The 115,343-nt window shown below is 43.4% G+C and carries 104 protein-coding genes and 1 pseudogene (2 of these 105 running past the window's edge); 49 read left to right on the top strand and 56 right to left on the bottom strand.

The window, feature by feature from the left end; genetic code table 11:
- Positions 1–277: the start of an NAD-dependent DNA ligase LigB gene (gene ligB / locus EAE90_RS02975; RefSeq protein ID WP_246550275.1), read on the bottom strand. 1,604 nt of this gene lie to the left of the window's left edge; 277 of the gene's 1,881 nt are visible here — the first part of the coding sequence; its start codon is at positions 275–277; its stop codon lies beyond the left edge, outside the window.
- Positions 278–433: 156 nt separating this feature from the next.
- Here ligB and EAE90_RS02970 point away from each other — a divergent pair, with 156 nt between their 5' ends.
- Both EAE90_RS02970 and EAE90_RS02965 read left to right on the top strand, forming a co-directional pair.
- Positions 434–694 (top strand): type II toxin-antitoxin system CcdA family antitoxin, encoded by a 261-nt coding sequence (locus tag EAE90_RS02970; RefSeq protein ID WP_214052206.1) that lies wholly within the window; start codon positions 434–436, stop codon positions 692–694.
- Positions 694–1,017 (top strand): CcdB family protein, encoded by a 324-nt coding sequence (locus EAE90_RS02965; RefSeq protein WP_214052205.1) that lies wholly within the window; start codon positions 694–696, stop codon positions 1,015–1,017. Before EAE90_RS02970 ends, EAE90_RS02965 begins: the two co-directional genes overlap by 1 nt.
- Before the next feature lie 70 nt (positions 1,018–1,087).
- On the opposite strand, the gene EAE90_RS02960 is transcribed toward EAE90_RS02965, so the two are convergent.
- Positions 1,088–1,327: a hypothetical protein gene (locus EAE90_RS02960; protein WP_214052204.1), complete on the bottom strand. Its 240-nt coding sequence runs from the start codon at positions 1,325–1,327 to the stop codon at positions 1,088–1,090.
- A 79-nt stretch (positions 1,328–1,406) separates the two neighbouring features.
- Here EAE90_RS02960 and EAE90_RS02955 point away from each other — a divergent pair, with 79 nt between their 5' ends.
- Positions 1,407–1,832, top strand: a complete 426-nt coding sequence (locus EAE90_RS02955; RefSeq protein WP_339920649.1) for a group II intron maturase-specific domain-containing protein — start codon at positions 1,407–1,409, stop codon at positions 1,830–1,832.
- Positions 1,833–2,037: 205 nt separating this feature from the next.
- On the opposite strand, the gene EAE90_RS02950 is transcribed toward EAE90_RS02955, so the two are convergent.
- Both EAE90_RS02950 and EAE90_RS02945 read right to left on the bottom strand, forming a co-directional pair.
- On the bottom strand, positions 2,038–2,640 hold the full coding sequence (locus EAE90_RS02950; protein ID WP_036779860.1) for an ATPase: 603 nt from the start codon (positions 2,638–2,640) through the stop codon (positions 2,038–2,040).
- Positions 2,637–2,891: a hypothetical protein gene (locus EAE90_RS02945; protein WP_036779861.1), complete on the bottom strand. Its 255-nt coding sequence runs from the start codon at positions 2,889–2,891 to the stop codon at positions 2,637–2,639. Before EAE90_RS02945 ends, EAE90_RS02950 begins: the two co-directional genes overlap by 4 nt.
- 468 nt (positions 2,892–3,359) lie before the next feature.
- Between EAE90_RS02945 and EAE90_RS02940 the strand changes: the two genes are divergently transcribed.
- Both EAE90_RS02940 and EAE90_RS02935 read left to right on the top strand, forming a co-directional pair.
- Positions 3,360–3,680 (top strand): type II toxin-antitoxin system RelE/ParE family toxin, encoded by a 321-nt coding sequence (locus tag EAE90_RS02940; RefSeq protein WP_214052203.1) that lies wholly within the window; start codon positions 3,360–3,362, stop codon positions 3,678–3,680.
- Complete coding sequence (locus EAE90_RS02935; protein WP_214052202.1) at positions 3,677–3,955, top strand: helix-turn-helix domain-containing protein; 279 nt, start codon at positions 3,677–3,679, stop codon at positions 3,953–3,955. Before EAE90_RS02940 ends, EAE90_RS02935 begins: the two co-directional genes overlap by 4 nt.
- A 222-nt stretch (positions 3,956–4,177) precedes the next feature.
- Here the strand turns inward: EAE90_RS02935 and EAE90_RS02930 are convergent, their stop codons facing one another.
- Positions 4,178–4,432 (bottom strand): hypothetical protein, encoded by a 255-nt coding sequence (locus tag EAE90_RS02930; protein WP_214052201.1) that lies wholly within the window; start codon positions 4,430–4,432, stop codon positions 4,178–4,180.
- A gap of 606 nt (positions 4,433–5,038) precedes the next feature.
- Here EAE90_RS02930 and EAE90_RS02925 point away from each other — a divergent pair.
- The 7 genes from EAE90_RS02925 (at position 5,039) to EAE90_RS02895 (ending at position 15,346) form a co-directional block, all read left to right on the top strand.
- A complete protein-coding gene (locus EAE90_RS02925; protein ID WP_214052200.1) occupies positions 5,039–5,248 on the top strand; it encodes an antitoxin PaaA2 family protein in 210 nt (69 codons plus the stop codon).
- Between the two features lie 629 nt (positions 5,249–5,877).
- Positions 5,878–7,188, top strand: coding sequence for an RCC1 domain-containing protein (locus EAE90_RS02920; RefSeq protein ID WP_214052199.1), 1,311 nt, complete (start codon positions 5,878–5,880; stop codon positions 7,186–7,188).
- A gap of 81 nt (positions 7,189–7,269) precedes the next feature.
- Positions 7,270–8,607 carry an RCC1 domain-containing protein gene (locus EAE90_RS02915; RefSeq protein ID WP_214052198.1) on the top strand — a complete coding sequence of 446 codons (1,338 nt, stop codon included), beginning with the start codon at positions 7,270–7,272 and terminating at the stop codon, positions 8,605–8,607.
- Between the two features lie 564 nt (positions 8,608–9,171).
- Complete coding sequence (locus EAE90_RS02910; RefSeq protein ID WP_051560783.1) at positions 9,172–9,873, top strand: RCC1 domain-containing protein; 702 nt, start codon at positions 9,172–9,174, stop codon at positions 9,871–9,873.
- 81 nt (positions 9,874–9,954) lie between these two features.
- Positions 9,955–11,373: an RCC1 domain-containing protein gene (locus EAE90_RS02905; protein ID WP_214052197.1), complete on the top strand. Its 1,419-nt coding sequence runs from the start codon at positions 9,955–9,957 to the stop codon at positions 11,371–11,373.
- Between the two features lie 801 nt (positions 11,374–12,174).
- Positions 12,175–13,788, top strand: coding sequence for an RCC1 domain-containing protein (locus EAE90_RS23615; RefSeq protein WP_246550273.1), 1,614 nt, complete (start codon positions 12,175–12,177; stop codon positions 13,786–13,788).
- 715 nt (positions 13,789–14,503) lie between these two features.
- A complete protein-coding gene (locus EAE90_RS02895; protein WP_246550271.1) occupies positions 14,504–15,346 on the top strand; it encodes a hypothetical protein in 843 nt (280 codons plus the stop codon).
- 693 nt (positions 15,347–16,039) lie between these two features.
- On the opposite strand, the gene EAE90_RS23610 is transcribed toward EAE90_RS02895, so the two are convergent.
- A complete protein-coding gene (locus tag EAE90_RS23610; protein WP_246550269.1) occupies positions 16,040–16,432 on the bottom strand; it encodes a hypothetical protein in 393 nt (130 codons plus the stop codon).
- Positions 16,433–16,649: 217 nt separating this feature from the next.
- On the opposite strand from EAE90_RS23610, the gene EAE90_RS23605 reads away from it, so the two are divergent.
- On the top strand, positions 16,650–17,099 hold the full coding sequence (locus tag EAE90_RS23605) for a hypothetical protein (protein ID WP_246550267.1): 450 nt from the start codon (positions 16,650–16,652) through the stop codon (positions 17,097–17,099).
- A 291-nt stretch (positions 17,100–17,390) separates the two neighbouring features.
- Here EAE90_RS23605 and EAE90_RS02885 read toward each other — a convergent pair whose 3' ends face one another.
- Together EAE90_RS02885 and EAE90_RS02880 are read right to left on the bottom strand one after the other, a co-directional pair.
- Positions 17,391–17,828 (bottom strand): type II toxin-antitoxin system HicB family antitoxin, encoded by a 438-nt coding sequence (locus EAE90_RS02885; RefSeq protein ID WP_214052196.1) that lies wholly within the window; start codon positions 17,826–17,828, stop codon positions 17,391–17,393.
- 31 nt (positions 17,829–17,859) lie between these two features.
- Positions 17,860–18,000, bottom strand: a complete 141-nt coding sequence (locus EAE90_RS02880; protein WP_339920667.1) for a type II toxin-antitoxin system HicA family toxin — start codon at positions 17,998–18,000, stop codon at positions 17,860–17,862.
- A gap of 173 nt (positions 18,001–18,173) precedes the next feature.
- Between EAE90_RS02880 and gmk the strand changes: the two genes are divergently transcribed.
- From gmk to spoT, 3 genes are read left to right on the top strand one after another with little or no spacing between them, the layout of a single operon-like run.
- Entirely contained in the window at positions 18,174–18,797 is a 624-nt protein-coding gene (gmk, locus tag EAE90_RS02875) for a guanylate kinase (protein ID WP_214052194.1), read from the top strand.
- 54 nt (positions 18,798–18,851) lie between these two features.
- Complete coding sequence (gene rpoZ / locus EAE90_RS02870) at positions 18,852–19,127, top strand: DNA-directed RNA polymerase subunit omega (protein WP_011144672.1); 276 nt, start codon at positions 18,852–18,854, stop codon at positions 19,125–19,127.
- Positions 19,128–19,144: 17 nt separating this feature from the next.
- Complete coding sequence (spoT, locus tag EAE90_RS02865) at positions 19,145–21,262, top strand: bifunctional GTP diphosphokinase/guanosine-3',5'-bis pyrophosphate 3'-pyrophosphohydrolase (protein WP_214052193.1); 2,118 nt, start codon at positions 19,145–19,147, stop codon at positions 21,260–21,262.
- A 123-nt stretch (positions 21,263–21,385) separates the two neighbouring features.
- Here spoT and EAE90_RS02860 read toward each other — a convergent pair whose 3' ends face one another.
- From EAE90_RS02860 to EAE90_RS02805, 12 genes are all read right to left on the bottom strand, one after another.
- Complete coding sequence (locus EAE90_RS02860) at positions 21,386–21,712, bottom strand: hypothetical protein (protein WP_214052192.1); 327 nt, start codon at positions 21,710–21,712, stop codon at positions 21,386–21,388.
- 98 nt (positions 21,713–21,810) lie between these two features.
- Positions 21,811–22,302: a CaiF/GrlA family transcriptional regulator gene (locus EAE90_RS02855; RefSeq protein WP_214052191.1), complete on the bottom strand. Its 492-nt coding sequence runs from the start codon at positions 22,300–22,302 to the stop codon at positions 21,811–21,813.
- A 132-nt stretch (positions 22,303–22,434) separates the two neighbouring features.
- Positions 22,435–23,541 carry a hypothetical protein gene (locus EAE90_RS02850; RefSeq protein ID WP_214052190.1) on the bottom strand — a complete coding sequence of 369 codons (1,107 nt, stop codon included), beginning with the start codon at positions 23,539–23,541 and terminating at the stop codon, positions 22,435–22,437.
- Between the two features lie 351 nt (positions 23,542–23,892).
- Positions 23,893–26,628: a fimbria/pilus outer membrane usher protein gene (locus tag EAE90_RS02845; protein ID WP_246550265.1), complete on the bottom strand. Its 2,736-nt coding sequence runs from the start codon at positions 26,626–26,628 to the stop codon at positions 23,893–23,895.
- Between the two features lie 109 nt (positions 26,629–26,737).
- On the bottom strand, positions 26,738–27,532 hold the full coding sequence (locus EAE90_RS02840) for a fimbrial biogenesis chaperone (protein ID WP_214052188.1): 795 nt from the start codon (positions 27,530–27,532) through the stop codon (positions 26,738–26,740).
- A gap of 29 nt (positions 27,533–27,561) precedes the next feature.
- On the bottom strand, positions 27,562–28,299 hold the full coding sequence (locus EAE90_RS02835; protein WP_246550263.1) for a fimbrial biogenesis chaperone: 738 nt from the start codon (positions 28,297–28,299) through the stop codon (positions 27,562–27,564).
- Between the two features lie 56 nt (positions 28,300–28,355).
- Entirely contained in the window at positions 28,356–28,925 is a 570-nt protein-coding gene (locus tag EAE90_RS02830; RefSeq protein WP_214052187.1) for a fimbrial protein, read from the bottom strand.
- 162 nt (positions 28,926–29,087) lie between these two features.
- Positions 29,088–29,792: a fimbrial protein gene (locus EAE90_RS02825; protein ID WP_214052186.1), complete on the bottom strand. Its 705-nt coding sequence runs from the start codon at positions 29,790–29,792 to the stop codon at positions 29,088–29,090.
- A 61-nt stretch (positions 29,793–29,853) separates the two neighbouring features.
- Positions 29,854–30,474 carry a fimbrial protein gene (locus EAE90_RS02820; RefSeq protein ID WP_246550261.1) on the bottom strand — a complete coding sequence of 207 codons (621 nt, stop codon included), beginning with the start codon at positions 30,472–30,474 and terminating at the stop codon, positions 29,854–29,856.
- Positions 30,458–31,255, bottom strand: coding sequence for a fimbrial biogenesis chaperone (locus EAE90_RS02815; protein WP_246550259.1), 798 nt, complete (start codon positions 31,253–31,255; stop codon positions 30,458–30,460). The genes EAE90_RS02820 and EAE90_RS02815 overlap by 17 nt, the downstream gene beginning before the upstream one ends.
- A 62-nt stretch (positions 31,256–31,317) precedes the next feature.
- A complete protein-coding gene (locus EAE90_RS02810; RefSeq protein WP_214052185.1) occupies positions 31,318–31,941 on the bottom strand; it encodes a fimbrial protein in 624 nt (207 codons plus the stop codon).
- 426 nt (positions 31,942–32,367) lie between these two features.
- Positions 32,368–32,934: a tyrosine-type DNA invertase gene (locus EAE90_RS02805; RefSeq protein ID WP_036778403.1), complete on the bottom strand. Its 567-nt coding sequence runs from the start codon at positions 32,932–32,934 to the stop codon at positions 32,368–32,370.
- Between the two features lie 440 nt (positions 32,935–33,374).
- Between EAE90_RS02805 and recG the strand changes: the two genes are divergently transcribed.
- The 3 genes from recG to EAE90_RS02790 all read left to right on the top strand — a co-directional run bounded on the left by recG (position 33,375) and on the right by EAE90_RS02790 (position 36,989).
- The gene (recG, locus tag EAE90_RS02800) at positions 33,375–35,456 is read left to right on the top strand and encodes an ATP-dependent DNA helicase RecG (RefSeq protein WP_214052184.1); all 2,082 of its coding nucleotides are present in this window, start codon (positions 33,375–33,377) and stop codon (positions 35,454–35,456) included.
- A gap of 902 nt (positions 35,457–36,358) precedes the next feature.
- The gene (locus tag EAE90_RS02795; RefSeq protein ID WP_214052183.1) at positions 36,359–36,637 is read left to right on the top strand and encodes a hypothetical protein; all 279 of its coding nucleotides are present in this window, start codon (positions 36,359–36,361) and stop codon (positions 36,635–36,637) included.
- 91 nt (positions 36,638–36,728) lie between these two features.
- Positions 36,729–36,989 carry a hypothetical protein gene (locus EAE90_RS02790; RefSeq protein ID WP_105397642.1) on the top strand — a complete coding sequence of 87 codons (261 nt, stop codon included), beginning with the start codon at positions 36,729–36,731 and terminating at the stop codon, positions 36,987–36,989.
- 632 nt (positions 36,990–37,621) lie between these two features.
- On the opposite strand, the gene EAE90_RS02785 is transcribed toward EAE90_RS02790, so the two are convergent.
- Complete coding sequence (locus tag EAE90_RS02785; RefSeq protein WP_214052182.1) at positions 37,622–38,920, bottom strand: RCC1 domain-containing protein; 1,299 nt, start codon at positions 38,918–38,920, stop codon at positions 37,622–37,624.
- Between the two features lie 76 nt (positions 38,921–38,996).
- Positions 38,997–40,211, bottom strand: coding sequence for an RCC1 domain-containing protein (locus EAE90_RS02780; protein ID WP_214052181.1), 1,215 nt, complete (start codon positions 40,209–40,211; stop codon positions 38,997–38,999).
- 851 nt (positions 40,212–41,062) lie between these two features.
- Here EAE90_RS02780 and EAE90_RS02775 point away from each other — a divergent pair.
- Both EAE90_RS02775 and EAE90_RS02770 read left to right on the top strand, forming a co-directional pair.
- Positions 41,063–41,332, top strand: a complete 270-nt coding sequence (locus EAE90_RS02775; protein WP_012776389.1) for a type II toxin-antitoxin system Phd/YefM family antitoxin — start codon at positions 41,063–41,065, stop codon at positions 41,330–41,332.
- 2 nt (positions 41,333–41,334) lie between these two features.
- Positions 41,335–41,628, top strand: a complete 294-nt coding sequence (locus tag EAE90_RS02770) for a type II toxin-antitoxin system RelE/ParE family toxin (protein WP_113025689.1) — start codon at positions 41,335–41,337, stop codon at positions 41,626–41,628.
- A 231-nt stretch (positions 41,629–41,859) separates the two neighbouring features.
- On the opposite strand, the gene EAE90_RS02765 is transcribed toward EAE90_RS02770, so the two are convergent.
- The 4 genes from EAE90_RS02765 to xreR2 form a co-directional block, all read right to left on the bottom strand.
- Positions 41,860–42,603 carry a class I SAM-dependent DNA methyltransferase gene (locus EAE90_RS02765; RefSeq protein WP_214052180.1) on the bottom strand — a complete coding sequence of 248 codons (744 nt, stop codon included), beginning with the start codon at positions 42,601–42,603 and terminating at the stop codon, positions 41,860–41,862.
- Positions 42,604–43,341: 738 nt separating this feature from the next.
- The gene (locus tag EAE90_RS02760; RefSeq protein ID WP_214052179.1) at positions 43,342–44,115 is read right to left on the bottom strand and encodes a Fic family protein; all 774 of its coding nucleotides are present in this window, start codon (positions 44,113–44,115) and stop codon (positions 43,342–43,344) included.
- A gap of 155 nt (positions 44,116–44,270) precedes the next feature.
- The gene (locus EAE90_RS24610; protein WP_214052243.1) at positions 44,271–44,432 is read right to left on the bottom strand and encodes a TauD/TfdA family dioxygenase; all 162 of its coding nucleotides are present in this window, start codon (positions 44,430–44,432) and stop codon (positions 44,271–44,273) included.
- 54 nt (positions 44,433–44,486) lie between these two features.
- Positions 44,487–44,696 (bottom strand): cell morphology transcriptional regulator XreR2, encoded by a 210-nt coding sequence (xreR2, locus tag EAE90_RS02750; RefSeq protein WP_214052178.1) that lies wholly within the window; start codon positions 44,694–44,696, stop codon positions 44,487–44,489.
- 229 nt (positions 44,697–44,925) lie between these two features.
- Between xreR2 and EAE90_RS02745 the strand changes: the two genes are divergently transcribed.
- Positions 44,926–45,831, top strand: coding sequence for a LysR substrate-binding domain-containing protein (locus tag EAE90_RS02745; protein ID WP_214052177.1), 906 nt, complete (start codon positions 44,926–44,928; stop codon positions 45,829–45,831).
- Positions 45,832–46,002: 171 nt separating this feature from the next.
- Here the strand turns inward: EAE90_RS02745 and gltS are convergent, their stop codons facing one another.
- A complete protein-coding gene (gltS, locus tag EAE90_RS02740) occupies positions 46,003–47,211 on the bottom strand; it encodes a sodium/glutamate symporter (RefSeq protein WP_214052176.1) in 1,209 nt (402 codons plus the stop codon).
- Positions 47,212–47,453: 242 nt separating this feature from the next.
- On the opposite strand from gltS, the gene EAE90_RS02735 reads away from it, so the two are divergent.
- Entirely contained in the window at positions 47,454–48,839 is a 1,386-nt protein-coding gene (locus EAE90_RS02735) for a uracil-xanthine permease family protein (protein ID WP_214052175.1), read from the top strand.
- Positions 48,840–49,021: 182 nt separating this feature from the next.
- On the opposite strand, the gene EAE90_RS02730 is transcribed toward EAE90_RS02735, so the two are convergent.
- Complete coding sequence (locus tag EAE90_RS02730; RefSeq protein ID WP_422615973.1) at positions 49,022–50,563, bottom strand: 4-hydroxyphenylacetate 3-hydroxylase family protein; 1,542 nt, start codon at positions 50,561–50,563, stop codon at positions 49,022–49,024.
- Between the two features lie 563 nt (positions 50,564–51,126).
- Here EAE90_RS02730 and EAE90_RS02725 point away from each other — a divergent pair.
- Entirely contained in the window at positions 51,127–52,836 is a 1,710-nt protein-coding gene (locus EAE90_RS02725; protein WP_246550256.1) for an AsmA family protein, read from the top strand.
- Between the two features lie 159 nt (positions 52,837–52,995).
- Positions 52,996–53,418, top strand: coding sequence for an NUDIX hydrolase (locus tag EAE90_RS02720; RefSeq protein WP_214052173.1), 423 nt, complete (start codon positions 52,996–52,998; stop codon positions 53,416–53,418).
- An 80-nt stretch (positions 53,419–53,498) separates the two neighbouring features.
- Here the strand turns inward: EAE90_RS02720 and fabY are convergent, their stop codons facing one another.
- The 3 genes from fabY to yihX form a co-directional block, all read right to left on the bottom strand.
- Positions 53,499–54,416 carry a fatty acid biosynthesis protein FabY gene (gene fabY / locus EAE90_RS02715; RefSeq protein ID WP_046394769.1) on the bottom strand — a complete coding sequence of 306 codons (918 nt, stop codon included), beginning with the start codon at positions 54,414–54,416 and terminating at the stop codon, positions 53,499–53,501.
- Between the two features lie 72 nt (positions 54,417–54,488).
- Positions 54,489–54,926, bottom strand: coding sequence for a D-aminoacyl-tRNA deacylase (gene dtd / locus EAE90_RS02710; RefSeq protein WP_214052172.1), 438 nt, complete (start codon positions 54,924–54,926; stop codon positions 54,489–54,491).
- Between the two features lie 52 nt (positions 54,927–54,978).
- Positions 54,979–55,596 carry a glucose-1-phosphatase gene (yihX, locus tag EAE90_RS02705; RefSeq protein WP_214052171.1) on the bottom strand — a complete coding sequence of 206 codons (618 nt, stop codon included), beginning with the start codon at positions 55,594–55,596 and terminating at the stop codon, positions 54,979–54,981.
- Between the two features lie 156 nt (positions 55,597–55,752).
- Between yihX and EAE90_RS02700 the strand changes: the two genes are divergently transcribed.
- The 3 genes from EAE90_RS02700 (at position 55,753) to EAE90_RS02695 (ending at position 58,682) form a co-directional block, all read left to right on the top strand.
- Positions 55,753–57,207: a carbon starvation CstA family protein gene (locus tag EAE90_RS02700; RefSeq protein WP_214052170.1), complete on the top strand. Its 1,455-nt coding sequence runs from the start codon at positions 55,753–55,755 to the stop codon at positions 57,205–57,207.
- Between the two features lie 732 nt (positions 57,208–57,939).
- Positions 57,940–58,098, top strand: a complete 159-nt coding sequence (locus EAE90_RS23600) for a DUF5993 family protein (protein WP_312023674.1) — start codon at positions 57,940–57,942, stop codon at positions 58,096–58,098.
- Positions 58,099–58,112: 14 nt separating this feature from the next.
- A complete protein-coding gene (locus EAE90_RS02695; RefSeq protein WP_049584008.1) occupies positions 58,113–58,682 on the top strand; it encodes a disulfide bond formation protein B in 570 nt (189 codons plus the stop codon).
- An 85-nt stretch (positions 58,683–58,767) separates the two neighbouring features.
- Here the strand turns inward: EAE90_RS02695 and typA are convergent, their stop codons facing one another.
- Positions 58,768–60,606, bottom strand: coding sequence for a ribosome-dependent GTPase TypA (gene typA / locus EAE90_RS02690; RefSeq protein ID WP_214052169.1), 1,839 nt, complete (start codon positions 60,604–60,606; stop codon positions 58,768–58,770).
- A 442-nt stretch (positions 60,607–61,048) separates the two neighbouring features.
- Between typA and glnA the strand changes: the two genes are divergently transcribed.
- The 3 genes from glnA (at position 61,049) to glnG (ending at position 65,140) form a co-directional block, all read left to right on the top strand.
- Entirely contained in the window at positions 61,049–62,458 is a 1,410-nt protein-coding gene (gene glnA / locus EAE90_RS02685; RefSeq protein WP_214052168.1) for a glutamate--ammonia ligase, read from the top strand.
- 153 nt (positions 62,459–62,611) lie between these two features.
- A complete protein-coding gene (gene glnL / locus EAE90_RS02680; protein WP_214052167.1) occupies positions 62,612–63,661 on the top strand; it encodes a nitrogen regulation protein NR(II) in 1,050 nt (349 codons plus the stop codon).
- 9 nt (positions 63,662–63,670) lie between these two features.
- Positions 63,671–65,140 (top strand): nitrogen regulation protein NR(I), encoded by a 1,470-nt coding sequence (gene glnG, locus EAE90_RS02675; protein ID WP_214052166.1) that lies wholly within the window; start codon positions 63,671–63,673, stop codon positions 65,138–65,140.
- 65 nt (positions 65,141–65,205) lie between these two features.
- Here glnG and EAE90_RS02670 read toward each other — a convergent pair whose 3' ends face one another.
- Positions 65,206–66,495: an ISL3 family transposase gene (locus EAE90_RS02670; RefSeq protein WP_036778447.1), complete on the bottom strand. Its 1,290-nt coding sequence runs from the start codon at positions 66,493–66,495 to the stop codon at positions 65,206–65,208.
- Positions 66,496–66,518: 23 nt separating this feature from the next.
- Positions 66,519–69,725, bottom strand: a complete 3,207-nt coding sequence (locus EAE90_RS02665) for an Eco57I restriction-modification methylase domain-containing protein (RefSeq protein ID WP_214052165.1) — start codon at positions 69,723–69,725, stop codon at positions 66,519–66,521.
- Between the two features lie 1,026 nt (positions 69,726–70,751).
- On the opposite strand from EAE90_RS02665, the gene EAE90_RS02660 reads away from it, so the two are divergent.
- A complete protein-coding gene (locus tag EAE90_RS02660) occupies positions 70,752–70,976 on the top strand; it encodes a hypothetical protein (RefSeq protein WP_214052164.1) in 225 nt (74 codons plus the stop codon).
- A gap of 215 nt (positions 70,977–71,191) precedes the next feature.
- Here the strand turns inward: EAE90_RS02660 and hemN are convergent, their stop codons facing one another.
- Together hemN and yihI are read right to left on the bottom strand one after the other, a co-directional pair.
- On the bottom strand, positions 71,192–72,565 hold the full coding sequence (gene hemN / locus EAE90_RS02655) for an oxygen-independent coproporphyrinogen III oxidase (RefSeq protein WP_214052163.1): 1,374 nt from the start codon (positions 72,563–72,565) through the stop codon (positions 71,192–71,194).
- Positions 72,566–72,758: 193 nt separating this feature from the next.
- Positions 72,759–73,268 (bottom strand): Der GTPase-activating protein YihI, encoded by a 510-nt coding sequence (gene yihI / locus EAE90_RS02650; protein ID WP_214052162.1) that lies wholly within the window; start codon positions 73,266–73,268, stop codon positions 72,759–72,761.
- A 192-nt stretch (positions 73,269–73,460) separates the two neighbouring features.
- Between yihI and EAE90_RS02645 the strand changes: the two genes are divergently transcribed.
- Entirely contained in the window at positions 73,461–74,924 is a 1,464-nt protein-coding gene (locus EAE90_RS02645) for an ArnT family glycosyltransferase (protein WP_214052161.1), read from the top strand.
- Positions 74,925–74,977: 53 nt separating this feature from the next.
- On the opposite strand, the pseudogene EAE90_RS24605 reads toward EAE90_RS02645, so the two are convergent.
- Positions 74,978–75,070, bottom strand: a pseudogene (locus EAE90_RS24605) (amino acid ABC transporter substrate-binding protein); the annotation flags it as partial.
- A 236-nt stretch (positions 75,071–75,306) separates the two neighbouring features.
- Here EAE90_RS24605 and EAE90_RS02635 point away from each other — a divergent pair.
- From EAE90_RS02635 to EAE90_RS24600, 4 genes are all read left to right on the top strand, one after another.
- On the top strand, positions 75,307–76,986 hold the full coding sequence (locus EAE90_RS02635; RefSeq protein WP_214052160.1) for a ShlB/FhaC/HecB family hemolysin secretion/activation protein: 1,680 nt from the start codon (positions 75,307–75,309) through the stop codon (positions 76,984–76,986).
- Positions 76,987–77,015: 29 nt separating this feature from the next.
- Positions 77,016–82,274 carry a DUF637 domain-containing protein gene (locus EAE90_RS02630; protein WP_214052159.1) on the top strand — a complete coding sequence of 1,753 codons (5,259 nt, stop codon included), beginning with the start codon at positions 77,016–77,018 and terminating at the stop codon, positions 82,272–82,274.
- The gene (locus EAE90_RS02625) at positions 82,237–82,530 is read left to right on the top strand and encodes a hypothetical protein (protein WP_246550254.1); all 294 of its coding nucleotides are present in this window, start codon (positions 82,237–82,239) and stop codon (positions 82,528–82,530) included. Before EAE90_RS02630 ends, EAE90_RS02625 begins: the two co-directional genes overlap by 38 nt.
- Before the next feature lie 175 nt (positions 82,531–82,705).
- Positions 82,706–82,897 (top strand): hypothetical protein, encoded by a 192-nt coding sequence (locus tag EAE90_RS24600; RefSeq protein WP_214052158.1) that lies wholly within the window; start codon positions 82,706–82,708, stop codon positions 82,895–82,897.
- A gap of 182 nt (positions 82,898–83,079) precedes the next feature.
- Here EAE90_RS24600 and EAE90_RS02615 read toward each other — a convergent pair whose 3' ends face one another.
- The 11 genes from EAE90_RS02615 to EAE90_RS02565 all read right to left on the bottom strand — a co-directional run bounded on the left by EAE90_RS02615 (position 83,080) and on the right by EAE90_RS02565 (position 92,831).
- The gene (locus EAE90_RS02615; protein WP_214052157.1) at positions 83,080–83,823 is read right to left on the bottom strand and encodes an amino acid ABC transporter permease; all 744 of its coding nucleotides are present in this window, start codon (positions 83,821–83,823) and stop codon (positions 83,080–83,082) included.
- Between the two features lies 1 nt (position 83,824).
- Positions 83,825–84,562 carry an amino acid ABC transporter permease gene (locus EAE90_RS02610; RefSeq protein WP_214052156.1) on the bottom strand — a complete coding sequence of 246 codons (738 nt, stop codon included), beginning with the start codon at positions 84,560–84,562 and terminating at the stop codon, positions 83,825–83,827.
- A 79-nt stretch (positions 84,563–84,641) separates the two neighbouring features.
- Entirely contained in the window at positions 84,642–85,478 is an 837-nt protein-coding gene (locus EAE90_RS02605; protein ID WP_049583984.1) for an ABC transporter substrate-binding protein, read from the bottom strand.
- A gap of 167 nt (positions 85,479–85,645) precedes the next feature.
- Positions 85,646–86,365 (bottom strand): phosphate signaling complex protein PhoU, encoded by a 720-nt coding sequence (phoU, locus tag EAE90_RS02600; RefSeq protein WP_214052155.1) that lies wholly within the window; start codon positions 86,363–86,365, stop codon positions 85,646–85,648.
- 14 nt (positions 86,366–86,379) lie between these two features.
- Entirely contained in the window at positions 86,380–87,156 is a 777-nt protein-coding gene (gene pstB, locus EAE90_RS02595; RefSeq protein WP_214052154.1) for a phosphate ABC transporter ATP-binding protein PstB, read from the bottom strand.
- A 26-nt stretch (positions 87,157–87,182) separates the two neighbouring features.
- Complete coding sequence (gene pstA / locus EAE90_RS02590) at positions 87,183–88,067, bottom strand: phosphate ABC transporter permease PstA (protein WP_214052153.1); 885 nt, start codon at positions 88,065–88,067, stop codon at positions 87,183–87,185.
- A gap of 1 nt (position 88,068) precedes the next feature.
- Positions 88,069–89,025, bottom strand: coding sequence for a phosphate ABC transporter permease PstC (gene pstC / locus EAE90_RS02585; RefSeq protein WP_214052152.1), 957 nt, complete (start codon positions 89,023–89,025; stop codon positions 88,069–88,071).
- Between the two features lie 163 nt (positions 89,026–89,188).
- The gene (gene pstS / locus EAE90_RS02580) at positions 89,189–90,229 is read right to left on the bottom strand and encodes a phosphate ABC transporter substrate-binding protein PstS (RefSeq protein WP_214052151.1); all 1,041 of its coding nucleotides are present in this window, start codon (positions 90,227–90,229) and stop codon (positions 89,189–89,191) included.
- A gap of 215 nt (positions 90,230–90,444) precedes the next feature.
- Entirely contained in the window at positions 90,445–91,776 is a 1,332-nt protein-coding gene (gene envZ, locus EAE90_RS02575) for a two-component system sensor histidine kinase EnvZ (RefSeq protein WP_214052150.1), read from the bottom strand.
- A complete protein-coding gene (gene ompR / locus EAE90_RS02570; protein WP_113025655.1) occupies positions 91,773–92,492 on the bottom strand; it encodes an osmolarity response regulator transcription factor OmpR in 720 nt (239 codons plus the stop codon). The genes envZ and ompR overlap by 4 nt, the downstream gene beginning before the upstream one ends.
- A gap of 189 nt (positions 92,493–92,681) precedes the next feature.
- On the bottom strand, positions 92,682–92,831 hold the full coding sequence (locus EAE90_RS02565; RefSeq protein ID WP_214052149.1) for a hypothetical protein: 150 nt from the start codon (positions 92,829–92,831) through the stop codon (positions 92,682–92,684).
- 582 nt (positions 92,832–93,413) lie between these two features.
- On the opposite strand from EAE90_RS02565, the gene greB reads away from it, so the two are divergent.
- Entirely contained in the window at positions 93,414–93,887 is a 474-nt protein-coding gene (gene greB / locus EAE90_RS02560; RefSeq protein ID WP_112895590.1) for a transcription elongation factor GreB, read from the top strand.
- 402 nt (positions 93,888–94,289) lie between these two features.
- On the opposite strand, the gene EAE90_RS02555 is transcribed toward greB, so the two are convergent.
- Positions 94,290–94,454: a hypothetical protein gene (locus EAE90_RS02555; protein WP_214052148.1), complete on the bottom strand. Its 165-nt coding sequence runs from the start codon at positions 94,452–94,454 to the stop codon at positions 94,290–94,292.
- 527 nt (positions 94,455–94,981) lie between these two features.
- Between EAE90_RS02555 and EAE90_RS02550 the strand changes: the two genes are divergently transcribed.
- From EAE90_RS02550 to EAE90_RS02530, 5 genes are all read left to right on the top strand, one after another.
- A complete protein-coding gene (locus EAE90_RS02550) occupies positions 94,982–96,031 on the top strand; it encodes a 3-oxoacyl-[acyl-carrier-protein] synthase III C-terminal domain-containing protein (protein ID WP_214052147.1) in 1,050 nt (349 codons plus the stop codon).
- Between the two features lie 632 nt (positions 96,032–96,663).
- Positions 96,664–98,988, top strand: coding sequence for a Tex family protein (locus tag EAE90_RS02545; RefSeq protein WP_214052146.1), 2,325 nt, complete (start codon positions 96,664–96,666; stop codon positions 98,986–98,988).
- Positions 98,989–99,249: 261 nt separating this feature from the next.
- Positions 99,250–99,483 carry a ferrous iron transporter A gene (gene feoA / locus EAE90_RS02540; protein ID WP_046396399.1) on the top strand — a complete coding sequence of 78 codons (234 nt, stop codon included), beginning with the start codon at positions 99,250–99,252 and terminating at the stop codon, positions 99,481–99,483.
- A 52-nt stretch (positions 99,484–99,535) separates the two neighbouring features.
- A complete protein-coding gene (feoB, locus tag EAE90_RS02535; RefSeq protein ID WP_214052145.1) occupies positions 99,536–101,851 on the top strand; it encodes a Fe(2+) transporter permease subunit FeoB in 2,316 nt (771 codons plus the stop codon).
- Between the two features lie 9 nt (positions 101,852–101,860).
- Positions 101,861–102,100 (top strand): FeoC-like transcriptional regulator, encoded by a 240-nt coding sequence (locus EAE90_RS02530; RefSeq protein ID WP_214052144.1) that lies wholly within the window; start codon positions 101,861–101,863, stop codon positions 102,098–102,100.
- Between the two features lie 304 nt (positions 102,101–102,404).
- On the opposite strand, the gene EAE90_RS02525 is transcribed toward EAE90_RS02530, so the two are convergent.
- The 6 genes from EAE90_RS02525 to EAE90_RS02500 form a co-directional block, all read right to left on the bottom strand.
- A complete protein-coding gene (locus EAE90_RS02525; protein WP_214052143.1) occupies positions 102,405–103,382 on the bottom strand; it encodes a putative type VI secretion system effector in 978 nt (325 codons plus the stop codon).
- A 44-nt stretch (positions 103,383–103,426) separates the two neighbouring features.
- Positions 103,427–104,410 (bottom strand): putative type VI secretion system effector, encoded by a 984-nt coding sequence (locus tag EAE90_RS02520; RefSeq protein WP_214052142.1) that lies wholly within the window; start codon positions 104,408–104,410, stop codon positions 103,427–103,429.
- Positions 104,407–107,049, bottom strand: coding sequence for a T6SS effector BTH_I2691 family protein (locus tag EAE90_RS02515; protein WP_214052141.1), 2,643 nt, complete (start codon positions 107,047–107,049; stop codon positions 104,407–104,409). The genes EAE90_RS02520 and EAE90_RS02515 overlap by 4 nt, the downstream gene beginning before the upstream one ends.
- Positions 107,049–108,080 (bottom strand): DUF4123 domain-containing protein, encoded by a 1,032-nt coding sequence (locus EAE90_RS02510; protein WP_214052140.1) that lies wholly within the window; start codon positions 108,078–108,080, stop codon positions 107,049–107,051. The genes EAE90_RS02515 and EAE90_RS02510 overlap by 1 nt, the downstream gene beginning before the upstream one ends.
- Positions 108,081–108,637: 557 nt before the next feature.
- Positions 108,638–108,967, bottom strand: a complete 330-nt coding sequence (locus tag EAE90_RS24595; RefSeq protein WP_214052139.1) for a transposase — start codon at positions 108,965–108,967, stop codon at positions 108,638–108,640.
- The gene (locus EAE90_RS02500; protein WP_214052138.1) at positions 108,951–110,129 is read right to left on the bottom strand and encodes an MFS transporter; all 1,179 of its coding nucleotides are present in this window, start codon (positions 110,127–110,129) and stop codon (positions 108,951–108,953) included. Before EAE90_RS02500 ends, EAE90_RS24595 begins: the two co-directional genes overlap by 17 nt.
- A 417-nt stretch (positions 110,130–110,546) precedes the next feature.
- Between EAE90_RS02500 and EAE90_RS24205 the strand changes: the two genes are divergently transcribed.
- Positions 110,547–110,756 (top strand): FeoC-like transcriptional regulator, encoded by a 210-nt coding sequence (locus tag EAE90_RS24205; RefSeq protein ID WP_281422294.1) that lies wholly within the window; start codon positions 110,547–110,549, stop codon positions 110,754–110,756.
- Between the two features lie 203 nt (positions 110,757–110,959).
- Complete coding sequence (locus EAE90_RS02490) at positions 110,960–111,922, top strand: Abi family protein (RefSeq protein ID WP_214052137.1); 963 nt, start codon at positions 110,960–110,962, stop codon at positions 111,920–111,922.
- A 138-nt stretch (positions 111,923–112,060) separates the two neighbouring features.
- On the opposite strand, the gene bioH is transcribed toward EAE90_RS02490, so the two are convergent.
- Positions 112,061–112,846: a pimeloyl-ACP methyl ester esterase BioH gene (gene bioH, locus EAE90_RS02485; protein ID WP_214052136.1), complete on the bottom strand. Its 786-nt coding sequence runs from the start codon at positions 112,844–112,846 to the stop codon at positions 112,061–112,063.
- Positions 112,847–112,885: 39 nt separating this feature from the next.
- Here bioH and gntX point away from each other — a divergent pair, with 39 nt between their 5' ends.
- The 4 genes from gntX to glpG all read left to right on the top strand — a co-directional run.
- Entirely contained in the window at positions 112,886–113,569 is a 684-nt protein-coding gene (gene gntX / locus EAE90_RS02480; protein ID WP_214052135.1) for a DNA utilization protein GntX, read from the top strand.
- Between the two features lie 59 nt (positions 113,570–113,628).
- The gene (nfuA, locus tag EAE90_RS02475; protein ID WP_049583957.1) at positions 113,629–114,204 is read left to right on the top strand and encodes a Fe-S biogenesis protein NfuA; all 576 of its coding nucleotides are present in this window, start codon (positions 113,629–113,631) and stop codon (positions 114,202–114,204) included.
- A gap of 264 nt (positions 114,205–114,468) precedes the next feature.
- Positions 114,469–114,804, top strand: coding sequence for a thiosulfate sulfurtransferase GlpE (gene glpE / locus EAE90_RS02470; protein WP_214052134.1), 336 nt, complete (start codon positions 114,469–114,471; stop codon positions 114,802–114,804).
- Positions 114,805–114,812: 8 nt separating this feature from the next.
- Positions 114,813–115,343: the 5' portion of a rhomboid family intramembrane serine protease GlpG gene (glpG, locus tag EAE90_RS02465; protein WP_214052133.1), read on the top strand. The gene runs 318 nt beyond the window's last position; the window shows 531 of its 849 coding nt (coding positions 1–531); it begins with the start codon at positions 114,813–114,815; the stop codon falls past the right edge of the window.

Here is a 115,343-nt window from a genome sequence, read left to right as displayed (position 1 = left end):
TCAAGCTTTTTGTTTCACGTTGCAATTTATCCTGCGACCATGCAGGACAATCTTTCTCTGTATTCAATGTCTCAGCCGCAACTATCGATGTACTGAAAACAATAAATAGAACCAATATCAATAAATTAAGCATCCGTTGCTCCTTGGCTATCCATGCATAACGGCAAAATAGAGGATAAATAGAAGCTATCCAAGGCAGAAATAATAACTTTGCGAAGCGGTTCGAAGGAATAACTTTCTGAAATCCCAAGATAACGAACTTTTTTATATATTGCATAATGTGGATATCATGGTGAAAACCTGATTCATTTAACTATTTATTGCATTGCAATTAATAATTAAATTCTAAGTCTTTCAAGAAGCAGGATACTTGATTGTTTTTCCGTCACCCATCATACTTATGCGCATACCTTTGCGCATAGGAGTAAATACCATGAATACCGTTACCTCTCCCCGTAACAACACCAAAAGAAGCACCAAAAGAAGCACCAACGTGTACCTGACGGCTTCACTGGTCGATAAAGCTCATAGTATGGACATGAATCTCTCAGCAACACTAGATATCCTTCTGGCTCAGGCTATAAAAGCTAAACAGGATGAGAGAGAGAAAGAGAAAGAAGATATGCAGGCTATGAACATATTCATGGCGAAAGCTGGAATGCTCACAGACGATGAATTTTTCGGGAGCCTGTAATGCCACAGCAATTTGATGTGTATCGTAATCCATCGGCCAAAACAAACAGGCTTTGGCCGTTTTACCTTATTATCCAGAATGATTATTTTGATGATTTAACAACAAGGATTATTGTCCCTCTGGCATCTAAAAATGACATTAGCCTCAACCAGAAAAGAATCACCCCTCAGGTGGTCATTAATAATAATAGTTATTATATATTTACACCGGCAATAACGTTTCTGGATGCAAAAAAAATCAACAAATCAGATTTTGTATGCAACGTAGCCTCATCCAGAAATGAAATTATCTCAGCCCTCGATGCCATCATAACGAACACCTGAACCCGCAAAGAGAAGAAAGATAACTAGAACCGTCAGACCCCTCCGTGCGGAGAATGTAAAAAATACCCTCTCAATCCGGGCAATTTTTCTCTGTATTCAATGTCTCAGCCGCAACTATCGATGTACTGAAAACAATAAACAGAATCAACATCAATAAATTAAGCATCCGTTGCTCCTTGGCTATCCATGCATAACGGCAAAATAGAGGATAAATAGAGGCTGTCCAAGACAGAAATAATAACTTTGCGAAGCGGTTCGAAGGAATAACTTTCTGAAATCCCAAGATAACGAACTTTTTTATATATTGCATAGCGTGGATATCATGGTGAAAAGCTGACTCATTTAACTATTTATCGCATTGCAATTAATAGTTAAATGCATATGCTACTGTGACTGCTCCCCGCCGTAAAAACGGCGAGGCTTCCCACTTCTCAGGCCGCCACCGTCTTTATGACGGATTTACGCTGTTCCTCAGCTTTCTACCTGCTGTCAGTGTGAAAGCAGCTAAGGCGATGCGGGAGAAAATTCGAAGATGGAAAACGCACCGATGGACACAGTTATCGATCAAGGAACTGGCTAATAGTCTCAACCCTGTTTTACGGGGTTGGATCAACTACTATGGCAAATTTTATAGATCGAAGCTTGCTCCGGTTTTGGATCAACTGAACTATGCTCTTGTGCGATGGGCAAAACGGAAATATAAACGGCTGGGTAGCGCTTCACGGGCAACGGCATGGCTAAAGCGTGTAGTCGCTCGGTGGCCTAGTCTATTCGCTCATTGCCCGATTACTCATGCTGGTATGACTGGACGATAGGAGCCGGATGAATCGAGAGATTCATGTCCGGTTGCGTGAGGGCCTGCGGGTGAGATCCCCTCGGGCTACTCGACTCGATGATCCCCACCCCTGCGTTCCTCATGAGGAAATTAAAGCACGGTTTGCAGCCAAAAAAGCAGCCCTACTTAAGGGGATATAATAGAGTTGGAATGGAAGCCAATGGCTCTAGCTGATCGTGAGGCTATTACGATTTTTTTAATTTCTGAGCAGAAATGATTTCGTTACTGGCTGCACGCCTAAACCATTCAGGTAAATAACTGGCCAATTGCTTCACTCTGTCACGGTCCCGAGCCAACAATAGCTGCCTGCGCTTATTGCTATTATCAAAAATCCAGACCCTATCTGATATATTCATAGCCAGCGGTAGGTTAATTATAGAACGATCATAGCGCCTGAATATATCGACAACTGGCACATTATGCCCTCCCGCTCTTACACGAAGCGCCACTCGTGCGGCAGACAAACCCACATCATGAACACCGACGAAAATAAAGTTAACCTTGTAACCGGCACTAACAGCCAGCTCCATCAGCTTAATTTCTCCTTTACCCGTGAGAGTCGTCTCGACAGCAAATGAGCGGCATTCTTGGAGAAAAACCGCTCGTTGTTTGATAGCTAACCGACCCGCTTCCGCATTTTTCAGTGATGGATTATGCGGGCTGAGTTCTCGTGCTATATCATCGGGATTTACTACAGGAACCTTGCCAGTTAGATGACGTCGAACCAGTGTCGATTTGCCAGCTCCATTAGGTCCTGCAATAACCCATAGCTGAGGCCGATGCGTCACTCTTCCAAAACCTCAACTACCTCCTCGGTACCACTCATAAAACTAACCAGCTCCCTACGGCCGCCTGGATATTCCTTAATCACCATCCCTGCTGGAGTGTTAAACTCCGCATAATAAATTGGTTCACCAGAATTAAGGTGAGCACGCGCCTCTGAACCATCGTCATTTGCCAATTGAGCATCAAAGATAGCCATAAAAGCGCGCTCTTGCGCCGGTGACATTTCATCCAAATTTTGCAGTTCAAGCCTCATCGCTGTAACCCCTGTAATTTGCGCCACAAACTTATGACAAATAAAATTAACTAATGAATATAAAGGTAACAACTGTAGATAAATTACACACCATAGTATGCAGTGTAAATTCCATTCCCACCCAGGACAACTCTTTTCTGATACATCCATGTGACTACATCAATAAATTAAGCATCCGCTGCTCCTTAGCTATCCATGCATAACGGCACAATAGAGGATAAAGAGATACTGTCCAAGGCAGAAATAATAACTTTGCGAAGCGGTTCGAAGGAATAACTGCCTGAAATCCCAAGGTAATGGACTTTTTTATATACTGCATAGAGCGGATATTATGGTGAAAAGCTGATGCATTTAATATTTAGTTCAGGGTTGCCATAACAACTCCCACCCCTGTGGTTTTCATCGAAAACAGAGGTTTGGCAACTCATAAGCTTATCATATAAGATAAGCTTTAGGGCAATATTGAATATGAACTGGAACATTGAGCTCTATGATGGTGTCGAGGATGCGATCCTCAATATGCCACCCAGAATTCAGGCTCGTATGCTAAAACTGCTTGAACTTATTGAAGAATATGGTGCTAATCTTGGAGAGCCGCGCACTAAGTCAATGGGAAAAGGTCTATTCGAGATTCGAGCCAAAGCACAAGAAGGTATTGGACGCGGATTGTTTTGCTATCTACAAGGTTCAAACATCATTGTCCTTCATGCATTTATTAAGAAAAACCAGAAGATATCTAAAAAGGATCTTGATCTCGCTTATGAACGAATGAAAGAGGTTACAAAATGAGTAGCTTAAAGTCTCTAAAATCCAAAGCATTAGCTAACCCAGATGTAAAAGCTGAGTATGATGCGCTAGAACCAGAATTCGAGCTAATTAATACTCTATTACGCATGCGGCATGCTGCTGGTCTAACGCAAAACCAAGTTGCACAGCGTATGGGAACAAAAGAAGCGAATATTTCCAGGCTTGAAAAAGGAAATGGAAACCCAACACTTAAGACACTATTGAACTACGCCAAAGCTTGCAATTGTGAACTGCATTTTGGCTTCAAAACAATTTAATCCAAACGATATAGAAAAGCATCTTCGGGTGTTTTTCATATTTGTTTTCTTTTATAACAACCAGATACATCCGCGTCTTTCAACGATAGATTATGCAGAGTGAATTCTCTTTCTATATCATCGGAATTTACTACAGGAACCTTGCCAGTTAGATGACGTCGAACCAGTATCGATTGCCCGCTCCATTAGGCCCCGCAATAACCCATAGCTGAGGCCGATGCGTCATGCTTCCAAAACCTCAACTACCTGCTCGGTACCACTCATAAAACTCACCAATTCTTTACGGCCACCTGGGTATTCCTTAATAACCATCCCTGCTAGAGTGTCAAACTCCGCATAATAAATTGGTTCACCAGAATTGAGGTGAGAGCACGCCTCTGAACCATCGTCATTTGCCAATTGAGCATCGAAGATGGTCATAAAAGTCTGCTCTTGCGCCGGTGACATTTCATCTAAATTTTGCAGTTCAAGCCTCATCACTGTACCCCCTGTAATTTGCACCACAAACTTATGACAGAATAAAATTAACTTAATGATATTAAGGCAATAACTGTTGATAAATTATACACCATAGAATGCAGTGTAAATTCCATTCTTACCCCGGACAACCTCTTTTTTGTTCATTACTTTATTTTTCTTACACTATTTCTAACACATTCATCTAATTACGGGTTAGTAATCGAAAGATCATAGCCTCTGAATATATCACCATGTAAAAAATACCCGCTCAATCAGGGTAACTTTTCCCTGTGTCTGATGTTTCAGCCGCAACTCTCGGTGTACTGAAAACAATAAACAGAACCAATATCAATAAATTAAGCATCCGTTGCTCCCTGGCTATCCATGCATAACAGCAAAATAGAGGATAAAGAGATGCTATCCAAGGCAGAGATAATAACTTTGCGAAGCGGTTCGAAGAATAACTACCTGAAATCCCCAAGCAACAGACTTTTTTATATACTGCACAAAACAGGTAATTACGGTGAGAACCTGACTCATTTAACTATTTATTGCATTGAAATTAATAATTAAATGCATATGCTACTCTAAATACTTGCCATACAATAACTCAGGAGAACGTTTATGGTAACAAAGATAATTAATAATTCCACACTAAACCGGCCGGACTGTGCGGAAGCGCAGAAACGGGTACATAAAGCAGCTACCTATGATGCATGGTTCCGTAAGCAGGTTCAGGCCGCCCTCGACGATCCCTACCCCAACGTTCCTTATGGGGAGGCTAAAGCACTATTTGCTGCCAAGAAAGCAGCTCTACGTAAGGGGATATCATGAAGTGTGAATGGAAGCTAATGGCTTTAGCTAATTTGCAGTCTTGCAGACAAATAAGCAAAAATTAGGATAGAGAAGATTTAACGACAAAGCGTATGGAGATATTATTAGCGAATCTATTAAGTATTATTTTGTTATTGTGAACTATTAATCAATGATTCAACCAAATATAATGACTCAGCCTATCACATATTAATTTTTAATTTCATCGCCCTCTGTCATTACCAAAATAAACCTTCAAATAAAAATCAAAATAAAACAATTCCACCAAACAATTTGGGGAAAAATATTACAACCATCACCCTAGTGATTTTTACTCTTTGCTTTACAATTATTACTTAGTAAAGTAGGTTACATATTCATGTATTAATCAATAGCCATAAAGATGTACATTGCCTCTAAATTCCGTCGTTCAAGCCTCATAATTTTAACCTTCATCACTTATCGATAAAAAATAATCCAAAACCAACTACCAAAAAATCAATTTAGTATTAACCTAAAGTTATTAGCCGATAACCTCTCTCTAAGTTGCAATATAAATTCAGCTTAACCCACAAAGGATAGGTTTTATGGCATAGATTCCCTTGTGGGTAAAAAGGTCAATCCAATATCACCATCATTAGGAAAATAATATGAATCAAAATAACGATCCCTCACCAAACATGGATATTGGCAGTAATCCTATCAAGCAATATTGGCAACCGGACAGGAATAGCTATTCTGATAATAGTACTTCCATCGTCTCTAATAACGAGTCAACGGCGATGTTATTGCCAACCGGCAGAGTGATGGCTTGGGGAAATGATTACAGTAGCAAAATCCCACCCGACATTGCCGAATTGCAGGATATCGTCAGTCTCAGTGCAACAAATAATGCTTTCGCCGCTCTGCGGAAAAACCGTAGCGTGGTGACTTGGGGAAACGAGGATAATGGCGGGAAAATCCCAACTGAAATGGCCCAATTAACGGATATTATCAGTTTGAAAGCCACAGTCTCTGCTTTCGCTGCCCTGCGGGCAAACGGTAGTGTGGTCGCCTGGGGCGATGAAAAATCAGGCGGCAAAATCCCATCCGACATTGCCCAGTTGCAGGATATTGTCAGCCTAAATACAACAGGCTCCGCTTTCGCGGCTCTACGGGAAAACAGTAGCATCGTCGCGTGGGGCGATGAATATTCCGGCGGCCAGATACCACCTGAGATTGCCAGCAGGAAGGATATTGTCAGCCTGAGTTCAACAACAAAAGCATTTGCCGCCCTGCGGGCAAATCGCAGCGTCGTCACTTGGGGACATGAAAATTGGGGCGGGCAGATCCCACCCGACATTGCCCAACTACAGGATGTTGTCAGTATCAGTGCAACAGATGCTGCTTTCGCGGTCCTACGGTCAAATCGCAGCGTCGTCGCTTGGGGGTTCGAAAATTCGGGCAATCAAGTCCCGCCAGAAATCGCTAAATTGCGAGATATCGTCAGTATCAGCGCTACAGGAACCGCGTTTGCCGCCCTGCGGGCAAATCACAGTGTCGTCGCTTGGGGAAGCCAATATTCTGGTGGCAGTCTTCCGCCAGAAATCGCCCAGCTACAAGATATCGTCAGTCTGTGTACAACATCGGGGGCTTTCGCGGCTCTACGAGCAAACCGCAGTGTGGTCGTCTGGGGGCGTAACGATATCTCAGTTCCACCCGAAATTGCCGCATTACAGGATATTGTCAGTATCAGCGCGACAGAAACCGCATTTGCCGCCCTACGGGCGAACGGCAGCGTCGTTGCCTGGGGATATGACAGTTATCAAGGCAACCAAGTTCCATCCGGGATAGCCCGATTACAAGATATCGTCAGCCTGAATGCATCAAGAAACTCATTCTCCGTATTGCGGGCCAATGGTCGGAAAGCGGCCTGGGGTTCTGCTTACGATAATAACGTGCATCATGAATATCAAAATTAATTAACCTATTGGGCAGAAGTCTTACGGTACAAACCCCTTGTGGGTAAGGTAAATCCGATATGACCCTATCAGGAGCATAATATGAACCAGAATAACGATCCCTCATTACACATGAATATCCACAATCATTCTTTTAATCAAGACTGGTCCGAGTTCGGTGGAGTATACGGTAATAGTCGCTCTGACGACCATATCTCCATCGTCTCCACTAGCACTCACGACACCAGCGCCATGTTATTGCCAAATGGCAGAGTGATCGCTTGGGGAGATGAACGTTTTGGCGGCCAAATTCCGCCAGAAATTACTCAATTGCAGGATATTGTCAGTATAAGTTCAGCATATTCTGCTTTCGCGGCTCTGCGGGCAAACGGCAGTGTGGTCGCCTGGGGAGAGAAGAAATATGGCGGTCAGGTCCCGCCCGACATCGCCAAGTTACAAGATATTGTCAGTCTGAGTTCAGCATCACGCACTTTCACGGCCCTACGGGCAAATCGCAGTGTGGTCGCTTGGGGAAACGGTATCTCAGTCCCACCAGAAATTGCCAAATTACAGGATATTGTCAGTATCAGTACAACACACGGTACATTCGCCGCCTTACGGGCAAACCGCAGCGTGGTCTCTTGGGGAGATCAGAGATATGTCGGTCAAATCCCGCCCGACATCGCCAAATTACAAGATATTGTCAGTATAAGTTCAACATATCTTGCTTTCGCCGCCTTGCGGGCAAACCGCAGCGTGGTTGCATGGGGCTCTGAAAACTGGGGCAGTCTGGTCCCGCCCGACATAGCCAAACTACAGGATATCGTCAGTCTGAGTTCAACATTAGGTACCTTCGCTGCCCTGCGGGCAAATGGTAGCGTAGTCTCCTGGGGAGTTGAAGGACAGCCCCCATCCGAAATCGCTAAATTACGGGATATTGTCAGCCTGAGTGCCTCAGTGCTTGCTTTCGCAGCCTTACGGGCAGACCGCAGTATAGTTGTCTGGGGTAGTAAAATTGGGGGGGGAATACTCCCACCTGAAATTGCCGTATTAAAAGATATCGTCAGTGTGCAAGCAGCAAGTAAAAGCTTCGTTGCCCTACGGGCAGACCGCAGTGTGGTTGCCTGGGGTGATAGGGGCGATGATGAAGCAGATGTTATCAGCGTTCCCCCCGAAATCGCCAAATTAAAGGATATTGTCAGTCTGAGTGCAGCAAAGGATGCTTTCGCGGTTCTACGAGCTAACGGCAGCGTGGTCACCTGGGGATATAAAAATAGTGGCTACCAAGTCCCACCCGGAATAGCCCGACTACGGGATATAGTCAGCCTGGAGGCATCAGGAAATGCATTCTCAGTCCTACGAGCAAATGGAGAAAGATTAGGCTGGGATGTTCATGTGTATCAAGGAGATAGAATAGTACATAGCGAATATGATGATTAACCCATTGTCATTATGAATCATTAAAAAACACGAAAACTAAGGCTGGACCATAATACCTCGGTTCAGCCTATCGTTTATTCCATTTAAAATATCAACTTACCCATTCTCTGTCATTACCAAAATAAACCTTCAAATAAAAATCAAAATAAAACAATTCCACCAAACAATTTGGGAAAAAATATTACAACCATCACCCTAGTGATTTTTACTCTTTGCTTTACAATTATTACTTAGTAAAGTAGGTTACATATTCATGTATTAATCAATAGCCATAAAGATGTACATTGCCTCTAAATTCCGTCGTTCAAGCCTCATAATTTTAACCTTCATCACTTATCGATAAAAAATAATCTAAAACCAACTACCAAAAAATCAATTTAGTATTAACCTATAGTTATCAGCCGATAAATTTTCCTATTATCTTATTCATCAAAGAACGGTTTGTATTAAATTGCAGTAGACATTCAGCTTAACCCACAAAGGATAGGTTTTATGGCATAGATTCCCTTGTGGGTAATGCAGGTAAAAAGGTCAATCCGATATAACCATCATTAGGAGAATAATATGAATCAAAATAACGATCCCTCACCAAACATGGATACTGGCGGTAATCCTACAAAACAATATTGGCAACCAAACAGGAGTAGTCACGCTGATGATAATATGCCTATCGCTTCTACCAGAGGGGCAACCGCCATGTTATTGCCAAATGGCAGAGTGATAGCTTGGGGAAATGACCCCAGTAGTCAGATCCCACCCGACATTGCCCAATTACGGGATATCGTTAGCCTAAGTGCAACAGATGATGCTTTCGCGGCTCTACGGAAAAACTGGAGCGTGGTCGCTTGGGGAAACAACAACGAAGGTAACGGTGGTCAACTCCCGCCAGAAATTGCCCAATTACAAGATATCGTCAGTCTGTACACAACATCGAAGGCTTTCGCGGCCCTACGGGCAGATCGCAGTGTCGTCGTCTGGGGAGGTAGTGACATCAAAACCCCACCCGAAATTGCCGCATTGCAAGATATTGTCAGTATCAGCACAACAGAAACCGCATTTGCCGCCCTACGGGTAAACGGCAGCGTCGTTGCCTGGGGACATGGCAATTATCAAGGCAATCAAGTCCCACTCGGGATAGCTCGGTTACAAGATATCGTTAGCCTAAATGCATCAAGAAACTCATTTACCGTACTGCGGGCCGATGGTCAGAGAGTTGGCTGGGGTTCGGCTAATGATAATAAATTACATTACGAATACGACTATTAATTAATCCATTAAGCAGAGGTTTTACGGTACAGATTCCCTGCGGGTAAGGTCAATCCGATATAACCTTATTAGGAGAATAATATGAACCCAGATAACGAGTTCTCACCAAACAAACTATACCAGCAATCTGGAGATGGGATATGTAGTCACTTTGACAACAAATCCTCCATCGCCTCAACTTACACTGCGAGCGCCATGCTATTAACAAACGGCAGAATAGTCGCTTGGGGAGAGGAGAGCTGTGGAGGCGCTATACCGCCAGAAATTGCCCAATTACAGGATATCGTCAGCCTGAGATCAACAGGTTACGCATTTGCAGCCCTGCGGGCAGACCGTAGCGTGGTTGCTTGGGGAGATGATCAGTATGGCGGCAATCTACCACCAGAAATTGCTAAATTACAGGATATTGTCAGCCTGAGTTCAACAAATTGCGCATTCGCAGCCTTACGGGCAAACGGTAGTGTAGTCGCTTGGGGAGGTCATACAGGTTACGCATATGGCGGCAAATTACCAGCAGAAATCGCTAAATTAAAGGACATTATAAGCATAAGTTCAATACATAGCATTTCGGATAGTGTCTGTGCAGCCTGGTGGCCAGACCGTGATCAATTCGATTGCGGAGATTACGACAACCATGGCGGGCACAGGCCCGTTACAGTATATAACTTCACCAATGATACCTTTGCCGCCCTTAGGGCAAACGGCAAGGTGGTCTCTTGGGGAAAAGTCCCTGTTCCGTCAGATATTAGCAAGCTAGAGGATATTATCAGTCTCAGTTCAATAAATAACATTTTCATCGCCCGGCGAGCAGACCTCAGCGTAGTCACCTGGCCCGGGTATCCCATACCTCCTGAAATTGCAAATTGGCAGGATATTATCCACCTAGATGTAACAACCTATGCTGTAGCCGCCCTGCGGGCAAACGGTAGCGTGGTCGCTTGGGGGCATCAAAACTATGGCGGCCAAGTCCCACCAGAAATTGCCGCATTACGGGATATTGTCAGCTTAAGTGCAACAAATGGCGCTTGCGCCGCTTTGCGTACCGATCGCAGTGTCGTCGCCTGGGGGGACCCGGGCTCTGGTGGTCAGGTTCCACCCGCAATTGCCATATTAAAAGATATCGTCAGCCTATATTCATCAAGGAACACATTTATAGCTCTACGGGCAGACCGCAGTGTGGTCTCCTGGGGTCTTATTAGTGTCCCACCCGAGATTGCCAAATTAAAAGATATCGTCAGCTTGAAAACTACCGATCTTGATGATTCCGCGGATCAAGGTAATTATGCTTTCGCGGCTCTACGGGCAAACGGTAGCGTGGTCTCTTGGGGGTTCACAGATCTTAATATCCAGATACCACCTGGAATAGCCCAACTACAAGATATCATCAGCCTAAGTTCATCAAGCAGCGCATTCGCCGTCTTACGGGCGAATGGCCAAAGATTAGCCTGGGATCTTTTGGATAGGGGGTATAATATAGTACATAGCGAATACGATGATTAATACATTATTATGAATCATTAAAACACACCAAAACCAAGGCTGAACCATAATACCTCGGTTCAGCCTATCGCTTATTCCATTTTAAAGATCATCTCACCCACCCGCTGTTATTAGCAAAATCAGCTTGCAAGTAAAGATTAAAAAAAATAACTTTACGAAACAGTTCGAAAAATAAATATCAAAAACCCAAAATAACTGATTTTTTACAAACCACACAAAAATATAATTACGACGAAAACTTAGCAACGCCTTATTTACCGACTTACAATAAATTATTAATAAATTAAGTTACTCGTACAGGTAATAAATAATAGTCATAAGACACATATCCCCGACAAATTCTCACGCCTAAATCTCATTATTGTCATTTACCTGTAAAAATAATCTTAAAAACCATCACTCACAATCGGATTTAGCGTTAACCTATAGTTATCAAATAATAAATTTTCACTATCACATTCTGTTAATTTTTTGCTGTTTCTATTATCTTTTTTTTAAAGAATTGCTAAACTTATTTATGTTTTATTAGTCGCAATAGAAAATCAGCTTAACCCAAACAGAATCTAGAATTTATTAACAAACTCCCTGTGGGTAAGGTCAATCCAATACCACCTTAAATTTAGGAGGGTAATATGCATCAAGATGATTTCTCCTCAAACATAAGTTCCAGCAATACCCTTATATGAATGCAATCTGTAATAATGGCCTGCACGGGTAATCCGATGCAGAAAATAATCCTTTAAAGAAGGAGGCCCCTTAAAAGGCCAATGTAATCTGGCCGGGACAGGGTTATCACAGAGAATGAAAATTTTTAATATGCCAACCGGGGAACAATCCCCGCCAGAGTATCCGATGAATACTGAAAAAACGTTCATCAATAGAGTGAAGCAGAATGTTAGCCGAAATCGCCGGTGGTCGGCATGGGTAATGTGCGTATCTATAGGAGCGCTTTTTTTCACCTCGGTATTGGCTGCTACTGAATACCCCAGTAAACCAACACCAGACCTAAGGTACCCCGCGACTCCCCCCTGGGACGCAGAATACACATTCAAATCTCTCGGGCAACCAATAATCAATGGGAAAGATAACAAGGTCTCCATCACCTCCACTTACACCGCAACCGCCATGTTATTAACAAATGGCAGAATGGTCGCCTGGGGAGATGAGAGCGGCGGCGGCTCTATACCGCCAGAAATTGCCAAATTACAGGATATCGTCAGCCTGAGTTCAACAGGTTATGCATTCGCAGCCCTGCGGGCAGACCGCAGCGTGGTCGCTTGGGGAGATGAGAGGTATGGCGGCACTCTTCCAGAAGAAATTGCTAAATTACAGGATATTGTCAGCCTGAGTTCAACGAATTATGCTTTCTCTGCCCTACGGGCAGACGGTAGTGTAGTCGCTTGGGGAGATCAGAAATATGGCGGCAAATTACCAGCAGAAATTGCTGAATTAAAGGACATTATAAGCATAAGTTCAATACATAACATTTCGGATAGTGTCTGTGCAGCCTGGTGGCCAGACCGTACTCAATACTCTTGCGGAGATGACAACCGTGGCAAGTACAAAATGAATATACTATATAGCTTCACAAATGATACTTTTACCGCCCTTAGGGCAAACGGCAGCGTGGTTTCTTGGGGAAAAGTGCGAGTTCCGCCCGATATTGCCAAATTACAGGATATTATCAGTCTCAGTTCAATAAATAACATTTTCATCGCCAGGCGAGCAGACCTCAGCGTAGTCACCTGGCCCGGGTATTCCATACCTCCTGAAATTGCAAATTGGCAGGATATTATCCACCTAGATGTAACAACCTATGCTGTAGCCGCCCTGCGGGCAAACCGTAGCGTGGTCGCTTGGGGGCATCAAAACTATGGCGGCCAAGTCCCACCAGAAATTGCCGCATTACGGGATATTGTCAGCTTAAGTGCAACAAATGGTGCTTTCGCCGCTTTGCGTACCGATCGCAGTGTCGTCGCCTGGGGGGACCCAAGCTCTGGTGGTCAGATTCCACCCGAAATTGCCGCATTAAAGGATATCGTCAGCCTATACTCATCAAGGAACACATTTATAGCTCTACGGGCAGACCGCAGTGTGGTCTCCTGGGGTCTTATTAGTGTCCCACCCGAGATTGCCAAATTAAAGGATATCGTCAGCCTGAGTACAACCGATCTTGATGATTCCTCACGAGGTCATTATGCTTTCGCAGCTCTACGAGCAAATCGTAGCGTGGTCGCTTGGGGGTTCAAAGAGCTTAATATCCAGATACCACCTGGAATAACCCAACTACAAGATATCATCAGCCTAAGTGCATCCAGCAGCGCATTCACCGTCTTACGGGCAAATGGTCAAAGATTAGCCTGGGATCTGTTGGATATGGGAGACAATATAGTACATAGCGAATATGATGATTGATCCCTTGTTATTATGAATGACTAAAAAACACGAAAACCAAGGCTGAGCCATAATTCCTCGGTTCAGCCTATCGTTTATTCCGTTTTAAATATCAACTCACCTACCCCCTGTTATTACCAACATCAACTTTCAAATCACGTTCAAAAGACAATAACTTAACAACCCTTTATTTCCGGCCTAACAACTAATTGTTAATTAATCAAGTTACTCATTCAAGCAATAATAGCCATAAAGATGTATATCTCCTCTAAATTTTTCTGTCTAAATCTCATTACTATCACTCTTGTCATTTACCTATGAAAAGCCACCAACAATCAATTTTAGAGTTAACCAATAGTTATAGACTGATAATCTTTTATTATCACATTCTGTTAATTTTTTGTTTTTTCTATTATCTTTTTTTTAAAGAATTGCTAAACTTATTTATGTCTTATTAGCCGCAATAGAAAATCAGCGTAATCCGCAAGGGATTAAGTTTTACGGTATAAGCTCCCTTGTGGGTAAAAAAGGTCAATCCAATACCACCTTAAATTTAGGAGCATAATATGAATCCAGACGATTTCTCCTCAAACATAAGTGCCAGCAATACTCTTATATAAATGCAATCTGTAATGATGGCCTGCACGGATAACCCGATGCAGAAAATAATCATCTAAATTAAGGAGCACCCTTAAAAGGCCAAGGCAATCTGGCCGGAATAGGGTTATCACAAAGAATGAAAATTTTTAATATGCCAACCGGGGAACACTCCCCGTCAGAGTATCCGATAAATACTGAAAAAACGTTCATCAATAGAGTAAAGCAGAATGTTAGCCGAAATCGCCGGTGGTCGGCATGGGTAATGTGCGCGTCTATCGGGGCGCTGTTTTCCACCTCGGTATTGGCCGCCGCTAAATGCCCTGATAACCCAATAAAAGACCTAGGGTACCCTGCAACTCCCTCCTGGGACGCACAAAACATATTCAGACATCTCGGGCAACCAGTCATCAATGGGAAAGACAACCAAGGTAAGCCGGTTCATTACCCAGCAAGGGGGGCCACTAACTTAATAATTGCCTTTCCACAAGTAGTCGATCATGAGTTTCCAACGCCGACCGGAGATTTGAAGTTAAAAGAGGGCCTGTTTTGGGTTAGAGCACCAAACGGAATCTTCAAGGTTCCACATGTGATCACAGGTAAGTATACCTGTAAGATGACTGCCACGATTAAAGATGGAACGCCCGGGAAAGCCACCGCAACCCTTGAGACGGATGCTGTCGTTGCAAATCAGATCATCCGCAGGTTTCAGGGAGACAAAAACGTTCTGGAATCTAGCGTGACAGGCCTAGTTTACACAGCAATCTGCAAAGGGACCGGATTTTCATGGGAGCGTAAACCCGAAGAGAAATTTGAATGGGAAAGTGATTGGGACAACCCTGCGCTGTCAATTAAAATGCAAGACCTTTGCAATTGGGCTCATGATGTTGCTTTCTGGACACCACCAAGCGACAATCCGAATGATCGGTTTAAAGACCCGGCTGTCATGAGACCTACTAGTACGGATAGCAGCAATAAATAAAAATCGTTAACAAAACAGCCGGGGAGCAATCCCCGGTTGAGCACGCAATAATTGTTACTAAAACCAAGACTGAGCCGTAATACCTCGGTTCAGCCCATCGCTTATTCCATTTAAAATATCATCCCACCACCCACTGTTATTACTAAAATCGACTGCCAAATAAAGATTAAAAAAATAACTTTACGCAACCGTTTTAAAAACAAATATTAAAAACCCCAAAATAACTGATATTTTACAAATCATATAGAACGTAAATTACGAAAACAACTTAACAACACCTTATTTCCAGCCCTGCAATCAGTTATTAGTGAATTAAGTTACTCGTACACGTAATAATAGCCATAAAGATGTATATCCCCATTAAATTACTCTATTTAAATCTCATTATTGTCACTCTTATCATTTATTTATGAAAAACAATCTTAGCAACCACCAACAACAATCAACTTTAGCGTTAACCTACAGTTATCGACTGATAACTTTTCGTTATCACATTTTTTTAATCTTTTGCTTTTTCTATTATCTTTTTTTTAAAGAGTTGCTAAACTTATTTATGTCTTGGTAGTCGCAATAGAAAATCAGCGTCATCCGCAAGGGATTTAGTTTTACGGTATAGCTCCCCTGTGGGTAAAAAAGGTCAATCCAATACAACCTTAAATTTAGGAGCGTAATATGAATCAAGACGATTTCTCCTCAAACATAAGTTCCAGCAATACCCTTATATGAATGCAATCTGTAATAACGGCCTGCACGGGTAATCCGATGCAGAAAATAATCATTTAAAGAAGGAGGACCCTTAAAAGGCCAATGCAATCTGGCCGGGACAGGGTTATCACAGAGAATGAAAATTTTTAACATGCCAATCGGGGAACAATCCCCGTCAGAGTATCCGATGAATACTGAAAAAGCGTTCATCAACAGAGTGAAGCAGAATGTTGGTCGAAATCGCCGCTGGTCAGCATGGATAATGGGCGTGTCTATCGGGGCGCTTTTTTCTACCTCAGTATTGGCCGCTACTGAATGCCCTAAAATACCAGTACAAGACCTAGGGTACCCGGCGACTCCCGCCTGGAGATCAGAATACATATTCAAAGCTCTCGGGCAACCAGTCATCAATGGGAAAGACAACCAAGGTAAGCCGGTTCATTACCCAGCAAGGGGGTCCACTAACTTAACGCTTGCCTTTCCAACAGTAGTCGATCATGAGTTTCCAACGCCGACCGGAGATTTAATGTTAAAAGACGCCATGTTTTGGGTTAGAGCACAAAACAGAATCTTCAGGGTTCCACATGTGGTAACAGGTATGTATCACTGTAAGATGGTTGCCAAACGTAAAGATGGAGCGCCTGGCGAAGCCACAACAAACCTTTATACGGATGCTATCGTTCCGAATCGTGATATCTACTGGTTCAAGGGAGACCAAAACGTCATGGAATCTAGCGTGACAGACCTAGTTTACACAGCAACCTGCAAAGGGGCTGGATTTTCATGGGAACGTAAACCCGACGAGAAATTTGAATGGGAAAGTAAGTGGGAAAACGGAGTGCCGTCAATTGAGATGCAAGACAACTGCCATTGGATTCATAATGTCGCTTTCTGGACGCCACCAGACGATAATCCAAATGATAAGTTTAAAGACCCGGCCGTCCTGAGACCGACGAGTGCAGAAAATGCTAACTCGAAGAAGCCAGTCCCCCATGATAACCCAGATAATCTCCCTTGGAAGAGAAAAGCGGATAGCAATAATCAATAAAGATCATTAATAAAACAGCCGGGGAGCAATCCCCGGCTGAATATCCAAGCAATACAGATAATAGACCGAGTTATAATTCATCTTATTTGCTATTAATCTGAAATATCAGAATATTTAATTCCAGTTATTATACTGATTTGCTAATAAAAATTAAAAACGATAACTCAAAACTTCAAATGAGAAATCAACACCAATATCGTTCACACTTAATCATATTATTCGCTTACTTGTTCATGTTATTCTTTCAATTACTTTCATTCGCAAGATATCTCAACTTATGTGATATTTTATTTAATGATGTAGTGTAGTATTAACGACTATATCTAGCTTTCTATTTAACTGATGCAAAGCCAATTCAACAACTTCAACCCTTGATGAATGTTCAACATCAAGAAGCCGATCAATCTGTGGCCCCTTTTGCCCTAATCGTCGAGCAAGATCGACTTTGCGTGTTCCTGTTTCTACCATTGCATTATGCAATGCCGCTTTCATTACGACGAGAATAGGAAGAGTGACGATGTATTCACCTGCCTCCAACAGGGATGCTTCAGGTATAAGCCGACGTTTGTCAATTTCTATAGAAATAGCCGTAACCAACCCATCAATAGATTCGAGAAGAGCTTCATCAACTGAGTCACCTACTGAGTTGAATAAGGGAAGATCACGACAACTAGCCACATAACTTCCTGTCTCTTCGTCATATTCTAGTTTTATAGGATAATTAAACATAGTACCTCTCTTTAAGATAGATAACCGGAACTTAAAGCCCCAGATCCTTCATTATTTTCTTCCTCAATGGTTCAGGGATCTCTTTGGAGCCATGATCGGGGAAAACCGACGATTTACCGTTTATAGATACCTTTTGGTGGCTTCCTCCCCCCCTAGCCTTTTCTATCAGCACTCCTTGAGAAGTCACCCCCTAACGATACCAAATACCCATTAGCAATCCTTCGCCAACAAAATTTCGGCAGAAATGCATCGGCAACGCGACACATATAAGCAGGTACGTGTATACTGTAAAAGAATTTTATTCTGCTTCATTGTTATTGTTATCCAATCAACCAAGACACCATCATGATCCAAGGCACGTTATATATTGTCTCTGCGCCAAGCGGAGCGGGTAAATCAAGTCTGATTCAGGCTTTATTAAAAACTCAACCTTTGTATGATACTCAGGTTTCTGTCTCCCATACCACACGTGCAATGCGCCCCGGTGAGAATCATGGTGAACACTATTTTTTTATCACCGAACAAGCCTTTCGCCAGATGATCGATAATAATGAATTTCTGGAACACGCCCGTGTTTTTGATAATTATTACGGTACATCCCGGAAAGTGATTGAAGAAACGCTTGCCAGTGGGGTGGATATTTTTCTTGATATCGACTGGCAAGGAGCACAGCAGATCCGCAAACAAATGCCATCTGCCCGCAGCATTTTTATCCTGCCGCCGTCAAAAGAGGAGCTTTGTCGCCGTCTGCGTGGCCGAGGGCAGGACAGTGAAGATGTTATTGAAAAACGTATGAAGCAGGCCGTTGCAGAAATGGCCCACTATAACGAGTATGATTATTTAATCGTTAATGATGATTTCAATACTGCATTGGCCGATCTGCACACCATCATCCGTTCAGAACGCCTGCATCGGGAGCGCCAGGCACAACGGCATGATGCTTTAATCAGCAAATTATTGGCAGACTGAACCAAGTTTCAGTATTATGCCCAGTCATTTCTTTACCTGTGGAGTCGCACACATATGGCACGCGTAACTGTTCAAGACGCTGTAGAAAAAATTGGTAATCGTTTTGACCTGGTGTTGGTCGCCGCTCGTCGAGCGCGTCAACTGCAAACAGGCGGTAAAGATCCGCTGGTTGCGGAAGAGAACGATAAAGTGACGGTTATCGCTCTACGTGAAGTGGAAGAGGGGCTGATTAACGGTAAGATCCTGGATGTCCGTGAGCGCCAGGAACAACAAGAGCAGGAAGCCGCAGAAATGCAGGCGGTTTCCGCTATCGCGGAAAGTCGTCGTTAATCTACGGTAGGTCTGCCTTGTATCTGTTCGAAAGCCTGAATCTGCTTATCCAAAAATATCTGCCTGGGAGTCAAATTGAACTCCTCAAGCAGGCTTACACTGTTGCGCGGGATGCCCATGACGGGCAAACCCGCACCAGTGGCGAACCCTACATTACGCACCCTGTCGCGGTTGCCTGTATTCTGGCCGAAATGCGTCTCGACCATGAAACACTGATGGCCGCTTTGTTGCATGATGTTATTGAAGACACGCCCGCCACCTTTCAGGATATCGCCCAACCTTTCGGCCCGGTGGTCGCCGGGTTAGTCGAGGGGGTTTCCAAGCTTGATAAGCTGAATTTCCGCGATAAAAAAGAGGCGCAGGCGGAAAACTTCCGCAAAATGATCATGGCGATGGTGCAAGATATTCGCGTCATTTTGATCAAACTGGCAGACCGTACCCATAATATGCGTACTCTCGGGGCGTTACGTCCAGATAAACGCCGTCGTATCGCCCGGGAAACGTTAGAGATTTACAGCCCCTTAGCTCATCGTCTGGGTATTCACCACCTGAAAACCGAGTTAGAAGAACTGGGGTTTGAAGCTCTCCACCCTAACCGTTACCGGGTTATCAAAGAGGTGGTAAAAGCGGCCCGTGGCAACCGTAAAGAGATGATCCAGAAAATTCTGTCTGAAATTGCCGGCAGGCTGGCCGAAGCCAATATTGAGTGCAAAGTCAGCGGCAGGGAAAAACATCTCTATTCTATCTACCGGAAAATGCACCTCAAAGAGCAGCGTTTCCATTCCATTATGGATATCTATGCTTTTCGGGTTATCGTTAACAATGTTGATATCTGCTATCGCGTTTTGGGGCAGATGCACAGCCTGTATAAACCCCGGCCAGGCAGAGTCAAAGATTACATTGCCATCCCTAAAGCCAACGGCTATCAATCGTTGCATACTTCCCTGATTGGCCCTCACGGCGTCCCGGTTGAAATCCAGATTCGCACCGAAGATATGGATCAAATGGCTGAAATGGGCGTCGCGGCACACTGGGCTTACAAGGAACAGAAAGAGTCGAGTACCGCCGCGCAAGTTCGCGCCCAACGCTGGATGCAGAGTCTGCTGGAATTACAACAAAGTGCCGGCAACTCTTTTGAATTTATTGAAAGCGTTAAATCTGATCTGTTTCCTGATGAGATTTACGTTTTTACCCCGAAAGGGCGCATTGTGGAACTCCCCGCGGGCGCTACCCCGGTTGACTTTGCTTACGCCGTACACACCGATATTGGTCATGCCTGTGTCGGTTCACGAGTTGATCGCCAGCCATATCCATTATCGCAATCGCTGACCAACGGCCAGACGGTTGAAATTATTACCGCGCCGGGCGCTCGGCCAAACGCCGCCTGGCTAAACTTTGTCGTCAGCTCAAAAGCGCGCGCCAAAATTCGTCAATTGCTCAAAAACCTTAAGCGGGAAGATTCGATTGGGCTAGGTCGTCGCCTGCTAAATCACGCGCTGGGTAATGGGAAAAAGCTGGTTGATATTCCGCAGGAAAATATCAGCAAAGAGTTGACGAGAATGAAACTCGCGACAATAGATGATCTGCTGGCTGAAATCGGGCTTGGCAATACCATGAGTATCGTTGTCGCTCGCAACCTGCTAGGCGCACAAGAGAGCAGCGCAAACACCAGTAGCCATAATAACGGGGCACGCAAATTACCCATCAAAGGCGCTGACGGCGTGCTCATCACTTTTGCCAAATGTTGTCGCCCCATCCCCGGCGACCCAATTATCGCCCATATCAGCCCCGGCAAAGGGTTGGTTATCCACCATGAATCCTGTCGTAATATTCGCGGCTATCAGAAAGAACCGGAGAAATTTATGGCGGTAGAGTGGGATAAAGAAGTCAACAGTGATTTTATTGCTGAAATAAAAGTGGATATGTTTAACCATCAAGGGGCGTTGGCAAATCTGACCGCCGCGATTAACGCGGCAAACTCCAATATTCAGAGCATGAATACAGAAGAGAAAGATGGCCGTGTTTACTGCGCTTTTATCCGGCTGACCACCAAAGACCGTATCCAATTAGCGAACATTATGCGCAAAATCCGCATCATGCCGGATGTAATGCGAGTCAGCCGTAATAGAAACTAAACCGGATAGATTCCCCTCGTTGCTCAGGGAATCTTCTTTTGGTTATTTTTGTGAATATTGTTTTGATTATCGTTTTCTGCACCGGGCAGCCCACGCAGATCCGCAGGTGAACAGCCAATAGCGCTATCCACCGCCGCCCCACAACAGACCACTATCGAATGACGTCGCCGGATAGAATGCTGGCGGCACATCACTCTGATGATCAAGAAATAGCCCCATCAATACTGAATCAAGCTTGCCTAGTATGTGGCCTAACCCCCCCTCACCCTCCACGCCAAACATCAACACCAGCCCAATAGCAATAAACAATAGCGGCACAATCCATGTTCGGCACCAATATGCTAGCAGCATACGGGGATAGAGAAAGTCGCGAACTTTGTTGCTCAATAACACCCCACAGACAGTGAGCAGTACGATGCTGATAACCAATACCATTCGGCTTATCAGCATCCATAAGGCATCACCCACAGAATCGATAAAAACTCATCCTCCACCATGCCCCGCCAGACAGCCACATGTATCATACTCTTTAAGAAATAAGCGGACAGTTAAGAAATAAACGGGCCGCAAGCGCGTTGCAAAAACCAAGTACGCATATGATTAATCCGTGATGATGTCCGGGAATGCGCCGACTTTACTGTTTTTGTTACCAGTATCGGGTTCCTCTGAGGCATAGGTTTAGCGACTGCCGTGACAATCAGCATCAAACGTCGACTACCGTGTTTTTCACGAAAAAAGACTTTTTCACAGGAAATCACATCACGCCGCTCATTGTAGATATAATTCATCACATCCCTTGCCCGGCGTTCTGACACCCGAAACACCTGACTGATTTCACTTTTGGTAAATCCGCGACCCTTCAATAACCCCCAATACGCGACCGCCATGTACAACGGTGTATCATTCAAATGAGACAAGCAGACAGGCAGACGAAAATCCCCATGATTACGTTGCTTGCCAGTAATAATCTGATTTCCGAGCAGATCAGTCTGGCTGCCGCTCATTTGAAGCGGCATTGAATCATTAACATTGATTGTCATTTTACTCTCCCCTGGTGACTAACTGGTCGATCTGTTACCACATGAGAAATGAAATAGCGTGATTTATTGAGATGAAACACTTAGGCGGCTAAAGCCACCATGCCATATTTAAATACCCTGCCATCGTAGGCGTTATCGCACGACTAACGTTGCGTTCATAGTGGTCTGAAATTCACCAGAAGTACCAGGGTCTAACGCCTTTACTTGCCAAACTTCCACATCGAATTGGTTTTGAGAGACATAGGTGTTTGGCGTATCACCCACAGTAAAGTACAGAACATCCGCCGCATTAGTTGGAGGACCAAATTTTACTGGCTTACCCATCGCGTTTGGTTCCGCCAGCTTAGTATTCCCGCCTATCACAGTCGGTACCACTTTAATCCTCAGCGCGTCATCGAAGCCAGGTACTACGATACTTTCATTATTATCAGCTAGCTGTGGGGCGGAAAACTGCAAAGTGGCCACTCCTCCGGCCTTGTTCTTATCGCTCACCGTGCATATAATGTTCATAGGAAAATATCCACCAGACCTGCTGAATTCACCTGTTGGGAGCTGTTTCGGATATGGCCCGAGCGACCGGAGAACCTCTCCCATCGACACTACACCCACAAAAGCGCCTGGGGTGCCAAAATCTAAGCCGCAAACCGGCGGGTCCAGTACTGTTACCGGGTCTTTGATAGGCGGAAAGCGTGGTTTGGACCACGACATGAACTCCTCTCCATCAGCCAAGATACTCAAAATTGGTGCGTTATCGTCACTATCAAATTCGACTTTTTCATCAGGATTCCGCTGCCATGAAAAATTTACCCCACGACAGGACACATCAAAATCGAGGTCACTTATCCTTCCCTCTGCTATATTTCTATCATTCTGATTATTAGGATTTTCCGGCTGGAAATATAATGGTTGAGAAAGATTTTCATTGGGGTATGGCTTATCAAGACTCACCGTAAAGTGTTGAATGGCTGTTCCTTCAATAGGATTCTTAGTATGGTAATAATGAGATTTGGCTATAATTGTACATTCGTAACTGCCTGACACCACTCTAGGGACTTTAAAAATTTCCCCGCGCCCTGCTCTGAGCTGGAACCGGACATCCTCCAGAAATTTCTGATCATACGAGGTGGTTTTACTCGCTATCCTCTTCCTATAAAGTGGAAACACATCTAAAGTCGCTTTACCTGCTGCCGGGTAATTGATTACTCCATCACTGCGCTTTACCGTCCGCTCAGGCCCCAAGACTTTCAAGGTTGTATCAGCGTTCCAATTTAGTGACTCGGCAAACACTAAGGGGGAAGAAAAAATACCCACGGATAGGCATATCATTGCCACCCATATCGGCCACTTACGACAACAAACCGCCATCCAACCAATATCCTGTTTTAGCTTGTTAATAAACGTCTTCTTCGTCTTCATCGGCTGCCCAACCGGGAGTAACTTCCCAGTTGCTATATTAGAAATTTTCATTCGTTAATCTCCCCCCATCCCGGCCAGATTACACCCACCTTTCAGCGGTTCCTCTTCCTCTAATAACGATGGTTCTTCACATCAGGTTATCTGTGCACCACCTCATCTTAACCCTGCCCCATCTTAACGGCAGGTTTCGTTCAATTGCCTCATGGGACTCCAGCTCTTATCTTGCTTCGTTTTTACCGGCGGCGGCCCCAGGTTAAACACCACCTCGCATTGACTATCCGGCGCGCTGCCCCACTTCACTTTGAGTACCCCGTTGGGAGGCATGCCACTCAGGTACACTTGTCCGCCCTCCCCGACGATCGCCGCCAGATTTGTTGTTGTATCCCCTTTAAGCCCCGCCATTGCCCCAAACGGTACCGGCTTACCGTGATAGAGCAAATTCATCAGCAATTGCTGCCCGATACGTACAGGGTAATCCACCATCACAACCGCCCCTTTGGTCGGGAATACGTTCTTGCTGCCTTGGGCCATATCAGCCCCTTCCGGCAACGATGACGGATCTAAACTGATACTATTACGGCTGTACGTCTGGGCATAAGGCACAACCGCATATCCCCAACGATTAGTCGAAATCGAGCTGGAGTTCATCACACGAATACCGCCAACCCCCGATGTCCGCACTAATACCGCCGCATCACCAATACGCGATGCCAACGTGACGCCATGCTGATGGGCGATCAATCCGCCACTAATCCCGTAGTTCACACCTCGCCCTCCCGATGAATCGTAGTTGTATCCCAGGTTAGCCTGCCCAAGGGAACCACTGTATCCCATTGATACTGACCCGCTATTTCCCTGCCCTTTATTCGCCTGACTTTGCGACACACTCCAGGACAGACTATTGTCATCCAGCAATGAACCGCCCAAACCTAACTGGTTACTGCTGCGCCCCGTGCTATCGTGGAATAAGCTATAGTTGGCATACGCATTGTTCAGAGCCGCATAAGAGCCAAACAGACTCAGAGGAATGTTAACGTTCAATGAAACTTGCCGGTTCTCAGGCCAATCGCCGTTGCCGCGTATGCGATCAATGCTGTAATTAAGCCCCCAGCCCACACGGTAGAAAGAGCCATTCAATCCCATCGACAGGGTGGTGTTAGTTTTAGAACTGCCCCAGTAATTATCCCGCTGACCACTGAGCCACAGGGAATAGTTACCCGGCAATGACTGGCTCAATCTCATTTGCCAACTGCTGCGACGTCGCTGAGACATCCAGGAAGGCAGCTCCCCCCAAACCGTGTAACCTTGGGTATTAACATCGGAAAAACTGAGGTAATTACGTGTTGAATAGCGGTACGCGGTTAAATCCACCGTCGTGCCGGAGGTCAGCATACTTTTCGAATATTTAGCGCGATAAGATTCTCCGCGCTGGATATCAGCCATATTTTTCAACCTGGCCCGAGAAGTGGTGATATCCGCAGATAACGCTCCCATCATACCTAGGGAAAGCCCGGTCCCTAGCGCCGCGGACTGGTACGATTGCGCTACCAAACCACCACCATATAATGTGACGTTGCCGGGCAGACCATAAATCATTGAGGCCATGCCAAACACTGGCTTACGCCCGCCACTACTATATCCACTAGTGTGATAGCGCCCTGCCGCTGCTTCGTATTTGAATTGCCCCTGCCGCAACATCATCGGCAGGCTAGAATAAGCCTGACTGAACCCATGATGAGTACCATCAGCCTCGGTGATTGTCACCTGCAAATCCCCGCCGGTACTGCTCCCCACCAAATCCGTGATACGAAATGGACCCGGCGCAACATTGGTTTGATAAATCACACTGCCATTCTGTGTCACCGTCACCTGAGCATTCGATTTAGCTATCCCACTGATAATCGGCGCAAAACCACTCTGCCTACCCGGTATCATCGAATCACTGGTGGCCAGCCCAATCCCACGATAGGGGAAACCATCAAATACCTGCCCCGCCACACTGCCGGTCGAAGTATCCCCTATCGTCAGATCACTGCGTAACGCCACCACATCCCGCTGCAAATAGGTTTGCAGGAAGTTCCACCGTTGCCGGGATTGGGTGGTTTTTTTCATGGCGTCATTGAGTGAGTCATACCGGTTATAAGTTTGGGTACTATAAGAATAAGTCGCCGTGTTACGAAGACGCCAGGCCCCCAGATTCAATCCAGAATTGAAGCTACCGAACAGACTCTGATTAGTCTGTTGATTGCCAAATTGCGAACGTCGATTCTGGCTGCCATTAATGTTGTAGTTCAATATAAAAGCCGGGATACCCTCTTGCCATAATTTCGGGTCAACCTGACCATTGGTTGCAGGCTTCATCGCTATTTGGGGTATACTCAAATTTAACCGCATCTGGGAAAAGTTCAGGCGGGCCGTAGCCTGGGGAATATATTTACCTAACGGATTCTCTATCGGCTTATCCGCTGGCAAGGTTTTCAGTGCCGGCGTGTCGCTGATATTGACACCAGCGGTATCTAACAAATCTGGAGTAAGCACCGGGACCAGCTCGCTGTCGCCATGACGCTGGAACGTAATATCCCGTGAATCAAAAAAACTGCCATTCACGTAAATGTCAACACGATAAGTCCCAGGCGCCTGGCCTCCGGCGGTTTCAAACTGTGATAAATCCACCGTTTGCCCTGAATTCGAACCAAAGTCCAATAAGGCCGGGTCAAAGTAGTCGCGTCCTATCGCCTGAGCACTCCATCCAGTCAGAAACGCCAGTACCATCCGACAGAAAACCAGAGAAAGGCGCAATTTCACCGGACACTTTGATAGCACCAGAGAAATAGAAATATTTTGATTTACACGATGATAAATAGGAGGCCGCTCTAAACGGCAGCTTATCACCGGAATTAACATTTTCATTGTTAAAATCGCCATCTCTTATTTAAATATATTCAACTCAATATCTATATCGGTCGGTATCTGCAATATTGCTATTAACCACAATTGTTATTAACCACTACAATTGCTATTAACCACTGCCAGACACAGTAATAGATCGACTCTCTTCATCGGTGCCTAACCCGAATTCATCAATAGCACGCCACGATACTGTGACATTATTGCCTAGGGACATTTTGCCCACCGGCAGCGACCAGCTCTGCTGACCAAATGGCGGCACCATCCTAAATAAATCCTGATCCGGTACGGCAAACGAACTTACCTGTAAAGCCTGCAACGTTATCCAAAACGGCGACGGATTAGTCAGCGTCACAACACTCTCTTTTACTGACGCGCTTAATTGTTTCACGGCACCGACAACGCCCTCTTTTGGCAACCCTTCAGGACGATAGAACACCTTCACCGCCAAAGCCGTCGTCATTTTTATCTTGCCGGAGAAACTCTTAGATACTGATGATGGTTTCTCAGAAGGCAACATACGCACATTCAGAAAAAACAGAGATTCCCGATCCTTAGGAAAATCCCCACCGGTACGCAGGATTTTCAGCACCTGCCGTTCATGCGCATCCACCTTGGCAATAGGCGGAATCACAATAAATGGCGCCTTAGCATCCAGCGGTAAACCGGTGGCAGGGTCCAATTCCCGTACCGTTGACTGAATCAGATAATTGCTGTCGCTGTTATTGATGAATGTTGAAGGAACGCCATTGTTGAATGATTCAAGGTAAAGCACACGGGCATCATTGATATATAACGCCCCCATCAGGCCCTCTTCCGCCCTCAGTGGCAAAACCGGTAATATCATTGCCAGAGCGCATAACACAGACGTCACCCTCTGCTTTATTAAAACCTTACGCTCCGCCATGTGATGCTCTTCCAATTCTCAAAATATACTCAGTCAGCCTGTAACGTACCGCTCTGTAGCTTACTCACCCCGCCGATATCGGTGATCATCGACCATTCCACCTTACTGCCAACCTTGCCTGCCAGGGGAAAAGTCGTCTGGCCGAAAGGCGTCAATATTGACGGGGCTTTGTCAAAATCCACCGCCTTGCCGTCAAATTTCAGTTGAGCAAAAGTCTGGTAATACGGTGTTGGGTTGGTCACTACCACACTATTGCCTGATTGTGTAAACGTCAGCCGACCCCGGGCCTGTTCCGGCGTCATCGGCAGCTTATCCGGTCGGTAGATAAGTTTTATATTCATACCCAACGAGATAGACAGCGACGCGCCAATCTCCCCTTGTTTCCCGTCGCTATTTTCTTTGCTGTCATCAGTTGTTTTCTTCGCCGGGATCGCATTAATCCGAAAACGAAACAGCGACTCACGATCAGCAGGGAAATCACCACCGGTACGTACAAGGCGCATCACATTCAAGCTATTGCCCTCCATACGGAACAACGGGGGCAGCACCGTAAACTCCGATGAACGGGTATTTGGGTTATCCCACGGCGTCACCGCAGCTTGTACCAGATAGACCTCTTCGCCTGAATTTTGCAGTGAGATGCTTTGCACCTTGTCACCCTGCTGATAAATAATACGCGTCTTCCTCAACATCAGACCTGCGTGGGCTGATGACGACGCCATAACCGCCCATATCCCCAGCATCCCCATAACTATCAGCTTTTTCATATATCCCACTTCATCTCAGATACTCTTCCTCAACTACACCCGGCTGATAACGTTATCTACTTCAAGTGTTCATACGAAAACTCAAAATGTATCCTTACTTCCGCAGTTCCTCCGCATAACACACTGGTCTCGTTACTCCCGGTTTTACACGTTACTGGATTATTTTTGTCGCCAAAACCACCCACATAAGCCCGGAACGTCCTCGTTACTCCATCCCCTGCGGACGGTAACGGCACCTGAAACGGATCATTGATAGGCTGCGCCTTTACAAACGTCTGGTTGCCAAGGTCCCGTAACCTAATCCCCACGCCCTTGGTAGTACCACCATCCAAAGGCATAAACAGTTCGGAATCTTGTGTGACAAAATTACTACCCCATATGTACAACGCTGGCGATTGGCCTGGACTACAGTAACTAAGCTTAAATTCCAAGTCTAAGGCAGAGCGTTCCACATATTTGCTATTTCTGAGTTCACTAGCATAGACCTGAGGCATAGTACCGTTATAAATACCATCAGTATTGCCGCCGTACTTGCCGTTTACACTCAATGCACAGGTCGGACGCAACAGATTGCCTTTAATTGTGATCTCAATATTCTTACCATCCGCCTGAACCGACAAAGACACACAACCAATGATCCATCCAATCAGTATCATGATGAGTAACGAATATTTCGTTCTGCTGTGACATGTTATTAACTCACGATTTATAAGAGTGTTATTTTTCGCTTTCATCTAACTCTCTCCCCTCATTGGTCCCCATTTTTATCATCTGTGATCAACCGCATCTCAGGGATAAGAGTAGGTAAACGCGACTCGCGCAATTAATGAGCCAGGCCGAATAACCTTACTATCTTTTCCACGCGCAACCGCTACTGTTACCGGAAGCTGTGCACGACCATCATCAAAAAATAGCGAATCAAGGCGATTCTCATGATTATTTATTACCACATTATCCCAACCTATTTTTTTCTCTTTACCACCCCCTAAGTAAAAAATAAATCCCAACCCCTCAGAGGCGCTATCATCGGAACCAGAGACAGGATCACGAAATACTAAACCTTGTTCAGCGTCGATGGTGTTTCCTGACACAGTGATAACAGGTGCGTTCGGTGAAACATCCGGATCACCACAATTGGTTAATTCCAGATTAAATCTTCTGGGGTTTGATATATGCCCTGCCTGACTGAACTCCGCCGCTGGCAACGAACCGAAATTCAGCTCCGAACCATTGATATCACTACCACTGATCCCTACGTCACAAGGTTCAGGCACGACAGTTATGGCCAGATTTACGTCTATCCCACTCGAGCGCGTTGGCGGGACTGGCGGTTTTTTAGGATCTTCAGATTCAGCCATGACGCCGCCTGCCAAGAACAGCAAAACTAATATCCCCCAACAAAGCCGGAGCATCACCATACGCAACGTCGAGCAGCCGCCATTACTCAGAAAAGCTTGTTGGTCGCCCACTCTGTTTTTTTCTTGCCTTGTCACTTTGGTCCACCTTAAAACTCTCTCGTTTACAGCTATTCTGTTAATGAATCGCACTGCAAACTCAACGATAATCAAATGTAAAATTCACGTTGGCATAGATTTTTCCTGGCTTTTTGCAGACCATTATCGTCTCCCCTGCCGCCGGGGCGCATACCAGTGAAAACCTCACCGGCACAGAGGGAGTTTGAGCATTTATGACTGTGCCTTTATCCGCCAGATAAAATGGTTCACTATCCCTTATATTCGAGGACCATTCCGTTCCATTCAGCTTCTTCAAGCGCACCGTGACGCCCACTGCCTTTGAAACCGAATCTTCGCTGTTTTGACTACGAAATAGCGTCTTATCACTCGTACCAAAATGCTCTCCGGTAATGGTAATCGCAGGAGCAACCCTGTCTGCATCGATCACATCTGAGCAATTTCTCAGAGTGAGATTGGTTTCCCCGTAGGCGTTCCCTGATACCAAGCTGGCAAATTGCACTTTGCCCAAATCGATATTATTGTTATCCACAGCGATATCACACGTCCCGTAGGCAATGTCGGCCTTAAATGTGGCGATGGCAGAATTCGCTGCCCACAAGGGACCGGAAGAGAGCCACAGAACTCCTCCCATGCCGATGTAATTCAGGTACCCGCGTAGACGCTGAATCCTTGAGATACCGGCTTTACTGAATTTCACCATTGAAGTTCTCTCCACCGCCGAGATCGCTAATCACCGCCCATTCCACTTTCTTTTTGTTCTGATTATTTTGAGCGAGATAAACATGGCTACTGAAAGGCGCCAGCATTTGTGGATGACTTTCAGAAAACTTCACCGGTACGCCATCAACTTTGATCTGGGTAAAGCTGATGTGATAAGGCGAATTGTTGCTAACTTGAATGCCATCGGGAGCATGGGTAAAACGCAGGGCTTTGTATGCCTGCTCCGGCGTACCCACCAATCCTGTTGGCCGATAAAATAGTTTGATGGTATTGCCGATGGCATAAGTTATCCCGCCGCCAATCTTGGCGCTTTCAAAGCGCTGACCCGGCGGATTATTACTACCGGGAATGGCGGAGGCATTAAAATAAAAGACGCTTTCTCTGTCAGTCGGCAACTTACTGGTATCGCCTAAGATGCGCAGGACATTGGTTCCTTTAGGGTCCAAACGGAATAAAGGAGGCGTGACGTAAAAGGGTGCTTTACCCTTGCCATCGACGGTGCGAGTAATCTTAGTTGTCACCAAATAAGGGATATTGGTTGTTGTATTGCGCACCGATACCGTTGTTTCAGCTTTATCCTGTAAGAAAATAATACGTGTAGCATCGATGCCAAACCCGCCTTCGGCCTGACTTTGTGACGCGAACAAAAATGCGCCCAATACAAGGCTTTTTACTATGATGTTAGGAAGTCGGAGTTTATGGTTCATCTTTTCTTTCTCACTATTTTGGCTCTGCCCGCCAGTAACTACCAGAGGCATCATCAATCATCTAGAATTTTTCACCAAAGAAGCCCGAGGAGGTTCTCCTCAGGCTGAAACAAACATTAGTTATATGCATAGGAGAAGGTGATCGGTGCTTCAATATGCTGATTTGATTCTGGCTTAAGGATTGTTGATGCCATATACGCAGTGAATGTTATGGATTGACCATTGAACTCTGCGCCCGTAGACCCCGTAGCTCCCAGAGGGACATTGCTATTGTTTGAAACAACTACTTCACTCTTTTTATCAGTGCCACCCTTATAAGTTAGTATTGCGCCTACATTCTTACCATCTCCACTGTTATTAAAGATGACGTTATTCGATCCGCCCAACACTGGTCCTGTCACATGCAATTGAACTTTGTCTGCCACGGTATTCTTGTCATCACAGTTACTAAGAGTGATAGTAATTGGTCTAGAAGCATCCTTAGCATAAGATGCGATGCCTTTTTGATCCGTAAAAGTGCTAGTTCCAAATGCGGTTGTCGAAGCATTCCCCAAATCCACTTTCGCGTTTGCATTAGGGCTGGTTACATCACACGTCGCAGCCACAACGTTACCTGTAATCGTTACCTGGGTATTCTTCCCCACATGTCCCGCCTCAGTCGCCTCACCTGCTGCCAAAGCAGCCGAAGCAACCCCCATAACCAGCGCTGCCACCGCGCTTATCTTTAATATCTTTTTCATTTCATTAATCTCTTTTAACTACCTAACTAAAGTCCGATTCAAGCTCGCGCATCACGTTTTGATAAACAGAGGCATCTAGCTGTACAAATATTTGTCAATTAGGACCATTTTGACTATCGAAACATAGCTATTTTTCTGTATAAAAACAGCACCATACAGAGTTAATATGCGATTATTTCGCAAATTTTAAGGATATCATCTTTACCTATACTAAAATTAAAAGCAAAAATTTTGCTAAAGTGACAACAAAAGGGCAATGTTTTTGCATGTTGTAATAAAAAGAGTGGATTATTGGAATGTTTCTGTGGTAGGATTATTGAGTTTTACAAATATATACAAATCTATCTCTTTTTTTATTAGAAAACTTTTAGTACAATTTCTAGGCGATCGTGTTTCGATAGTCAAAATGGTCCTAACTGTCGTACCTTAACGCCTACCTTTTACACCCCAAACTCCTTGAAAACGTTCAACATTACTCGCGGTATAACGTACCGTATGGCGAATGTTTTTATGTCCAAGATAGTCTTGTATTAGCCGGGTATCGATTCCTCGATCTGCAAGGGCAAAACCGCAGGCATGACGCAACATATGTGGATGAGGCTCTACCGCGATATTCGCCCGTTGCCCTAACTGGTTGATAATCTGATAGATGCGCTGGCGAGTCAGTGGTTTCCCACAACGCGATAGAAATAACCAATCACTATCAGCGCCCTGAAAAGTTTTGCGCACTTTAAGCCATGCCTTAATCGCCTTAACTTCACGCTGCAAAAGGGGATGATTAGTACAAAACCCACCTTTTAATCGCCTGATATATAGGCATTTTTCTTTTAACTCCATGTCAGATAACCGTAAATGCCTGGCTTCGCTAACACGAAAACCGTGGATATAGCTCATATAAACCAGACAGTAATTCCGTTCTGGATTAGGCCCCACTTTCGCCATTTCCAACATGCTTTCTACTTCTGATTGAGTCAGATATTTTCTTTGGCCCATGATTATTTCTCCAAAATATATTGATAGCACAACCCGGCGATATCCCGCTTAGAACAGATATAAGCTAGGATAAAATAGACACCGCTACCCAAAACGATGGCCTATTGTTCACCGAGGCTACAAGAGGTTATACAGATATGGGGCAAAATTTAAACACCTTTTTTGATTATTTTTTCACCTCGCAAGCACGTTAGTTTACATTTGACTGACAGGGCAGATTATTCAAAACAGGCTACAAGAACCTGTCGTTACAAATCGCCTTTTTCGTTATCGCGGCTTACTCTTAAAGTATTGATATGGTTTTCAATCAGTTACCGAGGAAAATATTCCATTGATTACGTTAAACTCGTCTGTATTATTATGGATGGTAAACAGGCTCAGGCCGTGACCTGCGAAACCTGATGGACTGCCATGCAATTAATGGAGATAAAAGAAACCTTATGAGAGGCCCATTGCTTGATGCCATCCCTCTGACTTCCCTGCGTGGCGTCGGGGCAAGTCAGGCCGCCAAATTAGCAAAAATAGGGCTGGTTAATTTGCAGGATCTTCTGCTGCATTTCCCTCTGCGTTATGAAGACCAGACACGCCTTTATACTATTAATGATCTTTTACCGGGTATTTCCGCCACAGTCACAGGTGAAATCCTGCGTACCGATGTTACTGTTAGCCGTCGCCGAACCCTGATCTGCAAAATTAGCGATGGCACCGGCGTGCTCACACTGCGCTTTTTTAACTTTTCGGCGGCAATGAGAAACAATCTGGCGAAAGGGAAACAGGTTGTTGTCTACGGTGAAATCAGAAGAGGCAGTCAGGGTGCCGAAATGATTCATCCTGAGTATAAGATTCAAAATCATACTGGAAATGTACAGCTTCAAGAGACATTAACACCGATTTACCCGACAACAGAAGGTGTTCGTCAGGCGACGCTGCGTAATCTCATTGATCAAGCACTGAAATTGTTGGATACCTGTACAATCAATGAACTTTTACCGGAAGAGCTTAGCCGCTCCATGATTAGTCTGCCGCAAGCACTGCATACCTTGCACCGCCCAACACCAGATATTGCGCTGGCGGATCTGGAAACCGGCAGGCACCCAGCTTATCGCCGTCTGGTTCTGGAAGAACTTTTAGCTCACCATTTGAGTATGTTAGCCGTCAGAGCTGGCGTACAACGCTATCACGCTCAATCATTGCCGACTGAGGACAAGTTAAAACCGCAATTCCTTAATCGCCTGCCATTTTCTCCAACTCATGCGCAACAACGGGTTGTCTCGGAAATTGAACAGGATCTGGCAAAAGATGTTCCCATGATGCGACTGATTCAGGGCGATGTAGGTTCAGGAAAAACGCTGGTTGCCGCATTGGCTGCGTTGCGTGCCATTGCGCATGGTAAACAGGTCGCCTTGATGGCGCCGACTGAACTACTGGCAGAACAACACGCTAATACCTTTCGGCAATGGCTGGAACCGTTGGGTATCCAAGTCGGCTGGCTGGCAGGTAAGCAAAAGGGGAAAGCGCGTCAGAAGCAACAAGAAGCCATTGCCAACGGCCAAGTCGCCATGATTGTCGGTACGCATGCCATGTTTCAGGAACAAGTGAAGTTTTCCGGTCTGGCGCTGGTGATTATTGATGAGCAACATCGGTTTGGTGTGCATCAACGTCTGGCTTTATGGGAAAAAGGACGTGAACAGGGTTTTCATCCTCACCAATTGATTATGACGGCCACCCCAATTCCCCGTACCTTAGCCATGACCGCTTATGCGGATCTCGATACTTCTATTATTGATGAACTGCCGCCGGGGAGAACGCCGGTGACGACCGTTGCGATCCCGGATACACGCCGTGAAGAGATTATCAAACGGATCAGAAACGCCTGCCTTGATGAAAATAGACAAGTCTATTGGGTCTGTACGCTGATTGAAGATTCCGATGTGTTGGAAGCTCAAGCTGCGCAAGCCACCAGTGAAGAACTCACCCTTGCTTTACCGGAACTGAAAGTCGGGCTGGTGCATGGCCGCATGAAAGCCGCAGAAAAGCAGGCAGTGATGGAGGCTTTCAAGCGTGGCGAACTACAGCTTCTGGTTGCAACAACGGTTATTGAAGTGGGCGTGGATGTGCCGAATGCCAGTTTGATGGTTATTGATAACCCGGAACGGCTCGGCTTGGCGCAACTTCATCAATTACGCGGACGAGTTGGCCGTGGGGCTATCGCTTCTCATTGTGTTCTACTTTACAAAACGCCGCTGAGCAGTACCGCCAGAATTCGCCTGCAAGTGCTTAGAGACAGTAACGATGGTTTTGTTATCGCACAAAAAGATCTGGAAATTCGCGGCCCCGGGGAGTTATTAGGAACACGCCAAACTGGGAATGCGGAATTTAAGGTAGCTGATTTACTAAGAGATCAGGGAATGTTGCCGGAAGTTCAGCGTATTGCCCGACATCTCCACCAGCATTATCCTGAACATGCCCGTGCCTTGATTGAACGCTGGCTACCAGAACGGGTACATTATGGTAATGCGTGATTGAGAACATACCCGTCATCTTTCAAGTTGCCTCTTTGTTGGCTGCACTCACTCACCCCGGTAACAGAGTTCTCTATGCTCCCGGGGATTCGCTCCCTTGCCGTCGCGATGTATCTTGAAATCCATAGGGTATATACCGAATGAACTTCAAGATGCTTGAGCCGTCAGACATAAAAACATTTAAATTCAACAACATAATCGTTTTTCAAACATGCACTTTGAAGTATCTTGAGTATATATCAGAGCAGTTTTTTTGTTTTTCAACGCTGCCAAAAATATGGATACTTGGTTTTATCCAATAATTAAGATGCTCTGCTATAGAGCTTTCTTTTAATTATTCTATTAAATTGATAATGTATTATTGCCAAAGGAATGGAAAATAGAAATACAATTATTCCTAAATTAGCACCAGCGTTAAAATATATCTCCATAAAATATAAATGGTTTTTTATTATTTTCTTAAAAAAATCGAATCTAATACCTCGGATTAATTGATACAACGTGTCACTATCCGAAGTCTTTTATCAGCTAATTGGGCTGACAGGCTGTTCCGTCATTTTTCATCAAATTAAGTTGATGATGTGTACGTTATCTGCGCAACGTTATGTTCAAAGGTTAAAACAGAAATAGATGTAAACCTATGATATGAATTCAAGAGTAATTATTATATTTACATCAATGTAATATTGAGTTACTAAGTTTAAATAGTAAATGTTTCTATTAATTCAATGAATGTAATTTTAAATATTTTCTTCTCGAAGTATAAAACCTTGATGGAGGTCACACAAATAATAGTTTTGTTGGTCTTTTTTATCCTATACTTATATTTCATTATGGTACATATTAGGATGTTTTTAAATTAGAGCTAAATAAATCTACGTTGATATAATGGAGAAGTTAATATGATTTATGTCAAAAATCTTTCAGATAATGTGGTTAAAGTCGCAATTAGTAAATGGAGTAGTGAAGAAGGTAATGACGAATATATTGAAATTAATCCAGAAGAAGTAGTTCAATGGGATAGATCAGATAAGCGCGGTTTTTTAATGTCAGTAGTACGCGAAGATAATATTCCAGAGTTGTATTCAATAAAATCAGATGGCTACTTAATTATTAATAATAACAATATTAAAAATAACGGAGAAGAGATAAATTATTTATATTCGATACAATCTAACTAAAAAATTTTATTATTTATCTAGTTTTCTTAATTTACGTTCATATGCCATTGAATTAAATGATAATATTCATTATTGATATAGTGGAGGATTTATGATTTATGTTAAAAATCTCTCAACTGAACCGGTTAAAGTTTCGGTTAATAAATGTGGAGAGGAAGGTAGAGAGGAATATTTAGCTCTTGATTGTGAAGATGTCAAAGTGTGGGATCTCTCCGATACACATGGTTTTATATTGTCAGTCATACAGAGAGGTATTGAAAAATCATACCCTGCTTCTAATAACAGTTTTATTATTATTTTTGATGATTATGTACAAGATAGCGGCACCAATATATCTCCTCAAAAGAAATAAATGAGAACTTGTCATCCGATTTAATTGAGTGTTAGACAAAATTAAATCACCATAATCAGGAATGGAATCTCCATTCCTGAACTATTTATATTCAACGGTTTGCTACTTTCTCCCCTAATGCTTGTTTTTCTGCTTGATTGATAAAGATATCTCCAGCCTCTTTATAATTAATCAGTTGTTTTATCAACTTCCTCTGCCAGCATTTCCAGACCAGGTGCTTAGTCCCAATATTTGATAAATAAGATAATAGAAAAAATTATCGCCTGATACCTGTAGGTTAATATTAAATTGTTTTTTGGTGGTTGGTTTTAGATTATTTTTATCGATAATGAGTAAAATTTAAAATTATGAGACTTGAACAGAATAATTTAATAAAGATGTACATCTTTATGGCTATTCTTATTAATACGTGAACATGTAACTTAATTTACTAAGTATTGACCGTAAAGCAAAGAATAAAAATCACCAAGAGAGGTGCGTAATATATTTTCTGTTTATAAAAAAGTGAGTTAGTTTGGTAATAACAAGATGGGAAAACTAATATTTCAAATTGAATAAACGATAGGCTGAACCGAGGTATTACGGCTCAACCTTGGTTTTAGGTTTTTTTAGTGATTTATAATGACAATGGATTAATCATCATATTCACTGTGTACTGTATTATCGTTACCAACATCCCAGGCTAATCTTTCTCCATTCGCCCGCAGGATTGAGAATGAACCTCCCGATGCGCTCAGGCTGACGATATCTTGTAATCGGGCTATTCCGGGGGGGATCTGGGCATTCAAGCTTCTTCTCCCCCAAGCAACTACGCTACCGTTGGCTCGTAAGGCTGCGAAAGCAAAAGACGTTGCACTCAGGCTGACAATATCCTTTAATTTGGCGATTTCGTATGGAACTCTGATACCACCACCGACATTGTCCCCCCAGGAAACTACGCTGCGGTCTGCCCGTAGGGCAGCAAAGGCATAAGTTGCTGCTTTCAGACTGACGATATCCTTTAATGCGGCAATTTGGAGTGGGAGTATATCGCCCCAACGTTTGTCCCCCCAGATAACTACACTGCGGTCCGCCCGTAGGGCAGCGAAAGAAAAATTTGATGCACTTATGCTGACAATATCCCGTAATTTGGCAATTTCTGGTGGGACTTGGCCGCCTGAGCCTTCATATCCCCAAGCGACCACGCTACCGTTCGCCCGCAGGGCCGCGAAAGCATTATCTGTTGAACTCAGGCTGACAATATCCTGCCATCCTGCAATTTCAGGGGGCATAGGATGGCTACCCCATGTGACCAAGCGGAAGTTTGCTCGCCGGGCGATGAAAGTATTACCTACTGAACTCAGACTGATAATATCCTGTAATCGGGCAATTTCAGGTGGGACTTGGCTGGCACCATAATAGTCCTTATTTCCCCAAGCAACCACGCTACCATCTGCCCGCAAGGCGGCGAAAGCAGAATATGTTGAACTTATACTGACAATATCCTGTAATTTAGCGATGTCTGGCGGGACTTGGCCGCCATAGCCTATATCTCCCCAAGCGACTACACTACGGTTTGCCCGCAGGGCAGCGAAAGCATAAAATGTTGCACTTAGGCTAACGATATCCTGTAATTGGGCAATGTCGTACGGGACTCGGCCGCCATATTCCCCATCGTTCGAATTATCTCCCATCCAAGCAACCACGCTACGGTTTGCTCTCAGAGCTGCGAATGCAGAACGTGTTGAACTCAGGTTAACAATATCCCGTAATTGGGCAATTTCTGGCGGTACACGGCGTTCCCCCCAGGCGATCACACTGCCATTTTGTAATAACATAGCAGTTGAGCCACCAGTAGAAGCAATGGAGATCTTGTTGTCAGAGTTACTATATATTTCAACCCCAGATTGCTGGTATAGGTTATTTGGTGAGAAGTCGTTATTTTGGTTCATATTATTCTCCTAATAAGGTTATATCGGACTTACCTTACTCACAGGGAGTCTGTACCGTAAAACTTTGCTCAATGGATTAATTGTCATATTCATTATGCAATTTATTATCATCAGCCGAACCCCAACCGACTCTCCGACCATCGGCTCTTAATACTGTGAATGAGTTTCTTGACGCACTTAGGCTAACAATATCTTGTAATCGAGCTATCCCGGCTGGGACTTGATTGCCTTGATTACCGTGATCATAGTCTGAATAATTGCCATATCCCCAAGCAACTACGCTACCATCCGTCCGTAGAGCTGCAAATGCGGTTTCTGTTGCACTTATACTGACAATATCCTGCAATGCGGCAATTTCTGGTGGGGTTTTAATATCACTACCTCCCCAGACGACTACACTACGGTTTGCCCGCAGGGCCGCGAAAGCGCTCGATGTTGTACACAGACTGACGATATCCTGTAATTGGGCAATTTCCGGCGGAATACTGCCACCCGAAGATGGATTACCCCAAGCGACGACACTGTGATTTGCCCGTAGGGCTGCAAAAGCAAAATTTGTGGCGCTTAGACTGACAATATCCCGCAATTTAGCAACTTCTCGTGGGATTTGAGTACCTGAGTTCTTGAACCCCCAGACGACGACACTGCGGTTCGACCGTAGAGCTGCAAAAGCAGAAACTATTGCACTGATACTGACAATATCCTGCAACTCAGCTATTTCTGGCGGAACTTGACCGCCCCAATCTTTAATTCCCCAAGCGACCACGCTGCGATTTGCCCGCAGGGCGGCAAATGCGTTTATTGTTGAACTCAGGCTGGTAATATCCTGCAATTGGGCAATTTCATCAGGTATTTTACCACCATGAAATTCATCTCCCCAGGCAACTATGCTACCGTTTGCCCGAAGGGCCACGAAAGCAGAGCTTGTTGCTTTCAGGCTGACAATATCCGTCAATTGGGCAATTTCATCAGGTATCTGGCCTCCGTTACCTTCATTTTCGTTTCCCCAGGCAACTACACTACGGTTTTTCCGCAGAGCAGCGAAAGCGTCATCGGTTGCACTTAGACTAACGATATCCTGCAATTCGGCAATATCGGGCGGGATTTGACTACCAGGGTCATTTCCCCAAGCTATCACTCTGCCACTTGGCAATAACATGGCGGTTGCCCCTCTGGTAGAGGCAATAGAAGTATTATTATCAGAATGACTACTCCTGTCCGGTTGCCAGTATTGCTTGATAGGATTACCTTCGGCATCCATGTTTGGTGAGGACTCATTATTTTGATTCATATTATTCTCCTAATGATGGTGATATCGGATTAACCTTTTTACCCACAGGGGAATCTATGCCATAAAACCTATCCCTTGCGGGTTAAGCTGAATTTCTACTGCAATTTAGTACTAACTATTCTTTGATGAAGAAGATAATAGAAAAAAATTATCGACTGACAATTATAGGTTAATACTAAATTGATTTTTTGGTAGTTGGTTTTAGATTATTTTTTATCGATAAAGCGTAAAAATTAAAATTATGAGACTTGGGCAACAGAATTTAGGGGGGATGTACATCCTTATTGCTACTTTTATTAATACGCATACATGTAACTTAATCTACTAAGTCTTATCTGTAAAGCAAAGAACAAAAATCACCAAGAGGGGCGAAATATATTTTCTATTTATAAAGAAATGAGTTACTTTGTTTCTTTAGGATTTACATTAAAAACTATTTCGTAGAGCACGGGAATAATAAAATTTCAAGTAAATACTCGATAGTTGAATTATTATATTTTTCTCAGTCATTGGTTAATGGTCTGCAATAACAAAATAACACTTAATAAATTAACTAATCATATTCACTATATTCTTTAAGTCCTGAATGACGAAGTTTCTCGGAAACTAATTGATGATCATTGCGGAACCAAATGGCGCGGGTAAATTGACGCTCATTTATGTTGTTGAGACACTCCTCATCAGTAAAGGCAAAAATGAAATATCAGCATGCCTTGTTGCGTGAGAGAGTCCGACAAACCGTTGGTGCCCAAAAGTCATCTTGGTTGGCGGTTAGCTATTTTGATTACTGGTAGCTCCATGCATCTTTAGCTATAATAGCTATTCGAGCCATTTTAGACGGTAGGTGATGTATGGAAATTATTCCCGCACAACTAGCTAAGAACCAGTTTGGTGATCTGCTTATGAAAGTTCAGCGTGAACCTGTAGAAATTAGTAAGCATGGTAAGCGTGTAGCCGTGGTTATCTCTCCTGAAGAGTATGATCAGTTCGCACAGCTCAAGTTACAGAATTTAAAAGCCGTTCTGGCTGAATCTATTGCACAAGCTGATCGTGGCGAATTGCATAGTATTGATGATGTATTTGCACCGTTGACGGTTGATGAACTTGAGGGTAAGGCTTAAGGATGAGTGTCCGGTTTACAAAGAAAGCCAGAGAGCATATTCGTGCAATCAAACTCTATTCTATGCGCCGATGGGGGGAGAATGTCGCGGAAGCTTATTCAACTTCGTTACGTGTGACTATGACGGAAATTCTTGATCGTCATCCATCCCCCGGTCGTGATCGCAGTGAGGATCTTTATTTTGGTGTGCTGAGTTTCCCCGTAGAGAGCCACATTATTTACTACCGGGAAGTTCCGACTGGTATTGAAGTGTTGGCGGTGTTGCATCAGACGCAAGATCCACATAACCATCTATAAATGAAGAGATAAAACGTGGGACGCTTTATTTAATCAGCAATAAAATAAGCAGCTAAACTTTTTTATCAGATGCTTGAGTGAGTTACCCGAGCGCCGTTTTTCTCAGAAACCTGAATCCCGGCTGGAGGTCAGGAAGAGTTGTTTTGCAGAACGAGGGAAATTCAAAAAAATCCCTCGATCTTCATCGGGGGATTTGTATAGGAAAGACAACAGATCTCGGAGATTATTTTGTTAAAACTGACAAACAAGAGCGGTATCAAGGCAATTTCGTTGATAATCATCCCAAAAACCTGGGGGATGAGCCTCAATATCGCTTTCTAACAGCATGGGTTTTTGCCATTTAAATTGTTTGAACCCTGCCTTTTGGATCGCTGCTTGATATTGTTCACGACTCCAACGATACATAGTGAAAGGGCTGGGTGGTGTGGTAAGAAATTCAGCTTTCACGAGAGTGGTGTCTTTCACCGGCTCTTCACTCAAAACTTTTATACAATAATTCTCATAATTCCCTTTCTCTAATCGATAATCAGGTTCAAAGGTATACGCAATTAATTTACCGGAAGGCTTGAGATGAGCGGCAATGACACGGAACATAGTTTCAAGGTCTTCAAGAGATTCTGCATGGCAAAATAACCAGGCTGCATTAACTATGTCAAATTTGCCAAATGACTCCGACTCCATCTTGCAGACATTTCTTACGTGAAATTCGATATCGTCACCGTATTGTTGTGATTTGCTTTTCGCAATCGCTATCATGTTTTCTGATATATCGACTCCAATGACTTTCGACGCGCCACGATTTCTGTATTCTCGACTAAAGAGGCCATATCCACAGGCTAAATCCAACACTGATTTCCCGTGTATATCTCCTGCCAGATTGAAGATAGTTCTGATTTCTACTTTGATATGGTCAGTAGCATCTGAAAAGCTCTCGTAAAGATGTGCAATAGGGCCATATAAAGTGTTATCTTTCATGTTGTTATCCTTAGCTAAAGGCCAAAATACTTTATTTATCGAAGAAATATATTATTGAGTAAGAATTAATAATTACTGAAAGTTTTTCTCTTGTTATAAATAAGATTCCAAAATAGCTCTACGTTTATATCATTCATAATTCCATGTATAACAATAGGTTAGTAAATTCGCGCGTAGAAGAATTATGAAACGTTATTTATATTAATGCGTTAGCGATGAATTAGATATAATTTTTTAATGCTGGTTGATTTTTGGATAAATATGAGGAAATAAGAGATAAATATAAAACACCTATGATATGTTTTGTGGAAACTATTATTCTTATCATATATAGGATCTTAAGAATTAAGTCTTTCAAAACACGCTTTAGGGGGTGGAGACATATTTTTCTATCCATTGCGTCATGGCAAATCTCGCCAATATTTCGACGAATTCGACAAAGGCGGTTTTACGTAGAAAATATCGTTGCGCGACACTCGACATGCGTTATAACGCCTCTCGTAACGCAATAGGGCGCAAACAATAATTGAAAGTTGGAAACATAAAGGGTTACGGAAGTATTATGGGAAGGGAACCACAGCGGGAATTGTTGCGCACCACGCTAACAGACTAGACCTACTGTTAAACGCCCCTGAGAAAGTTGGCTTTAGCCGTTGATTACCTGAACTCATACATGATGATAATGTATGATTGAAAACATATCGGGACGAATCCCAAACAGTCCAAGTGCAGTGATCGCTAATTTCGTGTATTCGCCGCTCGAATTTGCTCTGCATCCGGGTGACAATCCACTAGGAACGCCATCATTTCAGTGGCATCTTTGCTCCGGTAGAAGCAGACCATCTTTTCGTTGAACTCATGTATTTTCGCCGCAGGCACGCTGATGGCGTCTATACCGTTTGACATCAAAATACAGTTCATCATGAAACGGGAAGTACGTTTATTACCGTCAAAAAAGAATTTCTGTAACGCACCAAAAAGGAAGAATGTAATCCCCTTTTCGAAAGGCTGACACTCATCTAGTGAAGCAATACCTTCTTGAAAAATGCGGTTCAATTCTGACGCGCCTGATACGGTAGGTAACGGAATATGCCGACCATATTCACCTAATCCGACATCTGGAGTGTAGTTTATCTCTCGACCTTCCCCGCGAAATGTTCCCCATTCCAAGGCTTCATTGCGAGCAACTATACTATGAAGTTCAGTAAACATAGCCTTGGTCAACTCAAATTGATTATTCTTCACCAGAGATAACAGGCGTTTGGAACTTTCCGCGAGATTCAGTACTTGCTCCTGATCAGAAACTTTTCTACCACCGACAGTGACACCATCCAATAATGTCTTCACTTCTGGGAAAGTAAAAGGATTGCTTTCAAGCACGCTGGCATCCCAAACAAACTCCGGTAGCATCCGGTGAAAACGAAAGCATACCTGCTCAATAGAATGAATCGGAACAATAAGAGGAACTAAAGATCTGTCCCAACAAAATCCCAACGTGTTGAAAAGCTTCATCGTTGCCAAACTCTAATTCACAATCTTGAATGTAAAAAACTCTAAAGCGGATTCACTTCAGAGACAACACGATAAAATACACTATTCGAAGGGAGTAATCACAGATTAAACAAGTACCTGTGTTAATTCGGTAAACCCAGATACTCGTTAACAACTTACACTTTTATCCAAATTCTCATTAAGTGTCGTTGATGATCTATAAAACTACTGCGATAGTGTAACAATTCATGGTTATTCACAAAGATCGCGCTGTCTTCCTCAAGCTGCATTTCTATATGGTTCTCAGGTTTATCAACATGCCTTAAGAATTCACAAATAACCTCTGGTCTCCATTCTTAACAATGAATTACTCCATTGGAATTTACAACCACTTATTCTACGTACCTTGAAGGCCATATCTCGGTGGGATCACACTCTAAAGCAGCAGCAATAAGTTTCTGACCTTTAGGCCAGCGGCGTTGCAAGGTATTAGCAAGAGTAGATGATGCTAATCCAGCCTCTCTTGAAACTGCCGCTAATGATGTTCCCCGTTTCTTCAATGCTGAGATGATGTCCGCTGGATGCCAATCTTGATCTTTCACTTTAATACTCCTTATTACAAATAATTTTAATATGAAGAGATAAGTCAAAGTAATTACACAGTTTATTGAATAAAATGAAATCAATGATGGGAACAATCTATATGAGATCATTTAAAATCGGAAAGTCTAATATTCAATCACGGTGATAGCCAAAACGTAAGAATAAGGGTGAAACCCCGAGAAAAAGATAAATTTACTCTCAAGCCAGAATAATCAAAGGAGTTAGGCGTTGGAACTTAAGCAATTACGTTATTTTGTCGCCGTAGCGGAAACTTTGAATTTTCGACGTGCAGCGGAACGCTTGCATATCACACAACCCCCTCTCAGCCAAAGTATTAAATCCCTTGAATCGTCTTTGAATGTGAAACTTTTTCATCGCAATACTCACGGTGTCCAATTAACCAAAGCAGGTGAAGTTTTTTTAGATGAAGCTCTGGATGTTTTGGCCGCCGCCCAACGTAGTATCAATAGAGCCAAACAAGCAAAAGTTGGGGAAATTGGTGTCTTACGCATCGGATATTCTGCCAGTTCAATCTTTTCATCTGCTTTAACTTCTGCTTTATCTGTTTTGCTGAAGGAACGTCCCAAGCTTGAATTACAGCTCTGCGAAGGTAATGCATTTACGCATTTGACCGCTTTACGCTCAAGGAATCTTGATGCAGCAATACTTAGAGCTGATTTAAGTAATGAATCGGTTAAAGGGTTAAGGACTCTTTATTTAGGAATGGAACCACTTTATGTGCTACTACCTGAGGGGCACTTTCTAGCCTCTGCAAAAGGAATTAAACTTCATGAACTACAAGGAGAACGATTGCTTTTACAACCAGCCAGTCACAGGACTTTTTTACGGCGCCAAATAGAGTCATTATCAGAAAAGACGGGCTTTTCACTGTCACATTTTCTCGAAGTGCCCAATATTGCCAATATGATTTGCTTTGTTTCCGCTAACCTTGGTGTAGCAATCCTACCTGCCAGTGTAGCGAAAATTGCCCACGGTTTGGTAGGGATTCCTCTTCTGGAAACAGAAGCGACACAATCCTTAATGCTCGTTAGTGTACAGGGAAATTCTTTGGCAGAACATTTGGATAAGATATTCCAAAAATTGACGATAAATTCAGAAAAACAACCAAAATAAAGTTAGGTATTCTGCAAAAATATTTCCCCTACTACCGTCATAGTTATCGCCTCAATTACATTAGTAACAAAATTGAACAGTAGTGGAAAATTTAAATTATGCATTACAGCAGAACACAATAACAATACTGCACCAACGGCATAGCTGGCGCAGTATCTTGCTAATTTATCCCTACACCGCCGGGAATACCGGCAGCAACAGATAGAGTTTAATCACAATCGCGTTAACGATATCGATAAAGAATGCCCCAACCATCGGCACCACCAGAAACGCCACATGGGATGGCCCGAAGCGATCGGTAATCGCCTGCATGTTCGCAATGGCGGTAGGTGTCGCTCCTAGACCAAAACCACAGTGACCCGCCGCCAGAACCGCTGCATCATAGTTTTTACCCATCACCCGATAGGTGACAAAAATTGCATACAGCGCCATCACGATAGCCTGGATGGTGAGAATAACCAGCATGGGTAATGCCAGCGATGCCATCTGCCACAATTTCAGGCTCATTAACGCCATTGCCAGGAACAGGGAAAGGCTTACGTTACCCAGTACAGAAACCGCTCGATCAAAGACTCGGTAAAAACCTAACACCGACAGACTGTTACTGAGGATAACCCCGATAAATAACACACAGACGAAGGTTGGTAATTCAAACCATGTACCTTGCAGGAATTCAGACACAAAATTACCAGCCATCAAGCAGATAGCAATCAGTGCGATCGTTTCCAGCATCACTAATGCTGTGATCATCCGCCCGGTATAAGGTTTTTCAAATGCCGTTGGCACTTCGGTATCATCGGCCTTTAGCCCTGGGGTTTTTGTATTTTTCACCAGGAAACGAGCAACCGGGCCGCCAATCAAACCACCCAGTACTAAACCGAAAGTCGCACAGGCCATTGCCACTTCTGTTGCATTTTCAAAACCATAACGCTCACTAAACAGCTTACCCCAAGCAGCGCCGGTACCATGACCGCCAGACAACGTAACAGACCCCGCCAGCAGGCCCATTAATGGGTCCAGACCTAACAGTTCAGCTAGCGCGATACCCACCGTGTTCTGAACCAGCAGCAAGCCAACAACGACGAAAACAAACGTGAACAGGACCTTACCACCCGCTCTCAGGCTGGCAAGATTGGCATTCAGGCCGATAGTGGCGAAGAAAGTTAACATCAAAGGGTCTTTAAGAGACAAATCAAAGTTGATTTCCCAGCCAGTTGTTTGTTTAACGACTAAAAGAATCAGAGCAACTAACAGGCCACCCGCGACAGGTTCAGGAATGGTGTATTTTTCAAGAAATGGGACTGATTGTACAAGTTTGCGTCCAAATAATAGTACTAATGCAGACGCAACGAGCGTGCCATAAACATCAAGATGATACATCTATGTACCCCAGCTATATTGTTAAAATTATGTAAGTTATTACGACGTTATACTCATCCTTTAGAGAACGCCAAAAGCAGGCAACGCTGGATTAGAAAAAAAATCTGCAACAAACACAAGTTAAAACATATAAAAATGTGACCAGAGCGAATCACAGCAGCTAACAGGATTTTTAAGCAAACGATTGCTTTTACATGATTGATCATTAAAATGCGCTCTTTGTCAGTCCGGAATTTCACACCATGCTCACCTCATCCCCTGAACAAGCTGAAACAATACCCCCGAAAAAACCAGCTAGTGAATTGATTTATCGCTTAGAAGATCGGCCGCCGTTGCCACAAACGTTGTTTGCTGCCTGTCAGCATTTACTGGCAATGTTTGTCGCGGTCATCACGCCTGCAATCTTGATCTGCCAAGCGCTAGGGTTGCCTGCTCACGATACGCAGCGGATTATCAGTATGTCTCTGTTTGCTTCAGGGCTAGCATCATTGATTCAGATCCGAACTTGGGGGCCTGTCGGTTCTGGTCTGCTTTCCATCCAAGGGACCAGTTTTAACTTTGTTTCCCCACTGATCATGGGCGGGCTGGCATTAAAAAACGGCGGTGCCGACATTCCTACTATGATGGCAGCGTTATTCGGTACTCTAATGGCGGCATCCGTTACTGAAATTCTGTTATCCCGCGTATTGCATCTGGCCCGAAGAATTATCACCCCATTGGTTTCCGGTGTTGTGGTGATGATTATCGGTTTGTCTCTGATTCAGGTTGGGTTGACCTCTATCGGCGGTGGATTCTCTGCTATCGAAAATCACACTTTTGGCTCTCCAGAGAATCTGTTTCTGGCCGGTGTTGTATTGGTGGTGATTGTTTTGCTGAACCGCCAGCGTAATCCTTATCTGCGTGTCGCCTCTCTGGTGATTGCAATGGCGGTCGGTTATGTTGCCGCCTGGCTAATGGGTATGCTGCCGCCAGCAACGGTACAGGAAAATGGTCCATTCATGACAATTCCCGCACCACTCTATTATGGTCTTTCCTTTGACTGGAATCTGCTTATCCCGTTGATGCTGATTTTCATGGTAACTTCGTTGGAAACCATCGGCGATATTACCGCGACGTCTGATGTTTCCGAGCAACCGGTCAGCGGTCCTCTATATATGAAGCGAATTAAAGGCGGTGTTTTAGCTAACGGCCTAAATTCTATGCTTTCCGCCGTATTTAATACCTTCCCAAATTCTTGTTTTGGGCAAAATAACGGGGTTATCCAACTAACCGGCGTTGCCAGCCGCCGTGTAGGTTATGCCGTGGCGCTAATGTTGATGTTGTTAGGTCTATTTCCTGCGGTGGCAGGATTTGTACAACAGATCCCTGAACCGGTATTGGGCGGCGCCACTATCGTGATGTTCGGTACGATTGCCGCGTCGGGTATCCGTATCGTTTCCAGAGAGGCGCTTAACCGCCGGGCAATTATGATTATTGCGCTATCTTTAGCGGTTGGTATGGGCGTTGCTCAACAACCGCTAATTTTACAGTTCGCTCCTGACTGGCTGAAAACGTTACTCTCTTCCGGTATTGCTGCCGGTGGTTTGACAGCTATCACTCTTAATCTGGTATTTCCTCAGGAAAAATAATCTCTCCAATAATCTGATAGCGGGTTACACATAATCAACTCATCACGCACGTATACCCGTTATCTTTCAAGTTGCCTCTTTGTTGGCTGTGCGCTCTCACCCCGGTAACATAGTTCTCTATGCTCCCGGGGATTCGCTCCCTTCCCGTCGCGATGCATCTTGAAATCCATTGGGTATATCTCCTAGTAGTTAGAAGGCCAAATAAAATCGTCACCAACCCAACCATCAAGATCGTATTCACTCATACATTGCTCAGCAAACCCTTTCAATTTATCCACTAAGCCCGAGGCTTGGGAAGCCCATAATACATCGAGTCTGGTAACTTCATGGTTGCCAGCATAATTGAGCTCGTATAATTCATGCCTGTTAGCGAATTCGGTACCAATAGAGTCCCAAATCAGTTTCATGAGCTTGACTCGTTCAACTGCGCTGTAACCATTGGAGCCACGCATGTATTTATCAAGATAAGGAGACAGTTCCGGGTTGGAAAAATCGCGGGCATGAGAGTTAATATAAATCAAGGCACTGCCCAGATCCTGTTCAATAATTTCTTTTACCTTCGGATAACCCTGCGTCATAAACCAACGATAAGCTATCCCATACTCGTACCGAGGCAACAGGGCATCTTCACCCCAAGGCTCTGGAGATTTAATCATTGCATCACTGAGCGCCCAAAACAGATTACGCCATGACAATACTTCACCAACCCGTGTTTGTACGCCACGAAAATCCTTCGTACCTGTGGCTTCAACCCCCTTAAGGAGCAATCCAGAAATAAAATCAAGTTTAACCGCCAATCGGGTCACACCATGCAACATAGCCCGATGGAAAAAACCCGATTCAGCAAAAAATAACGAAACTTTGTCTATATCCCCATAGATAAATACGTTTTCCCAAGGAACCTTCACTTTATCCAGAATCATTATCGTATCGTTCTCATCAAATCGGGACGAGAGCGGATAATCAAAAGGACTGCCCATTTTATCAGCCGCCATTGAGTAAGAGGGACGACAAATTAATTTCACTCCTGGCGAATTCATCGGCACAGTAAAGACCAACGCAAATTCCCGTTTCTTTATTGGTAAACCGTAATGACCAATAAAGTTGTAATGACACATCGCCGATCCCGTGGCAACAACTTTAGCGCCGCTGACAATTAATCCATCATCACACTCTTTTTCAACATGAACGCAAATATCACCAATTTCATCAGGTGATAAATGACGATCTATTGGCGGATTAATAATCGAGTGATTCCAGTAATATACGTTTTCCTGTGAACGGATATACCAGTTTTTTGCATTATCAGCAAAATCACCATAAATATCCGGTCTTACGCCAAGTGAGGTAAGAAACGAAGCCTTATAATCAGGACTTCTACCCAACCAACCATAACTCATGCGGGCCCACGCGGCGATAGCATCGCGATCAGCAATTAAATCCTGCTGTGAATGCGGTATACGAAAAAAGGGATGTGTCACACCAACACTCCCCGTATCTGTAGCCGTAGTCAGTACATCACGATGAGCAGGATCGTGCAAAGCATCGTAGAGTTTCGCCATAGCGCGAGCTGGATTTTGAAAAGCAGGATGGTCGGCAACATTGTGAATACGTTCACCATAAGCCCAGACTTCCCGACCATCGTTTAGCCCATCCAGAAATTCCTTTCCTGTAAGTGGGCGGGTTGTGCGGATATTACCTTCATTCGACGATTTTTGTTTCATGTTTTCTGACATAGAAAATTCCTTACATTATTTATTTGCCGGAAAATGGGTAAAAATAAACTATGCAATGTTATTCCAATCATCAATCAAACTGAGAAAGGAATAGAAGGAATGATGAGAAAAGATCATTACTCCATTTATAACCATACATTAATTCATTCGGATGTCATTAGCTATATTTCCATGCAATAAAATATAGATTTAACGATTATATTAATCACACAATATAATTATTAGCAAATTCACAAAAACGCGCCAAGTTATTAATAACAAAAACTTAGGCATGAAAAAAATAAAAATTCAATTAAACTAAGATTAATCTCTTAAGTTTATTTTAATAGGATAAAACGATAAAGAACAATTCATTATTTCCCTCATTTCATATCCTGAAATTATTATAAATAACAACTAATATAGTGACTTATTGGTATTTCTATTGTTAAATTATACAAATGTTACAAATAATAATTTCTCCTCGCTCATAACTTTTATTCATCATATCTTGAGTGAACGCAAAAATTACGGCATAAAAGGAAGCTATATGCCGATTAAATTGGAGTCTGATGATGAGATGGTTAAGAAAATCGCTGGTTACTCTGTTATTACTGCTAATCTTGGCAGTAATCACTGTTTATGTCGTGATGCAAACCAACTGGGGAGCGCATCAGCTCAGTCAATGGCTGAGTCATCACAGCCGTTATCAGGTTCAAATCGGCAATATCGAACATAACTGGTTACAACCGGGCACTTTGACGTTCTCCAATATTGTCATTAGCAATCAGCAACAGACTTTCATGTTAGCAGCTCAAATTGTCGCATTCGATTTCAACTGGCAGCAACTCACTTCCCCGCGCCATTTTCATCGTCTGTTATTGCAACAGGGCCAATTAACCATCAAAGGCCAGCCACAATCTATCCCTTTTAGCGCCAATATTCTGCAACTTAATCAGATGACTATTCAGTCAGAAAATGCAGACTGGCAAATTCAAGGACAAAATATCACCGGCGGTATCACCCCCTGGCACCCACTATCAAATCAGCTGGCAGGGAATGGGGAATTTCAATTCAGTGCTGATAAGCTGAATTTCAATGATATTTCTCTTGAAAAAGTTATTATGCGCGGAGATAACCAGCAGAATACCCTGGCTATCCGTTCATTTGGTGCAATATTGGCACAAGGTTCGGTATCGGGTAATGGGCAACGTCAGCCTGATGGTAGCTGGCAGTGGGATAATTTACTGATTAGCAACATTCGCTGGCAAACGCCAATGACACTTGAAGAGTTATTGCTAAAAGCGAACAAATTACCCGCAGTCAGCATCAAAGATCTCAGCCTTACGAATGCTAAGTTGGAAGGTAAAAACTGGTCTGCTAACTATCTGGATGCCTCAGTAAAAAATGTCGGTTTGACTAACGGGAACTGGCAGGCAAAAGAGGGCATCATTGATTTCAATGTCATGGATACTACGCTAAATGATCTGCATTTCACCGATGTTATCGGCCACCTTCTTCTCGCAGGCAATGAGCTCACTATTTCCAATCTTACTTCCCGTTGGGAAAAGGGATTATTCCACGTCAAAGGACAATGGAATCACCAAACAAAGCACTTCAACCTCACCAATGCAACGGTTGCCGGTTTAATTTATACCTTGCCACAAAACTGGCAGCAGTTGCTGAAAAAATCATTGCCTGAATGGATATCCGAACTTTCCATTAACGAGCTGACGATTAACAACAGTTTGTTGATTGATATTAGCCCCGATTTCCCATTCCAGCTTACCGCTCTCAGTGGTTATATCTATAACATGGAATTACTGAAAGAAGGGAAATGGGGGATCTGGAGTGGTTCTTCAAATCTCAGTGCCACCAGCGCAACATTTAACAAAGTTGAATTACGTCGTCCTTACCTTAAATTACACACAGAGGGAAATACACTGATCCTCGACCAATTAGATGCTTCTGTTGATGATGGATTATTGAAAGTGAAAGGCACAGTAGATCAACAGGTACAGAAGCCATTCACGTTAGATTTCCGGGGAATAGATGCAGATTTAGCGATTCTGCCTCAATGGCGGTGGGTGCCGTTGAAATTACAGGGTAAGGGCAATTTCACGCTGCTAATACAGGGAGATCTTGCTGCCGATGATATTAAAAGTACCATCGATGGTTCATTGACTGCCACGGATAAACAATCAGGCAACGAAACTCAAGTCATTAATCAGGGGCAAATATCCACACCAAACTGTGAAACCTGCCCAGTTGTTAAATTATAATAACGAATATTCGGGTACATATGTGCCCGATTCAACTTTATAATGATTATTTCCCATTTCAATCCATTAATAAAATATCCGATCAAAAATCCGTATTAATACCGATACGTTAAAAATGCAATTAATTTTGCCCATTGAAGTTGTGACAAGGTACAAAAAATGACGTGTATACTGCCTGAATCTATTGAAAACAAGCTACAAAATTATGACCGTATTGTTGTCGGCGGCATCATCAGAGACCAAAATAGTAATATTCTGTTCTTACAACGAGCTCCTGATGAATCCCCGCCAAATCTGTGGGAAATTCCTTCCGGAGGTGTAGAAAAAGGAGAAAATCTATTACAAGCCCTATCTCGTGAAATAGAAGAGGAGACCGGGTTATTTCTTGAGGATGTTATTGGTTTTCTCAGTGCTGTGGAATATTCTATTAAGGAGACTCGATGCCTCCAGATAAATTTTAATGTCATATGCACAGGTGAAGTTAAACTTTCGCCTGAACATACCCAATATACATGGCGCAATATAGCCAATTTCCGCACTAAACTTGATGACTTTATGTTGCGTGTACTCAACGAAGCTTAATTTTATAAAAACGACTCTTATTATTGCTACTGGTGATATGAAAAATACTACCAGTGGCATATTTAATGCCACTGAAAAATCTAAGCGATAGCCGTATAAGCATTCGGCAATACCATATAGGTGCCAGTAAATACCGCACCGATTCCCTGATCGCCGCTGACAATCACATCCAGCTTCACTCTCGCTTTACTGCCTTGCGCCAAACGAGCCAAATCACCGCTCATATTTTTAAGATCGGCAACAGATTTTGGCCTGCCGACAACCGGTTTTTTGTAACGAATATCGGCATCAGCCAGAATGATATCACCACCTAGTTGACGTTCCTGCAACAACAGCCAGATCAACCCCCAACCGGTCAGGGTTGCCAGAGAAAATAGACTGCCAGCAAAGATAGTTTGGTGAGGATTTTGATTCCCGGCTTCCGGCATGGTGGTAATAAAGCTCTGACCGGTATACTGAGAAATTCGTACCCCCATTTTTTCACTAAGGGGAATATGTTTGTACCAAGCCTGTTGCAGTTCGTTGCACCAATCTGGCCGGTGAAGAATATCATCAAGTGTTGCAACCGGCTTTATCATCAGAAAATGGCGAACGGGTGTCGTCTGTGGGCTGGTAATTGGCCCACGGTTTTCAAACCCCAATTTACTAAAAAACTCCACCGCATGTTCACGAGCACTACACACGACCCGTTTAACACCCTCCTGACGGGCAACAGATTCCAAGGCCATTGCGATTAATTTTCCTAACCCTCTACCTTGCACGTTGGGATGCACTGCCAGAAAGCGGATTGCCCCTTCACTATCCGCATTGATATATAAACGCCCTACCGCCACTGGGTTCCCTTTCTCATCCACAACCATCTGGTGATGAGCCATCGTGTCATAACCATCTTTCTCAGAGCCTACAGGCTGATGCAATGGCTTTCGCAACATTTCCCAACGAAATCGATAATATGCTTCCAGTTCTTGTTCTGTTTCAGGTACTCGCAGATGATACATAGAAACTGCCCCTTTCTTTTGCTCATGATGTTTAATCGGGGATGGTTGCGTTCTACTGGCTATTTTTGGTTGCTAGACCTGCAACCAGAAAGTGACTGGCCCATCGTTTGTCAGGCTGACTTTCATATCGGCAGCAAACCGCCCGACTTCTGTTTTTACACCACTTTGGCGGCATTGTTCAACAAAATAGCGATATAATTCATCGGCCTTATCTGGGGCAGCGCCACCAGAAAAACTGGGTCGCATGCCCTTTTGAGTATCGGCAGCCAGTGTAAACTGGGAGACAACCAGCAAACTGCCTCCGATTTGTTGGATGTTCAAGTTCATTTTGTCCTGTTCATCACTGAATATCCGATACCCTATCACCTTCTCACACAACCGTTTTGCTTTCTGTTGATCATCTCCTTTCTCAACGCCTAGCAACACCAGCAAGCCGTGACCAATTTCCCCAACTACTTCGTTCTTAACAACAACATTTGCCTGTGTTACCCGCTGGATTAACGCGATCATATTTTTCCTTTATTCAGATAGTCGCATCAGCACACTATCCTCTATTATCCGTTCAATCCTTCATTTTGTTCAGAAAACCGCTTGCTTCGAAATAATCTGGCACTGTCTGCCTATCAACAACATGAATGCTGTTGATTCCTAACGCCCTGGCTGCTTCCACATTTTCCAGCACATCGTCAAAAAACACGGATTGATCCGGTGAAAAACCTTCTGTCTCAAGCACATATTTGAAAATATCGGGTTCAGGCTTACGCATTGCCAAATCCTGCGACAAATAGAGGTAATCAGCGGATGCCGCAATTTCAGGATAATTATGCGGCCAGTAATCCAGGTGTAAACGGTTGGTGTTGGATAACACCACAACCCGGTGTCCCGCTTCACGTAATTTCTTCATTATTTGAATGATTTCAGGCCGAATATCAATAAAGATAGCATGCCATCCGGTAGCAAACTGCTCAAAACTGAGTGAAATATTCATTTCCTGACATAAAGTATCAGCGAATTCCAGATCAGTAATTTGACCACGCTCATGTTTTTCAAACGTTTCTCCCATAGAGAAACTTTTAGTCAAAGTCGCAAGAGGCGTCCCGCTCAAATTACTCCATACCGCTAAAACTCTTTTAAAATCAATCTCAATAATCACATTACCCATATCGAAGATATATAACATAATTACCCCCTGGCTAATTAATAACTTTTTACTTTAATCGTATTTTCAATTAGAAAACAGTACGGACCAGTAAAAAGCGAATCACTTCACGGTATTTTTCTTACGAAACGATAAAGTAGCACCCAGATTAAAAAAGTCGAGTAAGGTGTTATATTTATGTTGTGGTTCCTCCTCTGTATCGGCCTTCTTCTGGCTGGATATTTCATCTATGGCAAGATTGTCGAAAAGATCTTCACGATTCGACCAGAAAGAAAAACCCCCGCCCTTTCTATGGCTGATGGTGTTGATTATGTTGCTATGTCCACCCCAAAAGTCTGGTTAATTCAGTTACTGAATATCGCTGGCGTTGGTCCGATTTTCGGCCCGATTCTTGGCGCCCTCTATGGCCCGCTTGCCATGCTGTGGATTGTATTCGGCTGTATCTTTGCCGGCGCCGTACATGATTACTTCTCCGGTATGCTCAGTGTACGTGCCCGCGGCGCATCCGTGCCCGTTATCGTTGGTAACGAACTGGGCAGAACCATGAAGCATTTCATGAATATATTTGCGGTTATTCTGCTGATGCTAGTTGGCGTCGTCTTTGTTTTGAGTCCAGCGGGCTTACTGAACAACTTGCTGAAAGAGGCTATGGGTTGGGATAACATTGCTATCTGGGTCGGTATTATCTTTGCTTACTATATTCTCGCAACGCTAGTGCCTATTGATAAAATCATCGGTCGCCTTTACCCACTGTTTGGTGCATTACTGCTGTTTATGTCTGTCGCCCTGATGGTTGGTTTAGCGATGAGCGATAAACCTTTCTATTCACAAGGATTGGATTTCACCACTAACTTTAACCCGAAAGATCTGCCTGTCTGGCCATTGCTGTTTGTTACAATTGCCTGTGGTGCTATTTCAGGTTTTCACGCCACTCAGTCTCCGCTGATGGCGCGTTGTATGCAGAATGAAAAAAATGGTCGCTTCGTTTTCTACGGCGCAATGATTGGTGAAGGTATTATCGCGCTGATCTGGTGTACATTGGGCCTGAGTTTCTATGAAGATACTAACGCATTACAGGCTGTGATTGATCAGGGTACGGCCTCTCTGGTTGTTCACGAAGTGTCCACTTCTTTATTAGGTACTGTCGGCGGTATTCTGGCAATCCTCGGCGTGGTGATTTTACCAATTACTTCTGGCGATACCGCGTTCCGTTCTGCCCGGCTGATTATTGCTGAATTCTTGAATATTCCTCAACAACAAATGACTAAACGTCTGTTGTTAAGTGTACCAATGTTTATTGTCGGTTATCTGATTACCAAAACTGACTTCAATATCATTTGGCGTTATTTCGGTTGGGCAAACCAGACTACAGCAATGGTTATGTTATGGGCGGCCTCCGCATGGCTGCTGCGCCGCAATAAGTTCCATTGGATTACCACCCTGCCAGCCATGTTTATGACCGCAGTGTGCTTCACCTATCTGGCATTTGCGCCAGAAGGTTTTGCGCTAAACTGGAATATCTCCGTTGTTATCGGCCTGGCCGCAATGGTGGTTGTTACAATTGTCTTCTTCGCGAAAGTCCGCTCTCAATCCGCTTCTGATAATATAAAAGCTGAAGCATTAAATGAGTAAAAACCTAAGAAGATATTAAATATCACAGCAGCCCCTCACGATAAAAAGTTGGGGGGCTTTAATAGCCGCTCTCCTTTATCGTGATAAGAAACATTTATTTCTCTGGCAAATAGCAGACGAAATATCACATGAATATTGATCATTTAAGCGTTACGATCAGAAAAATTAGTGAAGAAAATGCCATTTCCCCATAGAGAATGTCTGGGATAGCTTCTTTATGAAAGCTCGGCGCCCATTATGGTGACAAACAATGAAAAAGAATTCATCTGGGGATAGGGAGGTTAATAATAGTCATTAAATTGGAAAGTTTCCAAGCTGAGATACGATTCGCCGTTTCTAATCGTTTCCTGCTTAACTATTAAATAAAAAACAACTCATTGAAACTCTTGCCAAATGATAATCACGCTCACCCTTCTGAATGGTGGCGGACATAAACAAGATTGACTACAATTGTTATTAGCAGCACACTACGAATAGTGAGTTAAATCATACACCATTCGAATACTAAAACTTTGCTTTAATAAATGTAGGTTTGTACGTTTTCAAATGCGATACCAAAGAGAGTGACTCCCATTAAATGGCGCCAGAGCGTCTCTTTTAATGGATAACTCGCCTTTGGATAATTGATCGCTGGTATCGAAGTAAACGATCCTAAACTGAGTTCGATGAATTCCCTCCCCAGAACCACAAGGGAAAGGTCTTGAATGTTTTTAGAAAACTGGAGAATCAACCATGTATATGTTTTTACCTTTTTTACTCGCATTATTTGCGGTTATCACCACCCTATATGGCAAGTATAAAACCAGTTATACCCTATGGGCTCTTCTTTCGGTGACGACTGTAGCTTGGTTTATCCATCATGCAACTGATTCGTTAAATCTATCTTTTTAACGGGAGACAATCTGATGAATCAGGTATTAGCCACAAAACAACAGCTCAGCTACGGCATGGTATTTAACCTCATTGGGTTATTTGCGATCAGCGCTGCTTTAACCTTTGCCTTCTATTATCAATTGGTCCTTTCAGAACTCCCTTGTCCATTATGTCTGCTACAGCGAGCAGGCATGATCATAATAGGGTTTGGTTTCCTGTTTAATCTGCGTTTTGGTATCAAAAGCGCGCATTATGGCTTATCGCTTATCGGCTGTATCGTGACTGGCATTATTGCGATCCGGCAAGTGTTTTTACACATCACACCCGGTGATCTCGGTTATGGTTCCGCATTTTTGGGTCTGCATTTCTATACTTGGGCCCTTATCTGCTCAGTTATTGCGATTATCGGCATATCCGTCATGCTGATATCAAAAAGCCTGGAAAAAACAACTGAAGCAAAACCAAACAAGTCGGTTATCGGTCAGATTATTATCGGATTATTTGTCATATTAATTACCGCAAATTTAATCTCCACTATTTTGGAGTGTGGCGGTGGGCAGTGTGATGACAACCCAACGTTCTATCAATTGCTCGGTAAATAATCTTAGATTTGTTCAATTCGAACAGATAACACCCAAAAAACTCAGGGCGCCATTGGCGCCCTAAGCATGGGTATTGCAGGAATGATTATGCTTCTTTACTGCGATACGCCCGACGGCGTTCGTTTTCCGTCAGATGGCGTTTACGCAGGCGAATAGACACCGGGGTCACTTCCACCAGCTCGTCATCATCAATAAACTCCAGAGCCTGCTCCAGGGTTTTCTTAATATGTGGAGACAAGGTTGTCGCTTCGTCAGTACCAGATGCACGGACGTTAGTCAGCTTCTTACCTGTCAGACAGTTAACTGTCAGATCATTAGAACGAGAATGAATACCGATCACCTGGCCTTCATACACTTCCGCGCCATGACCAAGGAACAACTTACCGCGATCCTGCAAGCTGTAAAGCGCATAAGCAACCGCTTTACCTTGACCATTGGAAATCATCACGCCGTTCTGACGGCGGCCGATTTCACCCGGACGAATATCATCATAGTGGCTGAATGTTGCATACAGCAGACCGGTACCGGAAGTCATCGTCAGGAACTCAGTACGGAAGCCAATCAGACCACGGCTTGGAATAACATAATCAAGGCGCACACGGCCTTTACCGTCTGGCAGCATATCGCGCAGATCCGCTTTACGCTCACCCAACGCCTGCATCACATCTCCCTGATGCTGCTCTTCAATATCCAGAGTCACTTGCTCGAAAGGTTCTTGTTTGCGCCCATCGATCTCACGGAAGATAACTTTCGGACGGGATACCGCCAGTTCAAAACCTTCACGGCGCATGTTCTCAATCAGAACAGATAAGTGCAATTCACCACGGCCAGAAACACGGAACGCATCCGGATCTTCTGTTTCTTCAACACGCAGGGCGACATTGTGAACCAACTCTTTCTTCAAACGCTCAAGGATTTGGCGTGAGGTGACATATTTGCCTTCACGTCCACAGAAAGGGGAGGTGTTAACACAGAAATACATGCTCACTGTCGGCTCATCAACCGCCAGCGGCGGTAGCGCTTCGACAGTATTCGTATCACACAACGTATCGGAGATATTCAGCTCACCCAGGCCGGTAATCGCAACGATGTCGCCCGCTTCCGCTTGCTCACTCTCAATACGCTCCAACCCTAAGTGGCCCAGTACCTTACCGATTTTACCGTTCCGGGTTTTACCTTCGCTATCAATAATCGTGACGTTCTGGTTTGGCTTAACAGTACCACGCTTGATACGACCAATACCGATAACACCAACATAGTTATTGTAGTCAAGCTGAGAAATCTGCATCTGGAATGCGCCATTCAGGTCAACTTTTGGCGGCTCTACATGATCGACAATCGCTTGATACAACGGCGTCATATCTTCCGCCATATCTTCATGATCAGTACCGGCAATTCCCATCAATGCTGATGCATAGATAATAGGGAAGTCCAGTTGTTCATCCGTCGCCCCCAGGTTAACAAACAGGTCAAACACCTGATCCACAACCCAATCAGGACGTGCGCCAGGACGGTCAACTTTGTTAATAACCACAATCGGTTTCAAACCATGAGCGAACGCTTTTTGTGTCACAAAACGGGTCTGAGGCATTGGCCCGTCCATCGCATCGACCAGCAACAGTACGCTGTCAACCATAGACATAACACGTTCTACTTCACCGCCGAAATCGGCATGTCCCGGAGTATCTACGATATTAATACGGTAGTCATTCCATTTAATGGCGGTATTTTTTGCGAGGATAGTAATTCCACGCTCTTTCTCCAGATCATTGGAGTCCATCACACGCTCTGTCGCTGTCGCACGGTCGCCGAAAGTACCGGATTGTTGCAGCAGCTTGTCAACCAGGGTCGTTTTACCGTGGTCAACGTGCGCGATAATGGCGATATTACGCAATTTTTCGATCACAAACTTTGCCTCAGGCATTTATAGAAATGGCGCGCTATTGTACACACATTGGTCGAAGGACTAAACAGGATCACAATAATCTATGCTTAACAACTTGATAAAAATGAAATTGTGATCCCTTTCACGCCCATAAATAGACGCATTTTTGACATAAACGCACTAACATTGTGCGTTTCAGTTATACAATTGCACTAATATAGTGCAATTCCCCCCAATATTCCGGTATCCCATCACCGGGATACCCACGACACAGTATATTGCAAGGCGTTAAAAAGTTGGCATGCTTTTCGCAAACGTTTTTCGTGATTGAATTGATTTTTACAACTAATTTGACTTTGACAACTATAAGTTCGCAAACGTGTAATATAACCTTGTTAAAGTAAAACGATGTGATTGTGTTTTCTTTAGTCTTAATCACGACAATTTTATCAAGGCCAACACAAACCAGGAGAAACCGAGTATGTCCGTTGAACATGTTTTAACCATGATTGAAGAGCATCAGGTGAAGTTTATTGATTTGCGTTTCACTGATACTAAAGGCAAAGAACAACATATGACCATTCCTGCTCATCAGGTTAATGCAGACTTCTTTGAAGATGGCAAAATGTTTGACGGATCTTCAATTAGCGGTTGGAAAGGGATTAACGAATCTGACATGGTGCTAATGCCAGATACCAGCACCGCCATGCTTGATCCCTTCTTTGACGATGCCACACTCATTCTACGTTGTGACATTCTGGAGCCAGGCACCATGCAAGGCTACGACCGCGATCCCCGTTCCATCTCCAAACGTGCTGAAAACTTCCTGCGTTCAAGCGGAATTGCAGATACGGTCCTGTGCGGACCAGAACCTGAGTTTTTCCTGTTTGATGATGTACGCTTCAGCAGCGCCATGTCTCATTCTTACTATCACATCGATGATATCGAAGCTGCATGGAATTCCGGGACGCAATACGAAGGCGGGAACAAAGGCCATCGGCCTGCGGTAAAAGGCGGTTATGCACCGCTGCCTCCCGTTGATTCCTCTCAGGATTTACGTTCAGCGATGTGCCTGACAATGGAAGAGATGGGGTTGGTTGTGGAAGCTCACCATCATGAAGTGGGAACAGCAGGTCAAAATGAAATCGCGACTCGCTTTAACACCATGACCAAGAAAGCTGACGAAACCCAGATTTACAAATACGTCGTACATAATGTCGCACACAATTTCGGCAAAACCGCCACCTTTATGCCAAAACCTCTGGTCGGTGATAATGGTTCGGGAATGCACTGCCATATGTCTCTGTCCAAAAACGGCACTAACTTGTTTGCCGGTGACAAATACGGTGGTCTGTCTGAACTGGCGCTATTCTACATTGGCGGTATTATCAAACATGCTCGCGCACTGAATGCGTTTACCAACCCGACAACCAACTCTTATAAACGTTTGGTTCCGGGCTATGAAGCACCGGTTATGCTGGCCTACTCCGCCCGTAACCGTTCGGCATCTATCCGTATTCCCGTTGTTGCCAGCACTAAAGCTCGCCGTATTGAAATACGTTTCCCTGATCCGGCGGCAAACCCTTATCTGGCGTTCGCCGCTCAGTTGATGGCTGGCCTTGACGGCATCATCAACAAAATCCATCCCGGTGATGCAATGGATAAAAACCTGTATGACCTGCCACCGGAAGAAGCCAAAGAGATCCCTACTGTCGCTGCTTCTCTGGAGGAAGCACTGGCAGCATTGGATGCCGATCGCGAATTCTTGACCCGTGGCGGTGTATTCACCGATGACGCTATTGATGCTTATATTGACTTGAAAAACAGTGAAATAGAACGTGTCCGTCTGACACCGCATCCACTGGAGTTTGAACTCTATTACAGTGTGTAATTAGCAGCGCCGTTTCCGCTGATCATTTTTTGTTGCCGTGAAACCTTTAGCCCATCTTCGGATGGGCCCTTTTCCTGCTATTTAAATTTCAGGCTTTGACTGGGTTTCATGCTCGAACATGATAAAGTGCACCAAAAAGGTGCAGGAGTGTGGATGAAAACGGAAAATCTGCCCGACAGCGGGCAAATATTAAATTCACTCATTAACAGTGTACTGGTATTGGATACAGATCTTGTCATCTGTTATGCCAACCATGCAGCACTGCAATTATTTGCTCAGAGTACCCGTAAACTATTCGGTACACCTCTTCCAGTGCTGTTTAGCTATTTTTCACTGGATACAGAATTAATGCGCTCTAGTCTGGTGAGCGGCCAGAGTTTCACTGATAACGAAGTAACATTAGTCGTTGATAACCGCTTTCACATTATGTCGCTCAGTGCCCAACCGATTTCCGAGCAATTCATCTTGCTGGAACTGGCGCCTATGGATAGTCAACGCCGGTTAAGCCAAGAGCAGGTACAACAAGCTCAGCAGATAGCCGCACGGGAATTGGTTCGGGGGCTGGCACATGAAATCAAAAACCCCCTTGGTGGATTGAGGGGAGCCGCGCAATTACTTGCAAAAGCACTGCCTGATCCTGCTTTGCGGGAATACACCCAAGTGATTATTGAACAAGCCGACCGATTGCGCCATCTGGTAGACAGATTGCTTGGCCCACAGCATCCGGGTGAACGAATTAAGCAGAGCATTCATTATGTTGCTGAACGGGTTTCTCAGCTAGTCTCGCTAGAAATGCCGGATAACGTCACACTGGTAAAAGATTACGATCCCAGTTTGCCAGAACTGGCCCACTATCCTGATCAAATTGAACAGGTGTTACTGAATATCAGCCGTAATGCCTTGCAAGCGCTAGGAAAACAGGGAGGGACTATTACCCTCCGCACTCGTACTGCTTTTCAAATTACCTTGCATGGCAAGCGCTATCGTCTGGCTGCCAGAATTGACGTAGAAGATAACGGGCCAGGTATCCCGCCACAAATTCAGGACACCTTGTTTTACCCAATGGTCAGTGCTCATGAAGGTGGAACAGGTCTTGGTTTATCCATTGCTCGCAATTTAATAGACCAACACGCCGGCAAAATAGAATTTACCAGTTGGCCGGGACACACAGAATTTTCTATCTACTTACCAATTAAGAAATAGAGGATAACGATGCAACAGGGAAAAATCTGGATCGTCGATGATGACAGTTCAATCCGCTGGGTACTGGAGCGAGCGTTAAGTAACGCGGGGATGGAATGTACCAGTTTTGCAGATGCTGATAGCGCACTGACCGCACTGGCCCAAAACACTCCTGATGTACTGATTTCGGATATCCGTATGCCGGGGATGAACGGACTCAACCTGCTGAATAATATCAAACAGAGCAATCCGTTACTGCCGGTCATTATCATGACCGCCCATTCTGATTTGGATGCTGCGGTCAGTGCTTATCAGCAAGGGGCTTTTGATTATTTACCAAAACCCTTTGATATTGATGAAGCCGTTGCCTTGCTGGAACGAGCGCTTAGCCACTCCCGCGATCAGAATCAATCAATTAAAAGTCCACAGATCATCACCTCTGTTTCAGACATGATAGGCGAAGCGCCTGCCATGCAGGACGTTTACCGCATTATCGGCCGTCTCTCTCGCTCCTCTATCAGCGTCTTGATTAATGGCGAATCCGGTACCGGAAAAGAGCTGGTGGCCCATGCGCTACATCGTCACAGTCCACGAGCTAATAAGCCATTTATTGCCCTTAACATGGCAGCCATTCCTAAAGATTTGATTGAATCAGAGTTATTTGGTCATGAAAAAGGGGCTTTTACCGGCGCTAATCAGGTTCGTCATGGCCGGTTTGAACAGGCCAATCGTGGTTCACTGTTTCTTGATGAAATTGGTGATATGCCTCTGGACATTCAAACCCGCCTGTTACGGGTATTGGCGGAAGGCCAGTTCTACCGGATTGGCGGCTATGCCCCTGTGAAAGTGGATGTACGGATTATCGCGGCAACCCATCAGGATCTAGAGCGCTTAGTACAGAAAGGCAAATTCCGTGAAGATCTCTATCACCGCCTCAATGTTATTCGTATGCAATTACCGCCTTTACGTGACAGAGTGGAGGATATCCCTCGCCTGACCCGCCATTTCCTACAACAGACCGCCAAAGAGTTGGGCGTAGAAACCAAGATTCTCCATCCTGACGCAGAAATGGCCTTAATGCGTTTACCTTGGCCGGGCAATGTTCGCCAGTTGGAAAATATCTGCCGTTGGCTGACTGTGATGGCCGCAAGCCAAGAGGTGCTGGTACAAGATTTGCCGTCTGAATTATTTGAACCCCATCATACCGAAACCGGCACAACAACATCTGTAAATACCGTACCTATAAATACCACACCCGCAAATACGACACCTACAACTACAATACCGGAAAACTGGTCGCAGCTCCTTGCCCAGTGGGCAACAAATGCCTTAGAAAATGGTCGGCAGGATCTGCTATCTGAAGCATTACCATTATTGGAGCGTACCTTACTTGATTGTGCACTTAAGCATACTAAAGGCCATAAACAAGAAGCTGCACGCTTGCTAGGTTGGGGACGCAATACGATTACACGGAAGTTAAAAGAACTTGGGTTGGAGTAAGGATATATTCGCAAATCAGGCTATTGCTTATTTATGGATACCCCAATTTTATGGTTGAAACAGGGCTATAATCGCCCCATTTCTATCTCTCTTACCAGTGCTGATATATCTACACCGTAATTTATTGACGTTTCCGACTCTGGTCCGCATGCCTGCTCAGGAATCCGTTGATGTTGATAGTGGGGGTTCTTGCTCTGCTGAAAGCCCTTAGTAAACAGTATTTCAGCTCGCAATGCTTCAAAACTGTAACCACGACCAACATGGTTCACCACTCTAATCAAATTGTTCAGATTCTCTATATAAGCATTAGTGATCGGGTGGTCGAAGTAAGCAAAAACATCATCATGCCAGTTATCTATAGCTTTAACGAGTGGGTCAAAATACACCTTCATTTCAGGTGTTATCTGTCTAAGCCAAACATAGTAGGCTTGCTGTGCCTCGTACCTATTTTTGCAGTCCCATATGCCGAAAAATGACTCTTTCAACTCGTAAGCATAACCCAAGTCGGGATAGTTGAGTATCCAGTCAGAGAATCGCATATATTCAGCATCTGTCTGCTCATGGCGACGTTTCAGCAACACAAAGTGATTTTTCATCAGTTTTCGACGCTGCTGAGCTGTCAAGCCGCTTCTGATGGCCTTTAGTGCTCTTTCTAGTGACTCATTCGCCATACGGACAACATGAAACTTATCTATGATAACCGTAGCGTCAGGGATCATAGTAGCCACTGCTTCTCTGTATGGTCGCCACATATTCATAGCGACATAACGCACCTGATAGCGATCTTTTCGTTTAGTTAGGTAGCGCATAACAGTGGCTTTGTTATTGTTATCAAGCATATCAACAATGGTTTGCAGCTCGATATTGGCGATAACACACCGGGGTTTTATGATATGGATTTCATCAATACCCAGCCATTTAGGCATTTCAAAATTAAAGGTCTTTTCCAGTCTCTCGCAGGAGTCGTGAAATATATTACGAACCGTCTTTTCGTCCACACCTACGTCCTCTGCTACGCTGGAGAAGGTGCGGCGTAGACTCTCACGCTCAATGTATTGGATCAAACGGTGAGTCATTTGCCGCTTACCATCCTTGTGTGGTACTGGTTCCATAAACGTCTTACAACATATTTGACAACGGTAGCGGCGGCGATTCAGTATAATCCCTGTCCGCTTGCCATTGACAGGAGTATCCATGATCACCTCATCACGACGGCCAAAACCAACGATTTCAGGATGCTTGCAGTGGATGCAGTGAGTAGGTGGGTTGGCCGTCCCTACATGTACCCGGTAATCATGCTCCAGTTCGGAGACAGACAGGACGATATAATCAGGCCAGTTAAGGATGTTTGCCATAATAGCCAACTTATCTTTGTCAGTTATTCTACGAGCGTTACACTCCAGGTGATCAAAACATCCTCCGCGACCGATTTTATTCGCTTGATAATTTTCTGGCGTTCTGTTTTGTCGTGACACTGATGAGCCTCTTCAACAAGCTCTGCAAGGTTAGTATGCATCGTGTTAGTAATATCAAAATTAGGTAATGATAGATGTTTGAATACATCCGCAACTTGAATGGATACATTGTGGCTGTTAATCCATTCTTGAACAGTTAATGAATTCAATAATCCGCACAAATAATATGCTGTTTCTTTGTTATCAAAGGACGCAAAGTATACTTTGTGATCTGGAATATAAACACGTTCACCAACAACAGGTACATTCTGAAGGCTTGCAACCGCTGCATAAAACGATGAGGACATTTCTGGCCATATCACTTTCCATGGTTTGAAGGTGTAATCGCCAACATTATAAACAGCATGGTAAGGAGCGCCTTTCATTTGACGACGATAGGTAGAACGTTCCAGTAACAGTCTCTCGAACCCTTTAAACCATGCTAAGGTTTTTTTCATCTTAGGGGAATTCAACTGTACATCCGCACTCTCGTACTCTGCATTTGAAATACCTGTGTTTGGTACGAACGTAAACAGTCTTTGTTCAACATCATCGTAGTCTGGAGCATCAAGTTTCAAGTAACATTCATCAAAATCACTTGCTCCCTTAATTAAAGGATAAAGCATATTGGGCTCTACCCACTGAGTTTTCTGTGGCCCAATGTCTTTCCGTCCAGCCTCCGGGCGGCTTTGAATCTGAACGAGAGCGCCGTTGTTTTGCAAGATTGGAACAAAATAAACTCCGTTAAGATCCGTGGTGATCCCTTTCCGTCCTTTAGTCCATTTACACGGTGATGATAGATATTTAATCGCGTTGAAGCGCCCAGGAGCAAGAATTGCCCACGGAGAACCTTCATCACCAACCGGAAATGCTTCTTTTGTCGTATGAGAAATAGCTTTCAGCACGTCATCAAGAGGTGTGCAGGGCCTAATAGCTTTCCTGTGACCAGGATTAGCTGACCATACCTTGTAAGCCACGGGGTATTGTACAGAGACGATGGATTTTCGAAACAGAGCAACAGACGTGTGATTGCTTGCATCTTCAAATGGTTTCAATTCCTTCATGTCATCAACAGACAATGGTTGAAGATAAAGAGAATCCTCTCGCTGTGAATCTAATTTAAATGTTCTAAAACCTGCTGACGATGGGTTCTTAAAAAGTGTGCCAGTGATGACAAACGCTAGTTTGCCACCTATATCCAGCCATTTATCGGAGACTGTGTAGGTTATCATGGCAGATATATCAAGTTCATTCCCACCATGACGCTTGGTCTTAGAAAAAATACCATAGTCTTCACACGTTGGTTTAACACGTTCACGATAAAGGTCAGGTAGCTTTGACCATCTAACCCAAGGAGGATTGCCAATAACTAAATCAAATTTACCTGCTGCCGCTGACCAGAAGAAGTTCCTGACAATCCGGAACCAAATACCGTTCCATTGCTTTCTGTGTAGATTTAACACTTGATCATAGGTGTGTCGGAGTGGCTTGTACCAGTTTAATAACTCTTCTTGGGTGACTATACTTGCTGCTATCAGTTTTTGACTGGATTTATCAAACTCTAATCCCTGCACAACGTCTTTGCCCATTCGTTCAAAAACAAAATCGAGACGTTCCCTGTTTAAGGCTAACTCAACAGGCAAGTGAATATTCAGTTTGGCTACCTGACTTCCGATGTTGTATTCAACAATTCTATTTTTTCCAGAGGGGATCTCCGCAGGTGAATAAATGGCATCAGCCATTAGTACAGGAACCTCAATATCCATTCCTGGGCATGCAGCGAGAAGGTCTGCAATTTCCATCAGGAAATTTACACGAGCAGTCTGAACAGCAAGCGGGTTCAAATCAAAACCCCATACACTATCACATAGGTTTTTGATGACCTTAGACACACTCCATCCTTGTATTGCCGCCAGCTCACGCTTTTTACGGATCACCGCCAGTAAGAATGCCCCAGATCCACAGGTAGGATCTAACACACGCTGCTCCAATAATGTGTCGTCAGCAGCTCTCTGAAGCGTAAAATCAACTAACCAATCTGGGGTGTAGAATTCACCAAGGCTCTGCCGGAGTTTGCCAGGAACAAGACCTTGGTATAGATCTCGCAAAACATCCCTTGTCCTAGATAAATGATCAAGCCGATATAACGATAGAACCGAAAGCAACCGCCTCAAGGAAGGTAGTAACGCCGGAACAACCTTGTTTCTAGCAAGGCCAATATACCAGCTAAAAATAGCCTCTTCGACAAAACCGTTAATGCCCGCTTCCCTGAAAATGGCCGATTTCTCGACAGAGTAGTCCAAATAATTAACCAGCTCATCATCATCTTTTTGCGCCGACATACTCTGAGCAGGTTGAGTCGATGATGTTAATCCGTGTGCTGATACAATCTCGGCAGCTAACAGTTTAATGAGAATCGAATTGTAAGTATGAATGACAAATAGCCGTGCGGATGTAGAATCTTCCGGCCAACCATTCCAGATAAATGCAATCTCTTTGTTAATAGCCTCTGTTTGTGAAATCGACATATCAGCAACTTGGCCGTACAAAGTTCTCCACTCCTCAAAAAGCATTTTAACTTTGTTGTTGCCTTGCTGTTTTAAGTAGTAAAGCAAACCATCAGACATAGCTTGCATAAATTCACGGGCATTTGCTGACCCATGTCCAAAATCGGCTAATAGGTTCTCAGTTGTTAAGGCTTTTCGCGTATCGGAAACAAAAGCGTCAATCACCAAATCGACCGCATAGGTTGAAAAGGGAATCAAGTGTTGAGTATGAATCTGATCACCATGGACCTGAGCAAAACAAATGTGCTCACCGTCAATAGCTATTCCAATGAAATCAGATTCGGGAATTCCTGTTTTCGTTGACTCACACTGTATATATGGCAGAAGTCGTTCTTCTATGGCATTTTTGAAGCCAGCGCTATCCTTCTTGCCACGAAACAAACCCGGCGCTTTGAATTCAATGATTACGTGATTATAGCTTGAGTCTTTACGCCCGCGCTCAGCATTCAAATGAAATCCAGTAGCATCTTCTATCGCCTTCATCCAAATGTATCGAACTTCCTCTTCACCTTTCCAAGGCTTTAGGCGCTTTTCCTGAATAGCTTCGTATGCCTCTTGGCCCATTACGTACCACCTTATAAACCGGTGTAAAAATTTTCCCAATTATGAACCTGAACAATAATAGCATCAACCGTATAATCCGATTTTAAAAAATTTAACCAGATAAGGCTGACCAATACAGAATGCCGTGTCAACAATTCGGCAAGTTAGGGATCGTCATAACTGATTGACTGGCTGTATTTTATCTGATAAAACCAGTATCAAACGTGATTAATTTACGATCAATCGAGATAATAGAATCGACAAAAGGCAAGATTGAGCAGTATCTATCACCCTCCAATTGAAAACGACAATTTTGTCCAAGTGAACAGAGCGTATCTAAAAGAATAGCGCTTCTTGATAAGGAGAAACTCAGTAACCTCAGAAATCCTGATATACCTAATTGAGAATGTAGGACACACAACCAAAGCAAGGAGTATGTAGCGATTTAACTCTGACCGAATATGGAGGTGTTTTGTGTGTCCGTATCGCGCAATAAAAAATACTCAAAGAAATACGCAATATTTCAAGCTACTGTTATTGCCTCATTAAGTGAGCAAAAACTTAATTTAAAAAAATCACAACCTCTGTTGTGATTTATATTCAGACTAGTAATTATAAGGTTGGTTTAAGATGATGAAGTGGTGCCGGATTATTTTTGCGATTATTTTGTTTTACTCTCTTTTCGTTGGGATGATGCAAGTATTGTCGATCAATTTTTATGTTTTCCGTGATTACTTTGGATTGTGGGAGATTCCAGCCAAAGTGGCCGCTGTTATAGCATCTCTTTACGTTTTTTGTCTACTTGTTAAGTTTTTGCCTCTTATTATTGCTATTTTTATATGTAGCTTAGTTTTGGTGGTAAATGTATGGCATTGGTCATTATGGGTTTCGGTCCTTATACTTATTTGGCCGGTTATTGTTGTTTTAGCTTATTGCGTACTCACCAAAAGCCTGAAATATAATACATCAGACTTTTAGGAATAAGCAGGTCAGCGAAGAAGAAGTTGCTCGCGTACTTGCACATATGATGGGTGATTGAGATTATATATGAAAAATAAAATATTTAGTAAAAGGTGGTTCAAAGATCTTTTTTGTGTATTTATTAAAGAATTATTTTGGTCAAATATGTCCGTTATAGCCATTTTTATATGGGGGATTGTATCAGTGTATTTCTTCCCCGATGAATGGTGGATTGCATCTTTAATAGGAAGTATTGTAATTGTTGTTCTATTTCTTGTTCTTACATATTTAAGTGAAAGAAAAAAAAGCTAAGCATATACGCTTAGCTCGGACCGCTGACAAACCTCGTTGAAAATAACGTTTTTTTCTTTAAGACTGTAATTTAAATCGTGTAATTACCATTTTATTTAAACAGATATTAGGTAAATGAGGTTAAATGAAAACCGTAAAACCGGATATTCAAATGTAAAATAAAAAGACTTTAACGAGGTTAAAACCTTTTTATTTAAAAACCATACTCTGAACAATCAAATCACCCTTGAAAACTGATGCTGGCGAACCTGTTGGCGCAAATAAATATCAAAACACATACAAATATTACGAATCAGTAACCGACCTCGCGGCGTTACCCAGATCTGTTTCTCATTCACTTCAACCAGTCCATCGTCAACCAGTGGCGTTAATAATTGCAAATCTTCGGCGAAATAGCGGGTAAAACTCAGCTCATATTGCTGCTCAATATCGATAAAATTTAGACGAAAATTACAGATTAGCGCTTTAATAACATCACGACGAATACAATCATCTTGGGACAGCGTTAAACCACGCCATAAAGCATGCTCCTGTTTTTCTAATTCCGCATAATAGGTTTTTAACTCTTTTTGATTTTGAGAATAGCTATCGCCCAACATACTGATAGCAGAAACTCCCAAGCCTAGCAGGTCACACTCTTCCTGAGTGGTATAACCCTGAAAATTGCGATGTAATTTCCCTTCCCGCTGAGCTACCGCTAGTTCGTCATCCGGGCGAGCAAAATGGTCCATGCCGATAAACTGATAGCCATTACTTGTCAGCATTGCGATTGTTTCTTGCAATATATCCAGCTTTTGTTCGGCACTCGGTAAATCATGTTCCTTAATTTTACGTTGAGCAGCAAATAAGTTCGGCAAATGAGCATAATTAAAAATACTCATTCTATCCGGTGATAACGTTAATACTCGCTCTAGAGTGAAAGCAAAACTTTCTGGCGTTTGTTTCGGTAGGCCATAGATCAGATCAATACTGGTGGAATTAAAACCCGTTTCGCGGGCGCGAGCTACCAAAGCAAAGATAAACTCTTCATCCTGTTCACGGTTCACCAAATGCTGTACTTCTTTATTGAAATCCTGCACGCCCATGCTCAGACGGTTAAAACCTTCACTACGCAGGTGATCAATCATATCCAGTTCAATTTCACGTGGGTCAATTTCAATAGAAATTTCAGCATCTGGCAGAAAATTAAAATGGTGACGCAACAAGCCCATCAATTTACTGATTTGGTTTTTATTAAGATAAGTTGGCGTACCACCGCCCCAATGCATCTGACTCACTTTACGACCAGAAAACAACTTTGCCCGGCCACGAATTTCCCGTTCAAGCCATTGCAAATATTCATCCGCCTTATGCTTTTGACGAGTGACCAATTTATTACAACCACAGAAATAACAGAGCTTATGGCAAAACGGAATATGGAGGTAGAGAGAAAGCGGTCGTTCAGGGTAACGGGCAGCAGCCTGGATAAATGCTGCATTATCATACTGTTGATTGAATTCCAATGCCGTCGGATACGAAGTATAACGGGGACCGGAATAATTGTATTTTTGGATCAAAGGCAGATCCCAAACGATGGTTTGCTCAGACATGCTTATTCCTTCCGATGTTTTTGCCCACCAAAACGTAACGCTTTCATATGGTTAATATGTTGCGCCGTTGTAACTCTGCGCAGCCGGGTTTTACGCCGCGATAATCGCCATAGTTTACCCAATAACCATAGCAAATAACATACTATCAGTATGGTTATTAAGGTTAATCCGCCTTTGATCATGGGAGATTAAATTATTTACCTTTCAGCAGTTGCATAATGTCGTCCCGCTGCCCTTCTTCGCTCTCTTCCTCATCCAGTTGAATTCCCAACTCTTCCATCAGAGCATCAATCCGATCTAGCGTAGTATCAACATAGTCATGCTCTTCTTTAGACAGACTTTCGCCATTTTCCAGACGTTCCAGCAATGCATCCAGACGATCGTCGTTTTCCAACATGGCTAACTCTTCTTGTGGCGACAGACGTGGTTTTGTCTCAACTTTATTAGCAACGACAGGTTTTGTCGGTTGTTCTCCGACGATCAACGGAACAGGGACTTTACTGCCAAGGCGTGGATCACGTTGCTGTTTGCCCGACTGATGTTTATCACTGCTCTGCTCTTGATTACGGTTGCCGGGCGGATTGCCACGATGCTTTTTCTCACGCTTACGTGCACGCCCTTCTGCATTTAATTCTTCGCGACTTTTTCTTTTCTGCTTACCAGCAGATGCTTTGGTTGGTGCTTTTTTCTTTAACGGGTTCATAGCCGGTTACTCGGTTTGGTTTATCAGGGTATTGCTGCGCCGGAATCTAGCAGAAACCGCACGTATAGAAAAGCGTCGCGAATAACTCTTTATCTTTAAAAAAATATAGCCAAAATCTCTTATCATTCATGCATGGTTTAACCACCAACGAATATTCTATTAATCTTAACCTTCAATAAATGATCAATCGATATGCCTATTTTTGATACTTCTTGCTATAAATCCGTTTACTTGTGGGTAGTTAGTTATGCTTTGTTATGGATGATAGTGAGTTATTCATTCGACCCAACCGTGCCTTATGATGCTGTCGAAGCATTAAACTGGGGGAAAAACGGCGAATGGGGTTCACCTAAAAATCCGTGGTTAGTCGGTGTAATGATGTTGCCTGCTATCCATATAAGCGGTGTTTCATTGAGTTTTTACTGGTATTTCATTCACTTTGTTGCCATCGCGATTGGTATGCTTGGTGTATGGCATCTGGCATTTAGGCTGACAGGGAAAAAAGAGCTGGCATGGCTTGCCATGCTGACATTGAATCTGTCTGGTATTATTAACTTCGATATCATCCCATATAATGATAATTATCTGCTAATTATGCTCTGGCCGTGGATTATGTTGTTCTTTCTGCGAGCCGTGTATGACAATCCGCGTTGGTGGCTGGCATTTGCCCTCAGTTCCGGGCTGGCAACAATGGGAAAATATTCCACATTGGCACTGGTTGGCTCGGTTTTTCTGTTGACTTTATTTGTGCCTAAAGTTCGCCAATGTTACCGCCAACCCGCCCTCTATATCGCCTTGGTTATCTGGTTTATGCTGGTCCTGCCCAACTTCTGGTGGTTATGGCACAATGATTTTGCCGCCTTCAAATGGGTAGATTCACAAATAGATAGCGGGTTTAATCTACATACCACCCGATCATTATTATCAGTGTTTTATCCACTGATTATCGTTGGCATTATTATCTATCAGCTTGGCGGCCGTATTAGCTGGCCGAAGGAGCAACCGAACCGGCTGGTAAACATAGTTATTCTATTGCCATTACTGATTATCTACTGCTGGTTCTCATTCAATAAAGGCGGAAGAATGACAGAATGGCTGCACCCCTTTATGTCTGTTTCATCAGCGCTGTTGGTTGGTTCTATTACCCGTTTTCCACAAAAGTCATTACGCAATACCCTGAGAGGGCTGATTGTCGTCGCAATATTGATTGCGATGGGATATGTGTTGATTATGGCAACCAATATTCGCGGTGCGGGCCATAAATTCGAAGGCATCAAAGACTTTTCCCGGCAACTGGAACAACACTGGCATCAACTCTATCCAACTCCGCTCCATTATGTCGGAGGTGAATACTTACATCAGTGGCTGACTGTCTACGCCCCAAGTCAACCAGAAACGATCCAACCCTGGACGCTGGAAGAACAAGCACCCAATATCTACAACCGCCATGTTAAAGCCAGCGATATCGCACGTGACGGCGCTATTCTAATAGGCAAAAAGGGTAAAACTTGTGAACAGGAAGATTTTCACAGTGTTTTGCAATACTGGCCAAAATTAACAATAAGTAGCACCGAGGAGTTTCTTTTCCAGCCTGAACCTGAAACTAAGCCAATATTGGTTTGTGTAGGTTTTGTCTCACCGGAGAAATATCAGTAACTTTCTCTACAAGTTGAAAGCCTGATTAATAGGCTTTCAACATTTCATACGCTATTAGCCAATAGACCGACTAACTTAGCATCATCCTGCGTGATGACTTGCACATTGCCGTTACGTAGCGCAGCTATAGGATAATGCTCGCGCAGATGCTGCACGATTGCTAGGTTAGCTATTGCACGGAAGTTAAAAGCATTTGGGTTGGAGTAAGGAAATGATATATCCATTCCTATCACCACTTTACGGAATTTAATATATCAGATTCCCCATTAGCAGGATTAAATAACCGATCTCAATCACACTTTATACCATTCCTTCCAGACAAGAAAATAATACCACATTAGAATAGTTTAATAATGTTATTATTAAACTATCAATATTATCTATGGGAAGCCGTTTTCTTTATCACCGAAGCCTGACAGGGCTTATGCTGCTGGCAATTTCTAAACTGATCTATGCTTCAACACCGATCAGCCCTGCGGCTCAAGAAACGATCACGCAACAACAAAAAGCATTATTGCAGCAAGCCCAACAGCAACGGGAAACGCTGCGCAACAACATCACCTTATCTCCATCACCCGATGTGGCGCCGAGTACAACAGAATCTCTCTGCCACACCATTCAGCGGATTGAATTTGACGGTGCAAAAAGCCTGCCTCAATCAGTCAAACAGCACTTAACACGCCCTTATTTATCCCACTGCTTATCTTTGCAGGACATTAATGCATTGGTACGAAAAACCACTAATGCCTATATTGAACGGGGTTATGTCACTTCCCGGGCTGGACTCAGCGCACAGGATTTATCCTCTGGTATTCTCATTATTACGGTCAATGAAGGCAAAGTTGAATCAGTCAGTCTGGACGGTGAAATCCCTCTCTCGTTGAAAATGGCGTTTCCGAGCATAGTGGGTAAAACGCTTAACCTGCGAGATATTGAACAAGGTATGGAACGTTTAAACCGCCTGCCTTCTCAACAAGTGACCATTGATATTCAGCCGGGCAAACAACCGGGTTATTCCACGGTTATCCTAAAGCGAACAGCGATTCGCTTACCCATTAGTGCCAGTTTGGGTGCGGATAACAGTGGTCAAAAAAGTACCGGTACCGAGCAAATCAATACCAGCGTAAACCTGGATAATCCATTACACCTTGCGGACCAGTGGTCATTATCCGCCAGCCGCAACAGTGACTTCCGCAATAGCCATCAAAGCCGCAGCCTCTCCACCAATGTGACGGTTCCTTATGGTTACTGGTTATTCAGTTATCAATATGCATGGAATGATTCTTTTCAAAATATCCCGACGGGTTCACAAACCTATCGCTACACAGGTGACAGCCAGACTCACCGGCTGGCAGTAAACCGGACGTTATATCGTGATGGAGAACAGAAGCTGGCATTGGATATGGGGCTGACACGTCGTCGGACCACCAATTTACTGGCAGAAGAAACATTATCCATCAGCAGCCCGACACTGAACACCATCAACCTTGGCATTAATTACAGTACCGTGCTGGCAGGTAGCTATGTCACTTTCAACCCAGCGGTAAGCCACGGTTTGCAAACATTTGGCGCCACCAAAGATGATCCGCGTTTCTCAGATGCGCCACGTAGTCAATTTCGCAAATTCAGTCTGAGCGCCAGCTATTTCATGCCTGTTACAGACTCCGTTTATTACCTCTCATCGATTTACGGCCAGACCACGCCAGACAACCTTTACGCCAGCGAACGTCTCTCGCTAGGGGGACAATATTCCGTTCGGGGATTTAAAGAACAATATCTCACCGGCAACCGAGGCGGATATTGGCGCAACGAGCTGAACTGGAGGGTATCAGAACTGCCTATCTTGGGCGAACTCGCTTTAACCGCAGCGCTGGATACTGGCTGGCTACAGAAAAAAACCGGACAAATCGAGGGCGGTAATGTCACCGGCGCGGCTCTGGGCTTATCACTGACTCACCCTGGATTTAACCAGACCATCACTATTGGGAAGCCCCTCATTCACCCTGATCACCTAAAACCGGATCACTGGGTCACTTATTGGTCAATATCACTCACTTTGTAACACTTAAATTAAGAAAAAGGGAAAATGCGATGAGTAAACGCAACAACTCTGTGGCGAAAGGCACGAGTTATCTTTTAATTTACCTGACGGCAATCCAGCCGCTACACCCGGCGATTGCCGCAGGAATAACACCGGATAATAACCATACTCAGGTACAAAATCAGGGCAATGTCCCGGTTGTCAATATTGCCACGCCGAATAATGCGGGAATATCCCACAACACCTATAAAGAGTTCAATATCGCCACTCAAGGCGCCGTACTCAATAACGCCACGCAAGCGGCTAAATCACAACTGGCGGGGCAACTTAACGCTAACCCTAATCTGCACGGAAAAGCGGCGGAACTGATTATTAATGAAGTGACCGGCAGCGGACGATCTCATCTGCAAGGCCAATTGGAGATTTTCGGCAATAAAGCCAATGTGATGATTGCTAACCCCAACGGCATTACTTGTGATGGCTGTGGTTTTATCAATACTTCGAGCGCAACGCTGACCACGGGTAAACCCCAATTTGATAAACAAGGTGCACTTGAAGCCCTGAAAGTAACAAAAGGCCAAATTACCATTGGCGGAAAAGGGTTAGATGGCAAGGCGACGGATTATGTCGATATTATCAGCCGGGCAACGGAATTAAATGGAAAAATTCAGGCCAATAACCTGTCGCTGACGCAGGGCGCTAACCGAATCAGCTTAAAAGATGGCACAGTTAAACCTATCGCTGGCGAAGGAACTAAACCACAATTAGCCATTGACACCAAAGCGTTAGGCGGGATGTATGCCAATAAAATCCGACTGGTTGCCACTGAAGATGGCGTTGGCGTGAATTTAAAAGAGTTAACCAGTAACCAGCGTGATATTACTTTAAACGCCAATGGAAAAATTGAACTGGGAAATATTAAGGCTAAAACGGACCTTAATATTATTGGCAAAGAAACCCATATTGCGCCAAATATTAACGTGCAAGCAGGACGAGATATTACTCTGGCAAATACCATGTTAGATAATAAAGGTAATGTGACTACTGGCCGGGATATGCGGATATTTGGCGACACCGTGCGCAATAGCGGCAATAAAGCCTTTCTGCAAGCCAATAATAATATGTGGATACAGAAAGATGCTCAGGGGAATAAAGGTCGGTTAGTCGAGAATAGATCTGCGACGATAAAAACCGTGAATGGGGATTTGGTTATTAGGACAAAGGAGCTGAATAATATACGAGATGAATTCATTACTGAATGGAAAATAGAAACTCCATATTCAAATAAAATCGAGTATTTAGGGTTCGAGGCATTACCTGGAGGACAAATAAAAGCATATAAGCCTAAAGTTAATAAACATGAATTAAACAAATGGTTCGATTATATCGACATTAATAAAAATGATTGGGTGAATGTTGGTAGAAAAGAGTTAATATTAAAGAAAGCAGCAGCACAATCTGTTATTTCTTCTGGTAAGAATTTATTTTCTAATACAGACAGATTATTAAATAAAACAAGCTTAATAAAAGCATCAAAGAGTATTTTTCTTACTGGTACTGTTTTACAAAACATTTCAGGTTCGCTCGGTGGTATAAAAGATTTTATTAAGTTATCAGCTGATTTTGATCCCGAAAAAATCACTGATAACGGTCGCCTATTAACTCTTCAGGAGATTGCGGTTGAATTTCCATTAGGAGAAGAAGTTGTATATGATATGTTTGAATCTGAATCATATGATGACATTGATGACTCCAAGGCTAAATTTAAAAAGACAGCGACAGCTAATAGATGGAAAAACACCAATTATAACATTGCCAATATTATAGCAGGAGAAGATTTAGTTTCTGATTTTAAAGATAGTATTGATATTAACACCATACCGCTTTATGATGCCAAGAAAACCTCAGAAATTGAGAGTAGTCCACGTCCAGAAGCATTAGCTGCTAAAAATATTTTATTAAATGCAAAACAAATAAATGTTACGGATAACAATCTCAAAGCTGCTAACAAGATAAATCTTCTTGCAAATGATAATATTAACATCAAAGATGGTTCGCTTTTAGCTGGTGGCGATTTATCTATGGTGTCTGTTAATGACATCAATGCAATTCAAGGGCAAATTAAAGGTAACAATATTACCATCATCAGTCGTAATGCTGATCTGAATTTCAAAAGTAGCGAAACCCTTGGATATTTTAATCCCGACGGTACACGTAAGGTAAGTAGTCTGGAATCTGCTGGAGATTTGTCCCTAAATGCAGGTAAAGATATTCTCCTTCGCAATATGTTTTTAAGTAAAAACCAGAATATCTCTTTAGTTGCAGGCAATAATATAACTATTGATAATAACAGCACATTATTGACATATAAACGAATGGGCGATTTTATTTCCCATGACCAAAAACAAGCTTTTTTTAATCAACTGCTACCTAAAACAGGTAAACTAGATGCAAAAAATTCTGTTATCGTGAACTCCGGAGGAAATCTATCTATTAATGGCGTTAATATCTCAGCAGGAAAAAATATCCACCTGACTTCTGCAAAAAATATTGGACTAAATTTTCTCGAACTATCATCTTCATTGAGTGAATTATTTCCGTCATCCCGTTCAGCCGAATTAAGTAGCCGACTAACCGCAGGAAATAATATCAGTATTATCAGTGGCTCGGATATCAATGGTAAAGCAGCTCAAATTAATGCCAAAGGAAACACATTATTATCCGCTGGAAGCAATATTACATTACCTTCCCTTGCTTATTCTGCAATTAACAAAGCAGATTATAATAACAAAGATGACCGACACATTACGGCTCAAATCCGGGGTGATAAGAAACTGACAATCGCGGCAAATGGCGCTATCACCACAGCAGGTTCTAAATTGACTTCTGGTGGTGACGTCATACTTTCCTCCGGTGGCAATATGCGCTTCCAATCAGTGCAAAATCACACTTATCGGGAAAACGGCAGTGAATCCACCGAATCAGTGACTCAGAATGGCACTGAACTGACCAGCGGCGGCATACTGACGGTTCTTTCAAACGGCAGCATTCTATTCCAGGCCACTAAACTAGCGGCTAAAGGTGCAATGGATGTCGCCGCGAAAGGCGGTTATCTGTACGCTCAAGCGATGGAAGAATCCAACCACTATGAAAAAACAGAAACCAAACGTAGGTGGTATGGCAAAAAGAAAACCACCACACGCACCCGTCATGATGTCACGAACAAAGTCACTGAATTTACTGCTGGCGGTGATATCAATCTGTTAAGCCGGGATGACAGCACCTATGAAGCCAGTAAAATCGCCACCAATAAAAATGCCAAACTGACCAGTACTCACGGTAAAGTCAATTTTAAAGCGGTCAAAAACAGTACCTTTGAGCAGACGATTACCCATTCCAAAGGCTTTTATATCAAGCAGACGAATAAAGGCTATACCGAAAATAAATGGGTTCTTCCTGCTATTCATATCGGCGGAAAATTCACCGTGGAGGCGGCCAAAGGGGTTAGTGCGGATATCAAAGTCAAAAATGGTCAATCGTTACAGAATGCGGTATCAGTATTCGGCAATACGCCGGAAACGGCCTGGCTAAAAGGATTAAATGAACGTAAAGACGTTCAATGGAATTTAGTCAAAGATGCTTATGACAGTTGGGATTATAAAAGCCAGCACCTGAATCCGGTGGTCTCTGCGGTTATCGCGATTGCAGTCGCCGCTGCGACAGCGGGGGCCGGATTAACGGTTTCGGTTGCCGGATCAGCCGCAAGTACAGCGGGTTCAGCCGCGACGGCAGCGGGCGCTACTGCCAGCACTGCCGCCGCCATGAGTTCAGTGGCTTACAGCGCGACGGCTTCCGGCATGGCTGCACTCGCTTCTCAGGCAGCAGTAGCGTTGGTGGATAATCAAGGTGACTTATCCAAGACCTTAAAAGTTCTGGGAAGCAGCGATACGGTTAAATCAACTGTCACATCAATGGCGATTGGTGGCGCACTGGCGGGTTTTGATAACGTCATGGGATGGGATAAAGCCGCCAATGGCGCTCAAATTGACCCGGCAAAAGCGACATTGCCTAAACTGAGCAACGGCGACTGGAGCAAAGTGGCTCAACGGGTAGCGGGTCAATCCATTATCAGTTCCAGCCTTGGTACAGCCATCAATGGCGGTAGTTTTAAGGACAATTTTACCACCGCATTACTTGCCAATATTGGCAGCCAGATTAATGCCGAAGGTGCCGGATTGATTGGAAAAAACGGTCAGGTGTTAGGTTTACCCGGAAAAGCTATCAGTCATGCGGCGGTTTCTGCCCTTGCTGCGGAAATTGGCGGCGGTGATGCCAAAGGGGCAGCGGCGGGCGCATTAGCGGCAGAATTGGCAGCGATCACATTGGATAAAACATTCAATGATCCAATGAAAATTCAGGCGGGCGGCAAAATCATCGGCAGCGTCGCAGGCGCCATTGCGACCAACAGCGCCAAAGGGGCTAACAGTGGGGCCAATGCCGGGGAAATTGTTATTCTCTTTAACCACCTGAACTCCATGAATGTCTACAATCTGGTCAGAGAACTCCAGGAAGCCAATAAGCAAGGAACGCCTACCGAAGCAATCTGGAACAAATACAACAAACTGAGCGCTACACAACGGGCAGAAATGTTGTCTCACTGTGCCGGGAACGGTGGGTTATGCACACTGACCTATCAGGCTGAAATGGACGGCGGGATAAAAACAGCAGATGCTATTAGTGGCCTGAGATGGATGTTTGGCCTATCAGAAGAAGATTCCCATCGTATCAGTCAGTTTGTGACGACAGAAAACCAGAACGATTTAGGGCTGTTGTATAACTCGCTGCCAGCCTGGGAAAAAGGTGCACTAATAGCCAAAGAGGCCGTAGAATCTGTCGGTATTGGTGGTGCTATCGGCAGCAAAGCTTCGGTTGCTTCGATTGTTGGGAAGAGTCGTCATGTTGGCAACACAATAGGCTCAAGCAAAACGAAAGAAACTCAGATATGGACAGAAACGAAGAAAAAAGAGCCTGTAGCAAATGCTTACGGCCATTGGGATAAACATAAAAGTGAATTCCCTGAATATCAGAATTCAAAACAATATGTCGAAGCCACCCATAATTTTATTAAAAATCCTCCAAAAGGAACTTTAATCAAAACCCGAGCTAATGGTGATACCTTGTATTACAATCCAAAAACAAATATTTTTGCAGTAAAAAATGTGGATGGTGTCCCGAAAACAATGTTTAAACCAAATCCAGTAGGTCATGGATATGAAACAAATTTGGATTACTTCAATGCACAAAAATAATAGATTATATGTATGCCGTGTGTGTGGTGCAGAACAGTTAGATCCTCCGTGGGGTGAAGATGGTAACTCACCAACATTTGATATCTGTGATTGTTGTGGGGTGGAGTTTGGCTATGAAGACGCCACTTTAACAGCATTAAAGAATTATAGATCCAAATGGTTGGATAAAGGCGCAAAATGGAACTCCGAAAAATCCAAGCCAAAAAATTGGTCGCTAGAGGAGCAGATATCAAATATACCTAAAGAATATTTGTAAGATTTAAGAGTATGCAAATAGATTTGCGTGATATCTTGTTAATGAAATGATTATCTCCCCGTGTTAGCAGTACGCTAACACGGGGAATTTATAGCCCATCTATCAGCCAGTCGATTAATTAAACACACGTTCAAGCAAGCCCTGAGTGTTTTCAGTACCGGGAATCGATATATTCATGAGTTATCTGTTCCAAAAAAATTGCGAAATTTTCGACCTATCGTATAACAAACAGAAGACAGAAGACAGAAGACAGAAGACAGAAGACAGAAGACAGAAGACAGAAGACAGAAGACAGAAGACAGAAGACAGAAGACAGAAGACAGAAGACAGAAGACAGAAGACAGAGAATATAAATATAGCAGAATAGAGTTATTGTAATATTTTACTTATTTTAAAGGCTAATTACCACCATATTATCTAAAAAGATTATTTATTCTATTATTTCCTTATTCTCATAAAGTTATTGATTTAAATTAACATTAACAATCTCCCTATCGTTAAAATAGGGAGATTATGCTTTAAATATAGATAATTAAGTAAAAAGAAAAACTAGCATTGTGGAGCCAACACTAATTTTTCTTTCCGCCAGAAACTGAAAAGAGATATTTTCCTACGCTGTAGTGTGAAGCGGCGAACAAGATAGTTTGCTGTCAATTCCAGCGCCAAACACATCACGAAATAAATTAACGCGACAAATAAAAAGACTTCTGTCGGGTAAACCATGCTGCGGTTATTAACCTGAGTCGCCAGAAATGATAGCTCCGCCACGCCAACGATATAAGCCAGAGAGGTATCTTTTATCAGCGCAATCCACTGATTAATAAAGGAAGGTACCATCATGCGCAACGCTTGTGGCAAAACAATGTACCAAAGTACCTGCCAACGGTTAAAACCTAATGATAACCCTGCTTGCCACTGACCGGCGCCAATCGCAAGAATCCCCGCTTTCACCCCATGAGCCAAGTAAGCCGATGTGATCAGCGCCAGAGCGCAAACCACGGTGGTAATTTCTGGAATTTCCACACCAAGCATCACAGGCAACAGGAAGTAAGTCCAGAAAATCAGCATAATGACGGGAATGGCACGGAAAAAGCCCAATACCGCCGCTAACAAATTAACCCAAAAGCCTTTCAACATTGCCAAAGCAATACCAGCAACCGTACCCAATACAATAGAAATCGCCCCGGCTATCAGGCTAATCATCAATGTCAACGCCGCCCCTTCAAGAGGACCATCAGGATACGTACCTAACAGTAGATAGCGCCAGTTTTCTACAATGACTGAAAAATCCATTTTAATGTCCTCTCGTTATAGCTTGTTGTTGACGCCATTGCCCCCAACCTTCCATAACGGCAATGATGGCGATATATAGCACCGTTGCAACACCAAATGCTTCAAACGTTTTTAATGTTTCGGTTTCTACTTGACGGGAAGCATATGACAACTCAGCCACGCCAATGGCCATTGTCAGTGACGAGTTTTTCACAATATTCATATATTGTCCTAGCAATGGCGGCGTTGCGATCTTCAACGCTTGTGGCAATACTACATAACGCATGGCCTGCCAGCCAGTAAGCCCCAGTGCATGAGCTGCATGTTTTTGCCCACGCCTTACCCCCTGGATACCAGCACGCAGCTCTTCCGCCACGAATGGCGCAGAATAGAGGGTTAAACCAATAAATCCAGCCAGGAATTCGAATGAAGGCCAGGCCAATGGAAGACCTAATAGATTGATTTCATGAGGTGTATTCAGCCAAAGCATCACCTCTTGCGGCAGTATTTGCCCTGAGGCGAAATACCAGAAAAACAGTTGCACCAGCAAAGGCGTATTGCGAAATAGCGTGGTGTAAGCAGTCACAGGCCAACGGAGAATTTTCAATTGGCTGTCACGGGCTGCCGCCAATACAAACCCCAACAAGGTGGAAGCGACAACGGTACAAGCAGATATCCACAACGTAATCAGGAAACCTTGCCAAAGCCACCCCAAATATTGGGGAGCAAGCAACTGTTCTGTAACAAATAACTCAAACATATCTTACAATTACCAGGTATTACCAATGACAAAGCCCCGCCACAACAGGCGAGGCTAGTTACCAAGGGTTTATCACTTATTAGGACTCTGTTTGCTGCTCCAAAGGCGCAAATTTAAAGTCGCCTCGCGGTTGGGCGGATTTGGTTTCCGGGCCAAACCAACGGTTATAAATTTCCGCTGCTTCACCCTCTTTTTCCAGTTTCAGCAAAGTTTGATTCACCGCCTCAACCAAGCGCTCTTGTCCTTTCGCCGCAGCCACTGCCTGATATTCACGGGTGATGCTAAAAGGAGAGATCTCAAATTCAGCTTTTTGGGCTTCCGGTACATTAGCCAGTAGGCCAACTAACTTGGCATCATCCTGCGTGATGGCTTGCACATTGCCATTACGTAGCGCAGCAAATGCCAGAGGCGTGTCGTCATAAGAGATCACTTTGGCTGTCGGATAATGCTCACGCAGTGTAATTTCCTGTACTGTTCCTTTATCAGCACCGATACGTAAGTTTTTAATGTCTTCGGGCGATTTTAAAACCCCTTTACGGGCAATAAATTTTTGTCCAGTAGCAAAGTAAGGGATTGAGAAATCAACCTGTTTAGCACGCTCATTAGTGACGGTAAAGTTGGCGGCAATCAAGTCAACTTTCTTTGATGCCAACAAAGGTAAGCGGTTTGCCGGGTTAGTCGGACGCAGCTCTAATTTAACACCCAGATCATTGGCAATCGCATTTGCGATATCTACATCATAACCCGCCAATTTTTTGGTTTGCGGATCAATAAAACCAAACGGCGGATTACTGTCGAAAACAGCGATCCGCACCGCGCCGGCTTTTTTAATATCATCCAGTTTATCCGCCTTTGCAGCACCAGTAACCAGTGTTAACCCGGCCAATAACGCCGTAATAAGAACGCGAGATTTCATTAAACTCTCCTGACAATAATTAATTCTTTATTAATCCAAACTATCAATTTCACTATAGTGCATGAAATAATATAAATAACTATATTTATAACTATCAGTAATGATAAGGTAAAAAAAATGCCGGTAAAAATACCAGCATTCAGATTATTGACCAAGTGATTAACGAGTTATTCGTTATCTTTCGTCAACAGTTTCTCCAATTCATCACCACCTACATGCCGGAAATCCTGCCCTTTAACATAGTAGAAAATGAATTCACAGATGTTTTGACAACGATCGCCAATGCGTTCAATAGAACGAGCACAAAGCAGGACGGTCAATACACTTGGGATGGTTCGAGGATCTTCCATCATATAAGTCATAAGCTGACGGACAATGCCTTCATACTCTTTATCCACCTTTTTATCTTCATGATAGATACGAATCGCTTCTTCCAGATCCATGCGGGCAAAAGCATCTAAAACATCATGCAGCATCTGAATGGTATGACGGCCAAGGGATTCCAAACTAACCAACAGGGGTTGATGCTGATGTGAGAATTTCTCAAGCGCCGTCTGGCAAATTTTATTCGCCACATCACCAATTCTTTCCAGTTCAGCAATAGTTTTCGAAATTGACATAATCAGCCGCAGATCACTGGCCGTTGGTTGGCGTTTAGCAATAATGCGAACACACGCTTCATCAATAGCCACTTCCATCATATTGACCTTATGGTCATCCTCAATCACTTCACGCGCCAATGCCGCATCCTGATTATGCATTGCGGTAATCGCTTTGGAGAGCTGCTCCTCCACCAGCCCCCCCATTGTCATCAGTTCAGTCCGAATATAGGCCAGTTCAGCGTTAAACTGACCAGAAATATGTTTATTGAGATTCAGATTGTCCATGTTACGCCCCGTAATCAACCATAGCGACCGGTAATATAGTCTTCCGTTTGTTTCATTTTTGGTGTGGTAAACAATGTGTCTGTATCACTGAATTCAATTAATTCACCAAGGTACATAAACGCCGTGTGATCTGAACAACGCGCCGCCTGTTGCATATTATGAGTCACAATCACCACGGTATATTCAGATTTCAATTCGCTGATCAACTCTTCAATACGACCAGTAGAAATCGGGTCGAGGGCTGAGCAAGGTTCATCCAACAGTAAAACTTCTGGGCGGATCGCAATGCCACGCGCAATACATAAACGTTGCTGTTGCCCGCCAGATAGACTGTATCCGCTCTGATATAGCTTATCCCGGGTTTCATTCCATAATGCCGCTTTCGTTAAAGCCCACTGAACCCGTTCGTCCATTTCTGCTCTGGAGAGTTTTTCAAACAGACGGACCCCAAACGCGATATTGTCGTAAATAGACATCGGAAATGGCGTTGGTTTCTGGAATACCATGCCAACTTTGGCTCGTAGCAGCGCCACATCCTGTTTATCGGTCAGGATATTATTGCCATCCAGCAAAATTTCACCTTCCGCCCGCTGTTCACCATACAGTTCATACATTTTATTGAACGTCCGTAACAGCGTAGACTTACCGCAACCCGACGGGCCGATAAAAGCAGTTACTTTATTCTTTGCAATATTCAACGTTATGTTTTTCAGCGCGTGAAATTTGCCATAGTAAAAGTTCAGATTGTGGACCTGAATTTTGCTGCTAGCGATATCATTAACTATGTTCATTTACTTCTCTCTGTTGAAAATATCCGTCAGTGCTTTTTCCTGGCAAACAGCACACGCGCCACAATGTTAATCAGCAATACACACAGGGTTATCAATAATACGCCGGCCCACGCCAATTGCTGCCATTCGGAGAATGGACTCATGGCAAATTTAAAGATAGTGACCGGTAAGTTAGCAATTGGCTGGCTCAGATCGGTACTCCAGAACTGATTGGAAAGAGAAGTGAACAGCAACGGCGCCGTCTCTCCGGCAATGCGGGCAATAGCCAGCAATACACCGGTGATAATGCCGGATACCGATGCTTTCAGCGTAATGGCTGAAATCATCTTCCACTTCGGCGTGCCTAAAGCATAAGCAGCTTCGCGCAGGCTATCAGGCACCAGTTTTAACATGTTTTCCGTGGTTCTGATCACAATCGGCACCTGTAACAATGCCAAAGCAATCACCCCCGCCCAACCAGAAAAGTGCTGCATTTTCGTCACAATGACAGTGTAAACAAATAAACCGACAACAATAGAAGGGGCTGACAGCAAAATATCGTTTATAAAACGGATTACCTCTGCCAGCCATGAACGGCGACCATATTCCGCCAAATAGATACCCGCCATGATCCCCAGAGGCGTACCGATAACCGTCGCCCACAGGATCAGTAATCCACTGCCGACAATGGCATTTGCCAAGCCGCCGCCTTCCGTATTTGGCGGTGGCGTCATTTCGGTGAACAGCGCCAATGACATGCCGTCGAAACCTTTGGTGACGGTGGAAAACAGAATCCACACCAACCAAAACAGACCAAATAGCATGGTTGCCATTGATAACAACAGAGCGAAGCGATTTTTCTGACGGCGCCATGCCTGTTTACGGCTACGGACATCCGCCTCAATGGTCTTTTGTCTATCTATGGTTGCCATATCAACGCCCCTCATTCTTCGCCAGACGCATAATCATCAATTTCGATAGCGCCAGCACAATAAAGGTGATCACAAATAGAATCAGACCAAGCTCCATCAATGCTGCGGTATGCAAACCAGACTCCGCTTCCGCGAATTCATTCGCCAACGCAGACGTGATGCTGTTGCCGGGCATAAACAGTGAAAAACTGTCGAGCTGGTAGGTATTACCGATGATAAAAGTCACCGCCATCGTTTCTCCCAACGCACGACCAAGACCCAACATGACACCACCAATCACTCCATTTCGGGTGTAAGGCAACACGATATGCCAGATCACTTCCCAGGTAGTACAGCCGATGCCATAAGCGGATTCTTTCATCATCACCGGTGTTTGTTCGAAAACGTCGCGCATAACCGAGGCGATATAAGGAATAATCATGATAGCGAGAATGACGCCCGCGGCCAGAATACCGATACCAAAGGCAGGGCCGGAGAACAATTCCCCCACAATCGGCATACTGGCGAGGAGATTGCCGACCGGCTGCTGGAAATAGGCGGCAAACAGCGGCGCAAAAACAAATAACCCCCACATGCCATAGACAATACTGGGGATGGCGGCCAGTAACTCAATGGCGATACCGAGCGGACGTTTCAGCCAGTTAGGCGCCAGTTCCGTTAGGAACAGGGCAATCCCAAAACTGACCGGCACTGCGATGATTAACGCAATCAGCGAAGTAACCAACGTACCGTAAATCGGTATTAAGGCGCCAAATTGCTCTGCCGGGGCATCCCACGCTTTCTGCCAGAGGAAAGAGATGCCAAACTGCTGAATACTAGGCCAGGAGGCAATAATCAGCGAGATAATGATGCCTCCTAACAAAAATAAAGTTATCAGCGCAGCTAGCCTAACCAGTGCGCCGAAAATAATATCGCCATTTTTACTGGGTGCTTTCATTGCCGTTTTTTGTTCGGCCATAGAGCTTATTCTCATTCGGGGTTAACTCCCCCCTTAAATGGAGGGAGAATTAAAACGACAAATTTAATCGATATTTAAAGCAATCGACATTTAAAACAATCGACATTTAAAACAATCGATATTTAAAACAGTCAATGTTCAAAACAACCACTACCAGCACGACTTAATACAAAGCCTTGCCATTGCTATCTTTTATCTGAGTTTTCCAAGCCGCACGAACTTTCTCAATCACCTCTTTGGGCAGAGTTGCATAATCCAAATCATTTGCCTGTTTACTGCCTTTCTCATAAGCCCAGTCAAAGAATTTCAATACTTCTGCCCCTTTCACGGCATCTTTTTGCTGTTGATGAACCAGAACAAATGTGGTGGAAGTCATTGGCCACGCATTTTCACCTTGTTGGTTTGTCAAATCCTGAGCAAAGGTTTTATGCCATTCCGCTTTTTTCGCCGCGGCGCTGAAACTCTCTCCTGTCGGGCTAACCACGTTGCCGTTAGCAGATACCAGTTTGGTATAAGCCAGATGATTCTGTTTCGCATAAGCGTATTCAACATAACCAATGGAACCCGTCAGACGCTGAACAAATGCGGCAACCCCATCATTACCCTTACCGCCTAAACCAATAGGCCAGCTTACGGTGGAACCTGCGCCAACTTTTTCTTGCCACGCTTGATTCACTTTAGAGAGGTAGCTAGTAAACACAAAGGAGGTACCGGAACCATCAGCGCGACGTATCACAGCAATATCTTGCTCCGGTAGTTTGACTCCTGGATTCAATTGAGTAATCGCTGGATCATTCCACTTTTTCACTTTACCTAAATAAATATCGCCTAAAGTTTTACCATCCAGTACCAATTCACCGGCTTTAATCCCCGGGATATTAACCGCCAGCACCACCCCTCCGATGACGGTCGGGAACTGAAACAAACCATCAGCAGCTAACTTTTCAGCGGATAAAGGGGCATCGGAAGCACCGAAATCCACAGTATTTGCCAGAATTTGTTTCACGCCGCCGGAAGAACCGATGCCTTGATAATTGACTTTATTACCTGTCTCTTTTTGATAAGAATCCGCCCACTTGGCATACACCGGTGCGGGAAATGTCGCACCTGCCCCGGTTAAGCTAGTCGCAGCAAATACAGACAAGGTTGTCAAAGAAAACGTCGCTGCCATTATGCCGGCTACGGTGGTACGCATCAGTTTCATAATCCCTCCTAATGGGATATTGAGAATCAATAAAGAAATCTATTCGTCAAATTCAAAAAAGGTGCAGGAGGGAAAATAGGTTAATTTAATTACAGTAAAATGTCTTAATTATGACATTTTTATGACAGCACAATCGGCGCTTAACCTGAGACTGACATAAAACTGTCATCTCCATACACCATAAAAATCAAATATAGGAGATGATTATCAAGCCGTTAAAAATTATCTTCCACGACCGGAATACAGACACGAATAGATAATCCCCCTCTGGGGCTGGTGCCCATTTCAATTTTTCCATCATGAGCATCAATAATTCGCTGAACAATCGCCAAACCTAACCCTGTTCCACTACTGCTCCGCGCTCTTTCGCCCCGAACGAATGGCTGAAATAACCGTGGCAAATCTTCCTGCTTAATGCCGGCTCCATTATCTTCTACCTGAAACCAGGCAAATTTATTTGTCTGACCACTACTCACTTTAATCCAACCGTTTCCATAACGATTGGCATTAACCAACATATTAGCCAATGCCCGTTTAATAGAAATCGGATTGGCGTTAACGGTTATTGGATGAAGAGACAGATGGTTTTCAATATCCTGCTCATAGCCATTCTCCGCGGAAATAACCTCTTTGAGAATAGAGTTCAATTCGCAGAATTCCATTGGCATCTCTTGTCCAGTACGGAGGTAGTCAATGAATTGCTCAATAATGGCGTTACACTCTTCAATATCTTTATTGATAGATTCAGACAGATAAGCATCTTCCTTGCTCATCATTTCTGTTGCCAGTCGAATACGTGTCAGCGGAGTACGCAAATCATGGCTTACGCCAGCAATTAATATCGTGCGGTCACTTTCCAATAACTTTATCCCGGCGGACATTTGGTTAAATGAGCGAATGGCTGCCCGAACTTCCAGAGAACCCGATTCCCGCACCGCAGGCATCATAATACCTTTACCTGTTTGCCTGGCTGCATACTCCATTTCCAATAAAGGCCGGTTCTGAAAACGGATATAAAGCCAGATACAGCCAAATACCAGTAATAGAATTGCCAGCGTATAGCGGAAAATAGGAGAGAATTGATTTTGTTCGATCTCAGTCAGAGGAACCCTGACCCAAATATCGGGAGCCAGATAAGAATTAAGCCAAAGTATCGGGCTATCTGTGTTTATCTCCAGACGAAGATCCGCCTTGCCGCCAAGGTATTCGCTCATCTTCTCACTCAAGTAATCATAACGTCTGGCCCAACGTAAACCTTGTATCTCCGCGTCAGATTCAGAATAGAGTGTAATACCCAACTCCTGATAAATCTCCCGGCGAACGACTGGCGATATCACCAAAAAAGAGCCATCCTCTAACTTCAACTTTTCAGCCATTAAGGTACGAACTTCATACGCTAATACCTTATTGAACTGCTGCAAGCTTGGCATGATAACGAAATTCACAACAACCAAGTAGCTAGTTACCAGACTGATAAACAGCATCGCCATAATCAGAAATAAAGTATGGGTAAACGTGCTGCGAGGGGAGAATCGCAATAATTTCATACACGAATTCCGTCAGGCACAAAAACATAACCCAGACCCCAGATAGTCTGGATATAGCGAGGATGTGTAGGATCTTCTTCAATCACGCGGCGTAGACGTGAAACCAAGACATCAATCGATCGCTTCATCGTACTATATTCCCGGCCGCTAGCTAAATTCATCAGCTTATTACGGGACAGAGGCACGCCAGGATAAGAAACCAGTACTTTCAATACAGCAAATTCTCCACTGGTTAATTGAATATGTTCATCTCCCTGAAACATTTCCCGCGTACTCAAATTGAGACTAAACTTACCAAAATTAATAATCGCATCATCGTCAACCGGTAAACCCAATAACTTATTCGCCTGACGACGTAATACCGCTCGGATACGCGCCAATAACTCACGGGGATTAAATGGTTTCGGAATATAATCATCAGCGCCAATTTCCAACCCAACAATACGATCGACCTCTTCTCCTCTCGCCGTCACCATAATAATCGGTACCGGATTACTTTGGTTTCTCAGCCTTTGACAAACAGAAAGCCCATCCTCTCCTGGCAACATTAAATCTAATACGATTAAACTCACAGATTCCCGTGTCAGTAAACGGTCCATCTGCTCCGCATTAGCGGCACTACGTACCTGAAAACCTTGTTCTGTCAGATAACGCTCTAATAACGTTCGTAAACGCATGTCATCATCGACCACAAGGATCTTGTTATCTACTTGCATTATCAAACTCCAAAAAACACTACATGCTTTGATAAATTTATCATTTTGAAAGAGATTAACCCAAAGATAGAAACCAGATATCTGTATTTTGAGACTATTCCTAATAGGACTTATTTCCACTGTTATTAATTAGAATGATTAATTTAGTGGTTTATTACTGACAACGAGAACGCAGCAATTCACTGTCACCTATCGCATTTCTACCGTTATTTTGCCGTCCGCCAACCAATCAATTAGCATCCTGGCTCCCGGCAAATCGATAGGAATCCATTTATTAGCTGGATTAAATTCATCAGGCAGACTAAACGAAAAGTGCCTTTTGCTGCATATTACCTTCATACCTCCGCCACGGTTTTCAGTTTTCCTTACTCACGAGGATCTGGATCGATAATGTTCAGCTCACCAACGTTTGGGCAAGAAACCACTCAATGATCGACTTTTCACCACCTTTACTTACTATAGTAAACAATTTCGCTTGTTTTTTCCTCATTTGAACCTTAATAGCCTGTTTCATCACCAGTAAGATCCACAGCATACATACTATTCAGTACACAGAACCATAAATTATATGATGAACGTTATAAATATTAGAGCCAAATATCATAATGAGCAGGCAGGTAAAGCAATCTTGTTATCGATAATGCTAACGCTAAACCGTCCGTTAACCGCTTATCTCTCGTTTTAACATCCGTACTCACCGTAGCAGAAGCGTATCGTATTCTCTTGCCACGCAGCCGAATCCATCAACAGTGATAATTTTATTCAACCAACGACTCCCCAAATGCCACTAATACGTTAATCTTGCAAAACAACCGGGATTTATTGATTAATGACTAAAAACCAAGTCTTAATTTGACATCTACCAAAATGGGCTGTTTTATATACTTATGAGGTTAACTACGGTATCTACATCAAAATAAAATGAAAACTAAACTGATAACCCGCGAAGGCTACAACAAATTAAAGGAAGAGCTGGATTATCTTTGGCGTGAAGAGCGTCCAGAAGTGACTAAAAAAGTGACTTGGGCAGCAAGTCTCGGGGACCGGAGTGAAAACGCAGATTATCAATATAACAAGAAGAGGCTACGGGAGATTGATCGCAGAGTCCGATATCTAACCAAGAGCTTAGAAGAATTGCGGTGTGTTGATTATTCTCCCCAACAAGATGGGCGAGTGTTCTTCGGTGCATGGGTAGAGATCGAAAATGATCAAGGTGAGATTAAACGTTTCCGTATTGTTGGATATGACGAAATTTTTGGTCGCAAAGACTACATATCAATCGATTCTCCAATGGCCCGGGCGCTATTAAAGAAAGAAGTTGGAGACAGTGCAATCGTTCATACACCAACAGGAAAAGTGTTGTGGTACGTGAACGAGATCGAATATATCAAATAGTTTGTACACTCTTTCGACAAATTAGCTATACCCTATGGATTTCAAGATGCATCCTGACGGCAAGGTAGCGAATCCCCGGGAGCATAGATAACTATGTTACCGGGGTGAATGAGTGTAGCCAACAAAGAAGCAACTTGAAAGATAACGGGTATATATATCGAAGAATAACAACCGAATAAATCGCACGCCAACGATTCATTCACTCTGCAAAGCAGAATTTAATACAGGCGGCCAAAATTAAATGAACGTGGAAATAGTGCTGTTGTTTTTACTCTTAACATCACAACCAAGGTAATCAATTATATCGCCACTTATTTTATAATTATAAAAATCAGTGTAAAGCGACGCCCAATTAGGAAGGCGTTTAAATAAAGACGGAAATATATACGTAAAAAATTGAACTCACTTAAAAACTGGCAACCTTCCGCTTTTAAGAAAATACTGGAAATCCTTATCACCCTGTTCTGCTGCACGTTTCACATCAAAAGCCGCCGTTTTACGTGGGGATTTCTTACGCTTAATGTCGGTTTCTGGCTGTACTGCCATGTGTGGTAACTGCGCTAACATCGAAACCCTTTGAAAATAACGATAGTGAATAATTGGCTAATCATACGCCAGTTCAAGCTGGTACTCCAGTACCGTCAAATACCCGTAAACGTGCTGATTAGCATTTATCGCTGACAGCAAAAAGTGTATTCCTACGTTGGATTAGAATGAAAAACATTTTCTTACCGACGTGTCATGTGATCGATATTTAATTAATAAAAATATAATCACTATATAAACAAAACAGCACAGTAATAAATGTATTCAAAAGTTTACAAAATTTTAAAATATAAGGATGAAAAATAGTATCGATACCTTGAATCAGATATAAATTATGCTAGAAATATAGACCATCAAATTATTTAAATGGGGAGAATCAACATTACAAAAAAATTCACTGACATGTGAGTTTTTTGTTTGGATTTTTTGAAAATAGAGTGCCTAATTTTTTAAATAAAAATCTATTCAAGTGGAAATTAAATTCAATGTAATTACTAAAACACCATAAAAATAGAATATTAAAAATATTTATCCCGAGGAATGTTTAAATGAAAATAGCAGGTATATCAGGATTACTTCCGTCACGAATTGTTACAAATCAGGAAGTTATCGATTTAATTGATCGACATTCAAGCAAAACCTTTCAGGGAAATTTACCCAAGACCTTACAGACGATTAGAAAACTACTCAATACCAGTGGTATAGAAACCCGGCATTGGCTGAATAAGGGTGAAAAGCCTATGCAACTGATGGAAGTAGCGTTCGATCGTGCTTTAGCGCAAGCTAATATAAACAAAGCAGAAATTGATCTATTACTCTACCCCAATGTCACTCGTGGTTTCACCGAGCCAGCCAATAGTACTTTTATTGCAAAAGCTCTAGGGCTAAATTGCAGAAATTACGACGTTTCAGACGCCTGTAACGGTTGGATAACAGCGATGGACATTATCAATAGTAAAATGAAGGCAGGTGAAATACGCTATGCTGCTATTGTTAATATGGAGTTTGGCATGTCCGATGGAGGTCCCCTCTTTCCGAAGAACTTCTCTTTATCTTCTCCATCAGAGCTGGCTTATAAATTTGCCAGTTTTACCATAGGAGAAGCCACAGCCGTTACCATACTGAGTAATGAATCACCTGATAATTTCAAGTTTTCTTATATCAACAGGCCAGATCTCGGCGACCTGTCTACCATTTCCTTACCGGGTTGGGAATTGTTTTGTAACGATTCTGATGTCGAACGCATTTCACCCCTTGGTGGACAATATCTGTTTAATTCATACGCAGCTCTGCTAAATGAATATGGTAAGGAAGAAGCAATAAAGGTATTTAATCAACACAGAATGTCCAACGACGACATCCACAAGATCTTTGTCCACACGGGTTCACCTAAAATTTGGCATAAACTTGGACATTCACTTGGTGTTGATAATAAGATACATCACGTTGGACCTAAAACAGGTAACATTATTACTACATCTATTCCCTTTGGAATCATCGATGCTGTTCATCAAGGCATACTAGAGAAAGACCAATTCTGCATGGGATGGGCAGGAAGTGGCGGAATGGTTTTCTCTGCAATGTCGTTTAAATTTTAGGACGTATTTTTATCAGGCCAGCTAAAGCGAGTCGCATTGTGCATAAATTTAGGAATATATTCCTGGAGCCATTATATGGCTAACTGATTTTAGCGTAATATTGAAATATTAATCTGGGGTGGATATTCGCCTAAATAATTTAATAAGGCTGGAAGATTAAATAGTCTTTCAGCCTTAATTAATAAAACAATTATACCCAATGGATTTCAAGATGGATCGCGACGGCAAGGGAGCGAATCCCCGGGAGCATAGAGAACTATGTTACCGGGGTGAGCGAGTGTAGCCAACCAAGAGGCAACTTGAAAGATGACGAGTATGCAATTCATTAGTTACCTGCTTCAAAGACAACACGATGAAACTCAGACTTTTCCTACTTTAACTATTCTTTTAGTTTAATTCGTATATTCAGAAACAGTTCATAGTAAGTCCAGTAACACACTTAGGGCTCCAACGACAACTTTTCACATTTGAGTTCAATCGCGGTTGCTATAACGTAATCGGCAACAAATTCGTTGCATGATATCGTAACTCGTCAGAATAAGATTAGATGTAAACTGGAAATTGTTTCTCGCAGAACGTATAAAGGAGGTTTTGTGAATATTTGAAATTTATCCACCAGAAGAAAACAGAACATGAATCAATCTCTGAGCCAAATGATTGCAAGTGAGCTACAGGCGCAGCCACAACAAGTACTTTCAGCGATTAGCCTGCTTGATGAAGGGAATACTGTCCCTTTTATTGCACGATATCGTAAAGAAGTCACCGGCGGTCTGGATGACACCCAACTTCGCCAACTTGAGACCCGCCTTAGTTATCTACGCGAACTGTCAGACCGCCGCCAAACCATTCTTAAATCCATTGACGAGCAAGGTAAGCTGACCCCAGAACTGGCCGAAGCAATTAATGGCACTCTAAGCAAAACAGAGCTGGAAGATCTTTATCTGCCATATAAACCGAAACGCCGTACCCGTGGACAAATCGCTATTGAAGCGGGCCTTGAACCACTAGCGGACTCCTTATGGCAAGATCCACAACAAGAACCGGAGCAGGTTGCTGCTACTTTTATTGATCCTGATAAAGGTGTCGCGGATACCAAAGCGGCGCTGGACGGTGCGCGTTATATCCTGATGGAACGTTTTGCCGAAGATGCCGCATTATTGGCAAAAGTACGTGACTATCTATGGAAGAATGCTCATCTGGTCGCTAAAGTCGTTGCAGGAAAAGAAGAGGAAGGCGCTAAATTCCGCGACTATTTTGATCACCATGAACCTATCGCACAAGTCCCTTCTCACCGTGCATTGGCTATGTTCCGTGGCCGTAATGAAGGCGTACTGCAACTTTCCCTAAATGCTGATCCCCAGTTTGATGAACCACCGAAAGAGAGTTACGGCGAACAGATTATTACTCAGCATCTTAATCTGCGCTTGAACAATGCACCGGCAGATAGCTGGCGCAAAGCCGTGGTGAATTGGACCTGGCGCGTCAAGGTATTACTACATCTTGAAACGGAATTGATGAGTACCTTGCGTGAGAAAGCGGAAGATGAAGCCATCAAAGTATTCGCCCGCAACTTGCAAGATCTATTGATGGCCGCCCCTGCGGGTATGCGTGCAACAATGGGGCTCGATCCCGGTCTGCGTACCGGCGTCAAAGTGGCCGTTATCGATGCGACCGGCAAACTGATTGCCACAGACACCATCTACCCACACACCGGGCAAGCGGCTAAAGCCGCTGCAAGCGTGGCAGCATTGTGTCTTAAACATCAAGTAGAACTGGTCGCCATCGGTAACGGAACGGCTTCCCGTGAAACAGAACGTTTCTTCGCGGATGTGCAAAAACAGTTCCCAGAGATAAAAGCCCAAAAAGTGATTGTCAGTGAGGCAGGAGCATCGGTTTATTCTGCTTCTGAGCTGGCGGCACAGGAATTTCCTGACCTGGATGTTTCACTGCGCGGTGCAGTCTCTATCGCCCGCCGCTTGCAAGATCCTCTCGCTGAATTAGTCAAAATCGATCCAAAATCCATCGGCGTAGGTCAATATCAACATGATGTCAGCCAGACTCAACTTGCCAAAAAACTGGATGCTGTTGTTGAGGATTGTGTAAACGCCGTCGGCGTGGATCTCAATACCGCTTCTGTTCCACTGCTAACCCGAGTCGCCGGATTGACCCGCATGATTGCCCAGAACGTCGTCAACTGGCGTGATGAGAATGGCCGTTTCAATAACCGTACACAATTACTGAAAGTCAATCGGCTTGGGCCAAAAGCTTTTGAGCAATGTGCTGGATTCTTGCGGATTAATCATGGTGATAACCCACTGGATGCATCGACCGTTCATCCAGAAGCTTATCCCGTAGTTGAAAAAATTTTGGCGGCCACTGAGCAGAAACTCCAGGAATTGATGGGTAATCCTGCTTCACTGCGTGGATTGCAACCTCAGGATTTCACCACCGAGCAATTTGGTGTTCCAACCGTTACCGATATTTTGAAAGAGCTGGAAAAACCTGGCCGCGATCCACGTCCAGAGTTTAAAACTGCGACTTTTGCGGAAGGCGTGGAAACCATGAATGATCTGCGTCCGGGAATGGTGCTGGAAGGTGCGGTTACTAACGTGACTAATTTTGGCGCGTTTGTCGATATCGGCGTTCATCAAGATGGTTTAGTTCATATCTCTTCACTATCTGATCGCTTTGTGGAAGATCCTCACACCGTAGTAAAAGCGGGTGATATCGTTAAAGTCAAAGTGCTGGAAGTTGATCTGAACCGTAAGCGTATCGCTCTAACCATGCGCCTTGATGAGCAACCGGGAGAAACGCTCTCACGTCGCAGTAACAATACGCAAACTGACCGCCGCCCTGAACGTAATGACAGAAACCGTAATGCTTCCCGTTCTTCTACCTCAGCCGGAAACAGTGCTATGAGTGATGCACTAGCCGCCGCATTCGGAAAAAAACGTTAAAATTCTCATCGCCGTAAACAGGTGCACTGCTTCGGCAGTGCACATTTCACCGTTTCTGTCAGAAAGAAGATTCATGTCAACCTGAGTGACTAAGTGATCAAATTAACACCAGAAATGAAAATACGATTAACATTGAAATTAATGATGGTTATTATTTTTATTTGCAATTAGTATGAATTGGATTAAAAATTACACTTCATAATGAATGAGTGCAACTAATTCTCGGTATTACTTTACTTATCACATATCCCGGAAGGTCATATGCAACTTCTTCCAGACCATAGCTACAAGATCATTGGTTTTTCTCCGAAGATCAGCCCGGCTTACCGACAGAAATTGCTGTCATTAGGTATGTTGCCCGGTTCTTCATTTCATGTTGTCCGCTTAGCGCCTTTAGGTGATCCGATACAAATTGAGACTCGCAGAGTCAGCCTAATTCTGAGAAAAAAAGACTTGGAATTTCTCACATTAGACAACGCTCAATGCAACGCATAATCCGTTGCAAGCAACGAAACGGTTACTCCTAATTTAATCTGGCACCAAAAACATGAAAGCACTGACCATTGGCTTAATTGGCAACCCCAATGCCGGCAAAACAACATTATTTAACCAACTTACTGGCGCCCGACAACGTGTAGGCAACTGGGCTGGCGTAACAGTAGAACGAAAAGTTGGCCGTTTTACCACCGCGGAACACAAAATTGAGTTAGTTGACCTGCCGGGCACCTACTCTCTAACCACGATTTCTGAACAAACATCACTGGATGAGCAGATAGCCTGCCACTATATCCTGAGTGGTGATGCTGACATGCTGATTAACGTCGTAGATGCTGCTAACCTTGAGCGAAATCTCTACCTGACGTTACAACTGTTGGAATTAGGCATTCCCTGCATCGTTGCGCTCAATATGCTGGATATCGCTGACAGTCAGCATATCCAAATTAATATTGCCGAACTGGAGCAACGCCTTGGCTGTCCAGTCATTCCAATGGTTTCGACCCGAGCAACCGGCCTGAATGAGCTAAAACAAGCAATTGACCGCCATCAGCAGAATTCCGTGCAGTCACTCATTCACTACCCTGACTGCCTGTTGCAAGAAGTTGAAACGTTATCTGGTGTCATTTCAGACAATTTTCATGCTCAACAACGCCGTTGGTTAGCACTTCAAATGCTTGAAGGGGATATTTACAGCCTGGAACGTTCCGGCATTACTACCTCAATGCTGACTGCATCCAAAGAACGCTTGCAACAACAGCAATATGACGAGCCAGAACTGTTGATTGCCGATGCTCGCTATCAAAGCATCAATACATTGTGCATGGCCGTGATTGATACCCAAAAAGCCATGCCAAACAAACTCACCCAAGCAATCGATAAAATTATCCTTAATCGTTGGTTAGGCGTACCTATTTTCCTGACGGTTATGTATTTAATGTTCGTGCTGGCAATTAATATCGGTGGGGCGCTACAACCTATCTTTGACGGTGGATCTGTCGCTATTTTCATTCATGGGGTTCAATGGCTTGGGCATACCTTAAGTTTGCCAGAATGGCTGACGGTTTTCCTCGCGCAAGGTATCGGTGGTGGTATCAACACAGTTTTGCCGCTAGTACCACAAATCGGCATGATGTATTTATTCCTCTCTTTCCTTGAGGACTCTGGCTACATGGCGCGGGCTGCATTTGTCATGGATCGTCTGATGCAAGTTCTCGGGCTGCCGGGCAAATCATTTGTGCCGTTGATCGTCGGCTTCGGTTGCAACGTCCCATCCATTATGGGGGCGAGAACGCTAGATGCTCCGCGTGAACGCTTGATCACGATTATGATGGCGCCCTTTATGTCTTGCGGTGCACGATTAGCCATCTTTGCCGTATTTGCCGCCGCATTCTTTGGCAAAAATGGGGCAACCTTTGTTTTTTCCCTTTATATATTGGGTATTGTCGTCGCTATTCTGACTGGCCTGATGTTGAAATACACCATTATGCGCGGCGAAGCCTCGCCATTCATTATGGAGCTTCCGGTTTACCATATTCCGCATCTAAAAACTCTGCTTCTGCAAACCTGGCAACGCCTGAAAGGTTTTGTTATCCGTGCCGGTAAAGTGATCGTTATCGCCAGTATGTTCATCGGCGCTCTTAACAGTTTCTCATTCTCTGGTAAGGCAGTAGATAGCATCAACCAATCCGCTCTGGCTTCGGTCAGCAAGGTTATTACGCCAATATTACAGCCAATTGGCGTTCACCCAGATAATTGGCAGGCAACCGTAGGTCTGATAACCGGTGCAATGGCAAAAGAAGTGGTTGTTGGGACACTCAATACCCTGTATACCGCAGAAAGCATTACTAATGAGCCGTTTAATGCAAATGAGTTCAACCTGCTTGATGAGCTGAAAGATGCGATTGGTGAAACCTGGAATAGTTTGAAAGATACCTTCACTCTGAGCGTGCTGGCAAACCCAATCGAAGCTAATAAAGGCGACGGTGAGATGGATAGCGGTTCTATGGGAACCATGAGCGCCAAATTTGGCTCTGCCATTTCAGCTTACAGTTATCTGATCTTTGTTCTGCTATATGTGCCTTGTGTTTCAGTGATGGGCGCGATCGCTCGTGAAACAAGCCGTGGCTGGATGACATTCTCCATTCTGTGGGGATTGAACGTAGCTTATTCAATTTCAGCCCTGTTCTACCAGATGGTGACTTTCTCACAACATTCACAAAGCAGCCTGATTATCATTCTGACCGTCGTTACATTTAACGCACTGGTGTTCTACTTCCTGCGGCGGGCACGCAGCCGTGTGACGATGAAGTTAATCAGCAATCCCCCGGGAAATAGCTGCCACTGCTCCAGTGGAAACTGTCACTAGGAATTGAAAATGATTAGCCTATTACAAGTAAGGGATGCAGTCGCTCTAAATGGACGGGCAGATGCTAAATTGTTGAGCCACCAGCTTTCTGCTTCATTATCGATGGTAGAAGCGATGCTTGAACAACTCACCGTAATGGGCAAACTGGAAAAGATCAATGCAACTGCCTGCCTAAGCGGCAGTTGCAAACAATGTCCTGAAACACAGAAATGTGATACGGCGGTTTATCGGATCGCTGGGGGATGTTGAATGGTCTAAAACAATTAATCAATGTTCGATCGCCATTTAGACTCGCAAAAATACGATAGATTACTCGAACTAACATCTGCTATAGCGTCAGCTTATCGGCGGGATTGGTGGATTTCTATCTTTTTGAAAGTCGATAAATGCTTTCATTCTCTGCATTTGGTCATAATGCTGCCCCAAAATTTCTGCTAACTTTTTGCTTTGATAAAGCCCATTACGTTTTCCCTTTGTTTCAATAAATAGAATCGAGATAAAATCTTTATCTGGCTTTTTACCAAATACATTTTCATATCGCTATAACCAATCATTAATAATAATAGAAATACTCTCGAACAGAACCCTTTTCAGGTAGTAATCTATCCTTTTCATTTTCTACGATAGGAGAAGCTCCATTCCTTTTTAACTCCCTCACCTTGAGTTTTGTTAAGAAAACCAAATCGACCTTCATAGGTTCTGGAAACCCAAGAGCAGAAAATATCCTTTCGGCTAATACACTTGTTGGGTTAGGATTTTTAATCATGTCCTTTTTAGTAAAATCAATCAGAAAGTAAGCAAATAAAAGATAAAAATACTCTACAAATAACATTGGTAAAAAAGAAATTTTCTTAACCCCTATACCTAAAAAAAGAATAATAAATGCAATAACAGTAAAAATGACATATAAAATATTAATTTCGTCCTTGGAATATGCGCGAACTCCACGTTCACAACACGGTGTCATTGAAATAGTTCGCTCATACGGATTTGCCAAGGCATAAACAATACAATGATCATCTTTAGGCATCACTGCCAGTTCAACATAATCACCAACTTTAGCATTAGTCATCCCTAACCAACCATAAAATGAAATTTCGTTAATTTTTCCACGTACAAAATCACTGGGAGCATTCATTCTCACCTGACTTTGTGATGTCACTGCTGCCCCTGTAGTATTTCCTATCATAGCAAGCAATAACGCGCCAGCTTGATCACGTTCTTCCTTTCGGGAAAATGCTTCCGGATCATATTCTCGATCGGTAAAATAGCCCCACACTTTCATTACGCTAAATTCTTCCAGAATTCCGGTCACTTTAATCAATGGTGCTTTCGGTGGCAATTCTGGCGGTGGCGGTTCTTTAGCAAGTAGCGCTTCTAATTCTGGAATTTTTCTCTCTGCCTCAGCAACTTTATTTCTTTCCTCAACAGTACCATAAGAACTTAATCCCATATAAAACTTTGCATTAGATAATTCGTTTCTGACTTTTTCAAAGTCAACAAATTCTTTCATATCTCTACGTTTGGTCATAATACTGTCCCAAAACTTCTGCTAACTTTTTGATTTTATTTTAATTAATAGTAATAAAAAAACTCCAAGCGATACCATTTGCAAGGAATATTTGCCCCTTCTTCACTATCAGGATCAACATATTTCCCCTGTAGTTTTAAATCTTTAAGCTTTTTCTTAGTTGAAATATTTAAATCAATCAAAGATGGTTCAGGAAACCCCAAAGTTATAAATATTCTTTCAGATAATAGTATTGTCGGTTTTGGATCTTTTTTCTCAAGATTTTTACCTTTAAAGTAGAATAAAACATCGACAAGAATAAAGATAAAAACAAGAGACAAGAAAACCGCCATTGTCACTTTTTCTGCATTTCCGTAAAACATGAGAGAAAGAGTCATTAAAAATAAAAACAATGTTAATCCATGATTAACTTTCGTACCAAACTTGATATATCCATCAAGGCCACATTCACAACGAGGAGTCATTGAAATAATCCTTGTATAAGGATTAGCTAAGGCATAAACAACATAATGATTATCTTTAGGCGCTACAGCTAATTCAACATAATCACCAACTTTGGCATTGGTCATCCCTAACCAACCATGAAATGGAATACCGTTAATTTTTCCACGAACAAAATCACTGGGATCGCTCATCCTTTCTCGACTCTGTGATGTCACTGCCGCTGCTGCGGCATTCCCTGCGATAGCAAACAGTAATGCGCCTACTTGAGCACGTTTTTCCTGCCGTGCAAATCCCTCCGGATCATATTCACGATCAGTAAAATAACCCCATACTTTCATTACACTAAATTCTTCCAGAGTTCCGGTCACTTTAATCAATGGCGCTTTCGGGGGTAATTCTGGCGGTGGCGGTTCTTTAGCAAGTAGCGCTTCTAATTCTGGAATTTTTTTCTCTGCTTCAGCAGCTTTATTTCTTTCCTCAACAGTACCATAAGAACTTAATCCCATATAGAATTTTGCATCTGATAATTCGTTTCTGACTTTTTCGAAATTAATAAACTCTTTTATATCTCTACGTTTAGTCATAATACTGCCCCCAAAGCTTTGCCTAACTTTTCACTTTGTTCTTGATAAAGTTCATTACGTTTATCCTGTGTCTCAATTAATATAGTTGAAACGAGATATTTATCAGGTTCTTTACCAAATACACAGTTACGGCACCAATCCTGTAAATCATTATCAATAAAAAGAGTATATAATTCATCAAGAACAAATATTATTATCATGAACTGCCAGCTAGCGAAGAATCCAATAATACGCCAAGCAGCGATCTTACCTATTTGGTCAAATGCTAATTCTATTATCTTATTACTAAACTCACGCTTAACCAACAATTCTAATAAGCCACTCATTGATTTCACAAGTAAACCCACATCCGCCGATGATTTTAGAAGAGACAACCCAAAGAAAGACCAGCGAGTATCTTCTTTTCTCCATTCTCTGACAACATCGCTACCATCAATCCCTAAATTCAATACAGACGCTACCGCTCCAGCGCTGGCTCCCACAAATTTAATCGACGTAGTTGCTGCTTGATTTTTTATCCCGTGTTCAATAGCTGGTTTGATCACATCAGCAACCGTGCTCAGTGTGCTTAGAAACGCCGAAGTAACCTGAGCATACCCCTTAACATCTCCTTTACTTTCTTTCAGTTGATCAGCAAATTCCATCCCGTTAAAAAACAGAACCAGAATTTTTATTCGTGAAGCTTTTAAGGTTTTTTCGCCTTTGGCGCTTTCGGCAAATTTATCAAATTGCTGTTTATAACTATTTAGCTTTTCAAGATCTTTCGAGGACTTATAAGTCTGAAGGCCACGAGCAATTGCCTGTCTACATGAATTACCATTTTGAATATCTGCAAGACAAAGCTCCTGAATTCTATCCAACGGTACACCAGATGCGACAGAAAATATTGTCTTATTCAGTAATATATTCAAACTATTCAGCGCACTATCCAGACCAGAAAGCCGGAATACACGTTGCCCAATCGTGGATAAGCGTCTATCACATGCCAACATAGCACGAGAAAAAGACGAATTTGACGATATAGGCGCTTCCAGTGCTTCATTCGCCTTATCATAAGCATCAACCAGTTTGCCAAAACATTTCTGCACGACAGAAAGATAGTCAGATTCAGCAGCAGGTAATGTATCGTTTTTACTCGCCTTCATTTTATATAATAACGCTTCGGTATCCGCCATTACTTCCGGATTATTCAATAACAGAGAACGCCAAACAAAATTACCCTCCGGTTTTGCCGAATATTGTCCTATTAATTCATCCAAAAAAGCACTACCACTATCCGTGACATTGAGTGAGGCCATTGCATAATCCACTGCCTCCCGATAACTAAGGTTGTCAGAAACCTGAGTTGAATAAAAATCATGGCAATGTGTTATCAGCCGCTCTTCTTTTAACCAGCTTACCCGAAATTCAGCCAAAGACTCTAACCGGCTGGCGATCGTATGGCAGAATTTGTCATAACAATCTGAAAACGCCTGTCGTTTAGCTAGATTCAGTTCTGCCTCATATTTATTCCAACTGGTCGCCAGTGCTATCTCCCCATCCTGTTCCGCGACTTGCTTTGCTTTTACCATCAATGCATCAAGTGTACTTTGCCGCTGTGACATCGCCACCGAGGGGATTTTTACTAAAACCTTATCCATCCCGTAATTGGCCGTACTTTTATAAGCATCCAGCGTCTGCTGCTCTACCCTAGCTTTTTCAACCTGCTGAATTTGATTCTTCGCTCCATTCAGTGATTGTTGGGTCATAAATTCAATCGACAAGTCATCTAGCCAAGCGGAGTGTTCTCCGGCGATGTCATCACTCCAACCAGCTAGCTCATGAGCAATACCAATCGGATCATGCAAAGCGATTAACACTGGAGAGACAGAACTACCATCCTCTGCCGATCCTCGTTTTTGCATGGCTTTAACGGTCGCCTCTGCATTCCCCGACCGCTTTTCACTCCACGGATAGAGTGTACCCTGTGGACCAACGGTATTAGGGTCAAAGGTATAATATGGCGCTTTTCCACTTGTCCGGCTGATCCGCCTCACTTTAGGGTTGTAAGGCAGAATGTATTTGGCGGCAGAGTCATCCTCCTTATGGTAATCCATCACCGTATTCAAGTTATCCACGGTAACCTGACTGATGCCAACACCCTCAGGCACTCCGCGCCACTGCCACGATTTCACACACTGCATGCGTTTTTGCCGTGCTTCAGGGTGGTTGTGATAGTACTGGATTGTTTCTTGACTCCAGACTGAGGGAGAAAAGGCCAGCCAGACATCTTGACGTAAAGCCATATCCCTCAACACAATAAATTCCACATTAGTACTTTGATGGGTCGGCGCGTAACAATCCGCTGTTTTCTTATCAAACACACTAAAGGCATTCGGCTGCTTCCACAGTGCGCCATCCTCGCTAATGCTCCAGGTTTCCCAACAATACTGAACCAAGGGTCCAGAGTTGGTGTAATAAACATATAAAAACCCTTGTCGTAAGGCACGCAGGGCATAATGGTAGCCCTGAGCCGAGGGAGTCAGAGTTTCTGCCCACGTCGGTAAGGTTTCACCAACACAATCAGGCACCACGCTATAACGCACGGGCAAAAGCGCCGGTCCAGTTACTTCACACATCTGGCACGATAGTCGATTCATTACAGAATCTCCTTATTCTTTGGCGAAATAGTAGAAATATTGAGATGGCAACACTCACGGGCCAGAACCTGCCACTCTTCTTCTGTCAGTCTGTCTGTACGCTCGACATAGCTAGTACTATTACCCTCTTCGGCAGACAACAGCGATTGTATCCGAGGGTGTAAATCAATCGCCGGGTGATATAGCAAACCATGCAATGCACAAACTTCCAGATCCAGAGCATCACTAAAGGAGTAGCGCTTGGTTATCCGACGTAATAAGGTCAGTATGACATCCAATAGTTCAGGTTCTGTTCGGCGTAACCGGTTACGGTGTGCCTGACGATATTGGCGCAATGCCCGATTCATCGGACCTGACCAAGTTATTTCTGCTACTTCTTCCAAGGACAGGCCCAGTGAAAAGATGTACAACTCCCTCGCAGACTGTGCATTGTCCCGATGCAGTAACTGACCGTCGCCATCAACCAAATACCAGTCTGTCAGCGGTCCCAGCAGACGCGAGCGCTGCCAGCTATCCAGCAACGGCCATATGGCATTATTCACAGCCGGATCATAAAAACGCAGCATGATTTTCTGTACTGATGATAATTCCTGTACCGCAATCATGCTGATGTGTTGCGCAATCACAGAGACCGGACTAGTACTAAACAACCAACCACAAACCATCCGGCCACGCCCGGTAATCAACTGTGCGGGATCTGCTTCCTGTAACGCCTGAGTGACACTCAACGCCAACAGTTCAGCATCCTCAGACCGATTAATATCCAGCGGGATCAGCCAAGGAGAATAACGAGATGCATAACGGGGATGATTTATCTGGGTCGGTATTGCCGCTGGCTGATGATTAAGGACTGCCTCAGGAAACCATTCTTCCTGACGGCGATCCAGAAAAACCGCCGTATCAACCATTAATAGCCCTTGTCCGTTATGCTGGTTAAACACTGTACTCAGGTCCGCCAGCAAACAGGCTTTCTGCCGGTTTATCACATCGGGAGAAAAATCATAATTAATTTGTGTCTCTATTTCTGTCATCAAATATTCCTGTCATTACATACCTTTCTTTCTTTAATCTCTTTTTTTTACCAAATGGAACCAGTGTCATTTAATCCATTAAATCTTTTAGATAAAAAAACAGGCCCACAGGTAAGCACATTTCATTTACCTGAATACACGATATAGATTGATTAGCTGATCCACCAATACTTAAATTTTCAGACAAATAAACTAAAGCATTTGCAGTGTAAAACGAACAAAAAGTGATATGCAACTAAACCAGCGGTTAATAATTGTAAAAATAAGTAAACCTTACGAATTGAATCATATGATTGATAAAAAATAATTTTATTGAAATACCCCTTCAATCCTTATGGCATAAGGAGTTGAAAAGATCTACAGACAGGAATAACAATCTCAAATCATCAGAATTCAATAAATTTATGATTGCTCCCTATTTTAGACTAATATGTGACGGCTTCCCACGTCATCGGCTGTTGCTCATGCTTGACCAGTCTGACACAAGCTTCAATGAGCAGAAACGACGAATCCCGCCGCTTTGAATTCATCAATACCCTGCTGCTTGATGTTTAACGCTACATTGATATCTCGACATACTCCACTCCACATGCCGGGCATGACCAGAGGCGCTCTTTTAACGGCATTTCTAGTATTTTATGACCGCAGCATTGGCATTCGCATACCACCGGTCCAGTTTGACCAGATAAAAATTGTGATTCACCCGCCGCTAATTTCTCAAAAGCAGCATCGACTTCTGTCTTTAAATTCTCAGGGATCAAATCTCTCCCGGCCAAATTCCAATTCAGATTGCTATCCCATGTTTGCTTGGTTTTTCCTTTCAAGTACAAACCATAATGTTTTGCATTGATAAAATCAATATTGCTAAGCTTATTTTGGTTGTACATATTTATTCCTTTCCTCAGTTAATTTATGCTTTTTAAATAAAAAATACAGGAATATTACCGCAAGCAGGATGCTTGTTAATTTAAAAGTGAATTCAATAGAGATGAGTTTTGCAATATATCCACCAATAATTGGCATCAAAATTGCTACTACAGATGAAATCTTCTGTATATCTCCTGTAGCTTTTCCTACGTGTTCAAAACCAATGATATTTCTTACACCGTATCTAATTGCAAAAAATGTCACACCAGAGGCCGTACCAACAAGGAAAACCAATAAATAGTATGTAGCATAATGATGTATTTTTGCATCTAAAAAACCAAATCCCCAAAAGGCCACAAAATTAATCATAATGGAAAATAACAAAACATTCTTGGCTGACAATTTTTTAAGTAACCAACCAGAAACTCGTGTTCCTACTATGCCACCAACCCCGAGAAGTGAAATTATGTAACCTATGCTACTTTCATTTTGCCCAATCCTCTCAAAGAAGATACCGAGCATATCGTTGCTAAGAAAAAAGGCTAAGTTTGACAAAGTATAAGCCGAAACAAGTAAATATAAATCCGGCTTATTTTTCAATTGCTGTATGAATGAAAAACGTTCTACAGCAGCAGAACTTACGCTTGCATTTACATCAAGCCGAAAAGTATCATCAAAGTATGATGTCAACATACCGACTAGGTTAAATGTCATTGATAATAACAGGACAAACCATAACCCATAATTCGTGTTTAAATATACAACAAACAAGGGAATGACTATTCTGCTAAAGTTGATGATATATCCATAAACTTCATAAAATTTTTGAGACTCATTATCATCTACATTCAATTTTGTGTTTGATATTCCAAGTCCACACCGACAGGTTGTCTTGATTAATGTAATGACATAAAGAAATATAATTGGATCAGCTATAGATAAAAAAGGCATAACAATGCCATTAATAAAGAACAGCAATGTCCTCCAATTTAATACATTTCCATTGTCAAACAACTTGCCGAATAATCCACTGGCCACTAGAAACGGAATAGCGAAGCAAGCACCCAATATCCCCATTTCGGATGGAGTCGCATGAAGGCTATATATAGCTATGATGCTTAAAATAGCGTAATCAAGATAAGTATCAAGTTCATGGACACCGATACTAATGTATTTTTTCATTGGTTATCACCCACATAAGGCTAGCCAGAGGCTGATAGTCCATAATATCTCCTTTTTCAACTTTAGGTTGATATTTACTTATTTCCCGTAAGGGAATTTAAATATAAGCAACAATCTTTCCCCATGTAAATTAGATGTTAAAGTGAAAATTTTATTATTGTGAAACAACTCATGTTTTTTAACCGCCTAACATCTCCATTATTGCCTTTAAAAATCATTTAAATACATACACATGCCACATAAAAGATTGAATAATATTTTCTTGTATTAATCTCGTTGCCTGCTTTGCTTTTATTTAGTATGTCTATTTAATAGTACCATTAAATTATTGTCCGATTTATTTGAGATCATTCAGACCGGGATTTTTCGCTTGATTTATGCAGAGCTATTACTTTTATTCCCTAATTTTTTAACCGATTGATTAGAATAACCTTTACCAGCAACAGCCAATATAGCTTCCACTGTTCAAGTGGAAATTGTCACCATAAAGGGATACTTGAACAAATCACCGTAATGGGCAAACTGGAAAAGATCAATGCAACTGCCTGCCTAAGCGGCAGTTGCAAACAATGTCCTGAAACACAGCAATGTGATACAGCGGTTTATCGGATCGCTGGGGGACATTGAATAATTAAAAAATAATCAATTCAATGTGAGGTGGTCATCACTTGACCTTGCTAAAAAGATACTATACATTGTGGATATCAACACCCGCGATAGCGTCAATCCACCGACGAGATCAGCGGGTTTTTCTCATGTACAGAAAAAACTTAGCAGAGTTATTTTGTTAGTAACACTTTCTCAACACTAATCATATGAGATTCTATTAAATGTCTGTTTATAACAAGCCTTTTTTAACTCCAGCAGAGCTGGTAAATATTCATCTTGAAGATAAAGGTATTTTATTTACTCATCCCTTTAATAAAGTCTTTGCTGAGAAAGCGCTATCCCTAATTAATTGGTATAGATTCAAATCATACTTATATCCTTATTTAAATCATTCAACTAAAGAATATTTACCCGGCACTGAATTTAAAAATGGCTTTGATTTATATTTGTTTGACTGTGAATTAAGAGAACTATGTAACAAATACATATTAAGAATAGAAGTTAAAGCAAAGAGTATTCTTGACCAAGTAATAACAAAGTATCTAAACGACCCTTTTTGGTATCTCAGCGATGATGTATTCACACCAAATAAAGCACCATATCAAGAAAGAATGAAAATAAAAGCGCTCATGGAAAAATCTACTCAGGAATTCGCTGTTTACTATAAAAATAACTATACAAGCACAAAGGAATCTTATAGGCAAAATCCTCCATTTTGGATAGCTATAGAATTAATGTCTTTTGATTCAATGATGAAATTGATTACTGCTTTAGACACGACAAAATTCACATCCTCAGGAAGAAATCATCTCAATGATTTTGCAACAGCTATGGGAGCCAATACATTTAAAGAAGTAAAATCGTGGCTTTACGCACTAAAGGAATTAAGAAACAAATCTTCGCATAGTTCCAGGACCTGGAATAGCAATTATCGCTTGCCATCAGGGTTCGTAGATAACAATAATAATATTGTTGGAACCAGAATAACAATCAGGCCAACAATGAAAAATAAAATCTATACTACATTGATTGTTTTAAAAATAATGTCTAAAACTTTGATAAGCCCATCAGAAAAATTCGAAGTTGAATTTAAAAATCTTATAAATAAATACAGTCATATAAATATTTTAACTCATTCAATGGGAATTCCCACAGGATGGGACAAGGAAAACATATGGAATTAAAAGGTAGAATTTGCCTTTATTAGTAACAAATTGAATCCCTATGATTTATCTAATCGTCAGAAGAACTTACATTGAGCCGCCGCATTCATGCGGCGAACGCTTTACCTTTCTAAATCACGCCAATAAAAATCTGTTATCTCATCGACCTTGCAATGCTTCTCTACTAACAAATTCAGTCAATAACCCAACAAACTCATCTGGATGAGAAATAAAAGGAGCATGAGCGGCATGACGCATCATGGCTGAAACTGAACGCGGCCATTTTTCATCAAGAATGTTGAGGATTTTTCTTGGCACCAGCCCATCCAGATAACCGTAAATCCGCAAGAACGGTATGGCAAGCTCAGCCAAAGGCTGCCTTAAATCTTCGGTACGCAAAATTTCCAAGCCAGCATGCAGCACTTCAACAGAAGGCATCGGCTGCGCCAGCACAACGGATTTTAGCAATCGCGCATCTTGACGGGCGCTGTCAGTACCTAATGTCTGTAAAGCAAGAAAACGCTCAACTGTGCGCTGGAAATCTTCACTAAGCTGATGTTCGAAATCGCGCAAAACTTCTGGCTTGATCCCCGGCCAGTCACTTTCTGCGCTGAAATGCGGTGAAGAAGCCACGGTAATTAATCCAGCAACTTTATCCTGATGGTCAAGGGCAATTCGGCTGGCAACCAGACCTCCCAACGACCAACCTAGCCATAGCGCATTTTCCGGCGCATATCGCCAAACTTCATCCGCCATGTCAGCAAGATTCATCGGGCCATATTTCTGGCTACGGCCATAACCGGGTAAATCCACCAGATGCAAACGAAAATGCGGAGCACATCGCATTTCAATGGAACGCCAAACTTCCGCATTCAGCCCCCATCCGTGCAGCAACACAAGATCACGCGAACCTTCATCAGAAGTCTGCCAAAATAGATCAGCCATTGTTATTCTCAACTTTATTTGCCATCAAGGAAGAAATCTATGCTAACAATGGTTGGGTACTGTTGGCTATGCCATCAGCCTCTTTGGTTGCCGCATCATGGAATATGCAGCTTTTGCAACAAACGATTGAAGCGTTTGACAAACATGTGCCCGTGCTGCGCTCTCCCCTCAGAACTTCCTTCACTGCCTTGTGGACGCTGCCTCAAAAAACCGCCTCTATGGGAGAATATGATAGCGATTACCGACTATTGCCCACCACTGAGCGGCTTGGTTCGTCGCTATAAATATCACAGCACGCCACAACTTGCGTCAGTTCTGGCGCGTCTGTTTCTACTGCATTGGCAACAGGGCTACCGCGATGGGCGATGGTATAAGCCCAACATTCTGCTCAGTGTGCCACTGCATCGATACCGGCGATGGAAACGGGGATTTGATCAGAGTGTATTAATGGCAAAGCAGTTATCAGAATGGCTACAATGCGATTACCAGCAAAGCTTTCTACAGCGGACGCATGCTACACTACCACAAAGAAATTTATCGGCAGCACGGCGTAAGATTAATCTCAGGAAAGCATTTCAGCTTTGTGGCCCAGTCGCAGGACAACATATCGCCATACTTGATGATGTGATTACCACCGGTGCGACCATGACTGAGATCTCCCGTTTGTTAATTCGTGCTGGCGCCCGTTCAGTGCAGGTTTGGGCGATTTGCCGAACCTTGTAGTCAATACGAGAATGGGCGTATTATAACCAACTATAGCAGTCAACTATTGAGCAAATGATATGATTAATATTACTGAAGCAGCGCAAGCTCATTTTGCCAAATTACTGGCAAACCAAGAACCAGGTACACAAATTCGCGTATTTGTCATCAATCCAGGTACACCTACCGCTGAATGTGGCGTATCTTACTGCCCGCCTGATGCCGTTGAAGCGACAGATACTGAACTGAAATTTGATCAACTGTCAGCTTACGTCGACGAACTGAGCGCCCCCTTCCTTGAAGAAGCTGAAATTGATTTCGTCACCGATCAGTTAGGCTCTCAGCTAACATTAAAAGCCCCTAACGCCAAGATGCGTAAAGTTTCTGACGACGCCCCACTTGTCGAACGTGTGGAATACGTTTTGCAATCACAAATTAATCCACAATTAGCCGGTCACGGCGGCCGCGTCAGCCTGATGGAAATCACTGATGATGGTTTCGCTATCCTTCAATTCGGCGGCGGTTGCAATGGCTGTTCAATGGTCGATGTCACGTTGAAAGAAGGGATTGAAAAAGAGTTGCTGAACATGTTCCCGGAACTAAAAGGGGTAAGAGATTTAACTGAACACCAACGCGGTGAACACTCTTATTACTAATAACGTATTACTAATAAAGTATTACTAATAACGTAATTACTGATAACAAATTTTCCCGCTCGGATAATCGTCGGGAAAACATTATTACAATAATAACTTAACGGGATAATCTCTATACCCTATGGATTTCAAGATGCATCGCGACGGCAAGGGAGAGAATCCCCGAGAGCACAGATAACTATGTGACCGGGGTGAGTGCAGCCAACAAAGAGGCAACTTGAAAGATGACGGGTATAAGTTCTAAAGAGCAAAGTCAGAATATATATGGAACATTTTCAAACTATCAGCCCTGAGCAGGCTTATCAACACTGGCAGAATAAATCCGCTACTATGGTGGATATCCGTGATCCACAGAGTTTCCGGATAGGTCATGCGTGTGGCGCTTTTCATTTGACTAATGACACGTTGAATGAATTTATGTTACAGGCCAATTTCGAGCAGCCGGTTATGGTTATGTGCTACCACGGCCATAGCAGCCAGAGTGCCGCTCAGTATTTATTAAACATCGGTTTTGAAACTGTCTACAGCATTAATGGCGGCTTTGAAGCCTGGCGCAGAGACTATCCTCACGCTGTTGACTCCTTACATAATCCGGCATAACACACCTCATGATCCGCGTAATCGCTATTTCAAACCCGCGTCTAGCGCAAGCCTTTATCGATTATATGGCAACCCATCAGGTCCATCTCACGATGCGCCCCGGTCACGATGGGCAACACGTCGAACTGTGGCTAGCAGATGACACTAAACTGACTATGGTTCAGCAAGAGCTGGAACAATTTACTCGCGATCCGCTAAATGAACGTTATCAAGCGGCTAGTTGGCAATCTGGCGATGTGAATCACCCATTGAAGTACCAAAATAATCTGAATTGGCAATATTTAAGTCGTCAGGCTGGCCCATTAACCATTACGGTTTTATTCCTAAATATCGTGGTTTATCTCTGGATGCAATTTGCCGGCGATTATCAGGTGATGTCCTGGCTAGCCTGGCCTGACGATAGCCAACATATGGAGCTATGGCGTTGGATCACCCACGGCTTACTGCACTTCTCACTGCTGCATATCATCTTTAATCTCATGTGGTGGTGGTATCTTGGCGGGCAAACAGAAAAGCACCTCGGTACAGGAAAACTATTT

Source organism: Photorhabdus caribbeanensis (assembly GCF_018448885.1).
Classification (GTDB): Bacteria; Pseudomonadota; Gammaproteobacteria; order Enterobacterales; family Enterobacteriaceae; genus Photorhabdus; species Photorhabdus caribbeanensis.
The sequence above is the reverse complement of the archived record's forward strand: the minus strand, read 5'-3'. Positions and strand labels throughout refer to the sequence as shown.

What these genes read in the sequence shown, in the direction of transcription:
- EAE90_RS02970 (WP_214052206.1), top strand. Translation starts at nt 434, where the DNA reads ATGAATACCGTTACCTCTCCCCGTAACAACACCAAAAGAAGCACCAAA.
- EAE90_RS02965 (WP_214052205.1), top strand. Translation starts at nt 694, where the DNA reads ATGCCACAGCAATTTGATGTGTATCGTAATCCATCGGCCAAAACAAAC.
- EAE90_RS02960 (WP_214052204.1), bottom strand. Translation starts at nt 1,327, where the DNA reads ATGCAATATATAAAAAAGTTCGTTATCTTGGGATTTCAGAAAGTTATT.
- EAE90_RS02945 (WP_036779861.1), bottom strand. Translation starts at nt 2,891, where the DNA reads ATGAGGCTTGAACTGCAAAATTTGGATGAAATGTCACCGGCGCAAGAG.
- EAE90_RS02940 (WP_214052203.1), top strand. Translation starts at nt 3,360, where the DNA reads ATGAACTGGAACATTGAGCTCTATGATGGTGTCGAGGATGCGATCCTC.
- EAE90_RS02935 (WP_214052202.1), top strand. Translation starts at nt 3,677, where the DNA reads ATGAGTAGCTTAAAGTCTCTAAAATCCAAAGCATTAGCTAACCCAGAT.
- EAE90_RS02930 (WP_214052201.1), bottom strand. Translation starts at nt 4,432, where the DNA reads ATGAGGCTTGAACTGCAAAATTTAGATGAAATGTCACCGGCGCAAGAG.
- EAE90_RS02925 (WP_214052200.1), top strand. Translation starts at nt 5,039, where the DNA reads ATGGTAACAAAGATAATTAATAATTCCACACTAAACCGGCCGGACTGT.
- EAE90_RS02920 (WP_214052199.1), top strand. Translation starts at nt 5,878, where the DNA reads ATGAATCAAAATAACGATCCCTCACCAAACATGGATATTGGCAGTAAT.
- EAE90_RS02915 (WP_214052198.1), top strand. Translation starts at nt 7,270, where the DNA reads ATGAACCAGAATAACGATCCCTCATTACACATGAATATCCACAATCAT.
- EAE90_RS02910 (WP_051560783.1), top strand. Translation starts at nt 9,172, where the DNA reads ATGAATCAAAATAACGATCCCTCACCAAACATGGATACTGGCGGTAAT.
- EAE90_RS02905 (WP_214052197.1), top strand. Translation starts at nt 9,955, where the DNA reads ATGAACCCAGATAACGAGTTCTCACCAAACAAACTATACCAGCAATCT.
- EAE90_RS23615 (WP_246550273.1), top strand. Translation starts at nt 12,175, where the DNA reads ATGAAAATTTTTAATATGCCAACCGGGGAACAATCCCCGCCAGAGTAT.
- EAE90_RS02895 (WP_246550271.1), top strand. Translation starts at nt 14,504, where the DNA reads ATGAAAATTTTTAATATGCCAACCGGGGAACACTCCCCGTCAGAGTAT.
- EAE90_RS23610 (WP_246550269.1), bottom strand. Translation starts at nt 16,432, where the DNA reads ATGTATTCTGATCTCCAGGCGGGAGTCGCCGGGTACCCTAGGTCTTGT.
- EAE90_RS23605 (WP_246550267.1), top strand. Translation starts at nt 16,650, where the DNA reads ATGTATCACTGTAAGATGGTTGCCAAACGTAAAGATGGAGCGCCTGGC.
- EAE90_RS02885 (WP_214052196.1), bottom strand. Translation starts at nt 17,828, where the DNA reads ATGTTTAATTATCCTATAAAACTAGAATATGACGAAGAGACAGGAAGT.
- gmk (WP_214052194.1), top strand. Translation starts at nt 18,174, where the DNA reads ATGATCCAAGGCACGTTATATATTGTCTCTGCGCCAAGCGGAGCGGGT.
- rpoZ (WP_011144672.1), top strand. Translation starts at nt 18,852, where the DNA reads ATGGCACGCGTAACTGTTCAAGACGCTGTAGAAAAAATTGGTAATCGT.
- EAE90_RS02860 (WP_214052192.1), bottom strand. Translation starts at nt 21,712, where the DNA reads ATGCTGATAAGCCGAATGGTATTGGTTATCAGCATCGTACTGCTCACT.
- EAE90_RS02855 (WP_214052191.1), bottom strand. Translation starts at nt 22,302, where the DNA reads ATGACAATCAATGTTAATGATTCAATGCCGCTTCAAATGAGCGGCAGC.
- EAE90_RS02845 (WP_246550265.1), bottom strand. Translation starts at nt 26,628, where the DNA reads ATGAAAATGTTAATTCCGGTGATAAGCTGCCGTTTAGAGCGGCCTCCT.
- EAE90_RS02840 (WP_214052188.1), bottom strand. Translation starts at nt 27,532, where the DNA reads ATGGCGGAGCGTAAGGTTTTAATAAAGCAGAGGGTGACGTCTGTGTTA.
- EAE90_RS02835 (WP_246550263.1), bottom strand. Translation starts at nt 28,299, where the DNA reads ATGAAAAAGCTGATAGTTATGGGGATGCTGGGGATATGGGCGGTTATG.
- EAE90_RS02820 (WP_246550261.1), bottom strand. Translation starts at nt 30,474, where the DNA reads ATGGTGAAATTCAGTAAAGCCGGTATCTCAAGGATTCAGCGTCTACGC.
- EAE90_RS02815 (WP_246550259.1), bottom strand. Translation starts at nt 31,255, where the DNA reads ATGATGCCTCTGGTAGTTACTGGCGGGCAGAGCCAAAATAGTGAGAAA.
- EAE90_RS02810 (WP_214052185.1), bottom strand. Translation starts at nt 31,941, where the DNA reads ATGAAAAAGATATTAAAGATAAGCGCGGTGGCAGCGCTGGTTATGGGG.
- EAE90_RS02805 (WP_036778403.1), bottom strand. Translation starts at nt 32,934, where the DNA reads ATGGGCCAAAGAAAATATCTGACTCAATCAGAAGTAGAAAGCATGTTG.
- recG (WP_214052184.1), top strand. Translation starts at nt 33,375, where the DNA reads ATGAGAGGCCCATTGCTTGATGCCATCCCTCTGACTTCCCTGCGTGGC.
- EAE90_RS02795 (WP_214052183.1), top strand. Translation starts at nt 36,359, where the DNA reads ATGATTTATGTCAAAAATCTTTCAGATAATGTGGTTAAAGTCGCAATT.
- EAE90_RS02790 (WP_105397642.1), top strand. Translation starts at nt 36,729, where the DNA reads ATGATTTATGTTAAAAATCTCTCAACTGAACCGGTTAAAGTTTCGGTT.
- EAE90_RS02785 (WP_214052182.1), bottom strand. Translation starts at nt 38,920, where the DNA reads ATGAACCAAAATAACGACTTCTCACCAAATAACCTATACCAGCAATCT.
- EAE90_RS02780 (WP_214052181.1), bottom strand. Translation starts at nt 40,211, where the DNA reads ATGAATCAAAATAATGAGTCCTCACCAAACATGGATGCCGAAGGTAAT.
- EAE90_RS02775 (WP_012776389.1), top strand. Translation starts at nt 41,063, where the DNA reads ATGGAAATTATTCCCGCACAACTAGCTAAGAACCAGTTTGGTGATCTG.
- EAE90_RS02770 (WP_113025689.1), top strand. Translation starts at nt 41,335, where the DNA reads ATGAGTGTCCGGTTTACAAAGAAAGCCAGAGAGCATATTCGTGCAATC.
- EAE90_RS02765 (WP_214052180.1), bottom strand. Translation starts at nt 42,603, where the DNA reads ATGAAAGATAACACTTTATATGGCCCTATTGCACATCTTTACGAGAGC.
- EAE90_RS02760 (WP_214052179.1), bottom strand. Translation starts at nt 44,115, where the DNA reads ATGAAGCTTTTCAACACGTTGGGATTTTGTTGGGACAGATCTTTAGTT.
- gltS (WP_214052176.1), bottom strand. Translation starts at nt 47,211, where the DNA reads ATGTATCATCTTGATGTTTATGGCACGCTCGTTGCGTCTGCATTAGTA.
- EAE90_RS02735 (WP_214052175.1), top strand. Translation starts at nt 47,454, where the DNA reads ATGCTCACCTCATCCCCTGAACAAGCTGAAACAATACCCCCGAAAAAA.
- EAE90_RS02730 (WP_422615973.1), bottom strand. Translation starts at nt 50,563, where the DNA reads ATGAAACAAAAATCGTCGAATGAAGGTAATATCCGCACAACCCGCCCA.
- EAE90_RS02725 (WP_246550256.1), top strand. Translation starts at nt 51,127, where the DNA reads ATGATGAGATGGTTAAGAAAATCGCTGGTTACTCTGTTATTACTGCTA.
- EAE90_RS02720 (WP_214052173.1), top strand. Translation starts at nt 52,996, where the DNA reads ATGACGTGTATACTGCCTGAATCTATTGAAAACAAGCTACAAAATTAT.
- fabY (WP_046394769.1), bottom strand. Translation starts at nt 54,416, where the DNA reads ATGTATCATCTGCGAGTACCTGAAACAGAACAAGAACTGGAAGCATAT.
- dtd (WP_214052172.1), bottom strand. Translation starts at nt 54,926, where the DNA reads ATGATCGCGTTAATCCAGCGGGTAACACAGGCAAATGTTGTTGTTAAG.
- yihX (WP_214052171.1), bottom strand. Translation starts at nt 55,596, where the DNA reads ATGTTATATATCTTCGATATGGGTAATGTGATTATTGAGATTGATTTT.
- EAE90_RS02700 (WP_214052170.1), top strand. Translation starts at nt 55,753, where the DNA reads ATGTTGTGGTTCCTCCTCTGTATCGGCCTTCTTCTGGCTGGATATTTC.
- EAE90_RS23600 (WP_312023674.1), top strand. Translation starts at nt 57,940, where the DNA reads ATGTATATGTTTTTACCTTTTTTACTCGCATTATTTGCGGTTATCACC.
- EAE90_RS02695 (WP_049584008.1), top strand. Translation starts at nt 58,113, where the DNA reads ATGAATCAGGTATTAGCCACAAAACAACAGCTCAGCTACGGCATGGTA.
- typA (WP_214052169.1), bottom strand. Translation starts at nt 60,606, where the DNA reads ATGCCTGAGGCAAAGTTTGTGATCGAAAAATTGCGTAATATCGCCATT.
- glnA (WP_214052168.1), top strand. Translation starts at nt 61,049, where the DNA reads ATGTCCGTTGAACATGTTTTAACCATGATTGAAGAGCATCAGGTGAAG.
- glnL (WP_214052167.1), top strand. Translation starts at nt 62,612, where the DNA reads ATGAAAACGGAAAATCTGCCCGACAGCGGGCAAATATTAAATTCACTC.
- glnG (WP_214052166.1), top strand. Translation starts at nt 63,671, where the DNA reads ATGCAACAGGGAAAAATCTGGATCGTCGATGATGACAGTTCAATCCGC.
- EAE90_RS02670 (WP_036778447.1), bottom strand. Translation starts at nt 66,495, where the DNA reads ATGGCAAACATCCTTAACTGGCCTGATTATATCGTCCTGTCTGTCTCC.
- EAE90_RS02665 (WP_214052165.1), bottom strand. Translation starts at nt 69,725, where the DNA reads ATGGGCCAAGAGGCATACGAAGCTATTCAGGAAAAGCGCCTAAAGCCT.
- EAE90_RS02660 (WP_214052164.1), top strand. Translation starts at nt 70,752, where the DNA reads ATGAAAAATAAAATATTTAGTAAAAGGTGGTTCAAAGATCTTTTTTGT.
- hemN (WP_214052163.1), bottom strand. Translation starts at nt 72,565, where the DNA reads ATGTCTGAGCAAACCATCGTTTGGGATCTGCCTTTGATCCAAAAATAC.
- yihI (WP_214052162.1), bottom strand. Translation starts at nt 73,268, where the DNA reads ATGAACCCGTTAAAGAAAAAAGCACCAACCAAAGCATCTGCTGGTAAG.
- EAE90_RS02645 (WP_214052161.1), top strand. Translation starts at nt 73,461, where the DNA reads ATGCCTATTTTTGATACTTCTTGCTATAAATCCGTTTACTTGTGGGTA.
- EAE90_RS02635 (WP_214052160.1), top strand. Translation starts at nt 75,307, where the DNA reads ATGGGAAGCCGTTTTCTTTATCACCGAAGCCTGACAGGGCTTATGCTG.
- EAE90_RS02630 (WP_214052159.1), top strand. Translation starts at nt 77,016, where the DNA reads ATGAGTAAACGCAACAACTCTGTGGCGAAAGGCACGAGTTATCTTTTA.
- EAE90_RS02625 (WP_246550254.1), top strand. Translation starts at nt 82,237, where the DNA reads ATGAAACAAATTTGGATTACTTCAATGCACAAAAATAATAGATTATAT.
- EAE90_RS24600 (WP_214052158.1), top strand. Translation starts at nt 82,706, where the DNA reads ATGAGTTATCTGTTCCAAAAAAATTGCGAAATTTTCGACCTATCGTAT.
- EAE90_RS02615 (WP_214052157.1), bottom strand. Translation starts at nt 83,823, where the DNA reads ATGGATTTTTCAGTCATTGTAGAAAACTGGCGCTATCTACTGTTAGGT.
- EAE90_RS02610 (WP_214052156.1), bottom strand. Translation starts at nt 84,562, where the DNA reads ATGTTTGAGTTATTTGTTACAGAACAGTTGCTTGCTCCCCAATATTTG.
- EAE90_RS02605 (WP_049583984.1), bottom strand. Translation starts at nt 85,478, where the DNA reads ATGAAATCTCGCGTTCTTATTACGGCGTTATTGGCCGGGTTAACACTG.
- phoU (WP_214052155.1), bottom strand. Translation starts at nt 86,365, where the DNA reads ATGGACAATCTGAATCTCAATAAACATATTTCTGGTCAGTTTAACGCT.
- pstB (WP_214052154.1), bottom strand. Translation starts at nt 87,156, where the DNA reads ATGAACATAGTTAATGATATCGCTAGCAGCAAAATTCAGGTCCACAAT.
- pstA (WP_214052153.1), bottom strand. Translation starts at nt 88,067, where the DNA reads ATGGCAACCATAGATAGACAAAAGACCATTGAGGCGGATGTCCGTAGC.
- pstC (WP_214052152.1), bottom strand. Translation starts at nt 89,025, where the DNA reads ATGGCCGAACAAAAAACGGCAATGAAAGCACCCAGTAAAAATGGCGAT.
- pstS (WP_214052151.1), bottom strand. Translation starts at nt 90,229, where the DNA reads ATGAAACTGATGCGTACCACCGTAGCCGGCATAATGGCAGCGACGTTT.
- envZ (WP_214052150.1), bottom strand. Translation starts at nt 91,776, where the DNA reads ATGAAATTATTGCGATTCTCCCCTCGCAGCACGTTTACCCATACTTTA.
- ompR (WP_113025655.1), bottom strand. Translation starts at nt 92,492, where the DNA reads ATGCAAGTAGATAACAAGATCCTTGTGGTCGATGATGACATGCGTTTA.
- EAE90_RS02565 (WP_214052149.1), bottom strand. Translation starts at nt 92,831, where the DNA reads ATGAAGGTAATATGCAGCAAAAGGCACTTTTCGTTTAGTCTGCCTGAT.
- greB (WP_112895590.1), top strand. Translation starts at nt 93,414, where the DNA reads ATGAAAACTAAACTGATAACCCGCGAAGGCTACAACAAATTAAAGGAA.
- EAE90_RS02555 (WP_214052148.1), bottom strand. Translation starts at nt 94,454, where the DNA reads ATGTTAGCGCAGTTACCACACATGGCAGTACAGCCAGAAACCGACATT.
- EAE90_RS02550 (WP_214052147.1), top strand. Translation starts at nt 94,982, where the DNA reads ATGAAAATAGCAGGTATATCAGGATTACTTCCGTCACGAATTGTTACA.
- EAE90_RS02545 (WP_214052146.1), top strand. Translation starts at nt 96,664, where the DNA reads ATGAATCAATCTCTGAGCCAAATGATTGCAAGTGAGCTACAGGCGCAG.
- feoA (WP_046396399.1), top strand. Translation starts at nt 99,250, where the DNA reads ATGCAACTTCTTCCAGACCATAGCTACAAGATCATTGGTTTTTCTCCG.
- feoB (WP_214052145.1), top strand. Translation starts at nt 99,536, where the DNA reads ATGAAAGCACTGACCATTGGCTTAATTGGCAACCCCAATGCCGGCAAA.
- EAE90_RS02530 (WP_214052144.1), top strand. Translation starts at nt 101,861, where the DNA reads ATGATTAGCCTATTACAAGTAAGGGATGCAGTCGCTCTAAATGGACGG.
- EAE90_RS02525 (WP_214052143.1), bottom strand. Translation starts at nt 103,382, where the DNA reads ATGACCAAACGTAGAGATATGAAAGAATTTGTTGACTTTGAAAAAGTC.
- EAE90_RS02520 (WP_214052142.1), bottom strand. Translation starts at nt 104,410, where the DNA reads ATGACTAAACGTAGAGATATAAAAGAGTTTATTAATTTCGAAAAAGTC.
- EAE90_RS02515 (WP_214052141.1), bottom strand. Translation starts at nt 107,049, where the DNA reads ATGAATCGACTATCGTGCCAGATGTGTGAAGTAACTGGACCGGCGCTT.
- EAE90_RS02510 (WP_214052140.1), bottom strand. Translation starts at nt 108,080, where the DNA reads ATGACAGAAATAGAGACACAAATTAATTATGATTTTTCTCCCGATGTG.
- EAE90_RS24595 (WP_214052139.1), bottom strand. Translation starts at nt 108,967, where the DNA reads ATGTACAACCAAAATAAGCTTAGCAATATTGATTTTATCAATGCAAAA.
- EAE90_RS02500 (WP_214052138.1), bottom strand. Translation starts at nt 110,129, where the DNA reads ATGAAAAAATACATTAGTATCGGTGTCCATGAACTTGATACTTATCTT.
- EAE90_RS02490 (WP_214052137.1), top strand. Translation starts at nt 110,960, where the DNA reads ATGTCTGTTTATAACAAGCCTTTTTTAACTCCAGCAGAGCTGGTAAAT.
- bioH (WP_214052136.1), bottom strand. Translation starts at nt 112,846, where the DNA reads ATGGCTGATCTATTTTGGCAGACTTCTGATGAAGGTTCGCGTGATCTT.
- gntX (WP_214052135.1), top strand. Translation starts at nt 112,886, where the DNA reads ATGCTAACAATGGTTGGGTACTGTTGGCTATGCCATCAGCCTCTTTGG.
- nfuA (WP_049583957.1), top strand. Translation starts at nt 113,629, where the DNA reads ATGATTAATATTACTGAAGCAGCGCAAGCTCATTTTGCCAAATTACTG.
- glpE (WP_214052134.1), top strand. Translation starts at nt 114,469, where the DNA reads ATGGAACATTTTCAAACTATCAGCCCTGAGCAGGCTTATCAACACTGG.